This window comes from Pseudomonas sp. NY8896 (assembly GCF_039634505.1).
This window is the reverse complement of the sequence record NZ_CP132350.1, coordinates 689,879-772,500: the sequence shown is the minus strand read 5'-3', so window position 1 is coordinate 772,500 and position 82,622 is coordinate 689,879. Positions and strand designations below refer to the sequence as shown.

71 protein-coding genes, 2 tRNA genes and 1 other RNA gene (1 of these 74 cut by a window edge) are annotated in these 82,622 nt (G+C 61.4%); 32 read left to right on the top strand and 42 right to left on the bottom strand.

All coding sequences use genetic code 11. The features are described from left to right. Positions 1–19 precede the first annotated feature (19 nt). The 7 genes from pssA to mrcB form a co-directional block, all read right to left on the bottom strand. The gene (gene pssA, locus Q9451_RS03375) at positions 20–871 is read right to left on the bottom strand and encodes a CDP-diacylglycerol--serine O-phosphatidyltransferase (protein ID WP_003250045.1); all 852 of its coding nucleotides are present in this window, start codon (positions 869–871) and stop codon (positions 20–22) included. A gap of 150 nt (positions 872–1,021) precedes the next feature. Beyond that, the gene (gene ilvC / locus Q9451_RS03370) at positions 1,022–2,038 is read right to left on the bottom strand and encodes a ketol-acid reductoisomerase (RefSeq protein ID WP_003250043.1); all 1,017 of its coding nucleotides are present in this window, start codon (positions 2,036–2,038) and stop codon (positions 1,022–1,024) included. Positions 2,039–2,093: 55 nt separating this feature from the next. Next, a complete protein-coding gene (gene ilvN, locus Q9451_RS03365; RefSeq protein WP_003250040.1) occupies positions 2,094–2,585 on the bottom strand; it encodes an acetolactate synthase small subunit in 492 nt (163 codons plus the stop codon). Between the two features lies 1 nt (position 2,586). Further along, positions 2,587–4,311: an acetolactate synthase 3 large subunit gene (locus tag Q9451_RS03360; RefSeq protein WP_012274211.1), complete on the bottom strand. Its 1,725-nt coding sequence runs from the start codon at positions 4,309–4,311 to the stop codon at positions 2,587–2,589. Between the two features lie 410 nt (positions 4,312–4,721). Beyond that, a complete protein-coding gene (locus Q9451_RS03355) occupies positions 4,722–5,054 on the bottom strand; it encodes a YqcC family protein (protein WP_019099850.1) in 333 nt (110 codons plus the stop codon). Next, entirely contained in the window at positions 5,054–5,857 is an 804-nt protein-coding gene (locus Q9451_RS03350) for a tetratricopeptide repeat protein (protein ID WP_012274213.1), read from the bottom strand. Before Q9451_RS03350 ends, Q9451_RS03355 begins: the two co-directional genes overlap by 1 nt. A gap of 15 nt (positions 5,858–5,872) precedes the next feature. Continuing rightward, positions 5,873–8,194, bottom strand: coding sequence for a penicillin-binding protein 1B (gene mrcB / locus Q9451_RS03345; protein ID WP_012274214.1), 2,322 nt, complete (start codon positions 8,192–8,194; stop codon positions 5,873–5,875). Positions 8,195–8,309: 115 nt separating this feature from the next. Between mrcB and Q9451_RS03340 the strand changes: the two genes are divergently transcribed. Together Q9451_RS03340 and Q9451_RS03335 are read left to right on the top strand one after the other, a co-directional pair. Continuing rightward, a complete protein-coding gene (locus Q9451_RS03340) occupies positions 8,310–9,872 on the top strand; it encodes a bifunctional aminoglycoside phosphotransferase/ATP-binding protein (RefSeq protein WP_012274215.1) in 1,563 nt (520 codons plus the stop codon). A 176-nt stretch (positions 9,873–10,048) separates the two neighbouring features. After that, on the top strand, positions 10,049–10,327 hold the full coding sequence (locus tag Q9451_RS03335; protein WP_012274216.1) for a TfoX/Sxy family protein: 279 nt from the start codon (positions 10,049–10,051) through the stop codon (positions 10,325–10,327). A gap of 181 nt (positions 10,328–10,508) precedes the next feature. On the opposite strand, the gene Q9451_RS03330 is transcribed toward Q9451_RS03335, so the two are convergent. From Q9451_RS03330 to Q9451_RS03315, 4 genes are read right to left on the bottom strand one after another with little or no spacing between them, the layout of a single operon-like run. After that, positions 10,509–11,393, bottom strand: coding sequence for a ChaN family lipoprotein (locus Q9451_RS03330; protein ID WP_012274217.1), 885 nt, complete (start codon positions 11,391–11,393; stop codon positions 10,509–10,511). Between the two features lie 12 nt (positions 11,394–11,405). Continuing rightward, positions 11,406–12,173: a heme ABC transporter ATP-binding protein gene (locus Q9451_RS03325; protein WP_012274218.1), complete on the bottom strand. Its 768-nt coding sequence runs from the start codon at positions 12,171–12,173 to the stop codon at positions 11,406–11,408. Further along, the gene (locus tag Q9451_RS03320; protein WP_171577278.1) at positions 12,173–13,156 is read right to left on the bottom strand and encodes an iron ABC transporter permease; all 984 of its coding nucleotides are present in this window, start codon (positions 13,154–13,156) and stop codon (positions 12,173–12,175) included. The genes Q9451_RS03325 and Q9451_RS03320 overlap by 1 nt, the downstream gene beginning before the upstream one ends. A 50-nt stretch (positions 13,157–13,206) precedes the next feature. After that, a complete protein-coding gene (locus Q9451_RS03315; protein WP_012274220.1) occupies positions 13,207–14,091 on the bottom strand; it encodes an ABC transporter substrate-binding protein in 885 nt (294 codons plus the stop codon). Positions 14,092–14,239: 148 nt separating this feature from the next. Between Q9451_RS03315 and Q9451_RS03310 the strand changes: the two genes are divergently transcribed. After that, a complete protein-coding gene (locus Q9451_RS03310; protein WP_012274221.1) occupies positions 14,240–14,557 on the top strand; it encodes a Rieske (2Fe-2S) protein in 318 nt (105 codons plus the stop codon). Here Q9451_RS03310 and sfsA read toward each other — a convergent pair. Together sfsA and Q9451_RS03300 are read right to left on the bottom strand one after the other, a co-directional pair. Further along, positions 14,547–15,260, bottom strand: coding sequence for a DNA/RNA nuclease SfsA (gene sfsA, locus Q9451_RS03305; protein ID WP_012274222.1), 714 nt, complete (start codon positions 15,258–15,260; stop codon positions 14,547–14,549). The genes Q9451_RS03310 and sfsA overlap by 11 nt on opposite strands. Beyond that, positions 15,260–16,432 (bottom strand): pyridoxal phosphate-dependent aminotransferase, encoded by a 1,173-nt coding sequence (locus tag Q9451_RS03300; RefSeq protein ID WP_012274223.1) that lies wholly within the window; start codon positions 16,430–16,432, stop codon positions 15,260–15,262. Before Q9451_RS03300 ends, sfsA begins: the two co-directional genes overlap by 1 nt. A gap of 210 nt (positions 16,433–16,642) precedes the next feature. On the opposite strand from Q9451_RS03300, the gene dksA reads away from it, so the two are divergent. The 13 genes from dksA to Q9451_RS03235 all read left to right on the top strand — a co-directional run bounded on the left by dksA (position 16,643) and on the right by Q9451_RS03235 (position 35,207). After that, positions 16,643–17,086: an RNA polymerase-binding protein DksA gene (gene dksA, locus Q9451_RS03295; RefSeq protein ID WP_012274224.1), complete on the top strand. Its 444-nt coding sequence runs from the start codon at positions 16,643–16,645 to the stop codon at positions 17,084–17,086. Between the two features lie 63 nt (positions 17,087–17,149). Continuing rightward, positions 17,150–18,037, top strand: a complete 888-nt coding sequence (gluQRS, locus tag Q9451_RS03290) for a tRNA glutamyl-Q(34) synthetase GluQRS (protein ID WP_012274225.1) — start codon at positions 17,150–17,152, stop codon at positions 18,035–18,037. Positions 18,038–18,200: 163 nt separating this feature from the next. Then, complete coding sequence (locus tag Q9451_RS03285; protein WP_003250005.1) at positions 18,201–18,377, top strand: hypothetical protein; 177 nt, start codon at positions 18,201–18,203, stop codon at positions 18,375–18,377. Continuing rightward, positions 18,361–21,336: a sensor histidine kinase gene (locus Q9451_RS03280; RefSeq protein WP_012274226.1), complete on the top strand. Its 2,976-nt coding sequence runs from the start codon at positions 18,361–18,363 to the stop codon at positions 21,334–21,336. Before Q9451_RS03285 ends, Q9451_RS03280 begins: the two co-directional genes overlap by 17 nt. A gap of 4 nt (positions 21,337–21,340) precedes the next feature. Further along, positions 21,341–22,783 (top strand): sigma-54 dependent transcriptional regulator, encoded by a 1,443-nt coding sequence (locus Q9451_RS03275; RefSeq protein WP_012274227.1) that lies wholly within the window; start codon positions 21,341–21,343, stop codon positions 22,781–22,783. A gap of 797 nt (positions 22,784–23,580) precedes the next feature. After that, positions 23,581–24,969 carry a polynucleotide adenylyltransferase PcnB gene (locus Q9451_RS03270; protein ID WP_012274228.1) on the top strand — a complete coding sequence of 463 codons (1,389 nt, stop codon included), beginning with the start codon at positions 23,581–23,583 and terminating at the stop codon, positions 24,967–24,969. Then, entirely contained in the window at positions 24,966–25,445 is a 480-nt protein-coding gene (gene folK / locus Q9451_RS03265; protein WP_012274229.1) for a 2-amino-4-hydroxy-6-hydroxymethyldihydropteridine diphosphokinase, read from the top strand. Before Q9451_RS03270 ends, folK begins: the two co-directional genes overlap by 4 nt. Before the next feature lie 262 nt (positions 25,446–25,707). Further along, a complete protein-coding gene (gene panB, locus Q9451_RS03260; protein WP_012274230.1) occupies positions 25,708–26,508 on the top strand; it encodes a 3-methyl-2-oxobutanoate hydroxymethyltransferase in 801 nt (266 codons plus the stop codon). Further along, entirely contained in the window at positions 26,505–27,368 is an 864-nt protein-coding gene (gene panC, locus Q9451_RS03255) for a pantoate--beta-alanine ligase (protein ID WP_012274231.1), read from the top strand. The genes panB and panC overlap by 4 nt, the downstream gene beginning before the upstream one ends. A gap of 177 nt (positions 27,369–27,545) precedes the next feature. Continuing rightward, positions 27,546–29,210: a glucose-6-phosphate isomerase gene (pgi, locus tag Q9451_RS03250; protein ID WP_012274232.1), complete on the top strand. Its 1,665-nt coding sequence runs from the start codon at positions 27,546–27,548 to the stop codon at positions 29,208–29,210. Positions 29,211–29,345: 135 nt separating this feature from the next. Further along, a complete protein-coding gene (acs, locus tag Q9451_RS03245; protein ID WP_012274233.1) occupies positions 29,346–31,280 on the top strand; it encodes an acetate--CoA ligase in 1,935 nt (644 codons plus the stop codon). A gap of 42 nt (positions 31,281–31,322) precedes the next feature. Next, positions 31,323–32,192: an oxygenase MpaB family protein gene (locus Q9451_RS03240; RefSeq protein ID WP_012274234.1), complete on the top strand. Its 870-nt coding sequence runs from the start codon at positions 31,323–31,325 to the stop codon at positions 32,190–32,192. Positions 32,193–32,270: 78 nt separating this feature from the next. Beyond that, positions 32,271–35,207, top strand: a complete 2,937-nt coding sequence (locus Q9451_RS03235) for a DUF748 domain-containing protein (RefSeq protein ID WP_012274235.1) — start codon at positions 32,271–32,273, stop codon at positions 35,205–35,207. Positions 35,208–35,318: 111 nt separating this feature from the next. On the opposite strand, the gene Q9451_RS03230 is transcribed toward Q9451_RS03235, so the two are convergent. Beyond that, on the bottom strand, positions 35,319–35,738 hold the full coding sequence (locus tag Q9451_RS03230) for a VOC family protein (protein ID WP_012274236.1): 420 nt from the start codon (positions 35,736–35,738) through the stop codon (positions 35,319–35,321). A 60-nt stretch (positions 35,739–35,798) separates the two neighbouring features. Between Q9451_RS03230 and Q9451_RS03225 the strand changes: the two genes are divergently transcribed. Next, on the top strand, positions 35,799–36,101 hold the full coding sequence (locus Q9451_RS03225) for a putative quinol monooxygenase (RefSeq protein ID WP_041166592.1): 303 nt from the start codon (positions 35,799–35,801) through the stop codon (positions 36,099–36,101). A 77-nt stretch (positions 36,102–36,178) separates the two neighbouring features. On the opposite strand, the gene Q9451_RS03220 is transcribed toward Q9451_RS03225, so the two are convergent. The 16 genes from Q9451_RS03220 to rlmE all read right to left on the bottom strand — a co-directional run bounded on the left by Q9451_RS03220 (position 36,179) and on the right by rlmE (position 52,148). Then, positions 36,179–36,529, bottom strand: a complete 351-nt coding sequence (locus tag Q9451_RS03220) for a BON domain-containing protein (RefSeq protein ID WP_012274238.1) — start codon at positions 36,527–36,529, stop codon at positions 36,179–36,181. A gap of 264 nt (positions 36,530–36,793) precedes the next feature. Then, the gene (pnp, locus tag Q9451_RS03215; protein WP_345960892.1) at positions 36,794–38,899 is read right to left on the bottom strand and encodes a polyribonucleotide nucleotidyltransferase; all 2,106 of its coding nucleotides are present in this window, start codon (positions 38,897–38,899) and stop codon (positions 36,794–36,796) included. Between the two features lie 250 nt (positions 38,900–39,149). Beyond that, positions 39,150–39,419, bottom strand: a complete 270-nt coding sequence (rpsO, locus tag Q9451_RS03210) for a 30S ribosomal protein S15 (RefSeq protein ID WP_012274241.1) — start codon at positions 39,417–39,419, stop codon at positions 39,150–39,152. A 147-nt stretch (positions 39,420–39,566) separates the two neighbouring features. Then, positions 39,567–40,484, bottom strand: coding sequence for a tRNA pseudouridine(55) synthase TruB (gene truB, locus Q9451_RS03205; RefSeq protein WP_012274242.1), 918 nt, complete (start codon positions 40,482–40,484; stop codon positions 39,567–39,569). Positions 40,485–40,487: 3 nt separating this feature from the next. Beyond that, entirely contained in the window at positions 40,488–40,886 is a 399-nt protein-coding gene (gene rbfA, locus Q9451_RS03200) for a 30S ribosome-binding factor RbfA (RefSeq protein WP_012274243.1), read from the bottom strand. A 116-nt stretch (positions 40,887–41,002) separates the two neighbouring features. Then, complete coding sequence (infB, locus tag Q9451_RS03195) at positions 41,003–43,531, bottom strand: translation initiation factor IF-2 (RefSeq protein ID WP_012274244.1); 2,529 nt, start codon at positions 43,529–43,531, stop codon at positions 41,003–41,005. A 27-nt stretch (positions 43,532–43,558) separates the two neighbouring features. After that, entirely contained in the window at positions 43,559–45,040 is a 1,482-nt protein-coding gene (gene nusA / locus Q9451_RS03190) for a transcription termination factor NusA (protein WP_009685349.1), read from the bottom strand. A 59-nt stretch (positions 45,041–45,099) separates the two neighbouring features. Next, entirely contained in the window at positions 45,100–45,558 is a 459-nt protein-coding gene (gene rimP, locus Q9451_RS03185) for a ribosome maturation factor RimP (protein WP_012274245.1), read from the bottom strand. A 130-nt stretch (positions 45,559–45,688) separates the two neighbouring features. Further along, positions 45,689–45,765 (bottom strand) — tRNA-Met (locus tag Q9451_RS03180). A 100-nt stretch (positions 45,766–45,865) separates the two neighbouring features. Then, positions 45,866–45,951, bottom strand: a tRNA-Leu gene (locus tag Q9451_RS03175). Between the two features lie 21 nt (positions 45,952–45,972). After that, complete coding sequence (gene secG, locus Q9451_RS03170) at positions 45,973–46,371, bottom strand: preprotein translocase subunit SecG (protein ID WP_012274246.1); 399 nt, start codon at positions 46,369–46,371, stop codon at positions 45,973–45,975. A 4-nt stretch (positions 46,372–46,375) separates the two neighbouring features. Next, a complete protein-coding gene (gene tpiA, locus Q9451_RS03165) occupies positions 46,376–47,131 on the bottom strand; it encodes a triose-phosphate isomerase (RefSeq protein WP_012274247.1) in 756 nt (251 codons plus the stop codon). A 65-nt stretch (positions 47,132–47,196) separates the two neighbouring features. Continuing rightward, positions 47,197–48,537: a phosphoglucosamine mutase gene (glmM, locus tag Q9451_RS03160; RefSeq protein WP_012274248.1), complete on the bottom strand. Its 1,341-nt coding sequence runs from the start codon at positions 48,535–48,537 to the stop codon at positions 47,197–47,199. A gap of 16 nt (positions 48,538–48,553) precedes the next feature. Continuing rightward, entirely contained in the window at positions 48,554–49,405 is an 852-nt protein-coding gene (gene folP, locus Q9451_RS03155) for a dihydropteroate synthase (RefSeq protein WP_012274249.1), read from the bottom strand. Between the two features lie 8 nt (positions 49,406–49,413). Continuing rightward, on the bottom strand, positions 49,414–51,318 hold the full coding sequence (gene ftsH, locus Q9451_RS03150; RefSeq protein ID WP_012274250.1) for an ATP-dependent zinc metalloprotease FtsH: 1,905 nt from the start codon (positions 51,316–51,318) through the stop codon (positions 49,414–49,416). A gap of 203 nt (positions 51,319–51,521) precedes the next feature. After that, on the bottom strand, positions 51,522–52,148 hold the full coding sequence (gene rlmE, locus Q9451_RS03145; RefSeq protein WP_012274251.1) for a 23S rRNA (uridine(2552)-2'-O)-methyltransferase RlmE: 627 nt from the start codon (positions 52,146–52,148) through the stop codon (positions 51,522–51,524). Between the two features lie 102 nt (positions 52,149–52,250). On the opposite strand from rlmE, the gene yhbY reads away from it, so the two are divergent. Further along, positions 52,251–52,559 carry a ribosome assembly RNA-binding protein YhbY gene (gene yhbY / locus Q9451_RS03140; RefSeq protein WP_003249945.1) on the top strand — a complete coding sequence of 103 codons (309 nt, stop codon included), beginning with the start codon at positions 52,251–52,253 and terminating at the stop codon, positions 52,557–52,559. Between the two features lie 12 nt (positions 52,560–52,571). Here the strand turns inward: yhbY and Q9451_RS03135 are convergent, their stop codons facing one another. The 8 genes from Q9451_RS03135 to grpE all read right to left on the bottom strand — a co-directional run bounded on the left by Q9451_RS03135 (position 52,572) and on the right by grpE (position 62,922). Next, the gene (locus tag Q9451_RS03135; protein WP_012053750.1) at positions 52,572–53,021 is read right to left on the bottom strand and encodes a hypothetical protein; all 450 of its coding nucleotides are present in this window, start codon (positions 53,019–53,021) and stop codon (positions 52,572–52,574) included. Next, the gene (greA, locus tag Q9451_RS03130) at positions 52,999–53,481 is read right to left on the bottom strand and encodes a transcription elongation factor GreA (protein ID WP_003249939.1); all 483 of its coding nucleotides are present in this window, start codon (positions 53,479–53,481) and stop codon (positions 52,999–53,001) included. Before greA ends, Q9451_RS03135 begins: the two co-directional genes overlap by 23 nt. Continuing rightward, a complete protein-coding gene (gene carB / locus Q9451_RS03125; protein ID WP_012274252.1) occupies positions 53,478–56,699 on the bottom strand; it encodes a carbamoyl-phosphate synthase large subunit in 3,222 nt (1,073 codons plus the stop codon). Before carB ends, greA begins: the two co-directional genes overlap by 4 nt. Positions 56,700–56,804: 105 nt before the next feature. Next, positions 56,805–57,941 (bottom strand): glutamine-hydrolyzing carbamoyl-phosphate synthase small subunit, encoded by a 1,137-nt coding sequence (gene carA / locus Q9451_RS03120; RefSeq protein WP_003249935.1) that lies wholly within the window; start codon positions 57,939–57,941, stop codon positions 56,805–56,807. A 264-nt stretch (positions 57,942–58,205) separates the two neighbouring features. Beyond that, entirely contained in the window at positions 58,206–59,009 is an 804-nt protein-coding gene (gene dapB, locus Q9451_RS03115; protein WP_012274253.1) for a 4-hydroxy-tetrahydrodipicolinate reductase, read from the bottom strand. Positions 59,010–59,022: 13 nt separating this feature from the next. Then, positions 59,023–60,147 (bottom strand): molecular chaperone DnaJ, encoded by a 1,125-nt coding sequence (gene dnaJ / locus Q9451_RS03110; RefSeq protein ID WP_012274254.1) that lies wholly within the window; start codon positions 60,145–60,147, stop codon positions 59,023–59,025. A 193-nt stretch (positions 60,148–60,340) separates the two neighbouring features. Next, positions 60,341–62,266, bottom strand: coding sequence for a molecular chaperone DnaK (dnaK, locus tag Q9451_RS03105; protein ID WP_012274255.1), 1,926 nt, complete (start codon positions 62,264–62,266; stop codon positions 60,341–60,343). Positions 62,267–62,367: 101 nt separating this feature from the next. Beyond that, on the bottom strand, positions 62,368–62,922 hold the full coding sequence (gene grpE / locus Q9451_RS03100) for a nucleotide exchange factor GrpE (protein ID WP_012274256.1): 555 nt from the start codon (positions 62,920–62,922) through the stop codon (positions 62,368–62,370). Between the two features lie 190 nt (positions 62,923–63,112). On the opposite strand from grpE, the gene recN reads away from it, so the two are divergent. After that, positions 63,113–64,786 (top strand): DNA repair protein RecN, encoded by a 1,674-nt coding sequence (gene recN, locus Q9451_RS03095; protein WP_012274257.1) that lies wholly within the window; start codon positions 63,113–63,115, stop codon positions 64,784–64,786. 117 nt (positions 64,787–64,903) lie between these two features. Here the strand turns inward: recN and fur are convergent, their stop codons facing one another. Further along, on the bottom strand, positions 64,904–65,308 hold the full coding sequence (gene fur, locus Q9451_RS03090; RefSeq protein ID WP_012274258.1) for a ferric iron uptake transcriptional regulator: 405 nt from the start codon (positions 65,306–65,308) through the stop codon (positions 64,904–64,906). 97 nt (positions 65,309–65,405) lie between these two features. On the opposite strand from fur, the gene bamE reads away from it, so the two are divergent. Continuing rightward, positions 65,406–65,942, top strand: a complete 537-nt coding sequence (bamE, locus tag Q9451_RS03085) for an outer membrane protein assembly factor BamE (RefSeq protein ID WP_012274259.1) — start codon at positions 65,406–65,408, stop codon at positions 65,940–65,942. A gap of 60 nt (positions 65,943–66,002) precedes the next feature. Here the strand turns inward: bamE and Q9451_RS03080 are convergent, their stop codons facing one another. Further along, on the bottom strand, positions 66,003–66,437 hold the full coding sequence (locus tag Q9451_RS03080) for a type II toxin-antitoxin system RatA family toxin (RefSeq protein WP_012274260.1): 435 nt from the start codon (positions 66,435–66,437) through the stop codon (positions 66,003–66,005). Positions 66,438–66,600: 163 nt separating this feature from the next. On the opposite strand from Q9451_RS03080, the gene smpB reads away from it, so the two are divergent. Beyond that, positions 66,601–67,083, top strand: coding sequence for an SsrA-binding protein SmpB (gene smpB / locus Q9451_RS03075; RefSeq protein ID WP_012274261.1), 483 nt, complete (start codon positions 66,601–66,603; stop codon positions 67,081–67,083). Between the two features lie 132 nt (positions 67,084–67,215). On the opposite strand, the gene Q9451_RS03070 is transcribed toward smpB, so the two are convergent. Continuing rightward, a complete protein-coding gene (locus Q9451_RS03070) occupies positions 67,216–67,983 on the bottom strand; it encodes an FCD domain-containing protein (protein ID WP_012274262.1) in 768 nt (255 codons plus the stop codon). A gap of 254 nt (positions 67,984–68,237) precedes the next feature. Here Q9451_RS03070 and Q9451_RS03065 point away from each other — a divergent pair, with 254 nt between their 5' ends. The 11 genes from Q9451_RS03065 (at position 68,238) to radC (ending at position 80,990) form a co-directional block, all read left to right on the top strand. Continuing rightward, complete coding sequence (locus Q9451_RS03065) at positions 68,238–69,908, top strand: lactate permease LctP family transporter (protein ID WP_012274263.1); 1,671 nt, start codon at positions 68,238–68,240, stop codon at positions 69,906–69,908. Positions 69,909–69,971: 63 nt separating this feature from the next. Beyond that, a complete protein-coding gene (gene lldD, locus Q9451_RS03060) occupies positions 69,972–71,117 on the top strand; it encodes an FMN-dependent L-lactate dehydrogenase LldD (protein WP_012274264.1) in 1,146 nt (381 codons plus the stop codon). Positions 71,118–71,192: 75 nt separating this feature from the next. After that, on the top strand, positions 71,193–74,003 hold the full coding sequence (locus Q9451_RS03055) for an FAD-binding and (Fe-S)-binding domain-containing protein (RefSeq protein ID WP_012274265.1): 2,811 nt from the start codon (positions 71,193–71,195) through the stop codon (positions 74,001–74,003). A 319-nt stretch (positions 74,004–74,322) separates the two neighbouring features. After that, positions 74,323–74,613 (top strand): hypothetical protein, encoded by a 291-nt coding sequence (locus tag Q9451_RS03050; RefSeq protein ID WP_012274266.1) that lies wholly within the window; start codon positions 74,323–74,325, stop codon positions 74,611–74,613. Positions 74,614–74,713: 100 nt separating this feature from the next. Next, positions 74,714–75,112: a transfer-messenger RNA gene (gene ssrA, locus Q9451_RS03045) on the top strand. 184 nt (positions 75,113–75,296) lie between these two features. Next, positions 75,297–76,553 (top strand): integrase domain-containing protein, encoded by a 1,257-nt coding sequence (locus Q9451_RS03040; protein ID WP_103518025.1) that lies wholly within the window; start codon positions 75,297–75,299, stop codon positions 76,551–76,553. A gap of 448 nt (positions 76,554–77,001) precedes the next feature. Then, positions 77,002–77,331 carry a hypothetical protein gene (locus tag Q9451_RS03035; protein WP_181126907.1) on the top strand — a complete coding sequence of 110 codons (330 nt, stop codon included), beginning with the start codon at positions 77,002–77,004 and terminating at the stop codon, positions 77,329–77,331. Between the two features lie 71 nt (positions 77,332–77,402). Continuing rightward, the gene (locus Q9451_RS03030) at positions 77,403–78,371 is read left to right on the top strand and encodes a DUF932 domain-containing protein (protein ID WP_103518024.1); all 969 of its coding nucleotides are present in this window, start codon (positions 77,403–77,405) and stop codon (positions 78,369–78,371) included. Positions 78,372–78,446: 75 nt separating this feature from the next. Continuing rightward, positions 78,447–79,451 carry a lambda-exonuclease family protein gene (locus Q9451_RS03025; protein ID WP_034100769.1) on the top strand — a complete coding sequence of 335 codons (1,005 nt, stop codon included), beginning with the start codon at positions 78,447–78,449 and terminating at the stop codon, positions 79,449–79,451. Between the two features lie 77 nt (positions 79,452–79,528). Then, the gene (locus tag Q9451_RS03020; protein ID WP_181126761.1) at positions 79,529–80,443 is read left to right on the top strand and encodes a hydrolase or metal-binding protein; all 915 of its coding nucleotides are present in this window, start codon (positions 79,529–79,531) and stop codon (positions 80,441–80,443) included. A gap of 49 nt (positions 80,444–80,492) precedes the next feature. Continuing rightward, entirely contained in the window at positions 80,493–80,990 is a 498-nt protein-coding gene (gene radC / locus Q9451_RS03015; RefSeq protein WP_034100771.1) for a DNA repair protein RadC, read from the top strand. 349 nt (positions 80,991–81,339) lie between these two features. On the opposite strand, the gene Q9451_RS03010 is transcribed toward radC, so the two are convergent. Further along, a protein-coding gene (locus Q9451_RS03010) for a DUF262 domain-containing protein (protein ID WP_034100772.1) crosses the window boundary here: on the bottom strand, positions 81,340–82,622 show its 3' portion. Its footprint extends 850 nt past the window's final position; only the last 1,283 of its 2,133 coding nucleotides appear in the window; its start codon lies beyond the right edge, outside the window; it ends in the stop codon at positions 81,340–81,342.

The following is an 82,622-nucleotide window of genomic DNA, read 5'->3' as shown; positions in this document are numbered from 1 at the left end:
TTCCAGCGTTAAGCGATTTTCACGCTTTGCGCCGGCGCGCCTTCAGCAGGAACTGGATCGGCCCCGATGCCGCGTAGGCGAGGAAGATCAGCAGCAGGATGCGTGGCGGGTCGCTGAATACCACGGCAAATACCAGCACCACGGCCAGAATCGCCACGAACGGCACACGCCCTTTGAGGTCCAGCTCCTTGAAGCTGTTGTACTTGATATTACTGACCATCAGCATACCGGCAGCAGCCACCAGCAGCGCCACCAGGAAAGACAGCTTGGACCCCTGGATTCCGTAGTCGCTGAACGCCCATACGGTACCCGCCACCACACCCGCGGCAGCCGGGCTGGCCAAACCGATGAAGTAGCGTTTGTCGGCAGTACCGACCTGGGTGTTGAAGCGCGCCAGGCGCAACGCGGCACCGGCTACATAGATGAAGGCGACCATCCAGCCAACCTTGCCCATGTCACCGAGCGCCCAACCAAAGGCCAGCAAGGCCGGGGCCACACCGAAGGCGACCATGTCAGACAGCGAGTCATACTCGGCACCGAAGGCACTCTGAGTATTGGTCATGCGCGCAACACGGCCGTCCAGGCCATCGAGCACCATGGCCACGAAAATGGCGATGGCGGCAAAGGCGAAGTACTTGCTCGCCTCGCGTGGGTCACCGGCACTCAGGGCACTCTGTGCGCTCATCGAGCTGATGATGGAATAGAAGCCGGCAAACAGGTTGGCGGTGGTGAACAGGTTGGGCAACAGGTAGATGCCGCGGTGGCGCACCTTGCGGCCTTCGGCGTCATGCCCTTCTTCAACGTGCTCATCGACAGGTAGCAGGCTTTCGGCGTCGGAGGGCTTGTTCGGCTCTTCGGGACGTTCGCTCATGGAGGGTACCTTGCAACAGGATGGAAAATGTTCGACACGGGCCCGCGAAACAGGTTCTGACAGCAGGCCAATGGTCTGCTTTATACCAGAAGCGGGCTGCCAGAACGAAAAAACGCGGCCGAAGCCGCGTTTTTCATCTTTCGATAAGACTTAGTTCTTGGTCTTGTCGACGATTTTGTTAGCCGAGATCCAAGGCATCATCGAGCGCAGCTGCTCGCCGATGATTTCGATGCCGTGAGCGGCGTTGTTGCGACGCTTGGCGGTCATCGATGGGTAGTTGGTAGCACCTTCGGAGATGAACATCTTCGCGTACTCGCCGTCCTGGATGCGCTTCAGAGCGTTGCGCATGGCCTTGCGGGATTCTTCGTTGATGACTTCCGGGCCAGTGACGTACTCACCGTATTCGGCGTTGTTGGAGATCGAGTAGTTCATGTTGGCGATGCCGCCTTCGTACATGAGGTCTACGATCAGTTTCAGCTCGTGCAGGCACTCGAAGTAGGCCATTTCTGGCGCGTAGCCAGCTTCGACCAGGGTTTCGAAACCGGCTTTGACCAGTTCGACGGTACCGCCGCACAGAACAGCCTGCTCACCGAACAGGTCGGTTTCGGTCTCGTCCTTGAAGGTGGTTTCGATGATGCCGGTGCGGCCGCCGCCCACGCCCGAAGCGTAGGAGAGTGCGACGTTCTTGGCGTTGCCCGAAGCGTCCTGGTAGATAGCGATCAGGTCAGGGATGCCGCCGCCTTTGACGAACTCGGAGCGAACGGTGTGGCCCGGGGCTTTCGGCGCGATCATGATCACGTCGAGGTCGGCACGCGGAACAACCTGGTTGTAGTGGATCGAGAAGCCGTGGGAGAAGGCCAGGGTAGCGCCCTTCTTGATGTTCGGCTCGATCTCGTTCTTGTACAGAGCGCCCTGGAACTCGTCTGGGGTCAGGATCATGACCAGGTCAGCCGCAGCGACAGCGGTAGCAACGTCAGCAACTTTCAGGCCGTGGGCTTCAGCCTTGGCAACGGTAGCCGAACCTTTACGCAGACCGACGGTAACGTCTACACCGGAGTCCTTCAGGTTGCACGCCTGAGCGTGGCCCTGGGAGCCATAACCGATGATGGCGACTTTCTTGCCCTGGATGATGGAAAGGTCGCAGTCTTTATCGTAGAAAACTTTCATGAAAATACCCCTGGTTATATCTCGGCCCCTGCGGAGCCATCGCTAATTTTTGAATTTAGATGCTGAGCACTTTGTCGCCACGGGCAATGCCGGTAACGCCGCTGCGCACGGTTTCGAGAATCGATGCAGTGCCGATCGCCTGGATGAAGCTGTCCAGTTTGTCGCTGGTACCGCTCAGTTGTACGGTGTACACGCTGGCGGTCACGTCGACGATCTGGCCACGGAAGATATCCGTGGTGCGCTTGATCTCGGCACGCTGGGCACCGGTGGCCTTGACCTTGACCAGCATCAGTTCGCGCTCGATGTGGGCGCTTTCCGACAGGTCGACAAGCTTGACCACTTCGACCAGCTTGTTCAGGTTCTTGGTGATCTGTTCGATCACTTCGTCATGGCCAACGGTGGTCAGCGTCAGACGCGACAGGGTCGGGTCTTCGGTCGGCGCCACGGTCAGGCTTTCAATGTTGTAGTTGCGCTGGGAGAACAGGCCGACCACACGGGACAACGCACCTGGTTCGTTTTCCAGCAGCAGGGAAATGATGTGCCGCATATCAGGTACGCTCCGTCTTGCTCAGCCACATGTCACGCATCGAGCCGTCCTTGATCTGCATCGGATAGACGTGCTCACTGCGGTCAACCGCGATGTCGATGAACACCAGGCGGTCCTTCATCGCAAACGCTTCTTCCAGCTTCGGCTTGAGGTCCTTCAGGCTGGTGATGCGGATGCCCACATGGCCATAGGCCTCGGCCAGCTTGATGAAGTCAGGCAACGACTCGACGTACGAGTGCGAGTGACGACCGTTGTAAGCCATGTCCTGCCACTGGCGGACCATGCCCAACACACCGTTGTTCAGGTTGACGATCTTCACCGGCAGGCCGTACTGCATGCAGGTGGACAGCTCCTGGATGTTCATCTGGATGCTGCCTTCGCCAGTCACGCAGGCCACGTCCTGGTCCGGGAAGTTGAGCTTGACGCCCATCGCCGCCGGGAAGCCGAAGCCCATGGTGCCCAGGCCGCCGGAGTTGATCCAACGGTTTGGCTTGTTGAAGCGGTAGTACTGCGCCGCGAACATCTGGTGCTGGCCCACGTCGGAGGTGACGAAGGCGTCGCCATGGGTCACTTCGCACAGGGTCTCGATGACTTTCTGCGGCTTGATGACATTACCGTCGCCCTTGTCATAGGGGAACATCTCACCATTGCCACGCCATTCGTCGATCTGCTTCCACCAGGCATCCAGCGCCGCCTTGTCGGGCTGCTCGCCGATTTCCTTGAGGATGCCGAGCATTTCGCTGAGCACGCTGTCGACCGGGCCGACGATTGGCACGTCGGCCTTGATCATCTTCGAAATCGACGCTGGGTCGATATCGACATGGATGATCTTGGCATTCGGGCAGAACTTGGCCGGGCCGTTTACCACGCGGTCGTCGAAACGAGCACCCACCGCGAAGATCACGTCGGCATTGTGCATGGCCATGTTGGCGGTGTAGCTACCGTGCATGCCGAGCATGCCGAGGAACTGGCGGTCAGTACCCGGGAAGCCACCCAACCCCATGAGGGTGTTGGTGACCGGCAGGTTCAGCGACTTGGCGATTTCGGTCAGGGCTTCAGAGCCACCACCGAGGATCACGCCGCCGCCGGAGTAGACGATCGGGCGCTTGGCAGCCAGGAGCATCTCGGCAGCCTTGCGGATCTGGCCGGAGTGGCCGCGGACCGCTGGGCTGTAGGAGCGCAGTTTGACCTTTTTCGGGTAGACGTATTCAAACTTCTCAGCCGGGTTGGTCATATCTTTTGGAATGTCGACCACGACTGGACCTGGGCGACCGGATTGCGCCAGGTAGAAAGCCTTTTTCAGAACTTCCGGGATCTCGGTCGGGTTCTTGATCATGAAGCTGTGCTTCACGATCGGCCGCGAGATACCGATCATGTCGGTTTCCTGGAAGGCATCGGTGCCCACCATGGTGCTAGGCACCTGGCCGGACAGGATGACCATCGGAATCGAGTCCATGTAGGCGGTGGCAATGCCGGTGATGGCATTGGTCGCGCCTGGGCCGGAGGTTACCAGCACCACACCGGCCTTGCCGGTGGCGCGGGCGTAGCCGTCCGCCATATGGGTTGCCGCCTGCTCGTGACGAACCAGGATGTGTTCCACTTCCGGTTCTTTGAACAGTGCGTCGTAAACATGCAGGAGAGCACCACCAGGGTACCCGTAGATGTGCTTAACGCCTTCGTCACGCAAGAAGCGGACGACCATCTCAGCGCCAGATAAAAGCTCCACGTTGTTCACCTCTAAAACGCCAGAATACCGTCCCTAGTGGACGGGTCTTAATAGGTTTACTGCCAAGCAGAGCATGAGCGAAAACGTCAGCACTGACTGAGCAAGTATTGGGAGCCCCCCAGAGTGTTGCGGGGATTTCCCACCCAGCGCGAGGTAACGCGTTGCGGGGTGTAACAGGTCGGCGCGGGTGTGCACCTCATGATCTGCTTAGCGGGTCTGCTTCTGGCAGTCCCTCTACAGCGGAAGTTGGATTCTTGTGATTCGGCGCCAACAAGTCAAGAAAAATTATTGCCAATTTTTCCCCAAGATGAATTCCTGCCACCACTAAAAATCGCTTCAGCAGCAGATTTAATAAGATTTCCAAAAAAAAGGGCCACAATCTGCGGCCCTTGACGAAAAAACTGAAGAAATCAGGCGGAAGGAGCGATCAATTGGTCAAAAGCTGCCAACAGACGGCGTAGCTCGCGACTTTGCTCCGGCCGGTCGGTAAACACGGTTTCGGCCATGACCAGGATGCTCGAGGCATTGGGCAGCGGGTGGCCCAACTCGATAATGATCTTCATGCGTGGCAGGAAGATCCATTGCAGCCACTGCTCGAAACTGAGGGTATCGACGGCGAACGGTACTGTGCTGGCCAGTGCCTCGTCGCTTGGTGGCTCGTCGTCCCACCAGCCTTGCACCTGCAGTTCACGCTCGATCAGCAGCAGGTGGTCGGCAATATCCAGAATGCGCTGCTCGATCATCACGAATTGACCCGCGCCTTTTGCCGGGCCAGCGCAGCGCCAGCGCTGTCACCCTGCTTTTCACGGGCCTGGGCGATGGTGTTCCATAGCTCCGCCTGCAGGCTTGGGCGGCCGTTGGCGTAAGTCAGGGCACGGCGCGCCAGTTGCTCGGCCTGCGCGGCATCACCTTGCGAAAGGCGCACCTGGGCCAGGCGGTACAACACTTGCGGCTCACGCGGCGCAATGCGCTGGGCACGCTCCAGGCTCGAGGCGGCACCGTTGAAGTCTCCACTGCCCTGCTGGGTCTTGGCGGTGGTCAGCAGTGCCAGCACCGGCCCGTCCAACTGCTCGTCGGCCGACAGGCCACCGGCAGCAGCGGTGCTACGCGGAATACCGGTTGGCGCGCTGGTGCTTTGCGGGGCGTTGTTCATCGCCGCGATGTCGAACGGCTCGTCGGCAATCGGGTTGGGGTTGGTGGTCATCGGCGCCGAACTGACAGGGCCAGTGCTGATCGGCCCCGGGGTGATCGGCGAGGTGCTGATCGGCGCTGCGCCATTGGCCGCCGGGAACGTCTGGATACCCGAAGCGCCTGCGCCCTGCGGAATCATCACGGTAACGCCGGAATCCTCCGCAAGCGTCTGCGCCTGGGCGGTGCCGGTGCTATAGCCGCCCGCCGAGCGGTTGGCCGTCACGCGTTCGCTGTTGGACACGCGGGTGCTCGAATCGACCACCGGAATATTGCCGCGCGGGACGCTGGAGCACCCCTGGAGCACAGCCAACGCCGTCACGGCAGGAAACAGCCACTTGTTCACGTCACACCTCATCAATGCAGCCTGTGCTTAATTCATCCAGCCCTTGACCCAGTCCATGACCGACTCGGCAGGATTCTCCTCGCCGCCACAGGTCGCGCCGGCGGGCGGTTCACTGCCGCGAATATACGGCATCTGCACTGCTCCCGGACAGCTGCCATCAGACCCACGGCCCGTGTAGGGGTCGATCCAGGCCTGCACCACGTTGTCCGGTTGCGGCATGTCCAGCGGCAGCGGGTCGGCTTTCTTCATGAAGCTGGTCCACACCTGCAGGGCACCGGTGGCGCCGGTAAATGGCGTTTTGCCGTTATCGTCACGCCCCATCCACACCACGGCCAGCAGGTCTTGGCTGAAGCCGGAGAACCAGCTGTCACGCGAATCGTTACTGGTGCCGGTCTTGCCCGCCAGGGTCAGCGAACGTGGCAAGGTGTTGTACACCGAGCGCCCGGTACCTTCGCGCATTACCCGTTGCATGGCGTTCTGCACCAGGTAGATGGCACCCGGGTCGAAGGTTTGCTGGATCTGGAACGGGTAGCGCTTGAGCGGCTCGCCCTCAGCGGTAAGCACACTGCGGATGCCGCGCATCGGGGTGTTGAAGCCGCCGTTGGCGATGGTCTGGTACATGGTCGCGACCTGCATCGGCGACATGCCGCCGGCCCCCAGCAGCATGGCCGGGAACGCTGGCCAGTCGACATTCACCCCCAACCGGCCAATGGTCTTGATCACATTGGGCACACCCACTTCCAGCCCGAGCTTGGCGGTAGACAGGTTGTACGAGTTGGCCAGCCCCTGGTACAGGTAGATGGTGCCATGCGGGCGACGGTCGTAGTTTTGTGGGCGCCAGACCTGGCCGTCGGCGCCCTTGACCGAGAATGGCTCGTCCTGCACCCAGCTGGTGAGGGTGTATTTGCTTGGCTGCTCCAGCGCTGTCAGGTACACGGACGGCTTGACCAGCGAGCCGATCGGCCGCACGGCGTCGATCGCCCGGTTGAAGCCGGCAAAACCTGCCTGACGGCTGCCGATGAGTGCCTGCACTTCACCCGTCTCAGGGTTGGTCACCACCATTGCCGACTCCACTTCGTCGGCACCCTTGCGGCCCGCCAGGCGCTTGAAGGTCTCGCTCATCGAGGTTTCGGCCTTCATCTGCAGGATCGGGTCGAAACTGGTGAAAATGCGCAGACCTTCTTCGGTCAAGTCTTCGTCGCGGTAGTCCTGGCGCAATTGACGCTTGACCAGGTCGAGGAAGGCCGGGAACGAGCTGTCGGCCAGGCTGCCGCGCTTGGTCACACCCAGCGGCATCTTCTTCGCTGCATCGACTTCCGCCTGGCTGGCCACGCCCTGCTCGGCCACCAGGTCGAGCACCAGGTTGCGCCGAGCCAGGGCGCGATCAGGGTAACGCCGCGGGTTGTAGTAGGACGGGCCTTTGACCATGCCCACCAGCAGGGCGATCTGGTGCAGTTTCAGCTCCGACAGTGGTTGGCTGAAGAAGAACTGACTGGCCAGGCCAAAGCCGTGCACGGCACGCTGACCGTCCTGGCCAACGAACACCTCGTTGAGGTACGCCTCGAGGATTTCACGCTTGTCGTAGTGCAGTTCGAGCAGCATCGCCATCATCGCCTCGGTCAGCTTGCGGCTGAGGCTGCGCTCGCTGCTGAGGTAGAAGTTCTTCACCAACTGCTGGGTCAGGGTACTGCCGCCCTGGCGCATCGAGCCGGACGACGTGTTGACCCACATGGCCCGGGCGATGGACTTGGGCGACACACCGTAGTGGCTGTAGAAGTCGCGGTCCTCCGTCGCCACCAGGGTTTCGAGCAGGTATTTGGGGACCTGGTCGATCTTGATCAAGATGCGGTCTTCAAGGTTCTTCGGGTAGATGCCGCCGATCATCAGCGGCTCCAGGCGCACAACGTCAAGCGCCTTGCCATTGGCAGCAGAAAGGCCCGCCACGTAATCCCCTGAGAAACGCACGCGAACGAACTGCGCCGGCTCCATGCCCTCGTAGAACTGGAAGCCACGGGTATTGAGATCGACGGTATTGCCGTTGACCGCCGCCGCCCCTGGGCCGTTGGCCGCGCTTTCGCGTCGGTAGCCGAGTGCATCGAGCTCGGTGAGGAAGTCGTTCTTGCTCAGTTTCTGGCCGGTGAACAACTCCAGCGGCCGGGCATACACCTTGGCCGGGATGGTCCAGCGCTTGCCGGAGAACTTCTCCTGGACGACGGCATCGAGGTAAACCGCGAAGCCGGCAACGATCACCAGGCCTACCAGGCTGAGCTTCAAAGCCCAGCCCAGCCAGGCGCGGGAGCGGCCGGTCGGGCGTTTCTGAGGGGTGCGGGGATTTCGAGTTCGGGTCATGGCGGCGGATTATACGCACTTTATAAAGGCTGGGCAGACGGCCCAGCGGTAGGCAGGGACGGCACCATTGACCATAATGGCGCATTCGAATTCCCTTGCCCCGGAAGGATTTGCCGTGAGCCAAGCTCTTATCACTGCGTTGCAGAACCCAGCCCTGTACCCTCACCCCGTGGATGGGTTCCAGCTCATCGAGACGCATATCTCCTGGGTACTGCTCACCGGCGAGTACGCCTACAAGATCAAGAAACCGATGAACTTTGGCTTCCTTGACTTTACCGGCTTGGACCAGCGCCAGCATTTTTGCAACGAAGAGTTGCGCCTGAACCAGCGCCTGACCGAAGGCTTGTACCTGGAAGTGCTGCCGATCACCGGCAGTGTTGATGCACCGCAGATCGGTGGTAACGGCGAAGCTATCGAATACGCACTGAAGATGCGCCAGTTCCCCCAGGGGCAAATGCTCAGCACCCTGCAGGCCAATGGCGAGCTGAACGCCATGCACATCGACCAAATGGCCCGGCAGATCGCTGAATTCCACCTGCAGACGCCCAAGGTAGCTGCCGAACAGCCCTACGGCTCGCCTGAAAGCGTCATGGCCCCGGTCGAGCAGAACTTCGAGCAGATCCGCCCATTCCTGAGCGACAAGGCCGACCTGCTGCAACTGGACAACCTGCAAGCTTGGGCGCGGAGCAGTTTCGAGCGGCTGCAAGGCCTGTTCGCCTCGCGCAAGGCCAATGGCTTCACCCGCGAGTGCCATGGCGACATCCACCTGGGCAACGCCACCCTGATCAACGGCCAGGTGGTGATCTTCGACTGCATCGAGTTCAACGAACCGTTCCGCATGACCGATGTGTGGGCCGACACCGGCTTCCTCGCCATGGACTTGGAAGATCGCGGCCTCAAGTGCCTGGCACGACGCTTCATCAGCCAATACCTGGAGTTGACCGGCGATTATGAAGGCCTGGAAGTGCTGAACTTCTATAAAGCCTATCGCGCCCTGGTGCGGGCCAAGGTCGCACTGTTCAGCATGCCGGCCAATGCCGATGGCGTGCAACGGGCCACGACTTTGCGCACCTACCGCAACTACGCCAACCTGGCGGAAAGCTACAGCGCCATCCCTTCGCGGCTGCTGGCTATCACCCATGGCGTCTCGGCAGTGGGCAAGAGCCACGTGGCAATGCGCCTGGTCGAAGCCTTGGGCGCCATTCGCGTGCGCTCCGATGTCGAGCGCAAGCGCCTGTTCGGCGAACAGCCACAAGAGAACGCCGGTCAGCTGGCCTCCGGCATTTATGACCAGGGTGCCAGTGCCGCCACTTACCAACGCCTGCATCAAGTCGCAGCAACCATTCTGCGAGCCGGCTTCCCGGTGGTGTTGGATGCCACCTACCTCAAGCATGAACAGCGCCAGGCTGCGGCAGACGTCGCCAGCCAGACCGGCGTACCGTTCCTGATCCTCGACTGCCATGCACCAGAGGCGGTCATCGCCAGCTGGCTGGAGCAGCGTCAGGCCGAAAACAGCGACCCGTCGGATGCCACCCTGGACGTGGTCAAGGCCCAACAGGCCAGCCGTGAAGCACTGGATGCGCAGGAGCTGGTGCAGAGCACCCGGGTCGACACCCAGGACGCTGGCAGCATGGACCAGGTGATCGAACAGGTTCGTCAGCGCTTGCCTGGCCTGTAAGTTCGCCGTTTTCCTTTACCGGCCACTTCGCGGGCAAGCCCGTGTAGCGGCCGGTACAGGTCCTCTCATCGCCCCCGATGGCAAAAGGCCGCGTAATTCTTAACCCCCGCTACACTCCTTTCTGACCTGCTCGCGATTTATCCCCATTCCCCGTTCAGCCATCGCAAGGAGGCTCGATGAACGATGAATTGCAGCACCTGAAGAACCTTGGCAAGACCTCTGCGCAGTGGCTGCATGCCGCCGGCATCCACAGCGCATCGGATCTGCGCCGCCTGGGTGCGGTGGGTGCATACCAGGCCGTGAAGACACGAGGGTTCCGCGCCTCCAAGGTGCTGTTGTACGCCATCGAAGGCGCCCTGCTGGACATGCACTGGAACGATTTGCCGCTCGAACGTAAGGAAGCGCTAAACCAACAACTGGACGCGAAAAGCCCTACGCAAAAAAATCCAAAATAATCCTGGTAAGGGGATTGACTGTTAAATGAGAATCGTTATGATTATCACAACTGGTCGCGAGACTGGTTGGATAAGCTAAGAGCCCCTGGTTCGGACTCTCAGATTATCTCCTCATCAGGCTAATCACGGTTATTGACCCGGCAATTTGCCGGGTCTTTTTTTGCCTGTGATTTCTACAGGGCTACCGCCGCAGCTGCGCGCAGTAATCCTGCTCCGGCATCGCTGCCGTGTACCACACATAATCGGCCTCGCCTGGTGCGACCTGCTCGCCCACCTCAGCCAGCAGCAAAACCTTGCTCTCCCCCGACGCCCCCAGGTCTGCCAGGTGCAAAGGTATGCCCAGGTCCTTGCGCACGTGATAGGCCCCGGCGAACAGCAGCGACGGCTGCGGCGCCGCCAGCAGGCGCTCGGCCATCCGGCGGTCGCGCTGCTGCTGCACGGCCAGCATCGCCGGCAGCTGGCTTTCCGGCAGCATGCCGCAATGCCCGGCGCGCACCTGCTCCAACAGGGCGGCCCTTACCGCCGGTGCATTGGACTTTTCGCCCTGCAGCGGAGCCGGCTGTCGATAGGCCTGGCGCATTTCGCCGGGTGAAATGTTGGCTGCCAGCAAAGGCACCCGCTGCTGCAAGGCTTCGCTGACAATTGGCCCGTACATCTGCCAATCCCAGCCCTCCTGCCAGGCCAGCGCCTTGGGCAGGTCTGCCGGCAAAGGCTGCCCCTGCACCTTGTCGACCAGCGGTTGCTGCTCGGGCTGCAGCATTTCCAGCAACAGGCTGCCTTGCGCACGCTGGCCCTGCAATGCACGCAGCAGCCAAAGCTGAAGCGCGTGATGGTCAGGGTTGTCATGTTTTTCGCCAACCAGCACACGGGGTGCGACAGCAAGGCGCTGCACCAGCTGCCGTGCGCTGATTACCTGGCCATCGGCAAGGTCGATGATGCGCCCCAACTCGGCATGCGTGCGCCCTTCACTGCTCTGCCAAGCGGGCATTGGCGGCAAGCTGGCCTGGCAGCCGCCCAATGACAACATCAGGCAAAACGAAAAACCGGACAGCAGCAGGTGACGCATCGGCAATGCCTCCTAGCGGGCAATGATCAGCGGATGCCCACGCTCCGGGTGCGCCTGCACCAGCACATCGAGACCGTAGACTGCTCTCAACGCCGTTGGCGTCAGCACTTCTTCAGGGGAGGCAAACGCATGGCAGCGCCCCTGCTCCAGCAACAGGATACGGTCACAGTAACGCGCCGCCAGGTTCAGGTCATGCAGGATCACCAGCACAGCAGCACCACTGTCGGCGAAGCGGCGCACGGCTTCCAGGGTTGTGTGCTGATGCAGCGGGTCGAGCATCGAGGTCGGCTCGTCGAGCAGCAATATGCTGCCCTCTTCCCCTGGCCACAGCTGCGCCAGTACGCGGGCCAGGTGCACCCGCTGCCGCTCGCCGCCAGACAACGCCAGGTAACTGCGCGCCACCAGGTGCCAGGCATCTGCCGCCTGCAAGGCTGCCTGGACAATTTCTGCATCACGCCGCTGCCCGGTGCCATGGGGCATACGCCCCATGGCCACCACTTCCTCGACCCGGAACGAGAAACCCAAGCTGGACACTTGCGGCAATACCGCCAGGCGCCTGGCTCGTTCCTGCCCAGCCCAATCGGCCAAAGGTCGCCCTTGCAGCGTCACCCGCCCATGGTCGGGCGCCAGCTCACCGCACAGCACACCCAGCAGGCTGCTCTTGCCGGCACCGTTGGGGCCAAGCACGCCCACTACTTGCCCTGGCTGCAGTTGCAGGTGAATGTCGTGCAGTACCTCATTGCTGCCCCTGCGCAGATACAGGCCCTCTACTTGCAACATCAGCTGCGCCCTCGTATCAGCAGGAACAGAAAGAAAGGCGCACCGATAAATGCCGTGACGATGCCAATCGGCAGCTCGGCAGGCGCCAGCAGCAGGCGCGCTGCCAGGTCGGCGAACAACATCAACACACCGCCGGCCAGCAGCGAGGCCGGCAACACCACGCGGTGATCGGGCCCGGCCAGCAGGCGTACCAGGTGTGGCACGACCAGGCCGATAAAACCGATCAGCCCCGCAGCAGCCACTGCCGCGCCCACGCCCAGCGCGGTGCAGAACACCAGCTCACGCTTGAGCCGCTCCACGTCAACGCCCAGGTGACGCGCCTCTGACTCACCCAACAGCAGGGCATTAAGCGCCTTGGCCCGCCGTGGCAACCACATCGCCACACCGGCCGCCACCAGCAACAATGGCCACAAGCGTTCGTAACTGGCGCCATTGAGGCTGCCCAGGTTCCAGAAGGTCAGTGTGCGCAGGGTGGCGTCGTCGGCCAGGTAAGAAAACAGCCCCACGGCCGCGCCCCCCAGCGCGGTCATGGCCACACCGGCCAATAACATCGTGGCGACGTTGGTCTGGCCATCACGACGGCCCAGACGGTAGACCAGCGCAGTTACTCCAAGCCCCCCGACAAAAGCGCAGAACGACAGCAGATAAGGCGCGAAAGCATCCGGCATGCCACCAAACCAGGCGCCGCCGACAATGGCGACCGCTGCCCCCATCGCTGCCCCGGCTGCAACCCCTACCAGCCCAGGGTCGGCCAACGGGTTGCGGAACAGCCCCTGCATGGCCACCCCGGACAGCGCCAGCACCGCACCCACCGCCAACCCCAGCAGGGTACGCGGCAGGCGGATCTGGCCAAGAATCATCTCGGCCTGCTGCAGGCCATCAGCAGCAATCGGCAGCCCCAACAGGCGCAGGCCGGCGCGCAGGGTGTCGAGCAGCGGCAGGCTGACAGGGCCCAGCGCAAGTGACAGCCAGACGGCCAACAGGCACAGCAGGCTCAGGCTAATGAACAATGTACGTGGCTGGACCCGCTGTTTCATTGCGCAAAGCTAGCCTGGGCTGCCGGGTAGAAAGTGGCTGCCAGCGACTGCAAGGTCGCTGGCAGGCGAGGCCCGAGCCCGCCGACCAGCAGCGTCGGGTCCAGTGACACCAGGCGTTTCTCCCGCACCGCCCGCGAAGCGGCCAGCGCGGGGTTTTCTTTCAACAGCGCCTGCAAGGCCTGCTCATCGGCCAGCGCCCGGTCGGAAAACACGATCACATCCGGGTCCAGCGCCGCCAGTGCTTCGTTGGAGAAGTTCTTGTAGCCCTGGTGCTCTGCAAGGTTGCGCCCGCCAGCCTGGCCCAACAGCCAGTCACCCGCCGTGCCCTGCCCGGCAATCAGCGGCTTGGCGCCGGCATGGCCGACCAGCAACACCACCCCAGGCGCCTGTTGCCCGGCCTGGGCCTGCTTGACCTTGGCGTGCAACGCATCAAGCTGCTGGCGGTAGTCCGTCGCCAGCGTCGCAGCCTGCTGCTCTGCGCCGAGCAACTGCCCCAGATGCTTGAGGTTTTCGTCCACCGCCGCCAGCTCGGCCTTGCTGGAGAACAACTCGACCCGCACGCCCGCCTTGTGGATTTGCGCCAGTACCGGTGGCGGCCCCATTTCCTCGGTGCCCACCAGCACATCCGGGCGCAGGCTGAGAATGCCTTCGGCCGACAACTGACGCTGGTAACCCACGCTAGGCAGCGATTTCAACGAAGCCGGGTGCTGGCTGGTCGTGTCCACTCCGACCAGGCGGGCTTCACCGCCCAGCGCGGCTATCCACTCGCTCAGGGCGCCACCCGCGCTGACCCAGCGTTGCGGCAGTTCGGCCGCCAAGGCCTGGGTAGAAAGCACAAGGCTTGCGCATAAGGCGAGCAAAGCGGCGGGACGGCGCATCATCGGGTTCCTTCTGAAGGCGGGCCGCACGCCTTGTGGCGAGCGACGGAACTGCGCACCATAGACAGTCGGGCGCAGCGAATGCGGGCAATTTGATAATTATTCGCATTGAAGCGTCAAGCCATCACGTGTTTCACGAGTCGTCCTTGCCATGCATTTCCTTTGTAACTCCCACGGCCTGGCCGAAGGCCAAAGCCGCGCCTTCAGCGTAGACGGGCTCGAACTGTTCGGCGTGCGCCGCCAGGGCCAGGTTTACCTGTACCGCAACCGCTGTCCACACCGGGGCATCCCGCTGAACTGGGCAGAAGACGCGTTTCTGGACGACGGCGCCAGCCTCATCCACTGCGCCCATCATGGCGCGCTGTTCCTGATAGAAAGCGGCGAATGCGTGGCCGGCCCCTGTGAGGGTGATCAACTGCAGGCCCTGGGCTGCCTCGAAGACAGCCAGGGCATCTGGTTCAAGGGTTAAGCAGCACTGGCAAGCGGCGGTCGATGACGATGCCTTCGGCATCCAACCGGGTGCCGTAGGCCAGCACCTCCACCCCATCCGCCACAGCGGCACGCAGCGCCTGGGCATACGCCGCATCGATTTCCTCGGCCGGGCGCACGGCTTCTACATCGGTCAGGTTCACGCAATACAGCTGCACCGCCCGCACCCCCTGCCGCGCCAACTTCGCCAGCTCGCGCAAATGCTTGGCACCGCGCTGCGTCACCGCATCGGGAAAGGCTGCGACTGCAGTGTCGGGGTAGCCCAGGGTCACGCTCTTGACCTCGACATAAACCGGGGCCCCGTCGAACTCCAAACGAAAGTCGATGCGGCTGCCTTCCTCGCCATAGGCCACTTCACGCTTGAGCGCGGTAAAGCCGGCCAACTCGGCGATGGTGCCGGCCCGCAGCGCCTCTTCGACCAGCGCATTGGCCCGCCCAGTATTCACACAGGCCAGCCGCCCTTGTGGGGTTTCGCTGATCTCCCAGGTGCCCGGCAGCTTGCGCTTGGGGTCGTTGGAGCGGCTGAACCACACCAGCCCGCCTTCACGCATGCAGTTGAGCATGGAACCGGTGTTCGGGCAGTGGATGGTCATCTGCTCGCCGCTGGTCAGTTCGATATCGGCCAGAAAGCGCTTGTAGCGGCGCAGCAGGCGGCCCTGTTCAAGAGGGGGAAAGAAACGCATCAGCCTTGCCAGCTCCGCAGGCCACGGGCAATACGCTGCACCGCCTCTTCCAGGCGCGGCAGGCTCTGGGTGTAGGCAAAGCGCACATGGTGCCCGGCCAGGTGGCGGCCGAAGTCCAGGCCCGGCGTGAAGGCCAGGTGCTCGGTCTCCAGGAAGTGTCGGCAAAAGGCGAACGCGTCACCGCCAAATGCGCTGATGTCGGCATACAGGTAGAACGCGCCCTGCGGCTCGACGGCAATGCGGAAGCCCAGTTCGCGCAGGGCGGGCAGCAAATAGTCGCGACGGCGGGCGAACTCGGCGCGGCGCTCTTCGAAAATGGCCAGGGTTTCGGGCTGGAAGCACGCCAACGCGGCATGCTGGGCCATGCTCGGTGCACTGATGTACAGGTTTTGTGCCAGCTTCTCCAGGTCAGCCACCGCGCCGGGTGGGGCCACCAGCCAGCCAAGGCGCCAACCGGTCATGCCGAAATACTTGGAAAAACTATTCAGGACGAACGCCGAGTCGTCCACTTCCAACACGCTAGGTGCGTCCATGCCATAGGTGAGGCCATGGTAGATCTCGTCCACCACCAGGTGACCATGCCGCTCGTGGGTGGCTTTGGCAAGGCTGGCCAGCGCCTCGCGCCCCAGCACCGTACCGGTCGGGTTAGCCGGTGAAGCGACCAGCGCACCGACCGAGTCCTTGTCCCAGTAACGCTCGACCAGGTCAGCGGTCAGCTGGTAATTCACCTCCGGGCCCACCGGCACCAGCTGCGCCCCACCCTCTACCAGGCGCAGGAAGTGGCGATTGCACGGGTAACCCGGGTCGGCCAGCAGCCAGTGCTTGCCCGGGTCGACCAACAGGCTGCTGGCCAGAAGCAGCGCGCCAGAGCCACCTGGGGTAATGAGAATGCGCTCCGGATCGATACTCAGGCCATAGCGCTGGCCATAAAAGCCGGCAATCGCTTCGCGCAGTGCCGGCAGGCCGCGTGCGGCGGTGTAACGGGTGTGCCCGGCGGCCAGTGCGGCCTGGCCGGCGGCGACGATGGGCGCGGCGGTGGTGAAGTCCGGCTCGCCAATTTCCAGGTGGATCACGTCGTGCCCGGCCGCCTGCAGCTCGTTGGCCCGGGCCAGCAGCGCCATGACGTGGAAGGGTTCGATGGCGCGGCTGCGCGCACTGTAGGGGTGGGCCATGACCTTCTCTCAATTGGGTCTAAACTGGAGATTCTACCTCTGCACACCACCGAACGTGTGGCTTGCGCCGCTGTCAATTGCCAGTAACAGGCGGGGTAGCGCACCCCCGATCTATCTGGTAAGTTCGGCGGCTCGCAGTCGCAGGGCCGGCGGGTGCCGGAGATGGAGCAGCCTGCGCATTGGATCAGATGAGTGAGAGGCGGTCTATTCATGTCCACCGTAGAAAAGCAAAAAGCCCAGACCATGTACGGTGTCGAGCCCTACGTAGAAACCAAGGGTGAAGAGTACATGGGCGAGCCCATGAAAAAGCACTTCACCAAGCTTCTTGGCGCGTGGAAGCAAGAGCTGATGACCAGTGTGGACCGCACTGTGGACCACATGAAGGACGAAGCAGCCAACTTCCCCGACCCGGCCGACCGCGCCAGCCAGGAAGAAGAATTCGCCCTGGAGCTGCGTAATCGCGATCGCGAACGCAAGCTGATCAAGAAAATCGACAAGACCCTCGACAAGATCAAGGCCGATGAATACGGCTGGTGCGAATCGTGCGGTATCGAAATCGGCCTGCGCCGTCTGGAAGCCCGTCCTACCGCAGACCTGTGCTTCGACTGCAAGGAAATCGCCGAGAAAAAGGAAAAAACGGTCGGCAAAGGCTGATCTTTCTTCCACCTGAACGGGGCGCTTGATGCGCCCCGTTTCATTTATGTGCCCAGCCTGACCATGACCAACTCCAGCTACATCGGGCGCTTCGCCCCCACCCCCAGCGGCTTCCTGCATTTTGGCTCGCTGGTCGCCGCCCTCGCCTCCTGGCTCGATGCCCGCGCCGTCAATGGCCGCTGGCTGCTGCGCATGGAAGACACCGACCCACCCCGGGAAATGCCTGGCGCCCGTGATGCCATCCTGCAGACCCTGGAGCGTTATGGCCTGGAGTGGGATGGCGAAGTGGTGTTCCAGAGCCAGCGACACGATGCCTATGCCGCCGTGGTAGACCGCCTGTTCAACATGGGCCTGGCCTATGCCTGCATCTGCTCGCGCAAGCAGCTTGAAGGCTACAACGGCATCTACCCCGGCTTGTGCCGCAATGCCGGGCATGCCCGTGAAGGCGCGGCAATCCGCTTACGGGTGCCGGAACTGATCTACCGCTTCACCGATCGGGTGCAGGGTGAGTACCAGCAGCACCTGGGCCGTGAGGTGGGCGATTTCGTCATCCAGCGCCGTGACGGGCTGTATGCGTACCAACTGGCGGTGGTGCTGGACGATGCCTGGCAGGGTGTTACCGACATCGTGCGCGGCGCCGACCTGCTCGACAACACCCCGCGCCAGCTGTACCTGCAAGAGCTGCTGGGCTTCTCGCAGCCGCGTTACCTGCACATTCCGCTGATCGTGCAGCCTGACGGGCACAAGCTGGGCAAGTCCTACCGTTCGCCTCCGCTGCAGGTGGAGCATGCAACGCCGTTGTTGCTGCGAGCCTTGCGGGCACTGGGGCAGGACACCGACCCGGAGCTGCTGGTGGCAACGCCGGCTGAGGTACTGGCGGTAGCCCGTAAACAGTGGCGGCCAGAGGCGATTGCGCAGAAGACTACGGTGCCAGAGGCTGATTTGCGCTGAGGTTCTACCAGCCCCTTCGCGGGCACGGGCAAACCATCTCTCGAAAACAAAAGCCCAATGAATTCAAAATCTTGGCGAACACTGTGGATTCCCGCTAGCATCCCCCCCGCCATTTGCGCCAATAATAAGTCCAAGCCCGCAGCGCCCAACCATCGAGGCCAGCATGTACATCTATCGTTTGGTCCTGCTTCTGGTCGTGGGGATCTACCTGTTCTCCCCGGCCATCATGGACTGGTGGATCGAGCCGACCGGAGCCTGGTACCGCCCCTACCTGCTCTGGCTGATCCTGATCGTCGTCACCTTCATCCTGCAGAGCCAACGAGATGCCGATGAGCTTTAGCCTGACCCAGATGATCCTGATCAGCGCCGGGTACCTCATGGTGCTGTTCGGCGTGGCCTGGATCAGCGAGCGCGGGTTGATCCCGCGCTCGATCATTCGCCACCCGCTTACCTACACCCTGTCGCTGGGCGTGTACGCCAGTGCCTGGGCCTTTTATGGCTCGGTGGGCCTGGCCTACCAGTATGGCTACGGCTTCCTCGCCTGTTACCTGGGGGTGTCCGGCGCCTTCCTGCTGGCACCGGTGCTGCTCTACCCGATCCTCAAGATCACCCGCACCTACCAGCTGTCATCGCTGGCCGACCTGCTGGCGTTCCGCTTCCGCAGCACCTGGGCCGGGGCATTGACCACCATCATCATGCTCATCGGTGTGCTGCCGTTGCTGGCTCTGCAGATCCAGGCGGTGGCCGATTCGATCAGCATCCTTACCGGTGAGCCGGTCAAGGCCCGGGTAGCGTTTGCCTTCTGTACGCTGATCATCCTGTTCACCATTTTCTTCGGCTCGCGGCACATTGCCACGCGTGAGAAACATGAAGGGCTGGTTTTCGCCATCGCCTTCGAGTCGGTGATCAAGCTGCTGGCCCTGGGCGGTATCGGCCTGTACGCCTTGTATGGCGTATTCGGCGGCCCGCATGAGCTGGAAGTCTGGCTGCTACAGAACCAGACCGCCCTTGCCGCCCTGCACACCCCGCTGCAGGAAGGCCCATGGCGCACCCTGCTGCTGGTGTTCTTCGCCTCGGCCATCGTCATGCCGCACATGTACCACATGGCCTTCACCGAAAACCTCAACCCGCGCTCGCTGGTCAGCGCCAGCTGGGGCCTGCCGCTGTTCCTGCTGCTGATGAGCCTGGCCGTACCGCTGGTGCTGTGGGCCGGCCTGCGCCTGGGCGCTAGCACCAACCCCGAGTACTTCACCCTGGGCCTGGGGATTGCCGCCAACAACCAGGCATTGGCACTGCTGGCCTACATTGGCGGCCTGTCGGCGGCCAGCGGCCTGATCATCGTCACCACCCTGGCGCTGTCGGGCATGGCCCTGAACCACCTGGTGCTGCCGCTGTACCAACCCCCGGCCGAGGGCAACATCTACCGCTGGCTGAAGTGGACCCGACGGGCACTGATCGTCGCCATCATCACCGCCGGCTTCATGTTCTACCTGACCCAGAACAACCACCAGAGCCTGGCCAACCTGGGCATCGTCGCCTTCGTCGCCACCTTGCAGTTTTTGCCTGGCGTGCTGTCGGTACTGTACTGGCCGACCGCCAACCGCCGCGGCTTCATCGCCGGGCTGCTGGCCGGCACCTTGGTGTGGATGGTGACCATGCTGCTGCCGCTGCTGGGCAACCTGCAGGGTTTCTACATTCCGTTGCTGGACATGATCTATGTGCTGGACGACACCAGCTGGCACATGGCGGCAATCGCCTCGCTGGCGGCAAACGTGCTGTTGTTCACCCTGATCTCGCTGTTCACCAACGCCAGCAACGAAGAGGTCAGTGCGGCCGAAGCCTGCGCGGTGGACAACGTGCGCCGCCCGCAACGCCGCGAGCTGCACGCCGCCTCGCCCCAGGAGTTCGCCACTCAGCTGGCCAAACCGCTGGGGGCCAAGGCCGCACAAAAGGAAGTGGAGCAAGCCCTGCGCGACCTCTACCTGCCGTTCGACGAGCGCCGCCCCTATGCCCTGCGCCGCCTGCGCGACCGCATCGAGGCCAACCTGTCCGGCCTGATGGGGCCAAGCGTGGCCCAGGACATGGTCGAGACGTTCCTGCCGTACAAGTCCGGTAACGAAAACTACGTGACCGAAGACATCCACTTCATCGAAAGCCGCCTGGAAGACTACCACTCGCGTCTGACCGGCCTGGCCGCCGAGCTCGATGCCCTGCGCCGCTACCACCGCCAAACCCTGCAGGAGCTGCCCATGGGCGTCTGCTCGCTGGCCAAGGACCAGGAAATCCTGATGTGGAACAAGGCCATGGAAGAGCTTACCGGCATTGCCGCCAAGCATGTGGTCGGTTCGCGCCTGCTCACCATAGACGAGCCTTGGCGCGGCCTGCTGCAAGGGTTCATCGACGTGCCCGACGAGCACCTGCACAAGCAGCGCCTGGCGCTGGACGGCCAGCCGCGCTGGCTGAACCTGCACAAGGCGGCCATCGACGAGCCGTTGGCCCCCGGTAACAGTGGCCTGGTGCTGCTGGTGGAAGACCTGACCGAGACCCAGGCACTGGAGGACAAGCTGGTGCACTCCGAGCGCCTGGCCAGTATCGGCCGCCTGGCCGCCGGCGTGGCCCACGAAATCGGCAACCCGATCACTGGCATCGCTTGCCTGGCGCAGAACCTGCGTGAAGAACGCGAAGGCGATGGCGAAATCATCGAGCTGTCCAGCCAGATCCTCGACCAGACCAAGCGCGTGTCGCGCATCGTCCAGTCGTTGATGAGCTTCGCCCATGCCGGTGGCAGCCACCAGAACAGCGAGGAACCCGTGTGCCTGGCCGAAGTGGCACAGGATGCCATCGGTCTGCTGGCGTTGAACCGGCGCAATTTCGAAGTACAGTTCTTCAACCTCTGCGACCCAGACCACTGGGCCGAAGGGGACCCGCAGCGCCTGGCCCAGGTGCTGATCAACCTGCTCTCCAACGCCCGCGACGCCTCGCCCGCCGGCAGTGCCGTGCGCGTGCGTAGCGAGACCAGTGAGCACACCGTCGACCTGATCGTCGAAGACGAGGGCAGCGGGATTCCGAAGAACATCCAGGACCGCCTGTTCGAACCCTTCTTCACCACCAAGGACCCGGGCGAAGGAACCGGACTGGGGCTCGCTCTGGTCTATTCCATCGTGGAAGAGCATTATGGGCAAATCACCATCGACAGCCCGGCCGATATCGAACGGCAACGTGGCACCCGGATCCGCGTGACCCTGCCCCGGCATGTCGTAGCGACGTCCCCTGAAATTCGAGACCGTCGAGAGAATTGAATCAATGCCGCACATTCTGATCGTCGAAGACGAAACCATCATCCGCTCGGCCCTGCGTCGCCTGCTTGAGCGGAACCAGTACCAGGTCAGCGAAGCCGGCTCGGTGCAGGAAGCCCAGGAACGCTTCAGCATTGCCACCTTCGACCTCATCGTCAGTGACCTGCGCTTGCCAGGCGCTCCCGGCACCGAGCTGATCAAGCTCGGCCAGGGCACCCCGGTGCTGATCATGACCAGTTACGCCAGCCTGCGCTCGGCGGTGGACTCGATGAAAATGGGCGCGGTGGACTACATCGCCAAGCCCTTCGACCATGACGAGATGCTGCAAGCGGTGGCGCGCATCCTGCGTGACCGGCAAAACGCCCCGGCCGCCGCACCCGCTGCCGAGCCACGCGCCAGCAATGGCAAGGCTGCCCCAGCCGATAAAAGCAGCGCGGCAGCGGCCAATGGCGAAATCGGCATCATCGGCTCGTGCCCGCCCATGCAGGACATGTACAGCAAGATCCGCAAGGTCGCACCCACCGACTCCAATGTGCTTATCCAGGGTGAGTCGGGCACGGGTAAAGAGCTGGTGGCCCGCGCCCTGCACAACCTGTCGCGCCGGGCCAAGGCGCCGATGATTTCAGTGAACTGCGCGGCCATCCCCGAGACACTGATCGAGTCCGAACTGTTCGGCCACGAAAAAGGCGCGTTCACCGGTGCCAGCGCCGGGCGCGCCGGCCTGGTGGAAGCCGCCGATGGCGGTACGCTGTTCCTCGATGAAATCGGCGAGCTGCCGCTGGAAGCCCAGGCTCGCCTGTTGCGCGTGCTGCAGGAAGGAGAGATTCGCCGGGTGGGTTCGGTACAGTCGCAAAAGGTGGATGTGCGCCTGATCGCCGCGACCCACCGCGACCTGAAGAACCTGGCCAAGGCCGGCCAGTTCCGTGAAGACCTCTATTACCGCCTGCACGTGATCGCCCTGAAGCTGCCGGCCCTGCGCGAGCGCGGCAGCGACGTCAACGAGATCGCCAGCGCCTTCCTCGCTCGCCAGAGTGCGCGCATCGGCCGCGACGACCTGCACTTCTCGGCCGAAGCCGAGCAGGCCATTCGACACTACAGCTGGCCGGGTAACGTGCGCGAGCTGGAAAACGCCGTGGAGCGCGCGGTGATTCTCAGCGAGAGCGCAGAGATTTCCGCCGACCTGCTGGGTATCGACATCGAGCTGAGCGACCTGGAAGAAGACGACATCCTCGACAACGCCCTGGTGGTGGCCAGTGCGGCCAGTGCCAGCCACGAGCCGACCGAGGACCTGTCGCTGGAAGACTACTTCCAGCACTTCGTGCTCGAACACCAGGACCACATGACCGAGACCGAACTGGCACGCAAGCTGGGCGTCAGCCGCAAGTGCCTGTGGGAACGCCGTCAGCGCCTGGGCATCCCGCGGCGCAAAAGCAACGCTACCAGCGAATAACCAGCCTGCGCACGGTACGCCGCAGCAATTGCGGCGCCTATGCGATCGAGCGCCGCGCGGGCGGCGGTCGATCGCATAGGCCCTGAACGGGCCATGGCGAGCACACCTGGCTTCAAAGCCCCCCGGTAACACATCAGTTCCCGCAAAAATCTGTTACCCAACCTTTCCGCCGTAACAGTTCCCGAGGCGTACGGTAACGAAATTTCGACATTTTCGGCGTCACGAAAATCACCAGAACACCTCAACCCCTTGATTTTGCTAGGTTTCAAAAAGTTGGCACGGCACCTGCTATATGCTTAGTACAAAAACAATAACAAGCACTGCAACCTACAATAAGAACAAGACGAAACGGCTCACGCACAATAAAAACAAGACGGCGGAGGCGCAGCTAACTGATTCTTTTGGAGAGGATGCGTGTTTGGGGCTTGCCCCACGACCAGGCAGAGAACAACAAAAACTGCACTAAAAAGCAGCGCCTGAACTGGTTGGATCGACAGATCAACGTGACATCAGCGGCCAAAGCAATCCGTTTGCTCTTAACCCCTGGTTTAGGGGTCGTCCACAAGCTTCGAGATTTGTGGACAGGGCGCTCAACAAAAACAAGAAGCCCAGCAAAAAAAACAATAAGAGCACGCAACGACTTCTTGGGGAGCTTAGGCTCCCCTTGTCGTTTCTACCCTTCTGGCAGGCATCCTGCCACCCGCCTACACCATTCCTCGAGTAAATGCTAGAATCCCCGCCCATCATGCGGCCATTCTCCTATTCTTGGCCGAACATTCCTTCACACAGTGCATCCCATGCTGAAGAAGCTGTTCCAGTCTTTCCGCCCGCCCGTACCGGGCCCGCACCACAGGCGCACCACGCCTGAGGTGATCAACAAGAGCCAGCACTCGCTGCAGCGCCACCAGTTCAGCCGCCATGCGGTGAACATCGTGGAGCGCCTGCAAAGCGCCGGCTACCAGGCTTACCTGGTCGGTGGCTGTGTCCGCGACCTGATGCTGGGCATCACGCCGAAGGACTTCGACGTCGCCACCAGCGCCACCCCCGAACAGGTTCGTGCCGAGTTCCGCAACGCGCGCATCATTGGTCGCCGCTTCAAGCTGGTCCACGTGCATTTCGGCCGTGAGATCATTGAAGTCGCCACCTTCCGCGCCCACCACTCGGAAGACGACCAGGGCGACGCCCACCGTTCGTCGCATAACGCCAGTGGTCGCATCTTGCGAGACAACGTGTACGGCACCCTGGAAGAGGACGCGCAACGCCGCGACTTCACCATCAACGCCCTGTACTACGACCCGGTCAGCGAGCGCATTCTCGATTACGCCAACGGTGTGCACGATGTGCGCAATCGCCTGCTGCGGCTGATTGGCGACCCGACCCACCGTTACCAGGAAGACCCGGTGCGCATGCTGCGTGCGGTGCGCTTTGCCGCCAAGCTCGACTTTGGCATCGAAAAGCACACCTTCCAGCCGATCCGCGGCCTGGCCCCGATGCTGCGCGAGATTCCGCCCGCGCGCCTGTTCGAAGAGTGCCTCAAGCTGTTCCTCAGCGGCCAAGGTGCTATCGCCTTCGAAATGCTGGTCGACCTGGAGTTGTTCGAGCCGCTGTTCCCTGCCAGCGCCCATGCCCTGGACGAGCGCCCAACCTACACCCACACGTTGATCAGCCAGGCGCTGAACAACACCGACCTGCGCGTGAAGCAGGGCAAACCGGTGACGCCGGCCTTCCTGTTCGCTGCACTGCTGTGGCCAGCCCTGCCAGCCCGCGTGCTGCACCTGCAGAACCAGGGTGTGCCGCCGATCCCGGCCATGAACGGTGCGGCTCACGACCTGATCGCCGAGCAATGCGCGCGCATCGCCATTCCCAAGCGTTTTACCCTGCCGATCCGCGAGATCTGGGACATGCAGGAGCGCCTGCCACGCCGCAGCGGCAAGCGCGCCGACATGCTGCTGGACAACCCGCGCTTCCGCGCCGGTTACGACTTCCTGCTGTTGCGCGAAAGCGCTGGGGAAGAAACCGACGACCTCGGCCAGTGGTGGACCGATTACCAGGATGCCAACGACAGCGAGCGCCGCGAAATGATCCGCGAGCTGGGCAACCGTGACGAAGGCACCGGCGCCGGCCCACGCAAACGCAAGCGCAGCGGCAGCAAACGCAAACGCGGTGGCGACGAGGCGTTCGAGTGACCATTCGCGCCTATGTAGGCCTGGGCAGCAACCTGGACGCACCTGCCGAGCAGTTGCGTAGCGCCTTGCAGGCGCTCGACCAGGTCGAGGCCACACGCCTGGTAGCGGCCTCGGCACTCTACACCAGCGACTCGCTGCTGCCTGGCCAGCCGCGCTATACCAACGCCGTGGCCGCGCTGGACACAACCTTGGCGCCATTGGCCCTGCTCGATGCCCTGCAGGCCATCGAGAACGACCAGGGTCGCGTGCGCAAGGAACGCTGGGGCCCGCGCACGCTGGACCTGGACATTCTGCTGTTCGGCGACCAGGTACTCGACGAGCCACGCCTGAAAGTGCCGCATTACCACATGCATGCCCGCCCCTTCGTGCTGTACCCGCTGGCCGAACTGGTACCAGGCGATTTCCGCCTGGCCGATGGCCGCGCGCTCGCACAACTGCTCGACGGCTGCCCGTTCGTCGGCCTGGAACGCCTGTAAACCGGGCGTTCCAGCCTGCCGCCCAGCAGCGGTAACGCCAGTAACACCCTGATCGTAACAATGCGGTAACAGGGTGATTGACTTCCCTTACCTCGCTCACGACTATAGGCGTCCCGTGTGGCACCAAAGTGCCGCATACCCGTATTTAGGCCCGGACGGACCTGTACCCGAACATCACACGCGATGATGTGCCGCTCCGGAAGATGACTACACGCGTTGAATGCAGTCGTTTTTTACAGCGCCTGAACGAGGAATTTCCTACATGCCTGAAGTAACCCTTACCACCCTCAATGGCCTCAAGGCCAAGGGTGAAAAAATCACCATGCTGACTTGCTACGACGCGACCTTCGCCAAGGCCGCCAGCCAGGCCGGCGTTGAAGTGTTGCTGGTGGGCGACTCACTGGGGATGGTCCTGCAGGGCCACGACAGCACCTTGCCGGTAACCACGGCAGACATGGCCTACCACACCGCCTGCGTCAAACGCGGCAACGACGGTGCGCTGATCCTCGCCGACCTGCCTTTCATGGCGCACGCTACCCCGGAGCAGGCTTTTGCCAACAGCGCCACGCTGATGCAAGCCGGCGCCCACATGATCAAGATCGAAGGCGCAGCCTGGCTTGCCGAAACCATCCGCCTGCTGGCCGAGCGTGGCGTGCCGGTGTGCGCACACATGGGCCTGACCCCGCAAACCGTCAATGTGCTGGGCGGCTACAAAGTGCAAGGCCGCCAGGAAGCCCAGGCCCGGCAGATGCGCGCCGACGCGATTGCCCTGGAGCAGGCCGGTGCGGCCATGCTGCTGCTCGAATGCGTACCCAGCGAACTGGCGGCGGAAATCACCAACGCCGTGGGTATTCCCGTAATCGGTATTGGCGCGGGCAGCGCCACCGATGGCCAGGTACTGGTGCTGCACGACATGCTCGGCTTGTCGCTGAGTGGCCGGGTACCGAAGTTCGTGAAAAACTTCATGCAAGGCCAGCCAGATATCCACAGCGCCCTCGTCGCTTATGTCGAGGCCGTCAAGCAAGTCAGCTTCCCAGGCAGCGAACACGGGTTCAGTGCATGAATACAGTCAAGACCGTCCGCGAACTGCGCGCGGCAGTAGCCCGCGCCCGCGGTGAAGGCAAACGTATCGGCTTCGTGCCGACCATGGGCAACCTGCACAGCGGCCACGCGGCGCTGGTGACCAAGGCCGCGCAGCGCGCCGATTTTGTGGTCGCCAGCATCTTCGTCAACCCGCTGCAGTTCGGCGCCAACGAAGACCTCGACAAGTACCCGCGCACTTTGGCCGCCGACCAGGAGCGCCTGCTGCAGGCCGGCTGCAACCTGCTGTTCGCGCCCGCCGTGGAAGAGATGTACCCCGACGGCATGAGCGTGCAAACCCGCGTCAGCGTGCCCCAACTTTCCGAAGGCCTGTGCGGCGCCAGCCGACCAGGGCATTTCGAAGGCGTGGCCACGGTAGTCAGCAAACTGTTCAACATGGTTCAGCCAGACCTTGCCGTGTTCGGCGAGAAGGACTTCCAGCAGCTGGCGGTGATCCGCGCCATGGTGCGCGACCTGAACATGCCGATCCAGATCATCGGCGAACCCACCGTGCGTGCCGACGATGGCCTGGCGCTGTCGTCGCGCAATGGCTACCTCACGCCTGAGCAGCGTACTGCCGCGCCAGCGCTTTACCGCACGTTGCAGCACATTGCAGCGGGCATCGGCCGTGGCCAGCGCGACTTTGCCGCGCTGGTCGCAGAAGGCCAGGCGCAACTGAGCGCTGCGGGTTTCCGGCCGGATTACCTGGAAGTGCGCCATGCCGTGAGCCTGCGCCCGGCACTGATCGACGATCGAGACCTGGTGGTGATCGCGGCGGCGTACCTGGGTAACACGCGGTTGATCGACAACCTGTACCTGCATCTGGAAGAAAAGACTGCGTAACGGCATTGGGCTGCTTTGCAGCCCATTCGCGGGCAAGCCCGCTCCCACGGGCGCCCTCCAAATTCCCCCGCCATACCCATTCCCTGCAAGTGGCCTTTGCCTATAATGATGCCAGCCTGAACCCGGCAATAACTGCCGTGTCCAAGGCCTCACCACGCACCAAGGGAACCCCGCGCAATGGCGTATTACCGTACACCCCACGATGTGACGGCCCTGCCCGCCTGGCAGGCGCTTCAGCAACACCGCGACGCCATGCAAGGCTTCAGCATGCGCGAAGCCTTCGCCGCCGATGCCCAACGCTTCGACCAGTTCTCCCTGAGCTGCTGCGGCCTGTTCCTCGACTACTCGAAAAACCTGATCACCGAACAAAGCCGCGACCTGCTGGTGAACCTGGCCAACGAAGTGGGCCTGCAGGACGCCATCAAATCGATGTTCGCCGGCGAAATCATCAATGCCTCCGAAGGCCGCCCGGTGCTGCACACCGCCCTGCGACGGCCCGTAGGCGACAAGCTCAGCGTCAACGGCGTGAACGTCATGCCGGAAGTGCACAAGGTACTCAACCAGATCACCGAACTGGTCGGGCGCATCCACGACGGCCTGTGGCGCGGCTACAGCGAAAAACCGATCACCGACGTGGTCAATATCGGTATCGGCGGCTCGTTCCTCGGCCCCGAGCTGGTCTCCGAAGCGCTGCTGCCCTACGCCCAGCGCGGCGTGCGCTGCCATTACCTGGCCAATATCGACGGCAGTGAATTCCACGAGCTCTCGGCCAACCTGCGCGCCGAAACCACCCTGTTCATCGTCTCGTCAAAGTCGTTCAACACCCTCGAGACCCTGAAAAACGCCATGGCCGCGCGTACCTGGTACCTGGCCCAGGGCGGCTCGGAAGCCGAGCTGTACCGCCACTTCATCGCGGTTTCCAGCAACAAGGCCGCTGCGGTGGCGTTCGGTATCCGCGAAGAGAACATCTTCCCGATGTGGGACTGGGTAGGCGGGCGCTACTCGCTGTGGTCGGCCATCGGCCTGCCGATCGCCCTGGCCATCGGCACGGCCAACTTCAAGGAACTGCTGTCCGGTGCCTACACCATGGACCAGCACTTCCAGACCGCCCCCTTCGACAAGAACATGCCGGTGCTACTGGCCTTGCTAGGTGTGTGGTACGGCAACTTCTGGGGCGCGAACAGCCACGCGATCCTGCCGTACGACCACTACCTGCGCAACATCACCAAGCACCTTCAGCAGTTGGACATGGAGTCCAACGGCAAGAGCGTGCTGCAGGACGGCACCCCGGTGAAGACCGACACCGGCCCGGTTATCTGGGGTGGCGTGGGCTGTAACGGCCAGCACGCCTACCACCAGTTGCTGCACCAGGGCACCCAGCTGATTCCGGCCGACTTCATCGTGCCGGTCGTGAGCTTCAACCCGGTGGCCGACCATCACCAGTGGCTGTATGCCAACTGCCTGTCGCAAAGCCAGGCGCTGATGCTGGGTAAAACCCGTGAGGAGGCTGAAGCCGAGCTGCGCGGCAAAGGCCTGAACGAAGCGGATATCGAGAAGCTCGCACCGCACAAGGTGATCCCGGGTAATCGCCCGAGCAACACCCTGGTGGTCGAACGTATCAGCCCTCGCCGCCTGGGCGCTCTGGTGGCGATGTACGAGCACAAGGTGTTCGTGCAGAGCGTGATCTGGGGTATCAATGCCTTCGACCAGTGGGGCGTTGAGCTGGGCAAGGAGCTGGGCAAGGGCGTTTACCAGCGCTTGGTCGGCAGCCTGGAAGAAAGCGCCGAAGATGGCTCCACCCAAGGGCTGATCAACTACTTCCGCGGCCGCCACCGCGGGTGATCTAAAGCCTGTACGCACCTCTTCGCGGGCAATCCCGCGAAGAGGCCTGCAAGGTTGAACACCTCTCCCAGCTACACTGTCCTATCGAATAGCCGTTGCAGTCCATCGCCCCTTACAAGAGCAGGACCACCCGCCATGTTCGATATCCGCAACTATCCCCAGGCTCTGGCCGTCAGCCAATCCGCCACCCCCACCCCCGACGAATACCATCGCCTGTACCGCCAGTCGGTCGACGATCCTGACACCTTCTGGGCCGAGCAGGCCAAACGCCTGGACTGGATCAAGCCCTGGTCGAGCGTGCAGCAATGCGACCTGAATACCGGCAAGGCCCGCTGGTTCGACGGTGCACAGCTCAACGTCAGCTATAACTGCATCGACCGCCATCTAGCCCAGCGCGGCGAGCAGACGGCCCTGCTGTGGGAAGGTGACGACCCAAAAGACTCCAAGGCCATCACTTACCGCGAGCTGCACCGCCAGGTCTGCCGCCTGGCCAATGCAATGAAGGCGCGCGGGGTCAAGAAAGGCGACCGGGTGTGCATCTACATGCCGATGATCCCCGAAGCCGCCTTCGCCATGCTCGCCTGCACCCGCATCGGGGCCATACATTCGGTAGTGTTCGGCGGTTTTTCCCCCGACGCCCTGCGCGACCGCATCCTCGACGCCGACTGCCGCACCGTGATCACCGCCGATGAGGGCGTGCGTGGCGGCAAGCGTGTCCCGCTGAAACAGAACGTCGACAAGGCCTTGGCCAGCTGCCCAGCGGTCAGCAGCGTGTTGGTGGTGCGCCGCACCGGCGGCGATGTCGCCTGGGCCGAAGGCCGCGACCTCTGGTACCACGAAGTAACGGAAAAGGCCGGCGACGACTGCCCCCCCGAGCCGATGGCGGCCGAAGACCCCCTGTTCATCCTCTATACCTCCGGCAGCACCGGCAAACCAAAAGGCGTGCTGCACACCACCGGCGGCTACCTGCTGCAAGCGACAATGACCTTCAAGGTAGTGTTCGACTACCGTGACGGCGAGGTTTTCTGGTGCACTGCCGATGTCGGCTGGGTTACCGGCCACAGCTACATCGTCTATGGCCCGCTGGCCAATGGCGCCATCTCGCTGATGTTCGAAGGCGTACCCAACTACCCGGACACTTCACGCTTCTGGCAGGTGGTGGACAAGCACCAGGTAAACATTTTCTACACCGCCCCGACCGCCCTGCGCGCATTGATGCGCGAGGGCTCCGCGCCGCTGCAGGGCACCTCGCGCAAGAGCCTGCGCTTGTTGGGCAGCGTCGGCGAGCCGATCAACCCTGAAGCCTGGGAATGGTATTTCGAGGCGGTCGGGCAGAAGCGCTGCCCCATTGTCGATACCTGGTGGCAGACCGAAACCGGCGGCATCATGCTCACCCCGCTGCCCGGCTCGCAGGCACTCAAACCCGGTTGCGCCACACAGCCCATGTTTGGCGTGCAACCGGCGCTACTGGACGAAAAAGGCAAACTGATCGAAGGCCCCGGCGCTGGCCTTCTGGTCATCAAGGCCAGCTGGCCCGGGCAGATCCGTAGCGTCTATGGCGACCATCAGCGCATGGTCGACACCTACTTCAAACCCATGCCCGGCTACTACTTCACCGGCGACGGTGCCCGCCGCGACGCCGATGGCGACTACTGGATCACCGGGCGCATCGACGATGTGATCAACGTGTCCGGGCACCGCATAGGCACCGCCGAAGTAGAAAGCGCACTGGTGCTGCATGACAGCGTCGCCGAGGCAGCCGTGGTCGGTTACCCCCACGACCTCAAGGGCCAGGGCGTCTACGCCTTCGTCACGACCATGAATGGCGTGACGCCAGACGACACGCTAAAGGCCGAGCTGCTGGCACTGGTAAGCAAGGAAATCGGCAGTTTCGCCAAACCCGAGCTGATTCAGTGGGCGCCGGCGCTACCCAAGACGCGCTCAGGCAAGATCATGCGGCGTATACTGCGCAAAATCGCCTGCAACGAGCTGGACAACCTGGGCGATACCTCGACCCTTGCCGACCCCAGCGTGGTACAGGGCCTGATCGACAAACGCCTTAACCAGTAACCGGCGGCCGCTGTTCATGGCCGCCCCGCACCGCAGGTCGCCATGGAAGCCCTTCGTCGCCGTATCGAAACCCAGGTCATGAGCCTCACCGGGCTGGCCCTCGGCCAGCTCGACCTGGAATCGCCCAAGGGCGACCCTGGCCTGTTCGGCCCGCACAGCATCAGCTGGCGGGTGCATGGCGACTTCCCGAGCATGCTGGTCGGCGGCATCAGCGCCCTGATGCTGCAGCTGTTGCATCCGTTGGCCCTGGCCGGCGTGTGGGACCACTCCAATTTCCGCGAAGACCTGCTCGGCCGCCTGCGCCGCACCAGCCAGTTCATTTCCGGCACCACGTTCGGCGCCACGGGCGACGCCGAATGGCTGATCGACAAAGTGCGCACCATTCACCTGCAAGTTACCGGCACCGCGCCGGACGGCCGCCCCTATGCGGCCAGCGACCCGGACCTGCTGACCTGGGTGCATGTGGCGGAGGTCAGCAGTTTCCTCGCCGCTCATCTGCGTTACCGCAACCCGCAGCTGCCGCGCACCGAGCAGGATGCCTATTACAACGAAATCGCCCTGATCGCCGAGCGCCTTGGCGCCCGTGACGTGCCGCGTTCGTGCCAACAGGTGGAAGACTATCTGCAACGCATGCACCCCCAGCTGCACTGCGATGCGCGCAGCCATGAAGTGATACGAATCCTGCTCGATGCCCCTGCCCCCAGCCGCCTGGCACAGCCGGTGGGCAAGCTGATGCTGCACGCCGGTATCGACCTGCTACCGGGCTGGGCACAGGCCATGCTCGGCCTGCAACATGGGCCTTTGCAGCAGCGCCTGATTCGCCTGGGCCTCAGGCGCACAGCGCCAGTACTGCGCTGGGCAATGCGCGACGGCTCGGCGCACCGGGCCAAACGGCGCATGGGCATTGAGTGAGGTCAAATGGTCGCCCCTGCGGAACTGATTTAACGTGCCATACTCCAAGCACTCCTGCTTAGACAGACGAAGCGACACATGTACAAAGGATTGACTCGCGCCACTGGCGCAATCGTGGCCCTGGTAGCCCTCTATAGCCTGCTCGGCTTCCTTATTCTCCCCGGTGTCGCGCTGCGCATCGCCAACCAGCAGTTGGCCCAGTACGCGACCGTGCCGGCCCACCTCGAGCGGATCGAACTCAACCCCTTCAGCCTCGAGCTGACGCTGTGGGGCCTGCAGATCGGCGAGCCGGGCAAAGAGCAAGTCGCGTTCGAGCGGTTGTACGCCAACCTCTCGCTCGACAGCCTGTGGACCAAAGCCCTGCATCTGGAAGCGGTCGAACTCGACAAACCACGCAACGAAGTCCTGTTCGCCAAGGACGGGGCCCTCAACCTGACCGGGTTGTTCAAGCTGCCCGCCAGTGAGGCCAAACCTGACGAGCCGCCCAGCGACCCGTTCCCGTTGCGTATTGGCAGCATCAAGCTGGTCGACGGCTACCTGCACTTCGAGGACCAGCGCCCTAGCGAGCCGATCGAATTCCTCTACGACAACATGAACCTGGAGCTGAAAAACCTCAGCACCCTGCCCAACGACAATGCCGACATGTCCCTGGTGGCCCTCGGCCCCAACGGCGGGCGTATCGACTGGAAAGGCACCCTCAGCCTGGCGCCGATCGCCTCCGAAGGCACGCTGAAGGTCACCGAAGGCAAGATGAAGGCGTTCTGGCCCTATGTCCGTGACGCCGTGCCGCTGGTGCTGGAAGACGGCGTGATCAGCCTCGACACCCACTACAAGCTCAACCTCGCCCAGCAGACCGAGTTGCAACTGGACAACGCCTCCGTGCGCATCGCGCCGTTCGCCATCAAGGCGCCGGATGGCCGCCCGTTGGCACGCCTGGCCAGCCTGGAGGTGAGCGAAACCTCTGTCGATCTGGTCAAGCAACTGGTCACCGTGGGCAAGATCCGCAGCGAAAAACTGGAAACCTGGGCCGCACTGGAAAAGGACGGCCAACTCGACTGGCAGAAGCTGTTCGCCAGCCAACCGGCCAAGGCCACGCCAAAGGAAAAGGCCGAACCTGCCGCCGCCGAGCCTACGCCTGAAGAGAAAGCCGCCAAGGCGCCCAGCAAGCCCTGGCAAGTGCTGCTCAAAGATGTGCAACTGCGCAACTACCTGGTGCACCTGGCGGACCGCAGCCAGAAAGAACCGGTAGCCTTGGACATTGGCCCTCTCAACGCCGACCTGCAAGGTTTCGACAGCCTCAACCAGTCGCCCTTCACCCTCAAGCTCGACACCGGCGTGGGCAAGCAAGGCAAGCTGCAAGCGGCTGGCCAGGTCAACCTGGCGCCAATTTGGGCCAAGCTGGATGTGAGCACCCGTGACATCGACCTGCGCGTGGCCCAAGCCTACATCAGCCCGTTCATCCTGCTGGAGCTGCGCAGCGGCATGCTTTCCAGCGACCTCAAGGTATACCTGAAGAACACCGCGCCGCTGGCGTTCAATGTCACCGGCAAGGCGCAAGTCAGCCAGTTGCACACCCTCGACACCATCAAAAGCCGCGACTTCGTCAAATGGCAGCAAGTGAACGTCGACGGCTTGTCCTACGTGCACGGCGATGCACTGTCGATCGACAAGGTAACCCTGCTGCAGCCCTATGCGCGTTTCATCATCAACGAAGACCGCACCACCAACGTCAATGACCTGCTGATCCCACAACCGGCCGGCGCCCCGGCGAGCAACACGTCAAAGCCGGCCTCGGCCAGCAGCGGCAAGCCACTGGGCATTCACATCGGCCAGATCGACATCAACGACGGCTCGGCCAACTTCGCCGACCTGTCGCTCACCCCCAACTTCGCCACGGCCATCCAGCAGCTCAATGGCCAGATCGGCACCATCGACAACCGCAAGCCGCTGCCGGCCAAGGTGGACGTCAAGGGCAAGGTCGACCGCTACGCACCGGTTACCATCAAGGGCGCTCTCAACCCGTTCAACCCGTTGGCCAGCCTGGACATCGCCACCAGCTTCAAGCGCGTCGAGCTGACCACGTTGACGCCCTACTCCGGTAAATTTGCCGGCTTCCGCATCCGCAAAGGCCGGCTCAACCTCGACCTGCACTACCTGATCACCAACGGCCAGCTCAAGGCCGAGAACAAGGTCGTGGTGGAGCAGCTGCAACTGGGTGAAAAAGTCGACAGCCCGGACGCGGTCGACCTGCCGATCCGCCTGGCGGTGGCACTGCTTAAGGATACCGAGGGCAAGATCTCGATCGAACTGCCGGTCACCGGCGACCTCAACAACCCGCAGTTCAGCGTGATGCCGATTGTTTGGCAAACCCTGCGTAACCTGGTGCTGCGTGCGGCACAGGCACCGTTCAAGTTCATTGGTGGGCTGATTAGCGGCGGGGGCGCGGAAGACCTCGGCAACGTAGCGTTCGCCCCGGGTTCCAGCGAACTCAGCGGCGATGCCCAGTCGTCCCTGGACAAACTGGCATCAGCACTTAAGGAGCGCCCGGAACTGCGTCTGGAAATCGAAGGCACCAGCGCCCAGGCCAGTGATGGCCCGCTGATCGCCCAGCAACGCCTGGAGCGTGAGTACCAGGCCACCTGGTACAAGATCCTGCAGCGCCGTGGCGACAAAGTACCGGCCAATGCCTCGATGCTGGTGGTCGACGACAGCGACAAGCCGGCAATGCTTGAGGGCATCTATCGCACTCGCCTTAAACAGCAGCCGCCTGCCGAATGGGAGCAACTGGGCCGCGACGAGCGCACCGCCAAGCTGCGCGAGGCTGTGATCAAGTCCTGGGCAGAGAGCACCGCACTGCTGCGTACCTTGGGCCAGGAGCGGGCCAGCAGTATCAAGGATTACCTAGTGGACAAGGGCAAGCTGGAAGATGACCGGGTGTATTTCATCGATACCAGCCTGGGGCAGCCTGAAAGCGATGGCCGGGTGGTGACGCCGATGCATCTGGATGCCGAATAATCGCTTAAGGCAGGCCCGGCCTCTTCGCGGGTAAACCCGCTCCCACAGGTACTGCACAGTCCTTGTGGGAGCGGGTTTACCCGCGAAGGGGCCCGATCAGGTGATATCAATTCAGGCACTCACCAACCGCTGCCCCGACACCGCCGGGTGATACAGCGGCTGTACCTTGTTCCCCGCCGGGTCCAGCAAGTGGAAGCTGCGCGCCCCGTCACCATGGTTGAAAGGCCGGTCCAGCAAGGTCACGCCATGGGCCTTGAAGTACTGGTACCACGCCTCCAGCTCCTCCACGCTGTCCACGATGAACCCGTAGTGATCCAGGGTCTGCAACCCATTGGCCGCCCCTGCCCCCCGCCCCAGCGACAGGTTGTCGTTACCGCAGGTGAGGTACACCAGGTCCTCGTTGGCGCGGTTCAGCACTTCCATGCCCAGCACATCGACGTAGAAACGCTCACACTCTTCAAGGTTGGGTACCAGCAAGGCAATGTGGCGCAGGCCATTCAGGCGGCCAGGGCGTGCAGGCAATTCGGACATTGGCGGGGCTCCATTTTTGTATACAATTCAAAACAGAATTTAAAACAAAAGGAGCGCTTTGTGTATAGCTTGTTCATCAAGACCCGAGTGAAGCCCGGCTGCGCCGAAGCTTTCCTGACCGCGATCAAAGTCAATGCCGCAGCTTCCGTCGCCAGCGAACCAGGCTGCCTGGTGTTCGATGTGTCGCAGGACCGGTTCGACCCAGACGTGATCTACCTCTACGAAATCTATCGCGATGATGCGGCGTATGACGCGCACACCCAGACCGCACATTTCCGCGATAGCCGCCCATTGGTCGAGCCCCTGATCGCCGAACAGGAATGCTTCGAAAGCGATGTGATCACGCGCAACCCGATGTACTAGCTGAGATGAAAAAGCCCCGGCTCAGGCCGGGGCTTTGTGCATAAGTGGCCAAATCCGTTTGGCCGACGGGACATTCCTTACTCGGATTTCAGGCCATCAGCCGAAACGGCCTGCACACCTTTGATCTTCTTGGCGATGGCAACAGCCATCTCTTTCTGTGCATCGGTCACCGCCACATCGGACGACAGCGACACGACACCCTTGTTGGTTTCGACTTTGATGTCGCTGCCAGGCACACCTTTCTCGGTCATCAGGTCAGCCTTCACCTTGGTGGTGATCCAGGTGTCGGAGGTAGCTTCCTTGGCTTTGGTCACCTCACCAGCCGCCAGAGTCATCGGCGCCTGGGTAGATTGCTGGGCGAATGCCGCGTTAGCCATGGTCAGGGTCAGAGCGGTGGCAGTAGCGGCAGCAATGGCGAACTTCTTCATGTGGGTCACTCCTGTTTTTCGAAAGGTCTGCGCCGTATGTCCTGGCGTCAGGTATGAGGGTAGTTGCATGTGCTGTGCCAGCTTTACCGCTTCGCTTGAACCTTTATAAATCAATGACTTAGCTAAACGCCATCACTTGAGCGTTCGTGCATTTTGCAATCAGCGTGGGAAACCTGCATGCAAGATGCAAGTCCGCTAAAGGTTCCCGTCGCGCATGAAAAAAGGGCCCCGAAGGGCCCTTTCCGTGTTGCGTGCAACCGTCGCTTAAACGCCCGAGGCCTTGGCCGCAGCTACGTCCTTGATCGACAGCTTGATACGGCCGCGGTTGTCCACGTCCAGTACCAGCACTTCGACTTCCTGGCCTTCTTTGAGGATGTCGGTGACTTTCTCGACGCGAGCATCGCTCAGCATGGAGATGTGCACCAGGCCGTCCTTGCCAGGCAGGATGTTGACGAAGGCGCCGAAGTCGACGATGCGCTCAACCTTGCCGACGTAGATCTTGCCGATCTCGGCCTCTGCGGTGATGCCCAGGATGCGCTGCTTGGCAGCCTCTGCCGCTTCCTTGGTTTCGCCGAAGATCTTGATCGAGCCGTCGTCTTCGATGTCGATCGAGGCCTTGGTCTCTTCGCAGATGGCGCGAATGGTGGCGCCGCCTTTGCCGATAACGTCACGAATCTTGTCGGTATCGATCTTCATCGCGATCATGGTCGGGGCGTTGGCCGACAGTTCGGTACGCGACTGGCCAATGATCTGGTTCATCTGACCGAGGATGTTCAGGCGCGCTTCCAGGGCTTGGCCCAGGGCGATTTCCATGATCTCTTCAGTGATGCCGTTGATCTTGATGTCCATCTGCAGCGCGGTCACGCCCTTGGCGGTACCGGCTACTTTGAAGTCCATGTCGCCCAGGTGGTCTTCGTCACCCAGGATGTCGGTCAGGACCGCGAACTTCTCCCCTTCCTTGACCAGGCCCATGGCGATACCGGCAACCGGTGCCTTCATCGGCACACCAGCGTCCATCAGCGCCAGGGAAGCACCACAGACCGAAGCCATGGAGCTGGAGCCGTTGGATTCGGTGATTTCCGAAACCACGCGAATGGTGTACGGGAACACGTCAGCGGCAGGCAGCATGGCCTGAACCGAACGACGGGCCAGACGGCCGTGGCCGATTTCGCGACGGCCAGCACCGCCCATACGGCCGCACTCACCTACCGAGAACGGCGGGAAGTTGTAGTGCAGCATGAAGGGGTCTTTCTTCTCGCCTTCGAGGGTGTCCAGCAGCTGGGCGTCACGGGCAGTACCCAGGGTCGCAACGACCAGGGCCTGGGTTTCGCCACGGGTGAACAGCGCCGAACCGTGAGTCTTCGGCAGCACGCCGACTTCGATGTTCAGCGGGCGAACGGTCTTGGTGTCGCGACCGTCGATACGTGGCTTGCCGTTTACGATGTTTTCGCGAACGGTGCGGTATTCGATTTCGCCGAAGATTTCTTTCACTTCGGAAGCCGAAGGCTGGCCTTCTTCACCGGAGAACTTGGCGATCGCCTGATCGCACAGCTCGCCCAGACGCGCATAGCGGTCGGCCTTGACGGTGATGGTGTAGCCCTGCGAAACCGCTTCGCCGAACTCGGCGCGGATAGCGTTGAACAGCTCGGTGTTGGCAACTGCAGGTTTCCAGTCCCAGGTCGGCTTGGCAGCTTCGGCGGCCAGCTCTTTGACAGCCTGGATCACAGCCTGGAATTCGTCGTGGGCGAACAGTACAGCGCCCAGCATCTGGTCTTCGGTCAGCTCTTGAGCTTCCGATTCAACCATCAGTACGGCGTCGGCGGTACCGGCAACGACCATGTCCAGGCTCGAGGCAGCCAGTTGCTCGTAGGTCGGGTTCAGCAGGTAGCCGGTGCTTTCGTGGAAAGCAACGCGAGCGGCGCCGATCGGGCCTTCGAACGGGATGCCGGAAATGGCCAGGGCAGCCGAGGTACCGATCATCGCAGCGATGTCCGGGTCGGTCTTCTTGCTGGTGGAAACCACGGTGCAGACAACCTGCACTTCGTTCATGAAGCCTTCCGGGAACAGCGGACGGATCGGACGGTCGATCAGGCGCGAGGTCAGCGTCTCTTTCTCGGAAGGACGGCCTTCACGCTTGAAGAAGCCACCCGGGATCTTGCCGGCGGCGTAGGTCTTTTCCTGGTAGTGAACCGACAGCGGGAAGAAGCCCTTGCCTGGATCAGCCTGTTTGGCGCCTACCACGGTCACCAGCACGGTGACGTCGTTGTCGACGGTAACCAGCACGGCGCCGGTTGCCTGACGGGCGATACGGCCCGTTTCGAGAGTAACGGTCGATTGACCGAACTGGAAAGTCTTGATTACCGGGTTCACGGTTTCCTACCTTTTTCAGTGGCTCTTGGGGGAACTGGTTTCTTGCGAATTCTTGGGCAGAACAGGGAATCGGCCCCATTGACCGTCCAGATACAACACGAGGTTGGGAGCCTGGCTGAAGAGCGGAAAACCGCTCAACTTCACCAGGCTGCCAACCTCGGAGATACGCATGACATGCTCATAGACAACGCTGCCAGGCAGCGTTGCCAATGCATGAGACACGCCATGCACACCACTGACCAGGCCGCTATTAGCGACGCAGGCCCAGGCGACCGATCAGGGCGCTGTAACGAGTGGTGTCTTTGCCCTTCAGGTAGTCCAGCAGCTTACGACGCTGGTTTACCATACGGATCAGGCCACGACGCGAGTGGTGGTCTTTACCGTTGGCCTTGAAGTGGCCTTGCAGCTTGTTGATGTTCGCGGTCAGCAGAGCAACCTGAACTTCTGGGCTACCAGTGTCGCCAGCGGCTTGCTGGAAGTCAGTAACGATTTGAGCTTTTTCTTCAACGCTGAGGGCCATTTGGCTTCTCCTGATAACGGATCCCGCATGCGGGGTCCAATAGGCCAGGGACAAATCCCTGTATTAATAAAAAAGGTGTGACCGTGCCTACTGACAGCCACCCTTGATTCCGTGAGACCCGGCAACAGCCTGGCCCCGCGGTTTCGGTCATTCCGACCGAATCAGCCGACGCGGCGCAATGCGCCCGTCTTCGCTCACTTCACCGATACCGATGAAGCGCGCATTATGATCCTGTACCCGGACCATGCCAAATTGTGGCGCGTCCGGCGCGCGTACCGCCTGCCCATGCAGCCAGTAGAACGCACTGTGTTCCGACAGGCTGACCATCGGCCAGTCCTGCAGCCCGCTGTCAGATGGCATCAGGAAGCGGTCGAGCGCTTCGTTGCCACCGTCGGCATGGGCCTGTTCGAGTTCCTCGAGGGTAACCGTCTGTGCCAGCGCGAAGGGCCCGGCCTGGGTCCTGCGCAGCTCGGCGACATAAGCGCCGCAGCCTAGGGCTTCACCGATATCCTCCACCAGGGTGCGGATATAGGTGCCTTTGCTGCATCCTACGCTCAACCGTGCACGGGTGCCTTCGCACTCGAGCAACTCCAAGCGGTTAATAGTAACAGAACGCGCCTCGCGCTCCACTACCTCTCCTGCACGCGCCAGTTTGTACAGCGGCTGGCCATCACGCTTGAGCGCCGAGTACATGGGCGGTATCTGGCTGATGGGGCCACGAAAACGTGGCAGCAGCGCCTCGATATCGGCGCGACCAACGGTCACGTCGCGGGTCTGCAGTACCTCGCCCTCGGCATCGCCGGTGTTGGTAGTCTGCCCCATCTGCATGACGGTTTCGTAGCCCTTGTCGGAATCGAGCAAGTACTGCGAAAACTTGGTCGCCTCGCCGAAGCACAGCGGCAGCACGCCGGTTGCCAACGGATCGAGGCTACCGGTGTGGCCGGCCTTTTCCGCATTGAGCAGCCAGCGCACCTTTTGCAGGGCGGCGTTGGACGTGAAGCCCAGCGGCTTGTCGAGCAGGATGATGCCGCTGACATTGCGGCGGATACGTTTGACCTGGGCCACCACTTACTCCTTGGTGCCCGACTCGTCGGCATCCTTGTGCAGGCGGTCTTCGGCCACTGCACGCTCGATCAGCGCCGACAGGTGCACACCACGGCTGACACTTTCATCGAAGTGGAAGTGCAGCTGCGGCACGCTGCGCAGTTGCATCGAACGCCCCAGGTGCAGACGCAGGAAGCTGGCAGCACTGTTCAATGCCTTGAGCGACTGCTGCACGGCGTCCGGGGTTTCCTCGCCCATGACGGTGATGAACACCTTGGCATGGCCCAGGTCACGGCTGACGTCCACGGCGGTGATGGTCACCAGACCGACGCGTGGGTCCTTGACTTCGCGACGGATCAGTTCGGCCAGCTCGCGCTGCATCTGATCGCCAATACGTTGGGTACGGCTATATTCTTTGGCCATTCTTGCTACCTGTAACTTAAAGCGGCAAACGCCCGGACAGACGAATGCCTGACCGGGCGCTACCTGAAGAGGTACCGCAAGCCGCCCTGTAGCGGGCGCTTGCGGCTCGCTCGCCCTTAAAGGGTACGAGCCACCTGGACTTTCTCGAAGACTTCGATCTTGTCGCCGACCTTGACGTCGTTGTAGCTCTTGACGCCAATACCGCACTCCATGCCCGAACGCACTTCGGAGGCGTCGTCCTTGAAGCGACGCAGCGATTCCAGCTCGCCTTCGAAGATCACAACGTCGTCGCGCAATACGCGGATCGGACGGTTGCGGTAAACGGTACCCTCGATGACCATACAGCCAGCGATGGCGCCGAACTTCGGCGAACGGAACACGTCACGCACTTCGGCGACACCCAGGATGTTCTCGCGAACATCGCTGCCGAGCATGCCGGTCAGGGCCTTCTTGACGTCTTCGATGATGTCGTAGATCACGTTGTAGTAACGCATATCCAGACCTTCTTGCTCGACGATCTTGCGCGCACCGGCATCGGCACGCACGTTGAAGCCGAACAGTACTGCGTTCGAAGCCAGCGCCAGGTTGGCGTCGCTTTCGGTGATACCACCGACGCCACCACCAATCACACGCACCTGCACTTCGTCGTTGCCCAGGCCGCCAAGCGAGCCCTGCAGTGCTTCCAGAGAACCACGCACATCGGTCTTGAGAACGATGTTGAGGGTTTTCTTCTCTTCCTGACCCATGGTCTCGAAGATGTTTTCCAGCTTGCCGGCGTGAGCACGGGCCAGCTTGACCTCGCGGTACTTGCCTTGACGGAACAGGGCAACTTCACGGGCTTTCTTCTCGTCGGCAACCACGGACAGCTCGTCACCGGCTTCCGGGGTACCGTCCAGGCCGAGGATTTCGACCGGGATCGACGGGCCGGCTTCCTTCACAGGCTTGCCGTTCTCGTCGAGCATGGCACGCACGCGGCCATAGTTGGAACCGCACAGAACCATGTCGCCCTGACGCAGGGTACCGTCCTGAACCAGGATGGTCGCCACTGGGCCACGGCCCTTGTCCAGGCGCGATTCGACGACCACGCCACGACCTGGAGCGGTCGGGGTTGCAGTCAGTTCGAGGATCTCGGCCTGCAGCAGGACAGCTTCGAGCAGTTCGTCGACGCCGGTACCCATCTTCGCCGAAACCTTGACGAACGGAGTGTCACCACCCCAGTCCTCGGAGGTTACGCCTTCGACGGACAGTTCGTTGCGGATGCGATCGAGGTCAGCACCTGGCTTGTCGATCTTGTTCACCGCGACCACCAGCGGAACGCCAGCTGCCTTGGCATGCTGAACGGCTTCGCGGGTTTGAGGCATCACGCCGTCGTCCGCTGCCACCACCAGGATGACGATGTCGGTCGCCTTGGCACCGCGTGCACGCATCTGGGTGAAAGCTGCGTGGCCCGGGGTGTCGAGGAAGGTGACCATACCGCGGTCGGTTTCCACGTGGTAGGCACCGATGTGCTGGGTGATACCACCGGCTTCGCCAGCGGCAACCTTGGCACGACGGATGTAGTCGAGCAGCGAGGTCTTACCATGGTCAACGTGACCCATGACAGTAACCACCGGTGCACGCGACTCGGTCTGGCCTTCGAATTTCAGCGATTCGGCCAGGGAGTCTTCCAGCGCGGTGTCGCTGACCAGGGTGACCTTGTGGCCCAGCTCTTCTGCGATCAGCTGAGCGGTTTCCTGGTCGAGCACCTGGTTGATGGTGACCGGAGTACCCATCTTGAACATGAACTTGACCACTTCAGCGCCCTTGACGGACATCTGGTTGGCCAGCTCGGAGACCGTGATGGTCTCGCCGATGGTCACGTCACGGATGACGGGGCCAGTCGGGTTCTGGAAGCCGTGCTGATTACGCTTTTTCAGCTTGCCCTTGCCGCCACGACCACGACGAGCGCCATCGCTCTCTTCGTCGGTAGTGCGCGGAGCAGCACGCGGAGTCGGCGCCTTTTCCTTCTCCTTGACCTTGACCTTGATCGACACACGAGGCGCCTCGCCACGACGACGGTCGTCATCGCGAGTACGGCTTTCGTTGCGACGGGTCTCGTCCTTCTTGCGCTCGGCAGCACGGGCTGCAGCGTCTTCGGAGGCCGGAGCGTCGGCGACTACCGGGGCCGGGGCAGCGGCAGGAGCCGGCTCTGGCTTGGCGGCAGGCGCAGGGGCGGCTACAGCGGAGTCGGCCGCCTGACGACGGGCTTGCTCTTCGTTGCGCTGGCGAACTTCGGCCTCGACCTTGTCGCGAGCGGCATTTTCAGCCGCGCGGCGCTCATCCAGCTCACGCTTCTGCTCAGCCTGGATTTCTTCCGGGCTGCGCTGCACGAAAACTTTCTTCTTGCGTACTTCTACGCTGATGCTCTTGCTACCGGCGACACGCAGGGTGCTGGTGGTTTTGCGCTGCAAGGTAATCTTGCGCGGCTCTTCCGCCTTGCTCTTGTGGCTGCTTTTCAAATGAGTCAGCAGGGTCTGCTTCTCATTGTCGGTCACTACCTGACCGGCGTCGGTGTGCGGCAGACCTGCCTCACGCATCTGCTGCAGCAGGCGCTCTACCGGTGCCTCGACCTCTTGGGCCAGTTCTTTCACCGTGACTTGCGTCATGCACTTCTCTCCTCAGGCCGCGCCTAATTACTCGAACCAGTGGGCTCGGGCGGCCATGATCAACTTGCCGGCACGCTCTTCGTCGATGCCGTCGATGTCGAGCAGATCGTCGATCGACTGCTCGGCCAGGTCTTCGCGGTTAACCACGCCGCGCACCGCCAGTTCAGCCGCCAGGTCCTTGTCCATGCCCTCGAGGGAGAGCAGGTCTTCGGCCGGGTGGGCGTCTGCCAGTTTTTCTTCGGTAGCGATGGCCTTGGTCAACAAACGGTCCTTGGCTCGAGCGCGGAGCTCATTGACGATATCTTCGTCAAAGCCATCGATGTTGAGCATTTCTTCCAACGGTACGTAGGCAATTTCTTCGAGGCTGGTGAAGCCTTCGTCGACCAGCACTTGGGCCAGCTCCTCGTCGACTTCCAGTTCATCGATGAAATTGCGCAGGATGTCACCGGTTTCGGCCTGTTGCTTGGCCTGGATGTCCTTCTCGGTCATCACGTTCAGGGTCCAGCCGGTCAACTGACTGGCCAGGCGAACGTTCTGACCGCCACGGCCAATGGCCTGGGCCAGGTTGTCCTCGGCGACGGCGATGTCCATGGCATGGGCATCTTCATCAACGATGATCGCCGCGACTTCGGCCGGCGACATGGCGTTGATGACGAACTGCGCCGGGTTATCGTCCCACAGGACGATATCCACACGCTCACCACCCAGCTCCCCGGATACGGCCTGGACGCGCGAACCACGCATGCCGATGCAGGCACCTTGCGGGTCGATACGCTTGTCCTTGGAGCGGACGGCGATCTTGGCTCGCGAACCCGGATCACGGGAAGCAGCCATGACTTCGATGAGGCCCTCGGCGATTTCCGGCACTTCAATGCGGAAAAGCTCGATCAGCATCTGCGGCGCGGTGCGCGACAGAATCAGCTGTGGGCCACGGTTTTCAGTGCGAATTTCCTTGAGCAGCGCACGCAGGCGCACGCCAACACGGAAGGTTTCGCGCGGAATGATGTCTTCGCGAGCCAGCAAGGCCTCGGCATTGTTGCCCAGGTCAACGATGACGTTGTCGCGGGTAACCTTTTTAACGGTACCGGAGATGATCTCGCCCACGCGTTCGCGGTAGGCATCAACCACCTGGGCGCGCTCGGCCTCACGGACCTTCTGCACGATGACCTGCTTGGCGGTCTGGGCGGCGATACGACCGAACTCGATGGACTCGATCTTCTCCTCGATCACGTCACCGACCTTGGCTTCAGGGTGGGTGTCCTTGATCTTGTCCAGCCAGGTCTCGATTGCCGGATCATCAAGATCGGCTTCGTCGACCACGGTCCAACGACGGAAAGTCTCGTAGCTACCGGTGTGGCGATTGATTTCCACACGCAGGTCGACTTCGTCTTCAAAACGTTTTTTGGTTGCAGTGGCCAGGGCCACTTCCAGCGCTTCGAAAATGACGCCGGGCGGTACACCTTTTTCGTTGGATACCGATTCAACAACCAGCAGTACTTCTTTGCTCATCGTACGCCTCGCCTTGCGCAAGCCATTGGGCCCGGATAGTCCGCCGGGCCCGGCACGTCTCAGTCAAAACTGGGAATAATATTGGCCTTGTCGATCGAGTCGATCGGTAACAGGAACTCTTGGTTGTCCACCTGGACCACCACATCCTGCTCCTCCACACCACGGAGAAGGCCCTGGAAGTTACGACGACCCTCGAAGGGTGAGCGCAGCTTGATCTTCACTTGTTCGCCGGCATGCGAGGCAAACTGTTCCAGAGTGAACAGTGGGCGATCCATGCCTGGAGAAGACACCTCGAGGGTGTACTCACTGCTGATTGGATCTTCCACATCGAGGATTGCGCTGGCCTGACGACTGACCGCTTCGCAGTCCTCCACCAGAATGCCGCCTTCCTTGTCGATGTAGATGCGCAGTACCGAATGCTTACCCTGGGAAACATATTCGATCCCCCAGCACTGATAGCCCAGACCCTCGACAACCGGGGCCAACAAGGCCTGCAACTGTTCTAGCTTGCTCGACACCTGAACCCCCTCGTGCATGCTGTGCAAATAAAAAATGGGCGAAGCGCCCATCCCTGAAAGCGCCGTTGGACAACGACGCCGAAAACTGTTCGGTTAGCAAAAAGCCCCTGAAAAGGGGCTCCGCTGAAGCTGGTTGCGGGGGCTGGATTTGAACCAACGACCTTCGGGTTATGAGCCCGACGAGCTACCAAGCTGCTCCACCCCGCGACAAAGCTGGGGCAAAAGTATAAGACCGAACCCTACTGAGGGTCAAATCCAAACATTCACCTACAAGAAAGCCCGCTAAAGCGGGCTCTCAAGCTTTAATTGGTACCGAGAAGGGGACTCGAACCCCTACACCCTATGGGCACAACCACCTCAAGGTTGCGTGTCTACCAATTCCACCACCTCGGCAATACTACTACTTGAAACCCGTTACTTCTGCTCTTCTGCCGGAGGAGGTACATCACCCGTGTTATTGGTGGTTTCGCTCTTCTGCTGTTGGAGCACCGGTACATCATCATTAACTGCCGGTTTTTGCGGCTCTTTCACTTCTAGCACTGCTGGATCTGGAAGACCTGCTTGGCTAAGCTGGTGAGCTTGTTGCTTCGCGAAGTATCCTAACCCAAGTGCTGTCAAAAAGAAAGTGGCAGCGAGTATAGCAGTTAATTTACTTAGGAACGTTGCAGAGCCTTGGCTCCCGAACACGGTGTTTGAGGCACCCGCGCCGAAAGATGCACCTGCTTCAGCACCTTTACCCTGTTGCAACAGAACCAGCACTACAAGCGACAGCGCTGCCAACAGATGAAAAACAACGATGACTGTTTCCAGCATTTGTTCAGTTTCCTGCGGCGCGACAAATTGCACCGAATTCGTCTGCGTTCAGGGAAGCCCCACCAATGAGACCCCCATCGATATCCGGCATGCCGAACAGTTCGGCCGCATTGGCCGCCTTCACGCTGCCGCCGTAGAGCAACTGCACCTTCGCAGCTACTTCAGCATCTTCTGCCGCCAGCTGGCCGCGGATGGCGGCGTGCACATCCTGGGCCTGCTGTGGCGTGGCCGTAAGGCCAGTGCCGATGGCCCATACAGGCTCATAGGCGATTACTGCATTGGCAAAAGCCTTAACACCGAATGCTTCGATGATACTGCTTAGTTGACGCCCGACAACTTCAAGCGTTTTGCCAGCCTCGCGCTCTTCAAGGGTTTCCCCGATGCAAAGCACTGGCTTCAAACCTTTGGCCTGGGCCGCTGCAAACTTGCGATTGAGCACTTCGTCGGTTTCACCAATGACTTGGCGACGCTCCGAGTGACCAATCAACACCAACTTGCAACCTGCTTCAACCAGCTGCTCCGGAGCAACTTCCCCGGTCAGCGCACCCTGTTCGGGTTGTACAGCAGAATTCTGTGCGCCGACAGTAATTTCTTTACCCGCCAAGCCATCGATCACTTGATTGATGAACAGGGCTGGTGGAAATACCGCGACTTCCACTCCGCTCGGCAAGGCGAGATTGCTCAAGCCTTCGGTCAGCTCAGCGACGCTAGCGCGGGTACCGTGCATCTTCCAGTTACCAGCTACCATAGGGCGACGCATGCTTTACCTCGTCGGTCAAAGTGGGCGCAGATCTTACCCAACCAGATCTGCGCTGGCAAGCGCCATCAGACACAAACTTCGCCAACCAGTTTGGCCAGTGCTTCAGCATGGCCACGCACCTGGGTTTCGTCTTCGCCTTCGACCATGACCCGCACCAGCGGCTCGGTACCAGACTTGCGCAACAGCACACGACCGCGACCGGCCAACGCTTCAGTGACCTTGGCACTGGCATCCTTGACGGCCGGGTGCTCCAGCGGGTCGACCTTGCTGGCGCCGAAGCGCACGTTGATCAACACCTGCGGGCACTTGCGCAGCGCCTGACGGGCCTGCGCCAAGGTTTCGCCACGGCGCTTGAGCGCCATCAGCACCTGCAAAGCGGCAATGATCGCGTCACCGGTGGTGGTGTGGTTGCAGCACACGACATGGCCGGAGTTTTCGCCACCAACCAGCCACTCGCGCTCCAGCAGCTCAGCCATGACATAACGGTCGCCGACCTTGGCCCGCACGAACGGGATATCCAGGTCTTTCAGTGCAAGCTCCAGGCCCAGGTTGCTCATCAGCGTGCCGACTACCCCACCTTGCAGCTTGCCACGATCGTGCAAGTCGCGAGCAATGATGAACAGCAGTTCGTCACCGTCGACGATGGCGCCGGTGTGGTCGACCATCAGCACCCGATCACCGTCGCCATCGAAGGCAATGCCAAGGTCGGCATGGCCCACCAGCACGGCAGCCTGCAGCGATTCGATGTGGGTCGAGCCGCAGCCTTCGTTGATGTTCAGGCCGTCTGGTTGCGCATGCAGCACGGTCACATCGGCACCCAACTCGCGGAACACGCTTGGCGCGACCTTGTAGGTGGCGCCGTGGGCGCAATCGACCACCAGTTTGAGGCCATCGAAGCTGGTGCTGCTCGGCACGCTGCTCTTGCAGAATTCGATGTAGCGGCCCGCCGCGTCGTTGATGCGCGACACCTTGCCCAGCTTGCTCGAATCGACAACCGTCATCGGCTGGTCGAGCAGTTCCTCGATCATCAGCTCGACTTCGTCAGGCAGCTTGGTGCCCTGACCGGAGAAGAACTTGATGCCGTTGTCTTCGTGCGGGTTGTGCGAGGCACTGATGACAATGCCCGCCTGGGCATGGAATGTGCGCGTCAGGTAGGCGATGGCTGGTGTAGGCATTGGCCCCAGCAGCATGACATCGGCACCCGCGGCGGCCAGGCCGGCTTCGAGCGCGGACTCGAACATGTAACCAGAGATACGCGTGTCCTTGCCCACCAGCACCCGGCAATGGCCCTGCTTGCGGAACGCCATGCCAGCCGCCCAGCCAAGCTTCAGCATGAAGTCAGGCGTGATCGGGTATTCGCCGACGCGGCCACGAATGCCGTCGGTACCAAAGTATTTTCTGCTCATAGGGACTCCAATGTTCTTATTCGGCGTTTTGCACCGCAGCGATCATGCGCACTACATCGACAGTTTCGGCCACATCATGGACACGAAGTATGCTCGCCCCCTTGGTCATGGCCAACGCCGCCAGCGCAAGGCTGCCGTACAAGCGCTCGCCGACCGGACGTTCCAGCGTCAGGCCGATCATGCTCTTTCGTGAAACACCCACCAGCAGTGGGCGCCCAAGGCGATAGAGCGCTTCCATGTGCTTGAACAGGCTCAGGTTGTGCGCCAGTGTCTTGGCGAAACCAAAGCCCGGATCAAGAATGATTCTGTTTGAATCGATGCCCGCCGCCGAACAGGCGGCCATCCGCTGCTCAAGATAACGCGCAACGTCGGCGGTCACATCTTCGTAATGCGGGTCATCCTGCATGTTACCCGGCTCGCCACGCATGTGCATGAGGCACACCGGCAGGCCAGTATCGGCCGCGGCGTCCAGAGCGCCATCGCGCTCCAGGGCGCGCACGTCATTGATCAGCCCGGCGCCTAGACGCGCGGACTCGCGGATGACGGCAGGCGTCGAGGTATCGACCGAGATGACCACGTCAAGGCGACTATTGATCGCCTCAACCATTGGCGCCACCCGCTCCAGCTCTTCGGTCACCGATACTGCGCGTGCGCCCGGCCGCGTGGACTCGCCGCCGATGTCGATCAGCGTAGCGCCGGCGGCAACCATTGCCTCGGCATGGCGCAGGGCCTCGTCACGCTGACTGAAGCGCCCGCCATCGGAGAAGGAATCGGGGGTGATATTGAGAATACCCATGACATGGGTACGTGACAAATCAAGAACCCGGTTGCCGCAAGGCAACCGGGTCGGGTACTGCACTGAGCTCATAGATGCCCTTAGTGTTGAGCTGCTGGGCCGCCGATTGGCGATTCCGGACGATCATTCTGGGCCGCAGGCGTACCCGAGTCCTTGTCATCGTCCCAGTCACGCGGCTCGCGTGGCGTACGCCCAGCCATGATGTCGTCGATCTGATCGGCATCGATGGTTTCGTACTTCATCAACGCTTCGGTCATCGCTTCAAGCTTGTCTCGATTCTCGATCAGCAGCTGCTTGGCAGTGGCGTAGCACTGATCGATGATGCTGCGCACTTCGGAGTCGATCAGCTTGGCAGTCTCGCCGGACACACTGGCGTGCTGGCTGCCGGCGCTACGACCGAGGAATACCTCACCCTCTTCTTCTGCGTACATCAGCGGGCCGAGTTTTTCCGACAAGCCCCACTTGGTCACCATGTTTCGGGCGATCTGGCTGGCACGCATGATGTCGTTGGACGCACCGGTAGTCACGCCATCGAAGCCCAGGGTCATTTCTTCGGCGATACGACCACCGTACAGCGAACAGATCTGGCTGATGAGCGCGCGCTTGGACAGGCTGTAACGGTCTTCTTCCGGCAGGAACATGGTCACGCCCAAGGCACGACCGCGCGGAATGATCGAAACCTTGTAGACCGGGTCGTGCTCTGGCACCAGGCGACCAACGATGGCATGGCCAGCCTCGTGGTAGGCAGTGTTACGTTTTTCTTTCTCGGACATGACCATGGTCTTGCGCTCGGCGCCCATCATGATCTTGTCCTTGGCCAGTTCGAACTCTTTCATTTCGACCAGGCGCTTGTTGGAGCGTGCGGCAAACAGCGAAGCCTCGTTGACCAGGTTGGCCAGGTCGGCACCGGAGAAGCCTGGGGTACCACGGGCAATGACCGCCGGGTTGACGTTCTCGCCAACCGGTACTTTGCGCATGTGCACCTTGAGGATCTGTTCGCGACCACGGATATCCGGCAGGCCGACCACCACCTGGCGGTCGAAGCGACCCGGACGCAGCAGCGCAGGGTCGAGTACGTCCGGACGGTTGGTAGCAGCGATAACGATGATGCCATCGTTCATCTCGAAGCCGTCCATCTCCACCAGCAACTGGTTGAGGGTTTGCTCACGCTCGTCGTGACCGCCGCCCATGCCGGCGCCACGGTGGCGACCAACGGCGTCGATCTCGTCGATGAAGATGATGCACGGGGCGTGCTTCTTGGCCTGCTCGAACATGTCGCGCACACGGCTGGCACCGACACCGACGAACATCTCCACGAAGTCCGAACCGGAAATGGTGAAGAACGGCACTTTCGCTTCGCCAGCAATGGCCTTGGCCAGCAAGGTCTTACCGGTACCGGGCGGGCCAACCATCAGCACACCACGTGGAATGCGGCCACCCAGGCGCTGGAACTTGCCTGGATCGCGCAGGAACTCGACCAGCTCGCCAACCTCTTCCTTGGCTTCGTCGCAGCCGGCAACGTCGGCCAGCGTGGTCTTGACCTGGTCTTCGGACAGCAGGCGCGCCTTGCTCTTGCCAAAGCTCATCGGCCCGCCCTTTCCGCCTGCGCCGCCTTGCATCTGGCGCATGAAGAACATGAACACGGCAATGATCACCAGGATCGGGAAGCTCGCCACCAACAGCTGCGTCCAGATGCTCTGCTGCTCAGGCTGCTTGCCTTCGACAACCACATGGTTGTCGACCAGGTCGCCGATCAGGCCATTGTCGGTAATGGCCGGACGCACGGTCTTGAAGCTGTCGCCGTCGGCGCGCTTGCCGGTAATGATGTAGCCGTCTACGGTCACACGCTCGACCTTGCCATCCTTGACCTGCTGGATGAAGTCGGAGTAGTTGAGGGTCTGCGGCTCGTTAGGGCTGGAGAAGTTGTTCATCACTGTCACCAGGACAGCTGCGATGATCAACCACAGGATCAGATTCTTTGCCATGTCGTTCAATTCGCTACCCTCTGAGGCCGGCGCACGACGCAGCCGTGCCTCGCATGATATTCATCGCCCTAACTTACTACATTACCTACGCAGCCGCAGGCACCGTCTGTAACCCTTTGTGAAAGCTAGACTACACGAAGTTCGGACGATCCTGACGCAGTGGCCGATTGGAATTAACTATCGGCCACCCCGCTTCACACCTTTCATGCCCCTTTGAAGCCTCTGCCCAACAGGTATTGCTCACGGGAGCGATCCCGCGACGAAGATGGCTTGCGCATTTGCACTTTGTCGAACTTGCTGCGCACGTCCTTCAGGTACACGTCAAAACCTTCGCCCTGGAAAATCTTGATCAGGAAGTCGCCGCCGGGCTTGAGTACGCGGGTCGCCAGATCGAGGGCCAGCTCACAGAGGAACATGGCACGCGGTATGTCCACCGCGGGCGTACCACTCATATTGGGGGCCATGTCGGAAATCACAAGGTCTACGTGCGAATCGCCGACCGCCTCGAGAATGCGCTGCAGCACTTCATCGTGGGTGAAGTCACCCTGAATGAAGGTCACATCAGCGATCGAGTCCATTTCCAGAATGTCGGAAGCGATCAGGCGACCCTGGCCACCAATCAGACGACTGGTCACCTGGGACCAGCCACCAGGCGCGGCGCCGAGGTCGATCACACTCATGCCAGGGCGGATCAGACGGTCCTTCTCCTGGATCTCCAGCAGTTTGTAGCTCGCACGCGAGCGGTAGCCATCCTTCTGCGCCTGCTTCACAAAAGGGTCGTTAAAATGCTCTCGCAGCCAGTTGGCGCTGCTTTTGGAACGTTGTACCACGGGGCACCTCGATGATATGCGTCGTGATTGACTGGGCGGAGCCGGTGGCCCTCGGGTAAAATGCCGGTCAATTTTACAGAATCAGACGGAAAGGGTCAGATTATGCCGCTCAATAACGAGCAGAAGAAGCAATACAAGTCCATTGGTCATGACCTGAAGCCGGTCCTGATCGTTGCTGGCAACGGTTTGAATGAAGGCGTCATCGCCGAATTGGAGCGCGCGCTGGTCGACCATGAGCTGATCAAGGTCGAAATTCGCTCGGAAGACCGCGAAGAACGTGCCGAAACCATTGCAGAACTGTGCAAGGCCGGCCGTGCCGAGCTGGTGCAGACCATCGGCAAGAAAGCCCTGATCTACCGCAAGAACCCACAGCCGAACAAGCAGCTGTCCAACATCCACCGTTACAAGTAACGGTAGCTCCGATCAGTGGCGCGGTGAACGCGCCCTGACCGGGACCGGTTGGGCCACCAGCACGATGCCGGAAAAACCCAGTACCAGGAAACAGAACATCTGCCAGCGCTCGCCTACGGAAATACCGTAGCGCAAGGTGTAATACCCCACGCACGCACCGAAACCGAGCAACAACATCTGGCCACGAAACTGCCGCCACCAGGCCGCCAGGCCGTCCACCCTCGCCAGCACCGCAAGCTGGGTCAACAAACCAAGCAACGCCACGCCGATCAACCAGCGGTCGATCTGCCCGGCGATATCCTGCACCAGCAGCGGCGCCAGGCCACTGACCTTGAGCGCAGGCACCAGCCCCACATGGAACACCCACAGGCCACCGACCCAGAACACCTGGGCCAATTGCCAGAGGATCCCCTCGAGGGATGGCGCCCGCAGGCGCCGGTCAGATGTGCTTGACTTCGACAATCTCGTACTCGACCGTGCCGCTAGGCGTCTTGACGACGACAGTATCACCTTCTTCCTTGCCGATGATGGCACGGGCAATCGGCGCACCGCTTGAGAGCTTGCCCTGTTTCACGTCGGCTTCATCCTCGCCGACGATCTGATAGGTCACCTCTTCATCGGTTTCGGTGTTGGCCAGTACCACGGTGGTACCGAAAATCACCTTGCCGGTGTGAGGGATCGTGGTCACGTCGATCACGACCGAATTCTGCAGACGGCCTTCGATATCGCGGATACGCGCCTCGACCATGCCCTGCTCTTCACGGGCAGCATGGTATTCGGCGTTTTCCTTGAGGTCACCCAGCTCACGTGCTTCACCGATCGCCTGGCTCAGGCGTGGGCGCTCGGTCTTGCTCAGGAACAGGTGCTCCTCTTCCAGGGCGCGAGCGCCCTGGACGGTCATCGGGTACTTGGTAATGCTCATGCTTTCAGTCCTGCATGCAGATCTTGCAAGCGACGAACGGTCTTTTCCGGACCAAACTTCAGCGCTTCGCAGATGGCTTCACCGGCCGCAATGGTCGTGGTGCAGTAAATCTTGTGCTGCAGCGCATTGCGACGAATCGAGTAGGAATCGGCGATCGACTGGCGGCCTTCGGTGGTGTTGATGATCAGCGACACTTCGTCGTTCTTGATCATGTCGACCACGTGCGGGCGACCTTCGGTCACCTTGTTCACACGGCGTACTTTCAGGCCAGCCGCCTCGATAACCTTGGCGGTGCCAGCAGTTGCAACCACTTCGAAGCCCAGGGCGATCAGGTCGCGAGCAACGCCTGCCACTTGTGGCTTGTCGTCGTCACGCACGCTGATGAACGCGGTACCGCCGGTCGGCAGCACTTCGCTCGCACCCATCTGAGCCTTGGCGAAGGCTTCACCGAAGCTGTCACCGACACCCATGACTTCACCGGTCGATTTCATCTCAGGGCCGAGGATCGGGTCAACCCCTGGGAACTTGGCGAACGGGAAGACGGCTTCCTTGACGCTGTAGAAGTTCGGGATGATTTCCTGGGTGAAGCCCAGCTCTTTCAGGGTTTTGCCAGCCATGACGCGGGCGGCGATCATGGCCAGGGAAGTGCCGATGCACTTGGACACGAACGGCACGGTACGCGAGGCACGCGGGTTGACTTCGATCACGTAGATCTTGTCGCCCTGCAGGGCCAGCTGCACGTTCATCAGGCCGACCACGCCCAGCTCCAGGGCCATTTTCTTGACCTGTACGCGGACTTCGTCCTGCACTTCCTTGCTCAGCGAGTAAGGAGGCAGCGAGCACGCCGAGTCACCGGAGTGAACGCCGGCCTGTTCGATGTGCTGCATGATCGCGCCGATGACCACGTCGGTGCCGTCGCACACCGCATCCACGTCCATCTCGATGGCGCAGTTGAGGAAGTGGTCGAGCAGTACCGGGCTGTCGTTCGACACCTGAACCGCTTCACGCAGGTAGCGCTTCAGCTCGTCCAGCTCGTAGACGATTTCCATGGCGCGGCCGCCCAGTACGTAGGATGGGCGCACAACCAGCGGGTAACCGATGCCGCCCGCAGCGCGGATGGCTTCTTCTTCACTGCGCACGGTGGCGTTTGGCGGCTGCAGCAGGCTCAGGCGCTGAACCATCTGCTGGAAGCGCTCACGGTCTTCGGCGCGGTCGATGGCGTCAGGACTGGTACCGATGATCGGTACGCCAGCTTCTTCCAGAGCGCGGGCCAGTTTCAGCGGGGTCTGGCCGCCGTAGTGAACGATCACGCCTTTCGGCTTCTCGACGCGGCAGACTTCCAGCACGTCTTCCAGGGTCAGCGGCTCGAAGTACAGACGGTCGGAAGTGTCGTAGTCGGTAGAGACAGTTTCCGGGTTGCAGTTGACCATGATGGTCTCGTAACCGTCTTCACGCAGCGCCAGGGCAGCGTGTACGCAGCAGTAGTCGAACTCGATACCCTGGCCGATACGGTTAGGGCCGCCACCCAGGATCATGATCTTGTCGCGGGTCGACGGGTTGGCCTCGCACTCTTCCTCATAGGTGGAGTACAGGTAGGCGGTGTCGGTGGCGAACTCGGCGGCGCAGGTGTCGACGCGCTTGTACACCGGGAACACTTCCAGCTTGTGGCGGTGACGGCGCAGGTTCTTGTCGGTGATGCCCAGCAACACAGCCAGACGCTGATCCGAGAAGCCCTTGCGCTTGAGGCGCAGCATGTAGTCCTTGTCGATCGCCGACAGGGCCAGGGTCTTGACCTTCTCTTCTTCCTTGATCAGATCTTCCATCTGCACCAGGAACCACATGTCGATACCGGTCAGGGCGAAGATTTCTTCACAGGTCATGCCCGAACGCATGGCGTCAGCCACGTACCAGATACGCTCGGCACCCGGCACGGTCAGCTCGCGCTTGAGGATGCTGGCAGCTTCCGGGCTGGCCAGGTCGACTTTAGGGTCGAGGCCGCAAGCACCGACTTCCAGGCCGCGCAGGGCTTTCTGCAGGGATTCCTGGAAGGTACGGCCGATGGCCATGACTTCACCCACGGATTTCATTTGGGTGGTCAGGCGGGCGTCGGCTTTCGGGAATTTCTCGAAGGCGAAGCGTGGCAGCTTGGTGACGACGTAGTCGATCGACGGCTCGAAGGAAGCCGGGGTGCGGCCGCCAGTGATGTCGTTCTGCAGCTCGTCGAGGGTGTAGCCAATGGCCAGCTTGGCGGCGATCTTGGCGATCGGGAAGCCGGTAGCCTTGGAAGCCAGGGCGGACGAACGCGAAACGCGCGGGTTCATCTCGATCACGACCATACGGCCAGTGTTCGGGCAAATGCCGAACTGCACGTTGGAACCGCCGGTTTCCACACCGATTTCACGCAGCACCGCCAGCGAGGCGTTGCGCATGATCTGGTATTCCTTGTCGGTCAGGGTCTGTGCCGGAGCGACAGTGATCGAGTCACCGGTGTGCACACCCATCGGGTCGAAGTTTTCGATGGAGCAGACGATGATGCAGTTGTCCTTTTTGTCGCGGACCACTTCCATCTCGTACTCTTTCCAGCCGATCAGCGATTCGTCGATCAGCAGCTCTTTGGTCGGCGACAGGTCCAGACCACGGGTGCAGATTTCTTCGAACTCTTCACGGTTGTAAGCAATACCACCGCCAGTGCCACCCATGGTGAACGACGGGCGGATGATGCATGGGAAGCCGAGCTTCTCGAGGACCGCATTGGCCTCTTCCATGCTGTGGGCGATACCGGAGCGCGGGCACTCCAGGCCGATGTCCTTCATCGCCTTGTCGAAGCGCGAACGGTCTTCAGCCTTGTCGATGGTGTCGGCGTTGGCACCGATCATCTCTACGCCGAACTTCTCCAGAACGCCGTGGCGCTCCAGGTCCAGGGCGCAGTTCAGTGCAGTCTGGCCACCCATGGTCGGCAATACGGCGTCTGGGCGCTCTTTCTCGATGATCTTGGCCACCGACTGCCACTTGATCGGCTCGATGTAGGTGGCGTCGGCCATGGCCGGGTCGGTCATGATGGTGGCTGGGTTGGAGTTCACCAGGATGACGCGGAAACCTTCCTCGCGCAGGGCTTTACAGGCCTGGGCGCCGGAGTAGTCGAATTCGCAGGCCTGGCCGATCACGATCGGGCCAGCGCCGAGAATCAGGATGCTTTTGATGTCTGTACGTTTTGGCATGGTGGTCACTCAAATCCGGGGTCAGTCGGCAAGCCGCTTTGAACAATCTGGGTCAGGCGCTTCCGGGCGCGGCAGGAGCCGGCCCGGGGCCTTGATGCAGGATGCTCAGCGGCGCTTGGCCATGGCATCGGTGAAACGATCGAACAGTGGCGCGACGTCGGTCGGGCCTGGGCTCGCTTCAGGGTGGCCCTGGAAGCTGAACGCGCTCTTGTCGGTACGCTCGATACCTTGCAGGGTGCCGTCGAACAGCGACTTGTGGATGGCGCGGACGTTACCCGGCAGGGTGGCTTCGTCAACGGCAAAGCCGTGGTTCTGGCTGGTGATCATGACCACGCCGGTGTCCAGGTCCTGGACCGGGTGGTTGGCACCATGGTGGCCATGGCCCATTTTCACGGTCTTGGCGCCGGAAGCCAGGGCCAGCAGCTGGTGACCGAGGCAGATGCCGAATACCGGGATCTCGGTTTCGAGGATTTCCTTGATCGCCTGGATGGCGTAGTCGCACGGCTCGGGGTCACCAGGGCCGTTGGACAGGAACACGCCGTCCGGGTTGAGTGCCAGCACTTCGCTGGCCGGGGTCTGGGCCGGCACCACGGTCACGCGGCAGCCACGAGCAACCAGCATGCGCAGGATGTTCAGCTTGACGCCGTAGTCGAAGGCAACCACGTGATACGGCAGGTCGGCAGCGTCGATGGTCGGGTGGCTGTCGGTTTTCAGCTCCCACACACTGGAGCGCCATTCGTAGCGTTCCTTGGTGGAGACAACCTTGGCCAGGTCCATGCCCTTCAGGCCTGGGAAGCCACGGGCAGCGGCGATGGCGGCTTCTTCGCTGATGTTGTCACCGGCGAGGATGCAACCGTTCTGGGCGCCCTTTTCACGCAGGATACGGGTCAGGCGGCGGGTGTCGATGCCGGCGATGGCAACGACGTTGTTGGCCTTGAGGTACTCAGGCAGCGACTGGGTGTTACGCCAGTTGCTGGCCAGCAGCGGCAGGTCACGGATGACCAGGCCAGCGGACCAGACGCGGTTCGACTCGGCATCTTCCGGCGTGGTGCCGGTGTTGCCGATGTGCGGGTAGGTCAGGGTAACGATTTGCTGCGCATAGGAAGGGTCTGTAAGGATTTCCTGGTAGCCGGTCATAGCGGTGTTGAATACCACCTCACCAACGGTCTGACCGTCGGCACCAATGGCTTCACCGCGAAAAATACTGCCGTCGGCAAGGGCGAGTATGGCTGGCTTTGTCAAGAAGACCTCCCGTAAATCAAGCATGAAAGGGCGATCGCAGGTTGCAAAAAAGCGGAGTGACGTATGGACACGTCACCCCGCTTTCATGTGCTGAATTCAATTCGCTGCGCGCTTTTAGTGGACACACTAAAGCTGTAGCTTACAGAAAAGTGCGTTTTCGGTCTACCGTGGATGTGTCTCTAAAACACATGAATGCGACAGGCTGACGTCGATGGGGGCCTCTTCGCGGGCAAACCCGCGAAGAAACCAACACCGCGTAGCGGCTTAACGCAGCTCGAGCACATCCTGCATGTCGTACAGCGCAGGCTCACGCCCATCCAGCCACAGCGCCGCACGCACGGCACCCTTGGCGAAGGTCATGCGGCTGGAGGCCTTGTGGGTGATTTCCAGGCGCTCGCCTTCGGCAGCAAACAACACAGTGTGATCGCCCACCACGTCGCCGGCCCGCACGGTAGCGAAGCCGATGGTCTTGCGATCACGCGCGCCGGTCTGGCCTTCGCGGCCATACACCGCCACTTCCTGCAGGTTACGCCCCAGCGCATTGGCAACCACTTCACCCATGCGCAATGCAGTACCCGACGGCGCATCGACCTTGTGCCGGTGGTGCGCCTCGATGATCTCGATATCGACATCATCACCCAGCACCCGCGCCGCCATATCCAGCAACTTGAGGCTAAGGTTCACACCCACACTGAAGTTGGCGGCGAACACGATTGGAATGTCCTTGCCGGCCTCGGCCAGCAACTGCTTCTCTTCGACAGAGAAGCCCGTGGTGCCAATGATCATGGCTTTGCCGTGCTTGCGGCAGAACGCCAGATTCTTCAGGGTCACCGAAGGGTGCGTGAAGTCGATCAGCACGTCGAACTCGTCAGCCACCTTGGCCAGGTCATCGGAGAGCAACACACCGATCCGGCCGAGGGCCGCCAGCTCACCAGCATCAGCGCCCACCAGCGAGCTGTCAGGGCGATCGATCGCCGCCGTCAGCCCAGCACCAGGGGTTTGCTGTACGGCTTCGATCAGGGTCTTGCCCATCCGCCCAGCCGCACCCATTACCGCAATACGTCGCATAGCCATTTCCTTGTCAGAGATCGCCGAAGAAGCGCTTCACGCCATCGAACCAGCCACTGGCCTTGGGCGAGTGGGAGCTGTCGCCTTCCAGCGAATCACGCAGTTCCTCGAGCAGCTCGCGCTGGCGGCGGCTGAGGTTGACCGGGGTTTCCACCGCTACGCGGCACAGCAGGTCGCCCGCACCACCACCACGTACCGGAGCAACGCCCTTGCCGCGCAAACGGAACTGCTTGCCGGTCTGGGTGCCTTCCGGAATTTTCAGCTTCACGCGGCCATCCAGGGTCGGCACTTCCAGCTCGCCGCCCAGGGCGGCATCGGTGTAGCTGATCGGCACTTCGCAGTACAGGTGCTTGCCGTCGCGCTGGAAGATCTCGTGCTCACGCACGCTGATCACCACGTACAGATCACCGGTCGGGCCACCATGGGTACCGGCCTCACCCTCGCCCGACAGGCGAATGCGGTCACCGGTATCGACACCCGCCGGCACCTTGACCGACAGCGTCTTGTATTCTTCGACACGGCCTTCGCCGTGGCACGAGGTGCACGGGTCGGTAATGATCTTGCCTTGGCCATGGCAGCGCGGGCAGGTCTGCTGCACCGAGAAGAAGCCTTGCTGCATGCGCACCTGGCCGATGCCGCCGCAGGTCGGGCAGGTCGAAGGGGTCGAACCCTTCTTAGCACCAGAACCGTCGCAAGGCTGGCAGTTGACCAAGGTAGGCACGCGAATGCTGACCGTGGTGCCGCGCACCGCTTCTTCCAGGTTCAGTTCAAGGGTGTAGCGCAGGTCGCTGCCGCGCTGGGCACCGCCACGTCCGCCACCGCGGCCGCCACCGAAGAAATCGCTGAACACATCACCGAAGATGTCGGAGAAGTTGGCGCCACCGAAGCCGGCACCGCCGCCACCCATGCTTGGGTCGACGCCAGCGTGGCCATACTGGTCGAAGGCCGCGCGCTTGCTCGCGTCAGACAGCACTTCGTAGGCCTCGTTGGCCTCCTTGAACTTGTCTTCCGACTCTTTATCGCCCGGGTTGCGGTCCGGGTGATACTTCATCGCCAGACGGCGATACGCCTTCTTGAGGTCAGCTTCGCTGGCGCCGCGCTCGACACCCAGGACCTCATAATAATCACGCTTGGACATAGGTCATTTGCACCTTGTTAGGCGTCAGGCATCTGCGCCGCGCCGTCAGCACCTGCCCACCCCCAAGGAGCGCTGACAGATGCTGTAAAATTCTCGAATTCCAGATACGCCAACGCGGGAGCAAGCCCCCGCGCGGCGACATCCTACCAGTTCACCGGCAAACACCGGTGAACTGGCCGACAACATGCAACGATTACTTCTTGTCGTCGCCTTTCACTTCTTCGAACTCGGCGTCAACCACGTCATCGTGCTTGGCTTCCGGCTCGGCCTGCTGCGCGCCACCCTGAGGCTGTTCGGCCGACTGCTCGGCGTACATCTTCTGGGCAACCGGGGCAGAGACTTTGGACAGCTCTTCGACCTTGGCGTCGATTGCGGCCTTGTCGTCGCCTTTGACAGCGGCTTCCAGGGCAACCACGGCAGCTTCGATCGCGGCCTTCTCTTCAGCAGTGACCTTGTCACCGGCATCAACGACCATCTTGCGAGTCGAGTGCACCAGCGCGTCACCCTGGTTACGGGCAGCGGCCAGTTCTTCGAACTTGCGGTCTTCCTCGGCGTTGGCTTCGGCGTCACGCACCATGCGCTCGATTTCCTCGTCCGACAGACCGGAGTTGGCCTTGATCACGATCGACTGAGCCTTGCCGGTGGCCTTGTCTTTGGCGCCAACGTGCAGGATGCCGTTGGCGTCGATGTCGAAGGTCACTTCGATCTGCGGTACACCACGTGGTGCTGGCGGAATGTCAGCCAGGTCGAACTTGCCCAGCGACTTGTTCTGCGCAGCCTGCTTACGCTCACCCTGCAGCACGTGAATGGTCACGGCGCCCTGGTTGTCATCGGCGGTCGAGAACACCTGCGACTTTTTGGTCGGGATGGTGGTGTTCTTCTCGATCAGCGCGGTCATCACGCCACCCATGGTTTCGATACCCAGGGTCAGCGGGCTGACGTCCAGCAGCAGTACGTCTTTCACGTCACCGGCCAATACCGCGCCCTGGATGGCAGCACCCATGGCAACTGCTTCGTCCGGGTTGACGTCCTTGCGCGCTTCTTTACCGAAGAAGTCAGCAACGGTTTTCTGCACCAGCGGCATACGGGTCTGGCCACCGACCAGGATCACGTCGTCGATCTTGCTGGCGTCGATGCCGGCGTCTTTCAGGGCGATGCGGCAAGGCTCGATGGTACGTTGAACCAGGTCTTCAACCAGCGACTCCAGCTTGGCGCGGGAGATTTTCACGTTCAGGTGCTTCGGACCTGTCGCATCTGCGGTGATGTACGGCAGGTTGACGTCGGTCGACTGAGTCGAGGACAGCTCGATCTTGGCTTTCTCGGCAGCTTCTTTCAGGCGCTGCAGGGCCAGCGGATCGTTCTTCAGGTCCATGCCGGACTCTTTCTTGAACTCGTCGACAAGGTAGTCGATCAGGCGCATGTCGAAGTCTTCGCCACCCAGGAAGGTGTCGCCGTTGGTGGCCAGTACTTCGAACTGATGCTCACCGTCGACTTCGGCGATTTCGATGACCGAAACGTCGAAGGTACCACCACCCAGGTCATAAACGATGACGGTGTGGTCGCCTTTGGCCTTGTCCATGCCGTAAGCCAGAGCAGCGGCGGTCGGCTCGTTGATGATGCGCTTGACGTCCAGACCAGCGATGCGGCCGGCATCCTTGGTGGCCTGGCGCTGGCTGTCGTTGAAGTAGGCCGGAACGGTGATGACCGCCTCGGTGACAGGCTCGCCGAGGTAGTCTTCGGCGGTCTTCTTCATTTTTTTCAGCACTTCGGCGCTGATTTGCGGTGGCGCCATGTCCTTGCCGCCGGCCTGTACCCAAGCGTCGCCGTTACCGCCCTTGACGATTTTGTATGGCACCAGCTTGATGTCTTTCTGCACGACCTCTTCTTCGAAGCGGCGGCCAATCAGGCGCTTCACTGCGAACAGGGTGTTGTGCGGGTTGGTCACAGCCTGGCGCTTGGCCGACTGGCCAACCAGGATTTCGCCGTCGTTGGCATAAGCCACGATCGAAGGGGTAGTACGCGCGCCTTCGGCGTTTTCGATGACCTTGACGTTACCGTTTTCCAGAATGGAGACGCACGAGTTGGTGGTCCCCAGGTCGATACCGATGATTTTGCCCATGTTAACTCTCCCGAAACTTGAATTTGGCGGCAGCGGCTACTTCGGCCAACTGCGGTAATACTTGATCGCTTGACACCTAGATGGGGATGCCCGGACTAATTTCAAGCCTTCTCGTCGATAGAAGGTTGCGGGGCAGCCGGCGCCTTGCTGACCACCACCATGGCGGGGCGCAGCAGGCGGCCATTCAGCAGGTAGCCTTTCTGGAACACGTTCAGCACGCTGTTTGGCTCTACTTCGGCGTTTTCCTGCATGGCCATGGCCTGGTGGTGCTCAGGGTTGAACGGCTGACCGTGCGGGTCGACAGCTTCGAGGTTGTAGCGCTTGAGGGTGTCCTGGAACATCTTCAGGGTCAGCTCGACGCCTTCACGAATCTGCTTGACGTGCTCGTCGTCGGCGCTGGAGTGAGCCAAGGCCAGTTCCAGGCTGTCGATCACCGGCAGCAGGTCGCTGGAGAATTTCTCGAGGGCGAACTTGCGGGCCTTGTCGACTTCCTGCTCGGCGCGGCGAATGCTGTTCTGCGCTTCTGCTGCGACACGCAGGGACTGATCCTTGGCGGCGGCCAGCTGCTCCTCGAGCTCCTGAACGCGGGCGCCGTTATCCACTGCAGCGGCTTCTTCGGCATTAAGGTCTTTCTCGTTCAGCTGATCGTCAGCCATGGGTTCTCTCCTCCGCAATTTCTGTAGTACGAGCAAAGCTCGCCGTGTCTGCCGGCTATATGGGGCCTGAAAAACCAGCTTCAAGGGGCAAGGTGGTTTTCAGGGCCGCAACAGAATCTGCCAAGGGGCATTGGCAGGCCTGAAAAAAGTACTGTATAAATAACCAGACCTGACTTTCGGGAGCCGCCCCATGCTGGTGCACCTGTCCATTCACAATTACGCCATCGTCGAGCACCTCGACCTCGAAATCGCCCGTGGCATGTCTGTCATCACCGGCGAGACCGGCGCCGGCAAATCGATCATGCTCGATGCCCTTGGCCTGGCCCTGGGCGACCGGGCCGACAGCGGCGTGGTGCGCCCCGGCACCGACAAGGCAGACATCCTCGCCACCTTCGACCTGGTGGACATCCCCGAGGCGCATGCCTGGCTGACCGAGCGCGACCTGGACAACGACGGCCTGTGCATCCTGCGCCGGGTGATCACCGCCGAAGGCCGCAGCCGCGGCTACATCAACGGCACGCCCTGCCCGCTTGGCGACCTTAAAGCGCTGGGCGAACTGCTGATCGACATCCATAGCCAGCACGAGCACCAGTCGCTGCTCAAGACCGACACCCATCGCCGCTTGCTCGACGAGTATGCGGGCGCCGTCGACCTGGCCCGCCAGGTACAGCTGGCGGCCAAGCGCTGGAACCAGACCCGCCTGGAGCTGGAGCGCCTGTCCAATTCCGGCGACGAGCAGCGCGCCCGCCACCAACTGCTCAGCTATCAGCTGGAAGAACTGGACAATTTGGGCCTTGGCGAGCACGAACTGGAGCAGCTGGAACAGGAGCACAAGAACCTGACCAGCGCCGAAGCCCTGTTCGGCATCTGTCGCCAGGTCATCGACCAGTGCAGCGAGAGCGACTCGGGCAACGTGCTCAGTGCCCTCACCTCCTGCCTCAATCGTCTGGGTGCCGCCACCAACTCACCCAAGGCACTGGGCGAAGCAGCCAACCTGATCGCCAGCGCGCAAATCCAGGTCGAGGAAGCCGTGGGCGAACTCAACCGCTTCCTCGACAACTTCGATGCCGACCCGATGCGCCTGCAGGCCTTGGAAGAGCGCCTCGACACCCTCTATACGCTGGCGCGCAAACACCGCGTGCACCCCACCGAACTGCCTCACCTGCAGCAACGGCTGATGGAAGAAATCGAAGGCCTTAACGCCAGTGACGAGTCGATCGAGCGCCTGGGTGAAGAGCTTGCCGCCTTCGCCCAGCACTATAAAGAGAAGGCCCGCGAACTCAGCGGCCTGCGTCAGCAGGCAGCCCAGCAACTGGCGGGCGCCGTCGAACAGGAAATCCAGCGCCTGGGCATGCCTGGCGGTCGCTTCTGCATCGAGCTGACACCTAACGAGGGCTCCGACCTCTCACCCCATGGCCTGGAGCAGATCGAGCTGCTGGTCAGCGCAAACCCCGGCCAACCACTCAAAGGCCTGGCGAAGGTGGCCTCGGGCGGCGAACTGTCGCGTATCAGCCTGGCGATCCAGGTGATCACGGCACAGACCTCGCGCATCCCGACCCTGGTATTCGACGAAGTCGACGTGGGTATCGGCGGCCCCACTGCCGAAATCGTCGGCCAATTGCTGCGTCGCCTGGGCGAGCGTGGCCAGGTGCTGACCGTGACACACCTGCCACAGGTAGCAGCACAAGGACATCATCACCTGTTCGTACACAAGGTGCGCAACAGTGATACCACCCACACCGCCGTGGCCAGCCTGGGCAAACGTGAGCGGGTAGAAGAAGTGGCGCGGATGCTGGGCGGCATCGACCTGACCAAAGAGTCCTTGGCGCATGCGCGCAAGATGGTGGTTTCCGGCAAGGCTTGATGCTGCTCTACCAGGCCAATGCAGTCGTTGTGAAAGCGGCCTGCGTTGCCTTAAGACCCTCAGAAAGCACAAAGGCGACCCGAAGGTCGCCTTTGCTATTCATAACGATATAAATCGTTACTTCTTCTTACGCACGTACAGGACCAGATTGTGGTCCACCAGCTCGTAGCCATGCTCGGCCACGATTTCGCGCTGGCGCTTCTCGATTTCGGCATCCATGAACTCGATGACTTCACTGGTATCCACGTTCACCATATGGTCGTGGTGACCGCCATCGGCCAGTTCGAACACCGCGTGGCCGCCGTCGAAGTTGTGGCGAACCACCAGACCCGCCGCTTCGAACTGAGTCAGCACGCGATAGACGGTGGCCAGGCCCACATCTTCGCCAGCCTCCATCAGCGCCTTGTAGACATCCTCTGCACTCATGTGACGCTGCTCGGTAGAGTCGAGCATCTGAAGGATCTTTACTCGAGGCAGGGTCACCTTGAGACCGGCTTTGCGCAATTCGCTATTTTCAACCATGGTCAGCTTTCTCGCCGATGCTGCTTCGCAGCTTCTCTTAATACGGGTATGATCGGGGTTTACGTTGTCCAGCCAAGATAGTGGAAGTCGCCCACCGATGCAAAACACCAAGCTCTTGCTAACCAGCCTCACCCTAGTGGGACTGCTCGCACTCGCCGGTTGCTCGTTTCCCGGGGTTTACAAAATCGACATCCAGCAGGGCAATGTCGTCACGCAAGACATGATAGACCAATTACGCCCGGGAATGACCCGACGGCAAGTAAGGTTTATCATGGGCAACCCGCTGATTCAGGATACCTTCAACACCAACCGTTGGGATTACCTGTACAGCCTGCAGCCTGGTGGCGGTAAACGCCAGCAAGAGCGCATGAGCATCTTCTTCAACGAAAGCGACCAACTGGTCAGCCTGTCTGGCGACTTCATGCCGGGCGTAAGCCGCGACCAGGAAATCCTCGGCGGCAGCAGCGACACCACCGTCAGCCCAGCCACCGAGCCAGGCCAGGCCGAACAGCCGGCACCACAGCCGGTGGAAAAACCAGCCAAGCCTGGTTCGACCGAAGAGTCCATCCAGCGCGAAATCGATACCATCGAGACCACCCCAGTCCCGACGCCAGCACCGCTGGAAACCCGGTAATCGCACAGCAGATACAAAAAAGCCCGGACCTGGTCCGGGCTTTTTTTTGCGCCTTATCCGTCAGGCATGCAATTGCTTGGCGCGCTGGCAGAAGGCATCGACCAGGGTGTTGGCTGCCTGATTGAACAGCGGCCCCAACGTGGCACGCACGATCGGCCCGGCATAATCGAAGGACAGGTCCAGGCTGATCTTGCAGGCTTTTTCACCCAGCGGTTTGAACACCCACACACCATGCAGCTGAGTGAATGGCCCCTCTTCGAGGTTCATCTCGATGGACTGCCCCGGCACCAGCACATTGCGCGTGACGAAGTGCTGGCTCATGCCGCCCTTGGCCACTTCGAGCTTGGCCCGCATGTGCGTGTCACTGGCTTCGATCACCGTCGAGGCCGAGCACCACGGCAGAAACTCAGGGTAGCTGGCCACATCGTTGACCAGATCGTAGAGCGCCTGGGCGGGGTATGGCAGCAGGGCGGAGCGTTGAATATGGGTAGTCATCCAGGCGTCACTTCCAAGGCTGGGTGGCGGCGCTTCGCAGCGTGCCGAAAACAGGTTCTGTGCGTATGACAGGGGTTGTATTGTCCGGTATTCATTCCGGTGGCTCAAGCACACCGAAATCCCATAGCGGACGACGCGCGGACTTGCCTATAATGCCGCCCCTATGGCTAAGCAAAAAAAACATCCGACCGGGACCATCGCGCAAAACAAGAAAGCGCGACACGATTACTTCATCGAACACAAGTTCGAGGCCGGGCTGGTCCTGTCCGGCTGGGAAGTAAAAAGCCTGCGAGCTGGCAAGGCGCACCTGACCGACAGCTACGTGCTGCTCAAGGACGGTGAAGCCTGGCTGTTCGGCAGCCACATCACCCCGCTGACCACCGCCAGCACCCACGTCATCGCCGACCCCATCCGCACCCGCAAGCTGCTGCTGAACAAGCGCGAGCTTGAGCGCCTGGAAGCGGCCGTGGCGCAAAAAGGCTACACCTGCGTGGCCTTGGCGCTGTACTGGAGCAAGCACCTGATCAAGTGCGAAATCGCACTGGGCAAGGGCAAGAAGGAGTTCGACAAGCGCGACACCATGCGCGAGCGCGACTCCAACCGCGAGCTGCAGCGGGCTGTGCGGAACAAGGGCAAGGAAGACTAGATCTTCTTTCGCCTGTTCGGCCCTCTTCGCGGGTAAACTCGCCCCCACAGGTATATCACTGCCCTTGAAGGCTGTGAGAACCCTGTGGGGGCGGGTTCACCCGCGAATAGGCCAGCACTGCCACCACAAATCTCAACGCCCGCTACGCCGCTCTGCCCGCGCCACCCGCTGCGCCTCTTCGTGCGCCTCTTGCAGCACCTCCTGCACATACAGAATGTGCCGGCTGGACACCTCGCGCGCATCCTCCGCCCTGCCCTCGACAATCGCCAGGTACAGCTCCCGGTGCTGACTGATCAGCATGTCCCGGGTTTCGGTGCGCTGCTGGTACATGCCGCCAATGTTAGTCACCACGTTGCGCTTGAGCAGGTCGAACAACCCCCGAATGGTATGCAGCAACACTGCGTTATGGCTGGCCTCGGCAATCGCCAGGTGGAAGCGTGCATCCGCCGCGCCCTCCTCCGCCCGAGTCACTTCGTCGACCCTGGCATAGCAGTCCTGCAACACATCGAAGGCCGCCTTCAACCGCGCTCGGTCAGGCTCGGTGGCACGCTGGGCAGCATAGTAGGCACAGGACGCCTCCAGGGTATGGCGGAATTCGAGCAGGTCACGCTGCGCCTCAGCACTGTGCTCGAGCAACTGCAGCAATGGGTCGCTGAAGGTGGACCCCAGCGACTCGGCAACAAAATTGCCCCCGCCCTGACGGCTGACCAGCAGCCCTTTGGCCACCAGCTTCTGGATCGCCTCACGCAGTGACGGGCGGGACACACCAAATTGCTCGGCAAGGACGCGCTCGGCCGGCAGCCGCTGCCCCGAGGTCAGCGTGCCTTCCAGAATCATCCCTTCCAACCGATCGACAATGTCGTCGGACAGGCGCCGTTGGCGGACCTGATCAAAAACCATCACATGCTCTCCACAAACCCCCAGCAAATGTCAGGGGCGCCTATTCTCGCCGATCCAGGCCGCGCACACACCCATCAAGCCGCGATTTTCCCAACGCATCAGGTGCCCGCTCATCGGCACGCGACCAAAGTTTTGCGCAGGACAAATTGACACACCCACGACAGCGCTTTTAACCTAGCGACCAGCCATTGTAAATTGGTCTTACCAATTATCCAATGCCAGTGCTGACCAACAACAATTAGGGGCCACCCCATATGCAAACCTGGCAACAACTCTATAGCCCGCTTGGTAGTCTTGGCCTGTCCGCACTGGCGGCGGTCATCCCCATCGTGTTCTTCTTCCTGGCCCTCGCCGTGTTCCGCCTCAAGGGCCACGTAGCGGGCAGCATCACCCTCGCGTTGTCGATCCTGGTGGCGATCTTCGCCTTCCAGATGCCTGTCGACATGGCCTTCGCCGCCGCGGGTTACGGCTTCCTCTACGGCCTCTGGCCAATTGCCTGGATCATCGTTGCCGCGGTGTTCCTGTACAAACTCACGGTCAAGAGCGGCCAGTTCGAGGTGATCCGCAGCTCGGTGCTGTCGATTACCGACGACCAGCGCCTGCAAGTACTGCTGATCGGCTTCTGCTTCGGTGCCTTCCTGGAAGGCGCTGCAGGCTTCGGCGCACCCGTGGCAATCACTGCCGCGCTGCTGGTGGGCCTGGGCTTCAACCCGCTGTACGCCGCCGGCCTGTGCCTGATCGCCAATACCGCACCGGTGGCCTTCGGCGCCCTGGGCATCCCGATCATCGTGGCCGGCCAGGTCACCGGCATCGACGCCTTCCACATCGGCGCCATGACCGGCCGCCAGCTGCCACTGCTGTCGCTGTTCGTGCCGTTCTGGCTGGTGTTCATGATGGACGGCCTGCGCGGCGTGAAGGAAACCTGGCCTGCCGCGCTGGTCGCCGGCCTGAGCTTCGCCGTCACCCAGTACTTCACTTCGAACTTCATCGGCCCAGAGCTGCCAGACATCACCTCGGCACTGGCCAGCCTGATCTGCCTCACCCTGTTCCTGAAGGTCTGGCAGCCCAAGCGTTCGTTCAGCGAAGCCAAGGGCAGCGTCGGCGCCGCCGTGGTGCAGCCAAGCGGCAGCCAGCCTAGCCCGTACAGCTTTGGCGAGATCTTCAAGGCCTGGTCGCCGTTCCTGATACTGACCGTACTGGTCACCATCTGGACCCTGAAGCCGTTCAAGGCAGCGTTCGCCCCAGGCGGCGCGATGTACAACTTCGTGTTCAACTTCGCCATCCCACACCTCGACCAGCTGGTGATCAAGACCGCACCGATCGTTGCTGCGCCGACCGCCATGCCTGCGGTGTTCAAGCTCGACCCGATCTCCGCCACCGGCACCGCGATCTTCCTCTCGGCACTGATCTCCATGGCGGTGCTGAAGATCAACTTCAAAACTGGTCTTACCACTTTCAAAGAAACCTTCTGGGAACTGCGCTGGCCGATTCTGTCGATCGGCATGGTGCTGGCCTTCGCCTTCGTCACCAACTACTCCGGCATGTCCTCGACCATGGCCCTGGTGCTGGCCGGCACCGGCGCTGCATTCCCGTTCTTCTCGCCGTTCCTCGGCTGGCTGGGCGTGTTCCTGACTGGCTCGGACACCTCGTCCAACGCCCTGTTCAGCTCGCTGCAGGCCACCACCGCGCACCAGATCGGGGTCAACGACACCCTGCTGGTAGCGGCCAACACCAGCGGCGGCGTGACCGGCAAGATGATCTCGCCGCAATCGATCGCCGTGGCCTGCGCCGCCACCGGCCTGGTGGGCAAGGAATCGGACCTGTTCCGCTTCACCGTCAAGCACAGCCTGTTCTTCGCCACCATCGTCGGCCTGATCACCCTGATCCAGGCTTACTGGCTGACCGGCATGCTGGTTCATCACTAAAGTGAAAGGGGCCGGGCGCCATCGCGCGCCCGGCACTCCCCACAAGCAACGCTGCGAGAATCCATGATCATTTCTGCCTCTACCGACTATCGCGCCGCGGCCCAACGCAAGCTGCCTCCCTTCCTGTTCCACTACGCCGATGGCGGCGCCTACGCCGAGCACACCCTGCGCCACAACGTCTCGGACCTGGCCAGCATTGCCCTGCGCCAGCGCGTGCTGAACAACATGTCCGAGCTCAGCCTTTCCACCCGCCTGTTCGACGAAACCCTGAGCATGCCGGTGGCCCTGGCCCCGGTCGGCCTCACCGGCATGTACGCCCGCCGTGGCGAAGTGCAGGCGGCGCGTGCGGCGGCCGCCCATGGCATCCCGTTCACCATGTCCACGGTGTCGGTGTGCCCGATCGAAGAAGTGGCGCCCGCCATCGACCGGCCGATGTGGTTCCAGCTGTATGTGCTCAAGGACCGCGGCTTCATGCGTAACGCCCTGGAGCGGGCCAAGGCTGCCGGGGTCAAGACCCTGGTATTCACCGTCGACATGCCAGTGCCCGGCGCCCGCTACCGCGACGCCCACTCCGGCATGAGCGGCAAGAACGGCCCGCTGCGCCGCGTGCTGCAAGCCATGACCCACCCAGAGTGGGCATGGGATGTCGGCGTGATGGGCCGCCCGCATGACCTGGGCAACATTTCCAAATACCGTGGCAACCCAACCGGCCTTGCCGACTACATCGGCTGGCTGGGTAACAACTTCGACCCATCCATTTCCTGGAAAGACCTGGAATGGATTCGTGAGTACTGGGACGGCCCGATGATCATCAAGGGCATCCTCGATGCCGACGACGCCCGCGATGCGGTCAAATTCGGTGCCGACGGCATCGTGGTGTCCAACCACGGCGGCCGCCAGCTCGACGGCGTGCTGTCCAGCGCCCGCGCCCTGCCGGCGATTGCCGACGCGGTCAAGGGCGACCTCAAGATTCTGGCCGACTCCGGCATTCGCAGCGGCCTGGACGTGGTGCGCATGATCGCCTTGGGCGCCGACACCGTCTTGATCGGCCGCGCCTTCCTCTACGCCCTTGCCGTGCATGGCCAGGCCGGGGTGAAGAACCTGCTGGAGCTGTTCGAGAAAGAAATGCGCGTGGCCATGGTGCTGACCGGTGCCAAGTCGATCAGCGAGATCACCCGCGACTCGCTGGTACGCGAACTGGGCGCCTGACCGCCTGCAAGAACGACCGCCTGATTGACCCGGGGCATGTGGCGCACAGACGCCACAGCCCCGCGAGGAGATTGCATGAGCCTGCCCGCCGCGTTCCTGCGTGATGCCGAGCGCCTGATACCCGCCGAACGCCGCTTCGACGACCCCACTTCCACCCTGGCCTTCGGCACCGACGCCAGCTTCTACCGGTTGATCCCCAAGCTGGTGGTACGCGTCGAGTCCGAGGACGAAGTGGTCGGCCTGATCAAACTGGCCCAGCGCGAGCGGGTGCCGGTCACCTTCCGCGCCGCCGGCACCAGCCTGTCCGGCCAGGCCATCACTGACTCGGTGCTGATCGTACTCGGCGACAGCTGGGGGGGTAAGGAAATCCGCGGCCAAGGCGAGCAGATCCGCCTGCAACCTGGCGTGATCGGCGCCCAGGCCAACGCCTGGCTGGCCCCCTTCGGCCGCAAGATCGGCCCGGACCCGGCCTCGATCAACGCCTGCAAGATCGGCGGCATCGTCGCCAACAACGCCAGTGGCATGTGCTGCGGCACCGCGCAGAACACCTACCACACCCTGGCCGGCCTGCGCCTGGTGCTGGCCGACGGCACCCGCCTGGACAGCGAAGACCCGGCCAGCGTGGCCGCCTTCGAAACCAGCCACGCCGAGCTGCTGGAGGCGCTGGCCCGCCTGGGCCGCGAAACCCGCGCCAACACAGCGCTGGCCGAACGCATCCGACACAAATACCGGCTGAAGAACACCACCGGCCTGTCACTGAACGCACTGGTGGACTACGACCAGCCGCTGGATATCCTGCAACACCTGCTGGTTGGCTCCGAAGGCACCCTGGGCTTCATCAGCGCCGTCACCTACGACACTGTGCCCGACCACCCGCACAAGGCCAGCGCCCTGCTGGTGTTCCCCAGCGTCGAAAGCTGCTGCCGCGCGGTGACCGTGCTCAAGCACCAGCCAGTCTCGGCCGTGGAACTGCTCGACCGCCGCAGCCTGCGCTCGGTGCAGAACATGCCTGGCATGCCGCTGTGGGTAAAAGGCCTGTCGGACAACGCCTGCGCCTTGCTGATCGAGTCCCGCGCCGCCAGCCAAAGCCTGCTGCACGAGCAACTGCAACAGGTGATGGCCTCGATCGCCGACTACCCACTGGAACAACAGGTGGACTTCAGCGAAGACCCGGCCGTGTACAACCAGCTGTGGAAAATCCGCAAGGACACCTTCCCCGCTGTCGGCGCTGTGCGTCAGACCGGCACCACAGTCATCATCGAAGACGTCACCTTCCCCGTCGAACAGCTGGCCGAAGGCGTCAACCGCCTGATCCAGCTGTTCGACAAGCACCGCTATGACGAAGCGATCATTTTCGGCCATGCACTGGAAGGCAACCTGCACTTCGTCTTCACCCAGGGCTTCAACAGCGCCGAAGAAGTCGCCCGTTACCAGGCGTTCATGGACGACGTGGCGCAACTGGTGGCGGTGGAGTTCGGTGGCTCGCTCAAGGCCGAACACGGCACCGGGCGCAACATGGCGCCGTTCGTGGAGCTGGAATGGGGCCATGACGCCTACCAGCTGATGTGGCAGCTCAAGCGCCTGCTCGACCCCAACGGCATTCTCAACCCCGACGTGGTGCTGAGCGAAGACCCGGACATCCACCTGAAAAACCTCAAGCCACTGCCTGCCGCCGACGAAATCGTCGACAAGTGCATCGAATGCGGCTTCTGCGAACCGGTGTGCCCGTCCAAGGGCCTGACCCTCAGCCCACGCCAGCGCATCGTCATGTGGCGTGACATCAAGGCCAAGCAACGCGCCGGCATCGACACCCGCGAACTGATGCAGACCTACCAGTACCAGGGCATCGACACCTGCGCCGCCACTGGCCTATGTGCCCAGCGCTGCCCGGTCGGCATCAACACCGGCGAACTGGTGAAGAAACTGCGTAGCCAGGCCGCCGACCACAAAAAAACCGCCGATTGGCTGGCCGAACATTTCCACACCGCCCTGAGCGGTGCGCGCCTGACACTCACTGCCGCCAACACCGCCCGCAAGCTGCTGGGTGCCCCGCGCCTGGGCCGCTTGAGCGCCTCGCTGAGCAAAGCCAGCAAAGGCCGCCTGCCACAGTGGACCCCGGCCATGCCGCAACCCCTGCGCCCGATCAGCTTCGGCCCGGCCAGCAACGATGCCCGCCCCCGCGTGGTGTACCTGGCGGCCTGCGTTTCACGGGTGATGGGCCCGGCCTACGCCGACCGCGAACAAAGCTCGCTGCTGGACAAAACCCGCGCCCTGCTGGAAAAGGCCGGCTACCAAGTGGTGTTCCCCGACAACGCCGACGGCTTGTGCTGCGGCCAGCCGTTCGCCTCCAAGGGCTACCCCGAGCAGGCCGAACACAAGCGCCAGGAACTGATCAACGCCCTGTTGCACGCCAGCCGTGGCGGCCTCGATCCGATCTACTGCGACACCAGCCCCTGCACCCTGCGCCTGGTGCAAGACCTGGGCGACACCCGGCTGGACCTGTACGACCCGGTGCGCTTCATTCGCACCCACCTGCTCGACCGCCTGGAATTCACCCCCCAGGACGAACCCGTAGCCGTGCACGTGACCTGCAGCACCCAGCATCTGGGTGAAAGCCAGGCGCTGATCGACCTGGCGCGGCGTTGCAGCAAACAGGTGGTCATCCCCGAAGGCATTCATTGCTGCGGCTTTGCCGGCGACAAAGGCTTCACCACCCCCGAGCTGAACGCCCATTCGCTGCGCAGCCTGAAAGATGCCGTGCAGTATTGCAGCGAAGGCATCTCCACCAGCCGCACCTGCGAGATTGGCCTGTCGAGCCACAGCGGCATCGACTACCACGGCCTGGTCTACCTGGTAGACCGCGTCACCCGCCCCCGCAGCATCTGAAGGCTGGCACCTTCACCTTTGTAGGAGCGGCCTTGTGTCGCGATCGGGCCGCAAAGCGGCCCCACGATTTATGCACCCACGCTGACATCCTGGGGCTGCTTCGCAGCCCGATCGCGACACAAGGCCGCTCCTACACAGGTACAGCGCAAGCCCGGGCCAAGCACGGTCCAGTGGGAGCGGCTTCAGCCGCGAACACCGGCAAAGCCAGTGCCATCCCCCCCCTCTCATATCGCCCCGCCACCATCCCGATTGAACCCCCGCCAATCCCCCACAGTCCACCTTACAGGCCCACCTTCCAGAGGCCCCAGAGGAGACACCCATGAAAGGTACCGCGCTTTCGGCCCTGTTCGCGGCCGCCACCCTGCTGGCTTCGCCGGTGTTCGCCGCCGAAGACCTTTGCACCACCAACCTGCAAAAGATCGACGACAGCATGGCCACTGCCGGCGCCACCTCCGAGGGCCTGGACAAAGCCATCACCGAGCACGTCGACAAAGCCAAGGCCGCCCAGGCCTCGGGCGACACCAAGGAATGCATTGCCATCACCAGCAAAGTGCTGGAGCGCCTGGAAAAAACCGAGAAAGGCAGCGGCACCGGCAGCGGCGGTGCGTAAGCCCGAAGGCGGGCGACAGGACCGGCTGTCGACGTCGCCCGCGCAATGGCGTATACTCCACCCCACGCGCTGTAAAGGTGCGTTAGCGTAACGCTAGTGTGGGGCCGATTAGGATTCGACGCCGGTAGCGAAACTCTAGGTGCATGCCGAGTTGGTAACAGAACTCGTAAATCCACTGTTGCAACTTTTATAGTTGCCAATGACGAAAACTACGGCGCGGAGTTCAAGCTGGCCGCTTAAGCGGTCCTCTTGACCCGTTGCTTCTGGTAGCTTCGGCTCCAGCAATCACTAGGGGATGCCTGTAAACCCGAACTGATTGTCATACAGAACAGGATCGTCGCGTAGCACGTTGTGGGCGAAGTGACTAAAACTTACACAACTCATCCAAAGCACCCTGCCCGTCGGGCGGCTGCGGATTAAATCAGTAGACACGGCTAAGCATGTAGTACCGACAGCGGAGTACTGGCGGACGGGGGTTCAAATCCCCCCGGCTCCACCAAATAATCATCTAAAGACGTCCACGGACGTCTTTTTTTGTGCCTGTAACCCAGTAAATACGGGGCTTTCAGCGCTATCAGCGTCCACAGACGTCCATGAGCAGCCACGCCTTTTGGCATTCCAAATGGCATTCCAAGCCCGTAGGTGCTAATTTTTGGAATGCCAAAATCAATTCTGGAATGCCAATGTGCGCACAAGCTACCCGCCTCACTGAACTCAAAATCAAATCTGCCAAGCCTGCTGAAAAGGACTATGTTCTATTTGATGGCGGCGGGCTTCAAATGCGAGTGAGAAGCAATGGCTCCAAGCTGTGGAACTTCAACTATCGACACCCTGTGACGAAGAAGCGGATCAACATGGGACTGGGAACCTTCCCTGAAGTCTCGTTAGCGCAAGCACGCAAGGGTTCCATTGAAGCGAGGGAAGCACTTGCCCATGGCATCGACCCTAAAGAGAAACGGGATGCTGTGCTGCAAGCTAAACAAGCTGCGACTGAGCACACATTCCGGAATGTGGCGACGTCCTGGTATGAGCTGAAGAAAGATGCTGTGACGTCGGCCTACGCTGAGGACATCTGGCGCTCGCTAACGTTGCACGTATTCCCGGACTTGGGCTCCACACCGATCTCAGCCATCAGCGCACCTCAAGTCATCAACCTGCTCCGGCCACTCGAAACCAAGGGCAGCCTTGAAACCGTGAAGCGGCTGACGCAGCGGCTCAACGAGATCATGACTTACGGGGTCAACTCGGGACTGATTCACGCGAACCCGCTCAGCGGTATCCGCTCCGTCTTCAAGAAACCGAAAAAGAAAAACATGGCGGCACTGCCCCCCGATGAGTTGAAAGAACTCATGGTGGCAATAGCCAATGCCAGCATAAAAAGGACAACCCGCTGCCTGATCGAGTGGCAGCTCCACACCATGACCCGGCCAGTCGAGGCAGCAACCACCCGCTGGGCAGATATCGACATAGAGAAGAAGATCTGGACGATTCCTGCGGAGCGCATGAAGAAGCGCCGCACGCACATTGTCCCGCTCACGGAGCAGGCTCTCGCGCTCCTGGAAGCGATCAAGCCCTACAGTGGACATCGGGAGCATGTGTTCCCCGCAGACCGGAACCCTCGTACCCACTGCAACAGCCAAACCGCCAACATGGCACTGAAACGCATGGGTTTCGAAGGACGCCTGGTAAGCCATGGGATGCGCTCTATGGCGAGCACCATTCTCAACGAGCACGGCTGGGATCCTGAATTGATCGAGGTTGCGCTTGCTCACGTCGATAAAGACGAGGTACGTAGCGCGTACAACCGAGCAGATTACATAGAACGCAGACGCCCTATGATGGCGTGGTGGAGCGACCACATTCAGGAAGCTGCTACAGGCAACCTGTCGGTGTCAGCTATCAGAGATAATCAAGACAAAAAAGTCGTCTCGATACGTTGACCCAACGTCAGCTCTTCGCCAGAAGCGAGCTACGGACATGCTGCCACCTCACAGGGTGTGCCGATGGTGAAGGTCTCATCATGGGCGAGATCAAGACGATTTTCATACGGGACGTGATTGATGCGTTGTCTGCGTCTCTTGACCTGCCAGCCGGTCGCGGTAGGGATCCATAGCCCCATGTACTGTGGGTTCACCTGGATCAGCTTGCGCTCAGGACTGCCAGCGTTCCACATTCTTCAGAATGTCATTTTCGCCCTTCCTCATCCCTCTCAAAGCCTTCAGGACCAGTATCCGGTTACTTCTACAGCGATAGATCAATCAAAAATCGGATCCGAAAATATTTCAAACCTATATCACCTCTGTGAACGCCCCGCAGTATCGACTGCTGCTGGGGATTTTGCGTGCCAGCTTCTACCTCGGCACGCTCATCACTTGAGAGGATTTGCACATGTATACCCCTTGCCCAAGCTGTAACTCTGGACGCGTCATCACTAAAAATATCGGTAAACAAACGGGTGGTTTGATTGGCGCCGCAGGTGGTGCAGCCAGTGGCGCCGCCGGTGCCCTGTCAGGTGCGGAAGCCGGCGCGGTACTGGGTGTAGTCGGTGGGCCGGTGGGCATTGCTATTGGCAGCATCGCCGGGGCGATTTTGGGTGGTCTGTTCGGCGGGGCCGCGGGGGGCATTGCCGGGGCCACGCTGGGCGAGCAGCTCGACGACAAGGTGCTGGCCAATTACCAATGTCTGGAGTGCGGTTACAGCTTCAGCGTCAACCGTTAAGCCTTTTTGAACGGGCGTCGCTCGTTGATGAAACGACGCTCTTTCCCCTTCATCCGCAAGGAATCATTCTCATGGCTCATCTCGTTGAAACCATGGCCTACGCTGGCGCTACTCCCTGGCATGGCCTGGGCAACAACCTGCCCCGCAAACAACCTATTGAGGTCTGGCAGCGTGAAGCCGGCATGGACTGGGAGATTCAGGAAAGCCCGGTCCATTTTAAGTCTGACGCCATCGGCCACCTGGGCACCATCCATTCCTTCCCCGAGCAGAAAGTGCTCTACCGCTCCGACACCAAGGCCCCTCTGTCGGTGGTCTCGCAGCGTTACCACACCGTGCAGCCGAGAGAGGTGCTGGAGTTCTACCGCGATCTCACCGAGGTATCCGGCTATGAGTTGGAAACGGCCGGCGTGCTCAAGGGTGGTCGCAAGTTCTGGGCGCTGGCGCGCACCGGGCAAGGCGCAACGCTCAAGGGTAACGACCAGGTCAACGGCTACCTCCTGCTCGCCACCTCCTGTGACGGCACCCTGGCTACCACAGCAACGCCAACCACCGTGCGTGTGGTGTGCAACAACACCCTGACCATCGCCTTGGACGGCAGCAGCCGCGCCATCAAGGTGCCCCACAACACTCGCTTTGAACCGAAGACGGTGAAGAAGCAACTGGGCATCGCCGTCTCTGGCTGGGACGAATTTATGTATCGCATGAGGGCTTTGGCTGAACGCAAGGTGCAGTGGCATGAGGCGCTGGGTTTCTTCATGAACGTGATGTGTGAGACCAGCCCAACCGGTGCTCTGCCGGAGCAACTCCCCAATGAGCGAGCCCTGCGCAAGGTGCAGGAGTTGTACGAAGGGCGTGGTCGAGGCAGTCAGCTAGAGTCGGCACGCGGCACCGCTTGGGGCCTGCTGAATGCCGTGACCGAGTATGTCGACCACGAGCGCCGTGCCCGCAGTAACGAGTACCGCCTGGACTCGGCATGGTTCGGTCAGGGGGCGCAGATCAAGCAACGCGCCCTGGATGCCGCTCTGCAACTCGCCGCCTAACCCTCACTCACATCAATCCTCGCGCCCGGTCAGCCTTGTGCTGGTCGGGCGTTTTTATGCCAACAGGTAAAGACGATGAAAGCAACGTCATTGAATAGTAGCACCCGTAAGAAACGCCCTGCCCTGCGCCTGGTCAACACCAAGGAGCTGCCCCGCGAGGACTGGTTGCAGATCCGCAAGCAAGGCATCGGCAGTTCGGATGCCGCCGCTGCAGTGGGTCTGAACCCCTACAAGTCGCAGTTGGAGCTGTGGCTAGAGAAGACCGGTCGCGATGCTGGGCTAACGAAGGCCGATCCTCACGATGAGGAAAGCCCGCTGTACTGGGGCAATGTGCTGGAACCCATCGTGGCCTGGCACTACAGCAAACGCAGCCAGAACAAGGTTCGACGGATCAACGCTGTACTACAGCATCCCGATCCGGCGCTCCCGTGGATGCTCGCCAATATCGACCGCGAGGTAATCGGTGCTCCAGAGGTGCAAATCCTCGAATGCAAAACTGCCGGCATAAACGGGGCGCGCCTCTGGAAAGAGGGCGTGCCCGAATATGTGCAGTTGCAAGTCATGCACCAGCTTGCAGTCACAGGCAAGCAGGCCGCTGATGTGGCGGTGCTGCTCGGTGGCCAGCATCTGGAAATCCATCGCATCACACGCGACGAGGCGCTGATTGCTCGGCTGATTGATCTGGAACGGCTGTTCTGGGATTACGTCATCAGTGACACCCCGCCACCGGCCGATGGCACAGCATCTGCGGAAGCGGCATTGCGCTGCCTCTATCCCGAGGATAACGGACAGACCTTGGACTTCAGCCAGAACCCGGCGCTGACCAGCACCTTCCTGGAGCTCAAGTCAGTTCGTCAGAACATTGCTCAGCAGGAAACGCGTGAGGCGCAGCTCAAGCAAATTCTGCAGCAGGCCATGGGGGAAGCCACCCGTGCAGAGTTTGCTGAGGGCTACATCAGCTGGAAGAAATCCAAGGACAGCATTGGTCTGGATGTCGAACAGATGCTCAAAGACAAGCCCTACCTGCAGGCTCGCTACCCCAAGGCCAAAGCAGGCACTCGTCGCTTCCTGCTCGCCTGAAACAACCTGCTCACCCTAGCCACCCGGACCGTTCACGTCCCGGTGGCTTTTTTATTTTCAGATCAAGGAGCACCACCATGCTCAAAGGTTTAGCCATCACTCCGCCGGTACTCGGGCGCATTTCCATCGGTAAGATCGTCGAGAAAAACGGCAAGCGCCTGCCCGAGAAAGATGATCAGTTCACCATCACCTCGCAAGTCCAGAGCCGTGACGGCTGGTTACTGCATCCACTCAATGAGGAACTGCGCAATGGCCAGGATGGCAAGTTGCGCAGCATTCCGATCCGATTGCTGTTCAACGAACCGGACCTCAACTTTCGCGCGGACTACAGCCTGTTCGACCGTACCACCGGCAGACCGTTATGCGTCGGCAACGGTGAAACGTGCAAGCGTTTGACCAAGGACGGCATCCAGTCGCTGCCCTGCCCTTCACCCGATGGCTGCCCAATGGCCCAAGGCAATGCCTGTAAGCCTTACGGTCGGCTGAACGTGGTGATTGGCGATGACGACCCACTGGGCAGTTTTGTCTTCCGGACCACTGGATTCAACAGCATCCGCACCTTGGCAGCGCGCCTGCATTACCTGCAAGCCATCTCTGGCAATCGCCTGGCCTGCCTGCCATTGGAGCTACGCCTGCGTGGCAAATCCACCCGTCAGAGCCACGGCACGCCGATATTCTACGTCGATATCACGGTGCGCAGTGGACTGCCCCTAGAAGAAGCCTTGCTCGCCGCCAAGCAACTGGAGGAAACCCGGCAAGCCTCGGGCTTCGACCAGAGCGCCTTGGATCACGCAGCCCGACAAGGTTTTAGCAATGGCGCTTTTGAAGATAGCGAGGAGGACTCTGGCTCCATTGTCGAGGAGTTCTTTCCCGCTGCTGAAACCCCACCCAGCAACGCAGAGGCCCAACCGGCAGCGCCGTCAAAGCCCTCACTGACTCAGAAGCTGGAGGCTCAGGCTATCGAGCACAGCACTAGGCCTTCCGTTCAGTAACGCTCTGCTCAACCTCCCCAGCCTTCCCCATTCTTACAGGAATAGCATCATGAAATATCACAAGCTCAAAGCCGGTGAGGCGAGTGGCACCTACGTCATGGAATCACCCGTCACCGAGGCCGACATCCTGCGGATGGCACAACAACTGGCCATGAGTCGTTTGTCTAAAGGCCGGGCCTTGACTGAACCCAAGCAGGTCTTCAGCCACCTGCAAACACTGCTGCAGTACCACGAGTACGAAGTCTTTGCTCTGCTGCTGCTCGATTCCAAACACAGGGTTATAGGCTTTAGAGAACTGTTCAGAGGCACGCTGGATGGGGCTAGTGTGTACCCGCGAGAAGTGGTGAAGATCGCCTTGGAGCATAACGCTGCAACCGTCATCATGGTTCACAATCATCCCTCCGGCGATCCAGAGCCCAGCCAAGCCGATCGTACCTTGACCACTACCCTTAAGAACGCTTTGAACATGGTCGGCACCCGCATATTGGATCATGTGGTGGTTGGCCATGAAGGCTGCGTGTCGTTGGCAGAACGAGGTTATCTCTAGCCGACTCCGCATAAAAGGTTGCTCCTGGGAATACCAGGAGCAATCTTCAGGACGGGAAATCATTTATTTTTTGTTCTGAAGTGACTACACATCAGCCGAGAAAGCCGGATCGGCAGCTGATATCGAAATTATGAACAGGCTCCAGGCCCCGACAGCTGGCCGACGCTCTTGATCGACCGGTTGAAGGTACGCCCTTTGGATCTGGTTGGTGCCGATTAGTATATCCCTACTTGGACAGATCAACGGCTGTCGATACTGGCTCCTCCACGATTCATTAAGCAGGTCGGTGTAGGTGAGCAGTTTTCCTACGAGCAGTGCCTGCGTGAACCGCAGGCACTGCTCTCGGACACTAGATATCTCCCATCTGCCGATCAAACGACTGGCGGATCAAACCCATCACATAGGGCAGTTCATCGTGGCTAGTGAAGACGACTTCAACGTCACCATTCCCCCAACGTCCGAGGTTCGTGACATCTCGGCACAGCCCCTTAGGATCATCAATCTCATGGAATGGCATGTTGAGCGACAGTCGCAGTCGCTTGGCTTGTGGCACCATATCGACAAAATTGGTTTCTGCCTTGTATGCAATATACAGCTTGAGCACGTCCTCCTTGACGCATGGGTCAAGCTCCAAAACCGCAGCACGAAGGCTTTCGAAAAGATCACGCACGGGGCCGGATGACAAATGCGAGTGATCATCAATGCTGTACTGGCTGCTAGTCGGCTGACTCGATAGGCGATATGCATCGAGAATGTCCGCAGCCAGCCGTGGAGCATCCCAGACCCTCTCAGCATCCTTGGCCAGACGCTCTGCCCGGTACCTGATTGCCGCCTCGTCCCATTTACCCACATTGCCAAGCCCCTGATTCAGCCTGAGCGGGCTGTATGCGAACCCTATGGGGTGTCCATCCCGGTCGGTAACTTGGTCGCGTTTGAACGCAAACGGATGATCGCGGTACTCACTGTTGTAACCCGTTAAGGTCAGATTACCAAGAGTATGCAGCCATCTCTCCTGGACAACCTTCCAATCCTCGCCAAGTTCAGCCTTCCAGGTCGGAGAAAGCTCGGGATTCTGCGGAAGAATGTGCTCGATGGTGTAGTCTTCAACGGCGACACGCTCTTTTCTTCCATGATTTTCAAGACGACGCAACCAGTAACTGCGGCTACGGAAGTTGTAGAGGTCTCGCTGCTTGAGCTCGCGCTGAAACTCTTCATCACTGGGGAAGCGGCGGTACGAAGGCAGCAGCATGAAGCTGGCCTGCACACTTTCCAGATAGCGGTCTTTCTTCAGGGTGCGCGAGAGACCTGCGAATGTCTTGTTCAGAGAGTTTGTCGGGATGGCACAGACTGCTCGGCGAAATACATAGCCTTCCACCAAGCGTATGACCTGGCACAACTCATCGGCACTCAGGGTGTTTGTCTTGTAATCATGGTAAGCATCCAGCAGGAACGGGTATGAAACATCGACCTTCAGTTCACGAAGATCATGGAGAGCCTGCTTGAGCTGCGAGTGGCTTTCCGCACCAAGCGCAATAGCGCAGTAATAGGTTGCATAGGCATGAATATCAGCAACCAGCGAAGAAACATCGTCTTTCAGGTTGCGGGCGTAGTTCTTGAATGCGACATAGACCT

Excerpts from the sequence above, each read along its gene's own strand:
- Q9451_RS03055 (WP_012274265.1), top strand. The coding sequence starts at position 71,193 with ATGAGCCTGCCCGCCGCGTTCCTGCGTGATGCCGAGCGCCTGATACCC.
- Q9451_RS03035 (WP_181126907.1), top strand. The coding sequence starts at position 77,002 with ATGTATACCCCTTGCCCAAGCTGTAACTCTGGACGCGTCATCACTAAA.
- Q9451_RS03235 (WP_012274235.1), top strand. The coding sequence starts at position 32,271 with ATGTACAAAGGATTGACTCGCGCCACTGGCGCAATCGTGGCCCTGGTA.
- pssA (WP_003250045.1), bottom strand. The coding sequence starts at position 871 with ATGAGCGAACGTCCCGAAGAGCCGAACAAGCCCTCCGACGCCGAAAGC.
- Q9451_RS03300 (WP_012274223.1), bottom strand. The coding sequence starts at position 16,432 with ATGGCCCACCCCTACAGTGCGCGCAGCCGCGCCATCGAACCCTTCCAC.
- rbfA (WP_012274243.1), bottom strand. The coding sequence starts at position 40,886 with ATGGCCAAAGAATATAGCCGTACCCAACGTATTGGCGATCAGATGCAG.
- Q9451_RS03025 (WP_034100769.1), top strand. The coding sequence starts at position 78,447 with ATGAAAGCAACGTCATTGAATAGTAGCACCCGTAAGAAACGCCCTGCC.
- glmM (WP_012274248.1), bottom strand. The coding sequence starts at position 48,537 with ATGAGCAGAAAATACTTTGGTACCGACGGCATTCGTGGCCGCGTCGGC.
- ilvN (WP_003250040.1), bottom strand. The coding sequence starts at position 2,585 with ATGCGGCACATCATTTCCCTGCTGCTGGAAAACGAACCAGGTGCGTTG.
- dnaJ (WP_012274254.1), bottom strand. The coding sequence starts at position 60,147 with ATGTCCAAGCGTGATTATTATGAGGTCCTGGGTGTCGAGCGCGGCGCC.
- Q9451_RS03240 (WP_012274234.1), top strand. The coding sequence starts at position 31,323 with ATGGAAGCCCTTCGTCGCCGTATCGAAACCCAGGTCATGAGCCTCACC.
- lldD (WP_012274264.1), top strand. The coding sequence starts at position 69,972 with ATGATCATTTCTGCCTCTACCGACTATCGCGCCGCGGCCCAACGCAAG.
- secG (WP_012274246.1), bottom strand. The coding sequence starts at position 46,371 with ATGCTGGAAACAGTCATCGTTGTTTTTCATCTGTTGGCAGCGCTGTCG.
- Q9451_RS03220 (WP_012274238.1), bottom strand. The coding sequence starts at position 36,529 with ATGAAGAAGTTCGCCATTGCTGCCGCTACTGCCACCGCTCTGACCCTG.
- Q9451_RS03065 (WP_012274263.1), top strand. The coding sequence starts at position 68,238 with ATGCAAACCTGGCAACAACTCTATAGCCCGCTTGGTAGTCTTGGCCTG.
- dnaK (WP_012274255.1), bottom strand. The coding sequence starts at position 62,266 with ATGGGCAAAATCATCGGTATCGACCTGGGGACCACCAACTCGTGCGTC.
- panC (WP_012274231.1), top strand. The coding sequence starts at position 26,505 with ATGAATACAGTCAAGACCGTCCGCGAACTGCGCGCGGCAGTAGCCCGC.
- Q9451_RS03050 (WP_012274266.1), top strand. The coding sequence starts at position 74,323 with ATGAAAGGTACCGCGCTTTCGGCCCTGTTCGCGGCCGCCACCCTGCTG.
- greA (WP_003249939.1), bottom strand. The coding sequence starts at position 53,481 with ATGAGCATTACCAAGTACCCGATGACCGTCCAGGGCGCTCGCGCCCTG.
- panB (WP_012274230.1), top strand. The coding sequence starts at position 25,708 with ATGCCTGAAGTAACCCTTACCACCCTCAATGGCCTCAAGGCCAAGGGT.
- Q9451_RS03230 (WP_012274236.1), bottom strand. The coding sequence starts at position 35,738 with ATGTCCGAATTGCCTGCACGCCCTGGCCGCCTGAATGGCCTGCGCCAC.
- Q9451_RS03070 (WP_012274262.1), bottom strand. The coding sequence starts at position 67,983 with ATGGTTTTTGATCAGGTCCGCCAACGGCGCCTGTCCGACGACATTGTC.
- Q9451_RS03275 (WP_012274227.1), top strand. The coding sequence starts at position 21,341 with ATGCCGCACATTCTGATCGTCGAAGACGAAACCATCATCCGCTCGGCC.
- smpB (WP_012274261.1), top strand. The coding sequence starts at position 66,601 with ATGGCTAAGCAAAAAAAACATCCGACCGGGACCATCGCGCAAAACAAG.
- carB (WP_012274252.1), bottom strand. The coding sequence starts at position 56,699 with ATGCCAAAACGTACAGACATCAAAAGCATCCTGATTCTCGGCGCTGGC.
- grpE (WP_012274256.1), bottom strand. The coding sequence starts at position 62,922 with ATGGCTGACGATCAGCTGAACGAGAAAGACCTTAATGCCGAAGAAGCC.
- Q9451_RS03325 (WP_012274218.1), bottom strand. The coding sequence starts at position 12,173 with ATGTTGCAAGTAGAGGGCCTGTATCTGCGCAGGGGCAGCAATGAGGTA.
- ftsH (WP_012274250.1), bottom strand. The coding sequence starts at position 51,318 with ATGGCAAAGAATCTGATCCTGTGGTTGATCATCGCAGCTGTCCTGGTG.
- Q9451_RS03270 (WP_012274228.1), top strand. The coding sequence starts at position 23,581 with ATGCTGAAGAAGCTGTTCCAGTCTTTCCGCCCGCCCGTACCGGGCCCG.
- Q9451_RS03355 (WP_019099850.1), bottom strand. The coding sequence starts at position 5,054 with ATGATCGAGCAGCGCATTCTGGATATTGCCGACCACCTGCTGCTGATC.
- dksA (WP_012274224.1), top strand. The coding sequence starts at position 16,643 with ATGTCCACCGTAGAAAAGCAAAAAGCCCAGACCATGTACGGTGTCGAG.
- tpiA (WP_012274247.1), bottom strand. The coding sequence starts at position 47,131 with ATGCGTCGCCCTATGGTAGCTGGTAACTGGAAGATGCACGGTACCCGC.
- pgi (WP_012274232.1), top strand. The coding sequence starts at position 27,546 with ATGGCGTATTACCGTACACCCCACGATGTGACGGCCCTGCCCGCCTGG.
- Q9451_RS03335 (WP_012274216.1), top strand. The coding sequence starts at position 10,049 with ATGAACGATGAATTGCAGCACCTGAAGAACCTTGGCAAGACCTCTGCG.
- dapB (WP_012274253.1), bottom strand. The coding sequence starts at position 59,009 with ATGCGACGTATTGCGGTAATGGGTGCGGCTGGGCGGATGGGCAAGACC.
- rpsO (WP_012274241.1), bottom strand. The coding sequence starts at position 39,419 with ATGGCCCTCAGCGTTGAAGAAAAAGCTCAAATCGTTACTGACTTCCAG.
- gluQRS (WP_012274225.1), top strand. The coding sequence starts at position 17,150 with ATGACCAACTCCAGCTACATCGGGCGCTTCGCCCCCACCCCCAGCGGC.
- recN (WP_012274257.1), top strand. The coding sequence starts at position 63,113 with ATGCTGGTGCACCTGTCCATTCACAATTACGCCATCGTCGAGCACCTC.
- Q9451_RS03285 (WP_003250005.1), top strand. The coding sequence starts at position 18,201 with ATGTACATCTATCGTTTGGTCCTGCTTCTGGTCGTGGGGATCTACCTG.
- bamE (WP_012274259.1), top strand. The coding sequence starts at position 65,406 with ATGCAAAACACCAAGCTCTTGCTAACCAGCCTCACCCTAGTGGGACTG.
- acs (WP_012274233.1), top strand. The coding sequence starts at position 29,346 with ATGTTCGATATCCGCAACTATCCCCAGGCTCTGGCCGTCAGCCAATCC.
- Q9451_RS03030 (WP_103518024.1), top strand. The coding sequence starts at position 77,403 with ATGGCTCATCTCGTTGAAACCATGGCCTACGCTGGCGCTACTCCCTGG.
- Q9451_RS03040 (WP_103518025.1), top strand. The coding sequence starts at position 75,297 with ATGTGCGCACAAGCTACCCGCCTCACTGAACTCAAAATCAAATCTGCC.
- fur (WP_012274258.1), bottom strand. The coding sequence starts at position 65,308 with ATGGTTGAAAATAGCGAATTGCGCAAAGCCGGTCTCAAGGTGACCCTG.
- infB (WP_012274244.1), bottom strand. The coding sequence starts at position 43,531 with ATGACGCAAGTCACGGTGAAAGAACTGGCCCAAGAGGTCGAGGCACCG.
- Q9451_RS03280 (WP_012274226.1), top strand. The coding sequence starts at position 18,361 with ATGCCGATGAGCTTTAGCCTGACCCAGATGATCCTGATCAGCGCCGGG.
- sfsA (WP_012274222.1), bottom strand. The coding sequence starts at position 15,260 with ATGCGTTTCTTTCCCCCTCTTGAACAGGGCCGCCTGCTGCGCCGCTAC.
- ilvC (WP_003250043.1), bottom strand. The coding sequence starts at position 2,038 with ATGAAAGTTTTCTACGATAAAGACTGCGACCTTTCCATCATCCAGGGC.
- Q9451_RS03080 (WP_012274260.1), bottom strand. The coding sequence starts at position 66,437 with ATGACTACCCATATTCAACGCTCCGCCCTGCTGCCATACCCCGCCCAG.
- Q9451_RS03020 (WP_181126761.1), top strand. The coding sequence starts at position 79,529 with ATGCTCAAAGGTTTAGCCATCACTCCGCCGGTACTCGGGCGCATTTCC.
- folP (WP_012274249.1), bottom strand. The coding sequence starts at position 49,405 with ATGAGCTCAGTGCAGTACCCGACCCGGTTGCCTTGCGGCAACCGGGTT.
- nusA (WP_009685349.1), bottom strand. The coding sequence starts at position 45,040 with ATGAGCAAAGAAGTACTGCTGGTTGTTGAATCGGTATCCAACGAAAAA.
- mrcB (WP_012274214.1), bottom strand. The coding sequence starts at position 8,194 with ATGACCCGAACTCGAAATCCCCGCACCCCTCAGAAACGCCCGACCGGC.
- Q9451_RS03310 (WP_012274221.1), top strand. The coding sequence starts at position 14,240 with ATGCATTTCCTTTGTAACTCCCACGGCCTGGCCGAAGGCCAAAGCCGC.
- Q9451_RS03350 (WP_012274213.1), bottom strand. The coding sequence starts at position 5,857 with ATGAGGTGTGACGTGAACAAGTGGCTGTTTCCTGCCGTGACGGCGTTG.
- Q9451_RS03330 (WP_012274217.1), bottom strand. The coding sequence starts at position 11,393 with ATGCGTCACCTGCTGCTGTCCGGTTTTTCGTTTTGCCTGATGTTGTCA.
- yhbY (WP_003249945.1), top strand. The coding sequence starts at position 52,251 with ATGCCGCTCAATAACGAGCAGAAGAAGCAATACAAGTCCATTGGTCAT.
- radC (WP_034100771.1), top strand. The coding sequence starts at position 80,493 with ATGAAATATCACAAGCTCAAAGCCGGTGAGGCGAGTGGCACCTACGTC.
- Q9451_RS03315 (WP_012274220.1), bottom strand. The coding sequence starts at position 14,091 with ATGATGCGCCGTCCCGCCGCTTTGCTCGCCTTATGCGCAAGCCTTGTG.